Origin of the sequence: Streptomyces geranii (assembly GCF_002954775.1) — a bacterium.
In the GTDB taxonomy this organism is placed as follows: Bacteria; Actinomycetota; Actinomycetes; order Streptomycetales; family Streptomycetaceae; genus Streptomyces; species Streptomyces geranii.
The window spans coordinates 112,009-227,115 of sequence record NZ_PJME01000004.1; the positions used below are offsets into that span (position 1 = coordinate 112,009).

General features: G+C 72.1%; 102 protein-coding genes (2 of these 102 cut by a window edge). 66 read left to right on the plus strand and 36 right to left on the minus strand.

Translation table 11 applies throughout. The features are described from left to right. The 14 genes from CW359_RS07535 to CW359_RS07605 all read left to right on the plus strand — a co-directional run. Positions 1 to 627 carry the 3' portion of a TSUP family transporter gene (locus CW359_RS07535; RefSeq protein WP_105969246.1) on the plus strand. 159 nt of this gene lie to the left of the window's left edge, so only the last 627 of its 786 coding nucleotides appear in the window; its start codon lies off the left edge, out of view; its stop codon occupies positions 625 to 627. A 65-nt stretch (positions 628 to 692) separates the two neighbouring features. Further along, on the plus strand, positions 693 to 1,037 hold the full coding sequence (locus tag CW359_RS07540) for an arsenate reductase/protein-tyrosine-phosphatase family protein (protein WP_408647461.1): 345 nt from the start codon (positions 693 to 695) through the stop codon (positions 1,035 to 1,037). 89 nt (positions 1,038 to 1,126) lie between these two features. Further along, positions 1,127 to 1,606 carry a DUF5990 family protein gene (locus CW359_RS07545; protein WP_105969247.1) on the plus strand — a complete coding sequence of 160 codons (480 nt, stop codon included), beginning with the start codon at positions 1,127 to 1,129 and terminating at the stop codon, positions 1,604 to 1,606. Between the two features lie 263 nt (positions 1,607 to 1,869). Further along, on the plus strand, positions 1,870 to 2,175 hold the full coding sequence (locus CW359_RS07550) for an MSMEG_0570 family nitrogen starvation response protein (RefSeq protein WP_105968997.1): 306 nt from the start codon (positions 1,870 to 1,872) through the stop codon (positions 2,173 to 2,175). Next, positions 2,172 to 3,518, plus strand: coding sequence for an MSMEG_0569 family flavin-dependent oxidoreductase (locus CW359_RS07555; protein WP_105968998.1), 1,347 nt, complete (start codon positions 2,172 to 2,174; stop codon positions 3,516 to 3,518). Before CW359_RS07550 ends, CW359_RS07555 begins: the two co-directional genes overlap by 4 nt. Before the next feature lie 16 nt (positions 3,519 to 3,534). Then, positions 3,535 to 4,350 (plus strand): amidohydrolase family protein, encoded by an 816-nt coding sequence (locus tag CW359_RS07560; protein ID WP_105968999.1) that lies wholly within the window; start codon positions 3,535 to 3,537, stop codon positions 4,348 to 4,350. A gap of 42 nt (positions 4,351 to 4,392) precedes the next feature. Beyond that, positions 4,393 to 4,923, plus strand: a complete 531-nt coding sequence (locus CW359_RS07565; protein ID WP_105969000.1) for an MSMEG_0572/Sll0783 family nitrogen starvation response protein — start codon at positions 4,393 to 4,395, stop codon at positions 4,921 to 4,923. A 10-nt stretch (positions 4,924 to 4,933) separates the two neighbouring features. Beyond that, positions 4,934 to 6,031 carry an MSMEG_0568 family radical SAM protein gene (locus CW359_RS07570; protein WP_232838274.1) on the plus strand — a complete coding sequence of 366 codons (1,098 nt, stop codon included), beginning with the start codon at positions 4,934 to 4,936 and terminating at the stop codon, positions 6,029 to 6,031. 5 nt (positions 6,032 to 6,036) lie between these two features. Further along, a complete protein-coding gene (locus CW359_RS46315) occupies positions 6,037 to 7,677 on the plus strand; it encodes an MSMEG_0567/sll0787 family protein (RefSeq protein ID WP_232838308.1) in 1,641 nt (546 codons plus the stop codon). Further along, complete coding sequence (locus CW359_RS07585) at positions 7,674 to 8,522, plus strand: carbon-nitrogen hydrolase family protein (RefSeq protein ID WP_105969001.1); 849 nt, start codon at positions 7,674 to 7,676, stop codon at positions 8,520 to 8,522. The genes CW359_RS46315 and CW359_RS07585 overlap by 4 nt, the downstream gene beginning before the upstream one ends. Next, the gene (locus CW359_RS07590) at positions 8,519 to 9,355 is read left to right on the plus strand and encodes a carbon-nitrogen hydrolase family protein (RefSeq protein WP_105969002.1); all 837 of its coding nucleotides are present in this window, start codon (positions 8,519 to 8,521) and stop codon (positions 9,353 to 9,355) included. Before CW359_RS07585 ends, CW359_RS07590 begins: the two co-directional genes overlap by 4 nt. Further along, positions 9,352 to 10,464, plus strand: a complete 1,113-nt coding sequence (locus tag CW359_RS07595) for an MSMEG_0565 family glycosyltransferase (RefSeq protein ID WP_232838275.1) — start codon at positions 9,352 to 9,354, stop codon at positions 10,462 to 10,464. Before CW359_RS07590 ends, CW359_RS07595 begins: the two co-directional genes overlap by 4 nt. A gap of 207 nt (positions 10,465 to 10,671) precedes the next feature. Next, positions 10,672 to 11,901, plus strand: a complete 1,230-nt coding sequence (locus tag CW359_RS07600) for a sensor histidine kinase (RefSeq protein ID WP_105969003.1) — start codon at positions 10,672 to 10,674, stop codon at positions 11,899 to 11,901. A gap of 153 nt (positions 11,902 to 12,054) precedes the next feature. Further along, positions 12,055 to 12,717, plus strand: coding sequence for a TetR/AcrR family transcriptional regulator (locus CW359_RS07605; protein ID WP_198655127.1), 663 nt, complete (start codon positions 12,055 to 12,057; stop codon positions 12,715 to 12,717). Between the two features lie 223 nt (positions 12,718 to 12,940). On the opposite strand, the gene CW359_RS07610 is transcribed toward CW359_RS07605, so the two are convergent. Continuing rightward, positions 12,941 to 14,653, minus strand: coding sequence for an MFS transporter (locus tag CW359_RS07610; protein ID WP_105969005.1), 1,713 nt, complete (start codon positions 14,651 to 14,653; stop codon positions 12,941 to 12,943). Positions 14,654 to 14,802: 149 nt separating this feature from the next. Between CW359_RS07610 and CW359_RS07615 the strand changes: the two genes are divergently transcribed. The 4 genes from CW359_RS07615 (at position 14,803) to CW359_RS07630 (ending at position 19,714) form a co-directional block, all read left to right on the plus strand. Beyond that, a complete protein-coding gene (locus tag CW359_RS07615) occupies positions 14,803 to 15,090 on the plus strand; it encodes a DoxX family protein (RefSeq protein WP_105969006.1) in 288 nt (95 codons plus the stop codon). 117 nt (positions 15,091 to 15,207) lie between these two features. After that, complete coding sequence (locus CW359_RS07620) at positions 15,208 to 18,006, plus strand: cation-translocating P-type ATPase (protein ID WP_105969007.1); 2,799 nt, start codon at positions 15,208 to 15,210, stop codon at positions 18,004 to 18,006. 27 nt (positions 18,007 to 18,033) lie between these two features. Beyond that, on the plus strand, positions 18,034 to 19,386 hold the full coding sequence (locus CW359_RS07625) for an NAD(P)/FAD-dependent oxidoreductase (protein ID WP_105969008.1): 1,353 nt from the start codon (positions 18,034 to 18,036) through the stop codon (positions 19,384 to 19,386). Next, a complete protein-coding gene (locus CW359_RS07630; protein ID WP_105969009.1) occupies positions 19,373 to 19,714 on the plus strand; it encodes a hypothetical protein in 342 nt (113 codons plus the stop codon). The genes CW359_RS07625 and CW359_RS07630 overlap by 14 nt, the downstream gene beginning before the upstream one ends. Positions 19,715 to 19,754: 40 nt before the next feature. Here the strand turns inward: CW359_RS07630 and CW359_RS07635 are convergent, their stop codons facing one another. Next, positions 19,755 to 20,189, minus strand: coding sequence for a hypothetical protein (locus CW359_RS07635; RefSeq protein WP_105969010.1), 435 nt, complete (start codon positions 20,187 to 20,189; stop codon positions 19,755 to 19,757). Positions 20,190 to 20,400: 211 nt separating this feature from the next. On the opposite strand from CW359_RS07635, the gene CW359_RS07640 reads away from it, so the two are divergent. Then, entirely contained in the window at positions 20,401 to 21,327 is a 927-nt protein-coding gene (locus CW359_RS07640) for a sigma-70 family RNA polymerase sigma factor (protein ID WP_232838276.1), read from the plus strand. A gap of 9 nt (positions 21,328 to 21,336) precedes the next feature. On the opposite strand, the gene CW359_RS07645 is transcribed toward CW359_RS07640, so the two are convergent. Continuing rightward, positions 21,337 to 22,176, minus strand: a complete 840-nt coding sequence (locus CW359_RS07645; RefSeq protein WP_105969012.1) for a sigma-70 family RNA polymerase sigma factor family protein — start codon at positions 22,174 to 22,176, stop codon at positions 21,337 to 21,339. A gap of 208 nt (positions 22,177 to 22,384) precedes the next feature. Between CW359_RS07645 and CW359_RS07650 the strand changes: the two genes are divergently transcribed. After that, positions 22,385 to 22,678, plus strand: coding sequence for a WhiB family transcriptional regulator (locus CW359_RS07650; protein ID WP_105969013.1), 294 nt, complete (start codon positions 22,385 to 22,387; stop codon positions 22,676 to 22,678). 75 nt (positions 22,679 to 22,753) lie between these two features. After that, positions 22,754 to 24,403 carry a cytochrome bc1 complex cytochrome b subunit gene (gene qcrB / locus CW359_RS07655; RefSeq protein ID WP_105969014.1) on the plus strand — a complete coding sequence of 550 codons (1,650 nt, stop codon included), beginning with the start codon at positions 22,754 to 22,756 and terminating at the stop codon, positions 24,401 to 24,403. A 21-nt stretch (positions 24,404 to 24,424) separates the two neighbouring features. Here qcrB and CW359_RS07660 read toward each other — a convergent pair whose 3' ends face one another. After that, the gene (locus tag CW359_RS07660) at positions 24,425 to 25,114 is read right to left on the minus strand and encodes a sigma-70 family RNA polymerase sigma factor (RefSeq protein ID WP_105969015.1); all 690 of its coding nucleotides are present in this window, start codon (positions 25,112 to 25,114) and stop codon (positions 24,425 to 24,427) included. Positions 25,115 to 25,335: 221 nt separating this feature from the next. Between CW359_RS07660 and CW359_RS07665 the strand changes: the two genes are divergently transcribed. The 6 genes from CW359_RS07665 to CW359_RS07690 all read left to right on the plus strand — a co-directional run bounded on the left by CW359_RS07665 (position 25,336) and on the right by CW359_RS07690 (position 32,975). Beyond that, entirely contained in the window at positions 25,336 to 26,286 is a 951-nt protein-coding gene (locus tag CW359_RS07665; protein ID WP_105969016.1) for an alpha/beta hydrolase, read from the plus strand. 109 nt (positions 26,287 to 26,395) lie between these two features. Then, on the plus strand, positions 26,396 to 27,376 hold the full coding sequence (locus CW359_RS07670; RefSeq protein ID WP_232838277.1) for a patatin-like phospholipase family protein: 981 nt from the start codon (positions 26,396 to 26,398) through the stop codon (positions 27,374 to 27,376). Further along, positions 27,373 to 28,602, plus strand: a complete 1,230-nt coding sequence (locus CW359_RS07675; protein ID WP_105969018.1) for a macrolide family glycosyltransferase — start codon at positions 27,373 to 27,375, stop codon at positions 28,600 to 28,602. The genes CW359_RS07670 and CW359_RS07675 overlap by 4 nt, the downstream gene beginning before the upstream one ends. Further along, positions 28,599 to 29,087, plus strand: a complete 489-nt coding sequence (locus CW359_RS07680) for a hypothetical protein (protein ID WP_105969019.1) — start codon at positions 28,599 to 28,601, stop codon at positions 29,085 to 29,087. Before CW359_RS07675 ends, CW359_RS07680 begins: the two co-directional genes overlap by 4 nt. Next, entirely contained in the window at positions 29,084 to 30,022 is a 939-nt protein-coding gene (locus tag CW359_RS07685; protein WP_105969020.1) for a hypothetical protein, read from the plus strand. Before CW359_RS07680 ends, CW359_RS07685 begins: the two co-directional genes overlap by 4 nt. Before the next feature lie 181 nt (positions 30,023 to 30,203). Beyond that, a complete protein-coding gene (locus CW359_RS07690; RefSeq protein ID WP_105969021.1) occupies positions 30,204 to 32,975 on the plus strand; it encodes a helix-turn-helix transcriptional regulator in 2,772 nt (923 codons plus the stop codon). On the opposite strand, the gene CW359_RS07695 is transcribed toward CW359_RS07690, so the two are convergent. The 8 genes from CW359_RS07695 to CW359_RS07735 form a co-directional block, all read right to left on the minus strand. Continuing rightward, positions 32,972 to 33,187: a hypothetical protein gene (locus CW359_RS07695; RefSeq protein WP_105969022.1), complete on the minus strand. Its 216-nt coding sequence runs from the start codon at positions 33,185 to 33,187 to the stop codon at positions 32,972 to 32,974. The genes CW359_RS07690 and CW359_RS07695 overlap by 4 nt on opposite strands. Positions 33,188 to 33,277: 90 nt before the next feature. Continuing rightward, complete coding sequence (locus tag CW359_RS07700) at positions 33,278 to 34,024, minus strand: SDR family oxidoreductase (RefSeq protein WP_105969023.1); 747 nt, start codon at positions 34,022 to 34,024, stop codon at positions 33,278 to 33,280. Positions 34,025 to 34,136: 112 nt separating this feature from the next. After that, positions 34,137 to 35,867 carry an L-aspartate oxidase gene (locus CW359_RS07705; protein ID WP_105969024.1) on the minus strand — a complete coding sequence of 577 codons (1,731 nt, stop codon included), beginning with the start codon at positions 35,865 to 35,867 and terminating at the stop codon, positions 34,137 to 34,139. A 96-nt stretch (positions 35,868 to 35,963) separates the two neighbouring features. Further along, the gene (locus CW359_RS07710) at positions 35,964 to 37,187 is read right to left on the minus strand and encodes an NAD(P)/FAD-dependent oxidoreductase (protein WP_105969025.1); all 1,224 of its coding nucleotides are present in this window, start codon (positions 37,185 to 37,187) and stop codon (positions 35,964 to 35,966) included. A gap of 270 nt (positions 37,188 to 37,457) precedes the next feature. Then, positions 37,458 to 37,955 (minus strand): Ohr family peroxiredoxin, encoded by a 498-nt coding sequence (locus CW359_RS07720; protein ID WP_105969027.1) that lies wholly within the window; start codon positions 37,953 to 37,955, stop codon positions 37,458 to 37,460. Positions 37,956 to 38,033: 78 nt separating this feature from the next. Further along, entirely contained in the window at positions 38,034 to 38,816 is a 783-nt protein-coding gene (locus CW359_RS07725; protein ID WP_232838278.1) for a methyltransferase, read from the minus strand. Further along, positions 38,813 to 41,464 carry a pyruvate dehydrogenase (acetyl-transferring), homodimeric type gene (gene aceE / locus CW359_RS07730; protein WP_105969028.1) on the minus strand — a complete coding sequence of 884 codons (2,652 nt, stop codon included), beginning with the start codon at positions 41,462 to 41,464 and terminating at the stop codon, positions 38,813 to 38,815. The genes CW359_RS07725 and aceE overlap by 4 nt, the downstream gene beginning before the upstream one ends. 7 nt (positions 41,465 to 41,471) lie before the next feature. Continuing rightward, positions 41,472 to 42,233 carry an SDR family oxidoreductase gene (locus CW359_RS07735; RefSeq protein WP_105969029.1) on the minus strand — a complete coding sequence of 254 codons (762 nt, stop codon included), beginning with the start codon at positions 42,231 to 42,233 and terminating at the stop codon, positions 41,472 to 41,474. Positions 42,234 to 42,422: 189 nt separating this feature from the next. On the opposite strand from CW359_RS07735, the gene CW359_RS07740 reads away from it, so the two are divergent. Then, the gene (locus CW359_RS07740; RefSeq protein ID WP_105969251.1) at positions 42,423 to 42,809 is read left to right on the plus strand and encodes a cupin domain-containing protein; all 387 of its coding nucleotides are present in this window, start codon (positions 42,423 to 42,425) and stop codon (positions 42,807 to 42,809) included. Positions 42,810 to 42,888: 79 nt separating this feature from the next. Here CW359_RS07740 and CW359_RS07745 read toward each other — a convergent pair whose 3' ends face one another. The 6 genes from CW359_RS07745 to CW359_RS07770 all read right to left on the minus strand — a co-directional run bounded on the left by CW359_RS07745 (position 42,889) and on the right by CW359_RS07770 (position 51,342). Then, complete coding sequence (locus tag CW359_RS07745; protein ID WP_105969252.1) at positions 42,889 to 43,362, minus strand: carboxymuconolactone decarboxylase family protein; 474 nt, start codon at positions 43,360 to 43,362, stop codon at positions 42,889 to 42,891. 119 nt (positions 43,363 to 43,481) lie between these two features. Continuing rightward, a complete protein-coding gene (locus tag CW359_RS07750; RefSeq protein ID WP_105969030.1) occupies positions 43,482 to 44,690 on the minus strand; it encodes a globin domain-containing protein in 1,209 nt (402 codons plus the stop codon). A gap of 86 nt (positions 44,691 to 44,776) precedes the next feature. After that, positions 44,777 to 45,217: an RrF2 family transcriptional regulator gene (locus tag CW359_RS07755; protein WP_105969031.1), complete on the minus strand. Its 441-nt coding sequence runs from the start codon at positions 45,215 to 45,217 to the stop codon at positions 44,777 to 44,779. A 76-nt stretch (positions 45,218 to 45,293) separates the two neighbouring features. Continuing rightward, positions 45,294 to 46,556 carry an alginate lyase family protein gene (locus CW359_RS07760; protein WP_105969253.1) on the minus strand — a complete coding sequence of 421 codons (1,263 nt, stop codon included), beginning with the start codon at positions 46,554 to 46,556 and terminating at the stop codon, positions 45,294 to 45,296. 58 nt (positions 46,557 to 46,614) lie between these two features. Continuing rightward, positions 46,615 to 48,258, minus strand: a complete 1,644-nt coding sequence (locus CW359_RS07765) for a glycosyl hydrolase family 28-related protein (protein WP_105969254.1) — start codon at positions 48,256 to 48,258, stop codon at positions 46,615 to 46,617. A 171-nt stretch (positions 48,259 to 48,429) separates the two neighbouring features. Beyond that, the gene (locus CW359_RS07770; protein ID WP_232838279.1) at positions 48,430 to 51,342 is read right to left on the minus strand and encodes an AfsR/SARP family transcriptional regulator; all 2,913 of its coding nucleotides are present in this window, start codon (positions 51,340 to 51,342) and stop codon (positions 48,430 to 48,432) included. A 250-nt stretch (positions 51,343 to 51,592) separates the two neighbouring features. Between CW359_RS07770 and CW359_RS07775 the strand changes: the two genes are divergently transcribed. After that, entirely contained in the window at positions 51,593 to 52,378 is a 786-nt protein-coding gene (locus tag CW359_RS07775) for an IclR family transcriptional regulator (protein ID WP_232838280.1), read from the plus strand. A 79-nt stretch (positions 52,379 to 52,457) separates the two neighbouring features. On the opposite strand, the gene CW359_RS45160 is transcribed toward CW359_RS07775, so the two are convergent. Next, positions 52,458 to 52,634, minus strand: coding sequence for a hypothetical protein (locus CW359_RS45160; protein WP_157968504.1), 177 nt, complete (start codon positions 52,632 to 52,634; stop codon positions 52,458 to 52,460). Between CW359_RS45160 and CW359_RS07780 the strand changes: the two genes are divergently transcribed. The 16 genes from CW359_RS07780 (at position 52,624) to CW359_RS07855 (ending at position 71,576) form a co-directional block, all read left to right on the plus strand. Then, entirely contained in the window at positions 52,624 to 54,069 is a 1,446-nt protein-coding gene (locus CW359_RS07780; RefSeq protein WP_105969033.1) for a hypothetical protein, read from the plus strand. The two genes, CW359_RS45160 and CW359_RS07780, sit on opposite strands and share 11 nt — an antisense overlap. A 17-nt stretch (positions 54,070 to 54,086) precedes the next feature. Then, positions 54,087 to 54,914: a hypothetical protein gene (locus CW359_RS07785; protein ID WP_157968505.1), complete on the plus strand. Its 828-nt coding sequence runs from the start codon at positions 54,087 to 54,089 to the stop codon at positions 54,912 to 54,914. A 43-nt stretch (positions 54,915 to 54,957) separates the two neighbouring features. Then, positions 54,958 to 56,094 carry a hypothetical protein gene (locus CW359_RS07790; protein WP_198655128.1) on the plus strand — a complete coding sequence of 379 codons (1,137 nt, stop codon included), beginning with the start codon at positions 54,958 to 54,960 and terminating at the stop codon, positions 56,092 to 56,094. Positions 56,095 to 56,104: 10 nt separating this feature from the next. After that, complete coding sequence (locus tag CW359_RS07795; RefSeq protein WP_105969035.1) at positions 56,105 to 56,497, plus strand: hypothetical protein; 393 nt, start codon at positions 56,105 to 56,107, stop codon at positions 56,495 to 56,497. Positions 56,498 to 56,502: 5 nt separating this feature from the next. Further along, positions 56,503 to 56,802, plus strand: a complete 300-nt coding sequence (locus tag CW359_RS07800) for a hypothetical protein (protein WP_105969036.1) — start codon at positions 56,503 to 56,505, stop codon at positions 56,800 to 56,802. Between the two features lie 39 nt (positions 56,803 to 56,841). Then, positions 56,842 to 57,348, plus strand: coding sequence for a hypothetical protein (locus CW359_RS07805; RefSeq protein ID WP_105969037.1), 507 nt, complete (start codon positions 56,842 to 56,844; stop codon positions 57,346 to 57,348). A gap of 71 nt (positions 57,349 to 57,419) precedes the next feature. Further along, positions 57,420 to 57,788 carry a hypothetical protein gene (locus CW359_RS07810; RefSeq protein WP_157968506.1) on the plus strand — a complete coding sequence of 123 codons (369 nt, stop codon included), beginning with the start codon at positions 57,420 to 57,422 and terminating at the stop codon, positions 57,786 to 57,788. Continuing rightward, positions 57,785 to 59,509 carry a hypothetical protein gene (locus tag CW359_RS07815; protein ID WP_105969039.1) on the plus strand — a complete coding sequence of 575 codons (1,725 nt, stop codon included), beginning with the start codon at positions 57,785 to 57,787 and terminating at the stop codon, positions 59,507 to 59,509. The genes CW359_RS07810 and CW359_RS07815 overlap by 4 nt, the downstream gene beginning before the upstream one ends. Further along, positions 59,509 to 59,820 carry a hypothetical protein gene (locus CW359_RS45165; protein WP_105969040.1) on the plus strand — a complete coding sequence of 104 codons (312 nt, stop codon included), beginning with the start codon at positions 59,509 to 59,511 and terminating at the stop codon, positions 59,818 to 59,820. Before CW359_RS07815 ends, CW359_RS45165 begins: the two co-directional genes overlap by 1 nt. Next, on the plus strand, positions 59,817 to 60,206 hold the full coding sequence (locus tag CW359_RS07825; protein WP_105969041.1) for a GPW/gp25 family protein: 390 nt from the start codon (positions 59,817 to 59,819) through the stop codon (positions 60,204 to 60,206). Before CW359_RS45165 ends, CW359_RS07825 begins: the two co-directional genes overlap by 4 nt. A 7-nt stretch (positions 60,207 to 60,213) precedes the next feature. Beyond that, positions 60,214 to 61,521: a baseplate J/gp47 family protein gene (locus CW359_RS07830; protein ID WP_105969042.1), complete on the plus strand. Its 1,308-nt coding sequence runs from the start codon at positions 60,214 to 60,216 to the stop codon at positions 61,519 to 61,521. After that, positions 61,518 to 64,652 carry a LamG domain-containing protein gene (locus CW359_RS07835; RefSeq protein ID WP_105969043.1) on the plus strand — a complete coding sequence of 1,045 codons (3,135 nt, stop codon included), beginning with the start codon at positions 61,518 to 61,520 and terminating at the stop codon, positions 64,650 to 64,652. Before CW359_RS07830 ends, CW359_RS07835 begins: the two co-directional genes overlap by 4 nt. Then, positions 64,645 to 65,277, plus strand: a complete 633-nt coding sequence (locus tag CW359_RS07840; RefSeq protein WP_105969044.1) for a hypothetical protein — start codon at positions 64,645 to 64,647, stop codon at positions 65,275 to 65,277. The genes CW359_RS07835 and CW359_RS07840 overlap by 8 nt, the downstream gene beginning before the upstream one ends. A gap of 10 nt (positions 65,278 to 65,287) precedes the next feature. Continuing rightward, positions 65,288 to 66,247: a hypothetical protein gene (locus tag CW359_RS07845; RefSeq protein WP_105969045.1), complete on the plus strand. Its 960-nt coding sequence runs from the start codon at positions 65,288 to 65,290 to the stop codon at positions 66,245 to 66,247. Positions 66,248 to 66,284: 37 nt separating this feature from the next. Then, positions 66,285 to 68,474 (plus strand): DNA/RNA non-specific endonuclease, encoded by a 2,190-nt coding sequence (locus tag CW359_RS07850; RefSeq protein WP_105969046.1) that lies wholly within the window; start codon positions 66,285 to 66,287, stop codon positions 68,472 to 68,474. A gap of 54 nt (positions 68,475 to 68,528) precedes the next feature. Continuing rightward, a complete protein-coding gene (locus tag CW359_RS07855) occupies positions 68,529 to 71,576 on the plus strand; it encodes a hypothetical protein (protein WP_105969047.1) in 3,048 nt (1,015 codons plus the stop codon). Between the two features lie 110 nt (positions 71,577 to 71,686). Here the strand turns inward: CW359_RS07855 and CW359_RS07860 are convergent, their stop codons facing one another. Continuing rightward, positions 71,687 to 72,520 (minus strand): AfsR/SARP family transcriptional regulator, encoded by an 834-nt coding sequence (locus tag CW359_RS07860; RefSeq protein WP_157968507.1) that lies wholly within the window; start codon positions 72,518 to 72,520, stop codon positions 71,687 to 71,689. A 208-nt stretch (positions 72,521 to 72,728) separates the two neighbouring features. Between CW359_RS07860 and CW359_RS07865 the strand changes: the two genes are divergently transcribed. Beyond that, the gene (locus CW359_RS07865) at positions 72,729 to 73,238 is read left to right on the plus strand and encodes a DinB family protein (RefSeq protein ID WP_105969049.1); all 510 of its coding nucleotides are present in this window, start codon (positions 72,729 to 72,731) and stop codon (positions 73,236 to 73,238) included. Positions 73,239 to 73,242: 4 nt separating this feature from the next. Here the strand turns inward: CW359_RS07865 and CW359_RS07870 are convergent, their stop codons facing one another. Then, positions 73,243 to 73,887 (minus strand): DNA alkylation repair protein, encoded by a 645-nt coding sequence (locus CW359_RS07870; protein ID WP_105969257.1) that lies wholly within the window; start codon positions 73,885 to 73,887, stop codon positions 73,243 to 73,245. 133 nt (positions 73,888 to 74,020) lie between these two features. Between CW359_RS07870 and CW359_RS07875 the strand changes: the two genes are divergently transcribed. Then, positions 74,021 to 75,712, plus strand: a complete 1,692-nt coding sequence (locus tag CW359_RS07875) for a serine/threonine-protein kinase (RefSeq protein ID WP_105969050.1) — start codon at positions 74,021 to 74,023, stop codon at positions 75,710 to 75,712. Between the two features lie 36 nt (positions 75,713 to 75,748). Here CW359_RS07875 and CW359_RS07880 read toward each other — a convergent pair whose 3' ends face one another. The 6 genes from CW359_RS07880 to CW359_RS07905 form a co-directional block, all read right to left on the minus strand. Next, positions 75,749 to 76,618, minus strand: a complete 870-nt coding sequence (locus CW359_RS07880; protein WP_157968508.1) for an SCO2400 family protein — start codon at positions 76,616 to 76,618, stop codon at positions 75,749 to 75,751. 91 nt (positions 76,619 to 76,709) lie between these two features. Then, positions 76,710 to 77,813 (minus strand): DUF475 domain-containing protein, encoded by a 1,104-nt coding sequence (locus CW359_RS07885; RefSeq protein ID WP_105969052.1) that lies wholly within the window; start codon positions 77,811 to 77,813, stop codon positions 76,710 to 76,712. Between the two features lie 2 nt (positions 77,814 to 77,815). After that, positions 77,816 to 78,211, minus strand: a complete 396-nt coding sequence (locus CW359_RS07890; protein WP_105969053.1) for a universal stress protein — start codon at positions 78,209 to 78,211, stop codon at positions 77,816 to 77,818. 51 nt (positions 78,212 to 78,262) lie between these two features. Further along, positions 78,263 to 79,759: a tripartite tricarboxylate transporter permease gene (locus tag CW359_RS07895; protein WP_105969054.1), complete on the minus strand. Its 1,497-nt coding sequence runs from the start codon at positions 79,757 to 79,759 to the stop codon at positions 78,263 to 78,265. Then, entirely contained in the window at positions 79,759 to 80,292 is a 534-nt protein-coding gene (locus tag CW359_RS07900) for a tripartite tricarboxylate transporter TctB family protein (RefSeq protein WP_105969055.1), read from the minus strand. Before CW359_RS07900 ends, CW359_RS07895 begins: the two co-directional genes overlap by 1 nt. Continuing rightward, positions 80,289 to 81,299, minus strand: coding sequence for a Bug family tripartite tricarboxylate transporter substrate binding protein (locus CW359_RS07905; protein ID WP_105969056.1), 1,011 nt, complete (start codon positions 81,297 to 81,299; stop codon positions 80,289 to 80,291). The genes CW359_RS07900 and CW359_RS07905 overlap by 4 nt, the downstream gene beginning before the upstream one ends. Positions 81,300 to 81,396: 97 nt before the next feature. Between CW359_RS07905 and CW359_RS07910 the strand changes: the two genes are divergently transcribed. After that, on the plus strand, positions 81,397 to 83,058 hold the full coding sequence (locus CW359_RS07910; RefSeq protein WP_105969057.1) for a sensor histidine kinase: 1,662 nt from the start codon (positions 81,397 to 81,399) through the stop codon (positions 83,056 to 83,058). After that, positions 83,055 to 83,729, plus strand: a complete 675-nt coding sequence (locus CW359_RS07915) for a response regulator (protein ID WP_105969058.1) — start codon at positions 83,055 to 83,057, stop codon at positions 83,727 to 83,729. The genes CW359_RS07910 and CW359_RS07915 overlap by 4 nt, the downstream gene beginning before the upstream one ends. A 33-nt stretch (positions 83,730 to 83,762) precedes the next feature. Here the strand turns inward: CW359_RS07915 and CW359_RS07920 are convergent, their stop codons facing one another. Further along, entirely contained in the window at positions 83,763 to 84,299 is a 537-nt protein-coding gene (locus tag CW359_RS07920; protein WP_105969059.1) for a hypothetical protein, read from the minus strand. Between the two features lie 194 nt (positions 84,300 to 84,493). Then, entirely contained in the window at positions 84,494 to 87,340 is a 2,847-nt protein-coding gene (locus tag CW359_RS07925) for an AfsR/SARP family transcriptional regulator (RefSeq protein WP_232838281.1), read from the minus strand. A gap of 236 nt (positions 87,341 to 87,576) precedes the next feature. On the opposite strand from CW359_RS07925, the gene CW359_RS07930 reads away from it, so the two are divergent. After that, a complete protein-coding gene (locus tag CW359_RS07930; RefSeq protein WP_157968509.1) occupies positions 87,577 to 88,068 on the plus strand; it encodes a hypothetical protein in 492 nt (163 codons plus the stop codon). A 38-nt stretch (positions 88,069 to 88,106) separates the two neighbouring features. On the opposite strand, the gene CW359_RS07935 is transcribed toward CW359_RS07930, so the two are convergent. Beyond that, a complete protein-coding gene (locus CW359_RS07935) occupies positions 88,107 to 89,819 on the minus strand; it encodes a SulP family inorganic anion transporter (RefSeq protein ID WP_105969062.1) in 1,713 nt (570 codons plus the stop codon). Between the two features lie 198 nt (positions 89,820 to 90,017). Here CW359_RS07935 and CW359_RS07940 point away from each other — a divergent pair, with 198 nt between their 5' ends. Beyond that, positions 90,018 to 90,983, plus strand: coding sequence for a GNAT family N-acetyltransferase (locus CW359_RS07940; RefSeq protein ID WP_198655129.1), 966 nt, complete (start codon positions 90,018 to 90,020; stop codon positions 90,981 to 90,983). A 15-nt stretch (positions 90,984 to 90,998) separates the two neighbouring features. Here the strand turns inward: CW359_RS07940 and CW359_RS07945 are convergent, their stop codons facing one another. Further along, a complete protein-coding gene (locus CW359_RS07945) occupies positions 90,999 to 92,582 on the minus strand; it encodes a PucR family transcriptional regulator (protein WP_105969064.1) in 1,584 nt (527 codons plus the stop codon). A gap of 201 nt (positions 92,583 to 92,783) precedes the next feature. On the opposite strand from CW359_RS07945, the gene CW359_RS07950 reads away from it, so the two are divergent. Further along, a complete protein-coding gene (locus CW359_RS07950) occupies positions 92,784 to 94,274 on the plus strand; it encodes a sodium:solute symporter family protein (protein WP_105969065.1) in 1,491 nt (496 codons plus the stop codon). 91 nt (positions 94,275 to 94,365) lie between these two features. Next, on the plus strand, positions 94,366 to 95,109 hold the full coding sequence (locus tag CW359_RS07955) for a class II aldolase/adducin family protein (protein ID WP_105969066.1): 744 nt from the start codon (positions 94,366 to 94,368) through the stop codon (positions 95,107 to 95,109). Positions 95,110 to 95,252: 143 nt separating this feature from the next. Here CW359_RS07955 and CW359_RS07960 read toward each other — a convergent pair whose 3' ends face one another. Beyond that, positions 95,253 to 95,978 (minus strand): carbonic anhydrase, encoded by a 726-nt coding sequence (locus CW359_RS07960; protein WP_105969067.1) that lies wholly within the window; start codon positions 95,976 to 95,978, stop codon positions 95,253 to 95,255. A 179-nt stretch (positions 95,979 to 96,157) separates the two neighbouring features. Here CW359_RS07960 and CW359_RS07965 point away from each other — a divergent pair, with 179 nt between their 5' ends. Then, positions 96,158 to 97,306 carry an acyl-CoA dehydrogenase family protein gene (locus CW359_RS07965; RefSeq protein WP_105969068.1) on the plus strand — a complete coding sequence of 383 codons (1,149 nt, stop codon included), beginning with the start codon at positions 96,158 to 96,160 and terminating at the stop codon, positions 97,304 to 97,306. Between the two features lie 137 nt (positions 97,307 to 97,443). Further along, positions 97,444 to 98,511, plus strand: coding sequence for a sulfotransferase family protein (locus CW359_RS07970; RefSeq protein ID WP_105969069.1), 1,068 nt, complete (start codon positions 97,444 to 97,446; stop codon positions 98,509 to 98,511). Here CW359_RS07970 and CW359_RS07975 read toward each other — a convergent pair. Continuing rightward, positions 98,462 to 98,818: a VOC family protein gene (locus CW359_RS07975; RefSeq protein WP_105969070.1), complete on the minus strand. Its 357-nt coding sequence runs from the start codon at positions 98,816 to 98,818 to the stop codon at positions 98,462 to 98,464. The genes CW359_RS07970 and CW359_RS07975 overlap by 50 nt on opposite strands. A 97-nt stretch (positions 98,819 to 98,915) precedes the next feature. Between CW359_RS07975 and CW359_RS07980 the strand changes: the two genes are divergently transcribed. After that, a complete protein-coding gene (locus CW359_RS07980) occupies positions 98,916 to 100,232 on the plus strand; it encodes an MFS transporter (protein ID WP_105969071.1) in 1,317 nt (438 codons plus the stop codon). Between the two features lie 41 nt (positions 100,233 to 100,273). Here CW359_RS07980 and CW359_RS07985 read toward each other — a convergent pair whose 3' ends face one another. Then, positions 100,274 to 100,957 (minus strand): 2-phosphosulfolactate phosphatase, encoded by a 684-nt coding sequence (locus CW359_RS07985; protein ID WP_105969072.1) that lies wholly within the window; start codon positions 100,955 to 100,957, stop codon positions 100,274 to 100,276. 322 nt (positions 100,958 to 101,279) lie between these two features. Between CW359_RS07985 and CW359_RS07995 the strand changes: the two genes are divergently transcribed. The 3 genes from CW359_RS07995 to CW359_RS08005 all read left to right on the plus strand — a co-directional run bounded on the left by CW359_RS07995 (position 101,280) and on the right by CW359_RS08005 (position 105,872). Beyond that, complete coding sequence (locus CW359_RS07995) at positions 101,280 to 102,092, plus strand: acyl carrier protein (protein ID WP_105969074.1); 813 nt, start codon at positions 101,280 to 101,282, stop codon at positions 102,090 to 102,092. Positions 102,093 to 102,247: 155 nt separating this feature from the next. Continuing rightward, positions 102,248 to 102,970: a sigma-70 family RNA polymerase sigma factor gene (locus CW359_RS08000; protein ID WP_232838283.1), complete on the plus strand. Its 723-nt coding sequence runs from the start codon at positions 102,248 to 102,250 to the stop codon at positions 102,968 to 102,970. A gap of 142 nt (positions 102,971 to 103,112) precedes the next feature. Beyond that, on the plus strand, positions 103,113 to 105,872 hold the full coding sequence (locus CW359_RS08005; RefSeq protein ID WP_105969075.1) for a LuxR C-terminal-related transcriptional regulator: 2,760 nt from the start codon (positions 103,113 to 103,115) through the stop codon (positions 105,870 to 105,872). Between the two features lie 45 nt (positions 105,873 to 105,917). On the opposite strand, the gene CW359_RS08010 is transcribed toward CW359_RS08005, so the two are convergent. Further along, entirely contained in the window at positions 105,918 to 107,153 is a 1,236-nt protein-coding gene (locus tag CW359_RS08010; protein ID WP_232838310.1) for a serine hydrolase domain-containing protein, read from the minus strand. A gap of 257 nt (positions 107,154 to 107,410) precedes the next feature. Here CW359_RS08010 and pgm point away from each other — a divergent pair, with 257 nt between their 5' ends. From pgm to CW359_RS08045, 7 genes are all read left to right on the plus strand, one after another. Beyond that, positions 107,411 to 109,051, plus strand: coding sequence for a phosphoglucomutase (alpha-D-glucose-1,6-bisphosphate-dependent) (gene pgm, locus CW359_RS08015; RefSeq protein WP_105969077.1), 1,641 nt, complete (start codon positions 107,411 to 107,413; stop codon positions 109,049 to 109,051). 154 nt (positions 109,052 to 109,205) lie between these two features. Next, positions 109,206 to 110,126, plus strand: a complete 921-nt coding sequence (locus CW359_RS08020) for an NADP-dependent oxidoreductase (protein WP_105969259.1) — start codon at positions 109,206 to 109,208, stop codon at positions 110,124 to 110,126. Between the two features lie 142 nt (positions 110,127 to 110,268). Next, complete coding sequence (locus tag CW359_RS08025; RefSeq protein ID WP_105969078.1) at positions 110,269 to 111,219, plus strand: NmrA/HSCARG family protein; 951 nt, start codon at positions 110,269 to 110,271, stop codon at positions 111,217 to 111,219. A 1-nt stretch (position 111,220) separates the two neighbouring features. Then, positions 111,221 to 112,018: an SDR family oxidoreductase gene (locus CW359_RS08030; protein WP_105969079.1), complete on the plus strand. Its 798-nt coding sequence runs from the start codon at positions 111,221 to 111,223 to the stop codon at positions 112,016 to 112,018. A gap of 65 nt (positions 112,019 to 112,083) precedes the next feature. Continuing rightward, a complete protein-coding gene (locus CW359_RS08035; protein ID WP_105969080.1) occupies positions 112,084 to 112,551 on the plus strand; it encodes a MarR family winged helix-turn-helix transcriptional regulator in 468 nt (155 codons plus the stop codon). A 127-nt stretch (positions 112,552 to 112,678) separates the two neighbouring features. Next, a complete protein-coding gene (locus CW359_RS08040; RefSeq protein WP_105969081.1) occupies positions 112,679 to 113,770 on the plus strand; it encodes an LLM class flavin-dependent oxidoreductase in 1,092 nt (363 codons plus the stop codon). A gap of 105 nt (positions 113,771 to 113,875) precedes the next feature. Further along, entirely contained in the window at positions 113,876 to 114,841 is a 966-nt protein-coding gene (locus CW359_RS08045; RefSeq protein WP_105969082.1) for a YihY/virulence factor BrkB family protein, read from the plus strand. Between the two features lie 155 nt (positions 114,842 to 114,996). Here CW359_RS08045 and CW359_RS08050 read toward each other — a convergent pair whose 3' ends face one another. Further along, positions 114,997 to 115,107, minus strand: partial view of an MFS transporter gene (locus CW359_RS08050; protein WP_198655130.1) — the final stretch only. It continues 1,353 nt past the right edge of the window; 111 of the gene's 1,464 nt are visible here — the last part of the coding sequence; the start codon falls outside the window, past its right edge; its stop codon occupies positions 114,997 to 114,999.

Here is a 115,107-nt window from a genome sequence, read left to right on the forward strand (position 1 = left end):
AACGTCGTGGCCGGACCTGGTGCCCTGCTCCGCTACCGCCGCGAGGGCACGCTGTACGGTCCGCTGACCCGCCGACTGGTGGCGGGCACCCTGCCGGGCGTGGTCATCGGCGCCGTGGTGCGGGTCTTCGCGGTTCCCGGGGCGGGGATCTTCCGCCTGCTGGTCGCCTGTCTGCTGCTGCCGCTCGGCCTGTGGCTCATCGCGCGTACGTTGCGGAAGCCCGCCCGGCAGCTCCCGGCAGCGCCGCCCTCGCCTCGCACCGTCACCGGTCTGGCGCTGGTCGTGGGAATCGTCGGCGGGATCTACGGCATCGGCGGCGGCTCCATCGTCGGACCGATCCTGGTCGGCCGCGGCATGCCCGTCACCCAGGTCGCGCCGGCCGCCCTGGCCTCGACCTTCGCGACCTCCTCGGTGGGTGCGGCGGCCTTCGCCCTGCTCTCCCTCACCGGCTCCGGAGACATCGCGCCGGACTGGTACCTGGGCCTGGCCTGCGGCCTCGGCGGGCTGGTGGGCGGTTACCTCGGCGCGCACCTCCAACCTCGGCTGCCCGAGACGGCGTTGCGCCTGATGCTCGGCACCCTGGCCGCCGCCCTGGGCGTTCTGTACGCCGTCCAGTCACTGCGCTGACAGACCCGTCCCGGTGACGGTCTCGCCGCACGCCTCCGTCTCGGCGAGGTGACCGGCACCAGCGGGTGCTGACATCATTCGCACCCGATGCCGTCGTGAGACACCTGAGACACGAGGGGCCTCTGATGTCCGACAAGCCCTCCGTGCTGTTCGTCTGTGTCCAGGTCGGCATCGACATCTCCGCCGAGGTCCCGAAGACGCTCACCGTGGACGCGGTCAAGGAGTCGGACGTCTGCGTCACCATGGGCTGCGGCGACACCTGCCCCGTCTTCCCCGGCAAGCGCTACCTCGACTGGACCCTGGACGACCCGGCGGGCCGCACCGTCGACGACGTCCGCCCCATCCGCGACGACATCGAGCGCCGCGTCCGCGGCCTTCTCGACGACCTCGGAGTCCCGGCCCGGCACTGACCACGCGAGACGAACGGCGGCCGGACACGCGCAGCCGCACCCGCACCGGGAACTGGTCCGAGCGGCGCCCCGCACGGATGATGTCCGACATGCGCATCCGTATCGACGCCGTCGACCTTCCCGGCCGCACCTGCCCACCCGGAGCGTTCCCCGGCGACGACGCCTCGGCCTACCGAGACATCCACGTCGCCGTGCAACGCCGGGACCGTCCGGCCGAACTCCTCGGCCTCAAGCCCGGCGACGCCGCCACGGCGACCTGGACCCTGGAGTGCACCACGGCGGCCTCACCCGACGGCACCGACGTCAAGGGCCCCTACGTGCAGGGCCGTCCCGGAGGCCGGTTCATCTACCTCTCCTGGGGCAGCGTCGACGGCTCCGGCACCTTCACGATGTTCCGCCGCGCCAAGCTGATGCTCGACGCCGTGCCCGCCGACGTACTCGACGCCGCCGCGTCCACCGGTCTGCTCGTGGGCCGCCTCGGACTGACCGACGCACGCGGCGGACCCCTGTGCGCACGGGTCGTACCGCCGCGCATCACCTGGACCGCCGAACCCGCCAGCCCCGTTTAACCTGCTGAATCTCCATGAATTGGCATGCCGGTTCGAAAAGCCTTGAGCAGCGCGGCAAGTACCCTTCTCCAAGGCAGCACTGCACTCCGCGCATTCGATTTGCCTCACAGGTAACTCGGCGCCCCTGCAACGGCACTTGGCGTGAGAACTACGTAACTCCGCTTTATTCCGGATGACGCCGTTCGGTAATTCACGCTGGCTGAAGTGGTCGTCAGAAGCAGCGGCGAGGTGACCGAACCTCGGCGCCTCGCATGGAGGATTTCATGCCTGAGCTGTATTTCCATGTGCGCTGGCCCGACGGAGAGACCCAGCGCTGCTATTCGCCCTCCACGGTAATCGAGCACTACCTCACCCCCGGCGGAGTCTACGAACTCGGCGACTTCCTGGAGCGCAGCCGGACAGCGCTCGGAATCGCGAGCGACCGGGTGCGCGAGAAGTACGGATTCGCCTGCACCGGCGCCTCCGACCAGTTGGCGCAGCTTGAGCTGACCGCCGCCGCGTACGCATCCCTCGACGGGGCCGAGGTCGCCGTCGAGGCACTGAGCAACGCCGACGGGAGCGTCCGGTGAGCGCGCCCGGGCTCGCCGGGGCCCACTACCCCGTGGCGGTCGTCGGCGGCGGCCAGGCCGGTCTGTCGGTCAGCTACTGCCTGCGCGAGCGCGGTATCGAGCACGTCGTCGTCGAGCGGAACCGGGTCGGCCACGAGTGGCGTGAGCGCCGCTGGGACTCCTTCTGTCTGGTCACGCCCAACTGGCAGTGCAAACTGCCCGGTTACCCCTACCAGGGCGACGACCCCGACGGCTTCATGGTCCGCGACGAGATCATCCGGTATCTGGAGGGGTACGTCGCCTTCTTCCGACCCCCGCTGATCGAGGGCGTCTCCGTCACCGGACTGCGCCGAGGCGTCGGCGGTGTCTTCGAACTGTCCACCAGCGAGGGCGAGTTCACCGCCGACCAGGTCGTCGTGGCCGCCGGGCCCTACCACACCCCGTCCGTCCCGAGGATGGCCGAACGGCTGCCCGCGGGCGTCGAGCAGCTCCACTCCTCCCGCTACCGCAACCCCGGCCAACTCCCCGAGGGCGCAGTCCTGGTGGTCGGCACCGGACAGTCCGGCTGCCAGATCGCCGAGGACCTCCACCTCGCCGGCCGCCAGGTCCATCTGGCCGTCGGCAGCGCACCCCGCGTCGCCCGCTTCTACCGGGGCCGGGACTGTGTCGCCTGGCTCGACGACATGGGCCACTACGGCAGGGGCATCGACGAGTTCGACGACGCGGGCGCCGTCCGGATGCGGGTCAACCACTACGTCACCGGTCGCGACGGCGGCCGTGACATCGACCTGCGTGCCTTCGCCCGCGACGGAATGCGGCTGCACGGGCGGCTCACGGGCATCACCGGCACCGGCACCGGCGATGCCGACGGTTTCGACCGTACGCGCCTGGAGTTCGCCGACGATCTCAAGGTCAACCTCGACCGGGCGGACGCCGTCGCCGAGGGCATCAAGGACGGCATCGACGCCCACATCACCGCACAGGGGATCGACGCCCCCGAGGAGCCTCGCTACGTACCCGTGTGGGAGCCCTCCGAACAGGCGTCCTCCCTGGACCTGGCGGCGGCCGGCATCACCTCCGTCGTCTGGTCCACCGGGTTCACCCGCGACCACCGCTGGGTCGAGATACCCGCGTTCGACGGCCGCGGCTACCCCATGCACTGGCGGGGCGCGACCAGCACCCCCGGCCTGTACTTCCTCGGCCTGCCCTGGCAGTACTCCTGGGGCTCCGGACGCTTCGAAGCGGTGGGCAGGGACGCCGAGTTCCTCGCCAACCACATCGACGTCTCGCGCCGGATGGCCGACGTCTGCGGCACCCTCACCGGCGCCCCCAGCGAACTCGCCTCCGCACTCCCCATCGGCTGAAGGAGGCACCCAGCCCATGGTCTTCGACGCACACCGCCACATCGGTGTCCTGCCCGCCTACCCCTTCTACGGCGGACCGCCCGTCAACCCCGACACCACCGCCCGCGCCACCGTCAAGCAGCTCATCACCGACCTCGACGCCGAGGGCACCGAACGCGCCCTGGTCATCCCCAACTACGGCGTCCCCGACCCCGATCTCGCCTTCTCCTTCAACGAGTTGGCGATCGAGGCCGCCCAGACCGACGACCGCATCCGGGCCGGCCTCTGGGTCTCCCCACGCCCCGAGGACGAACACCGCACCGCACGCGCCCTCGCCCTGGCGGGCGAACGGGGCGTGAAGGCCCTGAAGTTGAGCTTCCTGCTCGGCGGACGCCCGACCGACCCGGCCTGCCGCCCGATGCTGGACCGCATCTTCCAGGTGGCCGAGCAGAACAACCTGGTCGTCCACGTCCACACCTCGCCCGGTGCCGCCTCCGACATCGACGAGGTCGGCCACCTCGTCGACTGGTACGCGGACCAGGTCCCCGTCCATCTCGTGCACTTCGGCGGCGGGATGAGCGGCCACATCAAGCTCGTCGGCTCCCGGTTCTTCGACTGGATCACCGCCGGCAAGCGCGTCTACACCGACCTCTCCTGGGCCATCGGCTTCACACCCCGCTGGCTGGCCCAGGAGATCGAGCGCCGCGGCATCGGCCACGACCGGGTGCTCTTCGCCAGCGACCAGCCGTGGGGCGACTTCACGGGCGAGTACGCCCGCCTCGCCGAAGCGACCGGCGGCGGCGAACTCGGCGAACTCGTCTTCCGGGACACGTTCGCCGCGCTCTACGACTGACCCCACCCACCCTCGACACCCAACGCCTACCGGGAGACAGCCATGTCCGAAACCGTCGTCACCGCCGAACTCTCCGACGTCGAGCAGAAGTCCCTCGACGAGATCCCGCACCCCTCGCTCCCCGAGGGCACCAGCATCTACGGCTCCACCAAGGTCTTCCCCGACTACCAGGCCGAGGACGGCGAGACCTACTTCACCCTCGTCCACGGCATCGCCCACGAGTCCTCGGTCTCCTTCGTCGCCGTCCTCCAGGCGACCCGCGCCCTGCGCAAGGGCTTCGAGACCGCCATCTACTTCTACGGCCCGGGCTCCCTCAACTGCCTTGCCACCCGCGGCTTCCCGACCGTCGGCAACTCCGCCTTCCCCGGCGAGCACAACATCAACAACCAGCTCAAGACGTTCATCGCCGAGGGCGGCAAGGTCTTCTGCTGCCGCTTCGGACTGTCCCTGCACGGCGCCCGCGAGGAGGACCTCATCGAGGGCGTCATCCCCACCCACCCCCTGGACGTCCAGGACGCGCTGATCCACTACGCCCGCAAGGGCGCCATCATCAACTCCACCTACCAGCTGTAAGGGGCGGGCCGTGAGCGTTGGCACCAACACAGCGGTGGACGTGCGGATCATGACCCGGGCCGAACTCGCCCTGCGCGGAGTGGCGTTGGACGCGCCCGTGCGACGGCCGGACGGCGCGGGACCCAGCGACGACGGGCACGTCCTTGTCGACGGTGCCAACGCCGCGCTGCCCACCAACCCCGACAGCCCCTACTCCGTACGCGACGGCAAGGTCTGGCTCGGCGACGAGACCGGCCGGCTCACGGACACGGGCCTGACCCTGACCGCCGTACACCGCCCCAGGTTCTACGACCTGACAACGGCCGACGGCACCCGCTACGAGCGGATCGCCCGCCTCCACGGCTCGGACGTCCTGGCCACCACCGTCGTCCAGACCTGCATCCGCTACGCGGAGTCCGACCGCTGCCGCTTCTGCACCATCGAGGAGTCGCTGCGCTCGGGCGCCACGGTCGCCGCCAAGACGCCCGCCCAGCTCGCCGAAGTCGCGGAAGCGGCGGTGCGGTTGGACGGCGTCAGGCAGATGGTGATGACCACCGGCACGACGACCGGCCCGGACCGGGGCGCCCGCAACCTCGTACGGTCGGTGAGGGCGGTACTGGAAGCCGTACCGGGCCTGCCGATCCAGGTGCAGTGCGAGCCGCCCGGAGACCTGGTGTGGATACGGGAGTTGCACGACGCCGGAGCCACCGCCATCGGCATCCATGTCGAATCGCTGGACGACGAGGTGCGCCGCCGCTGGATGCCCGGCAAGTCCACGGTCCCCATGGCGGACTACGAGGCCGCGTGGGACGAGGCGGTCCGGGTCTTCGGACCCAACCGGGTCTCCACCTACCTTCTCGTCGGCCTCGGCGAGGACCCCGACGAACTCGTCGCGGGCGCGGGGGAGTTGATCGACCGGGGCGTGTACCCCTTCGTCGTCCCCTTCCGCCCGATGGGCGGCACCCTCGCCGCCCGCGACGGGATCACCGCCCCGAGCGCCGAGTCGCTGCGCCACGTCACCGAGGGCGTCGCCGCGAAACTGCGCGCCGCCGGGATGAGCGGCGCCGACCAGAAGGCCGGCTGCGCCGCCTGCGGGGCGTGCAGTGTCCTGCGGACCGCGGGCGGGTGAGGGCCGTGTACCTCGACGGTTCCGTCGTCGTGCCGGCCGGGGACGGGCCGCAGGACATCCTCGCCCTGCTGGGCGACCGCAGCACACTCGCCCGGCTGCTGCCCGCCTTCCGCGTCGAGCAGGCGGCCGGCACGGCGGACCTGGCCGCCTACCGGCGCCTCCGCCGCGACGTCTTCGTCCACGAGCAGGGGCTCTTCGCCCACCACGACCTGGACGACCGCGACAGCGACCCCCGGACCGTCGTCCTGGTCGCACGGGACCCGGAGGGCACGGTGGTCGGCGGAGTACGGCTCGGCCCGGTCGCCGACGGCCCCGACATCGGCTGGTGGGCGGGCGGCCGACTGGTAGTCGCCCGCGGCGCCCGAGGCCCGCACGGCATCGGCGCGGCCCTGGTCCGCGCGGCCTGCGCACGAGCGGAGACGGAGGGCGCCCTGCGCTTCGACGCGACCGTCCAGCTTCGCAACGAGGTCCTCTTCCGACGGCTCGGCTGGCACCGGGTACGAACGACAACGGTCGCGACCACACCACACGTACTGATGCGCTGGCCGATCACCCGCATAACGAACCTCGCAACAACCACCAAGTCCCCCCTAGGACACCTCCTGACGCTCCTAGCCTCCGGCCCAGCCAGGGGCGCGGGGAACTGCGCGACCAGCCCCCACGGACCTGCAGCGAACGAACGGCCCGGCGACCCCGGCTGCCCCTGCGCCGAGTCGCCGAAGCCGGACGCGCACCCCACCAGGGGCGCGGGGAACTGCGCGACCAGCCCCCACGGGCCCGCAGTGAACGAACTGCCGTGCGGCCCCCGCATCCCCTTCGCCCTCGGCGCCCCCCGCTTCGTGGGCGACGACGGAGCCCCAGTCCCAGGCACCGACCTCATCGCCGCCTGCGACGCCATCGTCCCCTCCATGGTCGAGCGCGACCCCGACTGGGCAGGCTGGTGCGCCGTCCTCGTCAACGTCAACGACCTTGCGGCGATGGGCGCTTCACCGGTCGGCCTCCTCGACGCCGTAGGCGCGAAAGACGTCGCCCACGCCCGACAGATCCTCACCGGACTCGCCCGCGCCGCACACGCGTACGGCGTCCCCGTGCTCGGCGGGCACACCCAACTCGGCGTCCCCGCCGCCCTGTCGGTGACCGCCCTCGGCCGCACCGCACACCCCGTCCCGGGCGGCGGCGGACGCCCAGGACACGCCGTACGGCTCACCGCAGACCTCGGCGGCGACTGGCGTACGGGCTACCGGGGCCGCCAATGGGACTCGTCGACTCACCGCCGTACGGACGAACTGCGCGCCATGACCGGCGCGGTGGCCGCCGCACGGCCCGCCGCCGCGAAGGACGTGTCGATGGCCGGTATCGCCGGCACCCTCGGCATGCTCGCCGAGGCGAGCGGCTGCGGGGCCGTGCTCGACGTCGCCGCCGTGCCCCGGCCGGGGACCGCGACCACCGGCGACTGGCTGACCTGCTTTCCCGGCTTCGCCATGCTCACCACCGACGAACCCGGCGCCCCACCGCTCCCCGCCGGGCCCGCGACGGGCGCCGTCTGCGGGGAGTTGACGGACGGACAAGGCGTCGGGCTGCGCTGGCCCGACGGAGAGATCACCGAAGCGGTCGCCTCCACGGTGACCGGGATGGGGACCGCATGACCACCCTGCGTATGGCGGCCGTGGCCGCCGAGTTCGGCCGCGACCTCGAAGAGGACTTCGCGACCGCCGAGCGGCTGATCAAGGAGGCCAGGGAGGAAGGCGTACGTCTGCTCGCCCTCCCGGAGGCCTGCCTCGGCGGCTATCTGCTCAGCCTCGACGACGCCGACGCCCTGGACGAGGGCCCGCCCGCGCTCGCCCTCGACGGTCCCGAGATCGCCCGACTGGCAGCCCTGGCCGGGGAGATGACCGTCGTCGCGGGCTACTGCGAAGCCGCCGGAGACACCCGCTACAACAGCGTCGTCTGCGTCAACGGCGACGGTGTCCTCGGCAACCACCGCAAGGTGCATCAGCCGCTCAGCGAGGACGCCAGCTACGCCTCCGGGGACCGGTTCCACGCCTTCGACACCCCGGTCGGCCGGATCGGCATGATGATCTGCTACGACAAGGCATTCCCGGAGTCGGCCCGTGCGCTCGCCCTCGACGGCGCCGAGATCGGTGTCGTCGTCTCCGCCTGGCCGGGCGCACGGACCAACGCCGTCACCGATCTCGTCAACGACCGCTGGAAGCGGCGTTTCGACCTGTTCGACCGGGTCCGCGCCCTGGAGAACCAGATCGTGTGGATCTCCGCCAACCAGGCGGGTACCTTCGGGTCGCTACGCTTCGTCGGCAGTGCCAAGATCGTCGACCCCGGTGGTGAGATCCTCGCCGACACCGGTGTCGAAGCCGGTCTGGCGGTCGCCGAACTCGACGTCGCCCAGGCCCTGGAGACCGCCCGGCGTTCCATGGGGCATCTGCGCGACCGGCGCCCGGAAACCTACACATACGCAGGAGCAGTCACCGCATGAGCAGCATCCGGATCGCAGCCGCCGCCGCCCACTTCGGCCGCGACCTGGAGTTCGACCTCGCCCGCATCGCGAAGATCGTCGACGACGCACGGGCGGCCGGCGCCGGACTGCTCGTCCTGCCCGACGCCGCCCTCGGCGGCTACCTCGCCGACCTGCGCCACCCCGACCCCGCCGCGCTGCCCCCGGCCCTCAAGCCCGACGACCCGCTGATCCTCCAAGTCGCCCGCCTGGCCGCCGAGATGGTGGTCTGCGTCGGCTACTGCGAGGACGGCGGCACCGAGCGCTACAACGCCGCCGTGTGCGTCAGCGGCGACGGTGTCCTCGGCCGCCACCGGAAGGTCCACCTCCCGGCCGGTGAGGTCGCCGCGTACGCGCCCGGCGACCGCTTCGACGCCTTCGACACCCCGGTCGGGCGGATCGGGATGCTGATCGACTACGACAAGACGTTCCCCGAGTCGGCCCGTACCCTGGCCCTGGACGGCGCCGAGATCCTCGCCTGCCTGTCCGCCTGGCCGACCAGCATCACCAACCGCGCCCCGCGCATGGCCCAGGACCGCCAGGCCAAGCTCTTCGACCTGTACGACCAGGCCCGCGCCGCCGAGAACCAGGTCGTCCTCGCCTCCTCCAACCAGACCGGCGCCCTGGGTGGCATGCGCTTCCTCGGCCAGTCCAAGGTCGTCGGCCCGGGCGGCGACATCCTCGCCCGCACCTGGGCCAAGGCGGGCCTCGCGGTCGCCGAGCTGGACGTCGCCGCCGAGATCGACCGCGCCCGCCGCGTCCTGCGCCACCTGGACGAGCGCAGGCCCGCCGCCTACCGGGAGACCCCGTCATGACCACGCTGCGGATCGCCCTGCTCAGCTACTCGACCCGGCCGCGTGGCGGCGTCGTCCACACCCTCGCCCTCGCCGAGGCACTGGCCGCCACCGGACAGGACGTCACGGTGTGGTCCCTGGGCAGGGGCGGCGACGCCACCTTCTTCCGACCCGTGGACCCGGCCGTACGCGTCCGGATCGTGCCCTTCCCGGACGGGCCCGAGGACGAGACGGTCGGCGAACGCGTCCTGCGCTCCATCACGACCCTCGGCGCGGCCTTCGATCCCGCCCCCTACGACATCGTCCACGCCCAGGACTGCATCAGCGCCAACGCGGCGGGAGGCCGCTGCGTCCGCACCGTCCACCACATCGACCACTTCACCACCCCCGAACTGGCCGCCTGTCACGAACGCGCGATCATCGAGCCGCACGCGCACGTGTGCGTCTCCCGCGCCGTCGCCGACGAACTCGCCCAGGGCTGGGGACTCAAGGCCGAGGTGATCCCCAACGGGGTGGCGTACGAGCGGTTCGCGACCACCGATCCGGCGGCGCGGGCCGCCTGGCGCGCACGGCTGGGCCGGTACGTCCTGACCGTCGGCGGCATCGAACCCCGCAAGGGCTCCCTCGACCTCCTGGAGGCGTACGCCCTGCTGCGCGCCGAACACCCGGACGTGCGGTTGGTCGTCGCGGGCGGGGAGACCCTCTTCGACTACCGCGACTACCGGACCCGCTGGGAGGCACGGGCGGCGGAACTCGGCGTCGAACCCGTCGTCCTCGGCCCGGTCCCCGACGACGCCCTCCCGGCGCTCGTCGCAGCCGCCGGGGCGTTCGCCTTCCCCTCCCTCAAGGAGGGCTTCGGCCTCGCCGCGATGGAGGCGCTGGCCGCCGGAGTCCCCCTGGTCGTCCGCGACCTCCCCGTCCTGCGCGAGGTCTTCGGCCCCGCCGCCCGCTTCGGCGCCACCCCTGAAGACCTCGCCGCCGAACTGTCCCTCGCCCTCACCCGGCCCGACGCGGCCGGACAGGCCGAGGGCCGCCGACTGGCCGCCGCCCACACCTGGGACACGGCCGCCCGGCGCCACCTGGACTTCTACCGCTCGCTCGACCGACCGGCCGACGCCAGGGCCTCGTAGTACCGGAGCAGGAGGCGGCGGCACGCGCGCGTACCGCAGATCGAGTAGTCGGTCCTCCGTATGCGGCAGGCGACAGTGCCACCTCCGGTACGACGACGTGAGGGCCCTCCCCGGGAGAGGCTGATCCGGGCGGCGGACGCGGGCGCAGATTTCCCCGGCGCGTCCGCCGCCCGCCATGGGGTCCAGGCCCCGCACCCGGAGAGGCCTATGACCAACCGACTGGAGTACCACCTGGGTCGCAGGCCCACCGCCACGGACGTACTCATGGTCCTGGGACTGTTCGGCACGGTCAGCGTCGGCGCCTCGATCGCCATCCCCGGCATCAGCCAGCCGGAGGAGAACTGGCCCGCCGTGGCGCTCGCCACGATCTCCTGCCTCAGCCAGCTCAAGTCCCGCACCCATCCGCGCGCGGGAGTCGTCGTGGCCACGGTCTGTACGGTGATCACCCTCGCCCTGGGCTATCTGCTGACCCCCCTGCTGCTCGCGCCGCTCATGATCGCCCTGTACCGGCTGGCCGCCGCCACCGACCCCGCGACCACCCGCGTGTACGGCGCCCTGACGATGGCCGTGGTGGTCACCTCCGGGGTGTTCGACGCGCCCTCGACCGGCATCCTGCTGCTGCGCACCGTCGGACCCGTGCTGTGGCTGATGCTGCCCCTGGTCGGCGGCGGCCGGGACCGGCTGCGCCGTGACTACACCGACTCCGTGCAGGCCCGTGCCTCCTACGCCGAGCGCACCCGCGAGGAGGAGGCCCGGCTGCGGGTCGCCGAGGAACGGATGCGGATCGCCCGTGAACTCCACGACGTCGTCGCCCACCACATGGCCGTCGCCAACGCCCAGGCCGGCACCGCCCGTCACCTCGCGCCCAACCACCCCGAACAGGCGATGAGACTCCTCGACGAGCTGTCGGTCACCACATCGTCCGCGCTCCTCGAACTCCGGGCCACAGTGGGGGTGTTGCGCCAGACCGGCGACCCCGACACCGACCCCCTGGAACCCGCGCCCGGCCTGGACCGCCTGCCCGAGCTGATCGCGAGCTGCGAGACCGCCGGTGTCGAGGTCACCGTCACGACCGAAGGGGAGCCCCGGCCGCTGTCACCGGGCGTGGACCTCACGGCGTACCGGATCGTCCAGGAGGCCCTCACCAACGTCACCAAGCACGGCGCGGGCAACGGGGCCCGTATCCGGCTCACCTACTCCGGCTCCCGGCTGCTCGTCTCCGTCACCAACGACGCGTCCGCCGGCGCGCCCTCGGTGCCCGGAGGCGGCTACGGCCTGATGGGCATGCGCGAACGCGCCCACTCCGTCGGCGGCGACCTGCACGCCGGGCCCCGCCCGGAGGGCGGCTTCGAGGTGGCGACGGCACTGCCGCTGCACTCCACGGCCCCGGAGAGGAAGCCGCTGCACTCCATCGCCCCGGAGGGGAGGACCCGGTGAGCACGGGAGGGCGGGGGACGGTCGCAGTCGCCCTCGTGCTCACCGGAGCCGGTGCGTGGGCGGACGCCGTGGTCCGGGCCACGGATCATGGCGGGGTCCGCGTGTCAGAATGGGACGACCCGTTCTCCGTACGCCCTTCATCGAGGTCCTGCCGTGTCCCAGCCCGCCGGTCGCGTGCCGCAGCGAAGCAACGCACGGTCCAACCGGGCGCGCATCCTGGCCACCGCCCGCCAGGAACTGGGGCGGAACCCCGACATCACCCTGGAGGAGCTGGCCCGCGCCTCCGGTGTCGTCAGGCGCACCCTCTTCGGTCACTTCCCCGGCCGGGCGGCCCTCCTGGAGGCACTGGCAGAGGAGGCCGCCGACGCTCTCCGGGACGCCGTGGCGGTCGGGACGAAGGCGGCCGAACCCGCCGAACCCGCCGAACGGGCGCTCGCGCACTTCTCGTTGTCGATGTGGCCGGTCGGCGACCGCTACCGGATGCTCCTCGCGCTCGCCCAGCGGGACCTGGGCAGGGCACGCGTCGCCGAACTCCTGCAGCCCGCCCGCGTCAAGATCACGGCCATCGTCGAACGCGGCCAGCGGGAAGGCGTCTTCGAGGCCCATCTGGCGCCCGGGGTGCTCAGCGCCGCGCTGGAGGCGATGACGATCGCGCTGCTGGAGGAGGTCAACACCGGGGCCCTGGAGGACGACGGGACCCGGGTGGCCGTCGCGCTGCTCATCGCGGCCGGGGTGCCGGCGAAGCGGGCGCGTGAAGTGGTCGCGGACGTGGCGGCCGAGGTGGTCGACGTGGTCGAGGTCGCCGACGACGACTGAGATCGTCGCTGCCTGCCTGGCTGGCGGCAGATGGCGGCCAAGGTACGAACAGACCCCGGCGCGCGGGCGCCGGGGTCTTCGCGTCTGTGTGTGGGGGTGACGTGAGAAGGGGACGGTGCCGGGCGTCCCCTCCCGGCACCGTTCACCTGGGCCGTGCGCCGCTCAGGCACGGCCCGTATCGGGGTGTGAGGCCGGGAAGGATTCCCGGCCTCGGGGGTGTGGCTCAGGCGGAGTGCACGGTCGTGGTGTCCGTCGCCGACTCAGCTGTCTCAGTCGTCTCAGCAGACTCGATCGTGTCAGCCGACTCAGCCGTCTCGGTCGACTGAGCCGTCTCTGTGGTCTCGGCCGACTTGGTCGTCTCAGCCGTCTTCTGCGGAGCGCCCTTCGTGCTGCGTCCCCGGCCCGGCAGGACCGCGATGACGATCAGGGTTCCGGCGGCCATGATGATCGCGCCGATCAGGCTGGTGTGGGCGATGGCATGGGCGAAGGACTCGTGGACCGCGCCGAGGAGGCTCTGGGCCTGCTGGGCGCCGCCCTGGGGGTTCTTCGCGACCTGCTCGGCGACCGCGACGCCGCCGCCCACCGAGTCCTTGGCGGTGTCCAGCGCGTCGGCCGGGAGCTGCCCGCCGACCAGGCCGACAAGCTTGTCCTTGTACGAGGTGGCCAGGAGCGAGCCGAGGATCGCGATGCCCAGCGAGGCACCGAGTTCGAGCGCGGTGTCGTTGGCGCCGCCGCCCACGCCCAGCTCCGACTCGGGGAACGACCCCATGATGGTGTCCGTCGCCGGGGCCAGGCTCAGGCCGATCGCGAAGCCGAGCATCAGCAGCGGCGCCAGGAAGTCGCCGTACGTCGAGCCGGACTCGATCAGCGTGAGCAGGAACACGCCCGCCGTACCGATCACCATGCCCGTGCCGACCACCGCCTTCACGCCCAGCTTCGGGGCGAGCCGCCCGGTCACCGCGGCGCCGACGAAGACGGCACCGGCCAGCGGCAGCAGCCGTACACCGGTCTCCAGGGCGTTGTAGTCGAGGACGAACTGCAGGAACTGCGTGGAGTAGTAGATCGAGCCGAAGGTGCCGAAGAAGAAGAACAGCACCGCGAGCATCGAGCCGCTGAAGGGGCGCTCCGCGAACTTGCGCACGTTCAGCATGGGGTGCGGGTGCCGCAGCTCCCAGGCGACGAAGGCCAGCAGACCGACACCGGCGACCACGGCCGCGCCGATCGGGCCGGCTCCCCAGCCGAAGTGCGGGCCCTCGATGGTCGCGTACACCAGGGAACCGACGGAGACGATCGACAGCAGACCGCCGACGTAGTCGATGCGGCCCATCGCCGCGGCCTTCGACGGCGGCACCAGGAGCAGCGCGCCGACGACACCGAGGACGGCGATCGGCACGTTCATCAGGAAGGTGGAGCCCCAGGCGTGGCTCTCCAGCAGCCAGCCCGCGGCCAGCGGCCCGACGGCGATGGCGAGGCCGGAGGTGGCTGACCAGGCCGTGATCGCCTTGGCGCGCTCGGCGCGCGGGAAGATCGCCACCAGCAGGGACAGCGTGGCCGGCATGACGACGGCGGCGCCGACGCCCATGACCGCGCGTGCCGTGACGACCAGCGAGGTCTCGTCGACCAGCCCGCCCATCACCGCCCCGCCCGCGAAGATCAGCAGCCCGAGGACCAGCGCGCCCCGGCGGCTGTACTTGTCGCCGATCGAGCCCAGGACGAGCATCAGCGCGGCGTACGGGACGGTGTAGCCGTCGATGACCCACTGCAGGTCGCTGCTGGACAGGCCCAGGTCCCGGGTCATGTCCGGCGCCGCCACGATCAGCGACGTGTTCGCCATCACGACGATCAGCAGGCTCAGACAGAGCACCAGCAGGGCCCACCAGCGCCGGGGATAGGGCTCCGTCATCTTCTCGGCGGGTGTGTTCACAACGAGCGGCATCGAAAACTCCATGGTGGGGGCGCGAAGCGGCGGCTTCGGCGGCGCCGCGAGCACTTAATTGCTCAATGATGTGTAGATTAGTTTGTTGCTCGCTGATGTGCAAATAGCGCCCGGAGAGGATCCGCCCATGTACCAGCACCTGTCCCGCCATGAGCCGACGGCGAGGGGGAGGCGCCGCATCGCCCTCTGTATGGTCATCCCCCCCGCCGGGACTGGCGAAGATCGCCGCGGTGCCGTTCATGCGCCGGGCGACGGCACACCTCGGCATGTCCCCGGGCTCCTGTCGGATCATCGGCGTGCTGGAGGCGGTCGGCGGCGCCGGACTGCTGCTCGGACCGGCCTTCGCCCCGGTCGGGGTGGCCGCCGCGACCGGGACGGCCCTGCTGATGTACGGCGCGGCTGCGGCCCTCGCCGTGTTCACGGCAGCCGCCGCCTGACGGCCCGAGGCGTACGGGTCCCGCGTCGGCCCGGTGGCCGTGCGTGTCACATCCGCGCCCCACGTCCGGTCATACGGCTGGAAGCAGTGCACGACCCGGCCGACCCGAGGAACGCACATGACGACGCTGGACGGGCGACCCGCGAGCGGGACCGTACGCGCGGACACCGACGCCGCCCCACAGGTCCCCGCCGGAGCGCCGGACGCCCACCGGGAGACCGCCGCCCAGGTGGCCGATCGGCTCGGCGTCGTGCCAGGGGTAGGCCTGAGTACGGGTCAGGTCGGCGAGCGCACGGCGGCGGTCGGTACCAACCAGCTGTCCGAACCGGTCCGCCGCCCCGAGTGGCTGAAGTTCCTCGACCAGTTCCGCAACTGGCTCATCGTCGTCCTGCTGATCGCCGCCGTGGTCGCCGGAGCGGTCGGCGACCTCAGGGACGCGGTCGTGATCACCGTCGTCCTGCAGATCAACGCCGTGCTCGGCTACTGGCAGGAGCGCCGCGCCGAACGCAGCCTGGAGGCGCTGCGCCGGATGCTCGTGCCCACGGCCAGGGTCCGCCGCGACGGCACCGAACAGGTCGTGGAGGCCCGGCTCCTCGTACCCGGCGACGTGGTCCTGCTGGAGGCCGGCGACCGTGTCCCGGCCGACGGCCGGCTGACCGTCGCGGAATCGGTCGAGGCCGACGAGGCCGCCCTGACCGGCGAGTCCCAGCCGGTCGCCAAGAGCGTCAAGGCAGTCGAACCTACCTCGACCGCCCCGGTACCCCTCGCCGAGCGCACCAGCATGCTGTTCATGAACACCGCCCTGACCCGGGGCCGCGCCGAGCTGATCGTCACCGCCACCGGTATGCGCACCGAAGTCGGCGCCATAGCCGAGGCGTTGCGCACCGGGACGGAACCCCCGAGCCCGCTCCAGGTCCAACTCGACAGCCTGGGCAGCCGGTTGGCGCTGCTGAGCGGCGTCGCGGTCGTCGCCTACGCCCTGAGCGCCTGGATACGCGGCGAGCCCCTCTCCGACATCGCGTTGCAGGCGGTCGCCCTGGCCGTCGCCGCGATCCCCGAGGGCCTGCCCGCCGTACTGGCCCTCACCCTCGCCCTCGGTGTGCACCGCATGGCCCAGCGCGGCGCCATCGTCAAACGGCTCGCGTCGGTGGAGTCGCTGGGCGCCGCCACCGTCGTATGCAGCGACAAGACCGGCACCCTCACCCTCAACGAGATGACCGCCCGCACCCTGTGGACCGCCGGGAGGCTCTACGACGTCACGGGCGAGGGCTACGGGACGACAGGCGCCGTCCGCCGCCACGGAGCCCCCGACACCCCGCCCGCCGCCGACACGACTCCCGCCGACGACCTGCGTGCCGCCGTGCTGCCCTTCGCCCTCTGCAACGACGCACACCTGAACGGCGGTTACTACATCGGTGACCCGACCGAGGCCGCCCTGGTCGTCCTCGCGGCCAAGGCCGGCGTGGACGCCGACTGGACACGCGGCGAGCTGCCGCGCGTGGGCGAGCTGCCCTTCGACGGCGCCACCAAGTACATGGCCACCTTCCACACCGGGCCGGACGGACGTACGCGGGTCCAGGTGAAGGGCGCGGTCGACGTCCTTCTGGGCCTGTGCACCGACGTCCTCACCCAGGGCGGAACGCACGCCCTCGACGCGGCACACCGGGCCGAGATACTCGCCGTGACGGCCCGCTTCGGCGGCGCCGGGCTGCGGGTGCTGGGCGCGGCCACCGCCGAACTGAACGGCATGCCGGGCGAGTTCACCCCGGCCGCGCTGCCCGGGCTGACCCTGGTGTCGGTCGCCGGGATCGCCGACCCGCCCCGGCCACAGGCCCGGGACGCCATCGCGCTGTGCCGTACGGCGGGCGTGGCCGTGAAGATGATCACCGGGGACCACGCCGACACCGCCGCCGCCATCGCCCGCGAGCTGGACATCACCGGTGACGTCATGACCGGCGCCGAGCTGGAGCGGCTGACGGAGGCACAGCTCGCCGAACGCGTCGACGGCACAGGGGTGTTCGCCCGGGTCGCCCCGGAGCACAAGGTCCTGATCGTCCGCGCGCTGACGGACCGGGGGCACATCGTCGCCATGACCGGGGACGGGGTCAACGACGCCGCCGCGCTCAAGGCCGCCCACATCGGCGTGGCCATGGGCGTCACCGGCACGGATGTCGCCAAGGAGGCCGCCGACATGGTCCTCACCGACGACGACTTCGCCACGATCGTGCGCGCCGTCCGCGAGGGACGGGCCATCTACGCCAACATCGTCAAGTTCGTCCGCTTCCAGCTCGCCACCAACATCGGCGCCATCCTGACCCTCCTCAGCGCCTCCCTCGCCGGACTGCCCACCCCGCTCACAGCGGCCCAACTCCTGTGGATCAACATCATCATGGACGGCCCGCCCGCCATGGCCCTCGCCGTCGACCCGGCCCGCGACGACGTGATGCGCCGTCCACCCCGCGACCCGCGCGAGCGCATCCTGGACGCCCGCAGACTCCTCGCCATCGGCTGGGCCGGCGCCGTCATGGCCGCCGGGACGGTGACACTCTTCGCCGTCGCCCGCTCGTACGTCGCCGCCGACACCGCCCTGACCATGGCGTTCACCACCTTCGTCCTGTTCCAGCTGTGCAACGCCCTCGGCGCCCGCACGGACGACGGCCCGGTCCTGGGCCGCTTCCAGCTCCACAACCGCGCGCTGTGGCTGTGTCTGGCCGGAGTTCTCGTCGTGCAGGTCGCCGTCGTCCAACTACCTTGGGCCGCAACGGTGTTCGGCACCGTGCCGCTGACCGTGGGCCAGTGGGCCCTGTGCCTGGGCACCGCCTCCACCGTGCTGCTCGCCGAGTACGCCCTGCGCGCCGTACGGCCGGCGCCCGCAACCACCGTTGTCACACCGTGGCGCGCTGACCTGTCAAGGTGACCGACGGACGAGAGAGCAGAGGGAACCATGCGTGAGATCCTGATCGTCGGCGGTGGCTACGCGGGCTTCTACACCGCGTGGGGCCTGGAGAAGTCGCTGCGGGCGGGCGAGGCGAGGGTCACGGTCGTCGACCCGCGCCCCTACATGACGTACCAGCCCTTCCTGCCGGAGGTGACCGCCGGTTCGGTCGAGGCCCGCCACGCCGCCGTCGCCCTGCGGCGTCATCTGCGCCGGACCCGGCTGATCGCGGGCAGCGTGACGAACGTCCGGCACAGCGACCGCACGGTCACCGTCCGCCCGGCGGACGGCGCCGACTACGAACTGGCCTACGACATCCTGGTCGTCACCGCGGGCGCGGTGACGCGGACCTTCCCCATCCCCGGACTGGCGCGGACGGCCATCGGCCTCAAGCACGTCGAGGAGGCCGTCGCCATCCGGGACCGGCTGCTGACCGCGTTCGACCAGGCGGCGAACCTGCCGCCGGGCCCCGAGCGCCGCAAGCTGCTCACCGTCACCTTCGTCGGCGGCGGGTTCTCCGGCGTCGAAGGCTTCGGCGAACTGCTGTCCCTGGCGACCGCGCTGCTCAAGTACTACCCCGAACTCGGCCCGGACGACCTGTCCTTCCACCTGGTCGAGGCCCGCGACCGCATCCTGCCCGAGGTGAGCGACCGGCCGGGGGAGTGGGTGGTCCGCGACCTCGAACGCCGGGGCGCCCACGTGCACCTGAACACCCAGCTCACCTCCGCCGAGGACGGACACATCGTGCTCTCCACCGGAGAGGAGTTCGACTCGGAACTCGTCGTCTGGACCGCGGGCAACGCCTCGAACCCGGTCGTACGCCGCCACACGGACCTGCCCGTCGACGAGCGGGGCCTGCTCGTGGTCCGCGCCGACCTGCGCGTGGGCACCGACGACGAGCCGCTGCCGGACGTGTGGGCGGCCGGCGACGACGCGGCCGTGCCCGACCTGGCCCTGCCGATCCCGGGTGCGCGCACGGTGCCCAACGCCCAGCACGCCGTACGGCAGGGCAGGCTGCTCGCGAAGAACATCGCGGCCCAGCTGCACGGCCGCCGGGTCCGGGACTACCGGCACGGCAGCCTCGGCGTGGTCGCGACGCTGGGACTGGGGCGCGGCATCTTCCAGTACCGGAGCATCGTCATCAAGGGGCTGCCCGCCTGGCTGATGCACCGGGGTTATCACGTCCTGGCCGTGCCGACCTGGGAGCGCAAGATCCGGGTGCTCACGGTCTGGCTCACCGCGGCCCTGTTCGGCCGGGATCTCGTCTCCCTGGCCTCCGTTCAGCACCCACGGGACGCGTTCGTCGCCAGTGGCGAGACGCGGCCCGCCGCCCTCTCTGGAGCAGACCATGGACGCACGTGAGGAGGCCGCACGCGGCCTGACCGACATCGAGACGTTCCTCTACCGGGAAGCCCATCTGCACGCCGCCCACCAGCGGGTGGCGGACTTCGTCGGGCGCGAGCCCGGGCTGACCCCGGAGCAGCGGACCCACATCGAGCGCTGGTACCTCGACGAACAGACCTATGTGGCCCGCATGGTGACGGACCACATCGCCGACAGCATCGGCGCGGTGCACGCCCAGCACCGCGTCCGCCTCGGCCGCTGGCTGCGCGGCACGATGATCGCGATGGCCCTGATCACCACCGTACTGGTCGGGCTGTGCGTGGTCATCGTGCGATCGGTGAGCTGACCGGACGGGGACAGGGGCAGGGAACGGTGACGGGGGGCGGCTATGACCGTCCCGCGCGGTACAGGCCCCGGCCCGCCCGCCGCACCCGGGAGGCGCCGACCAGCCGGTCGAGGGTGCTGCGCACGGCGTTGATGGTGCCGCTGTCGGTGTCCCGGCCGAGGGCCGCCGCCACATCGCGGGCCCGCACCTCGACGTCGCCGATACCGGCGAAGTACTCCATGATCTGTTCCGTCAGCCTGCCGTACGACTTCTGCCCGTCCGTCTCCGTGTCCGTCTCCGTGGGCTCGCCGGCCGGTGTCGGCTGCTCGTGGATCAGGGGCTGGAGGGCGGTGAGGGTCCGCTGCACCGAGCCGAGATGGGCCACGACCGCGGCCAACTCCCTTTCCAGCGCCTGTTTCTGGATGCGCAGCCGGGCCAGGTCCTCCTGGAGGCTCTCAGCGGTGACCTCGATGCTGTTCGCTCTTGGGGAGGCCATGGATGGCTACCTCGTCTTCCTCTCGGTGACTCGCTCTGACGCGTAAGGCCCCAGACGGATCCCGCAGTTTACCAACGGACGCACCCACACGGTGTGTCCGGAGAACACATGTTGTCCCGGCAGTGTCACAGAAACGGCCTCCGCCCGGTCTAGAGGAGCAGACCACCGGAGGAACGGAGACCGCTGGACCATGGATGCCGAACCGTCCCCCATGACGAGTGACAGGGAAGAGGGTGACCTTGAGGACGCAGTCGCCGTCTTCGTGCGGCACCGCAGCCGGCTCTTCGGAATCGCCTACCGGGTGCTCGGCAGCGCGGTGGAGGCCGAGGACGTCGTCCAGGAGGTGTGGCTGCGCTGGCAGCGGACCGACCGGTCCGTGGTGCTCAGCCCGGTCGCCTTCCTCTCCAGCGCCACGACCCGGCTGGCCATCAACGTCGCCCAGTCGGCGCGGGTGCGCAGGGAGACGTACATCGGGCCGTGGCTGCCCGAACCCGTCGACACCAGCGCGGACCCGGAGCTGGGCGCACAGCGCGCCGAGGCCCTCGAACTGGCCCTGCTGCTGGTGCTGGAGAGACTGAGCCCCGCCGAACGCGCCGCGTACGTCCTGCGCGAGGCCTTCGACTACGCCTATCCGGAGATAGCCCAGATCCTCCAGCTCAGCCTCGTCAACGTACGGAAGATCGTGAGCCGGGCCCGCAAGCACCTTTCGGAGGAGCAGCGGGGGAGCGTGGACACGGCGGAGCACCGGCGGCTGCTCAGTGTCTTCGTCGCGGCGGCCAGGACCGGGGACGTGGCGTCCCTGGAGGCCCTGCTCACCCCCGACACCGTCAGCCTGTCCGACGGCAACGGCATGCGGGGCTGTGCGCGCATCCCGGTGCTGGGCCGGGCGCGGGTGGCCAAGATGGTGACGTATCCGAGGCTGTGGCGGGACGCGGAGCCCGCGCTGGTCCAGGCGAACGGCTCCACGGGCGTGCTGGTGCGGCGGGAGGGCCGGGCCATCGCGTTCATGACCATGGCGGCCTCGGAGGCGGGCATCCACCAGCTGATGTGGGTGTTCAGCCCGGACAAGATCGCCGCGTTCCTCGGTTCGCGCGCCCGCTTCGCGGCGCCCGGAATCGCCGGGGCGGGCGGTGTGTGACCGGCGCTGTCAGGTGCCGGTCGGCCGGTTCCAGGAGCGGAGCTTGTCGGGGTTGAGGACGACCCAGACCTGGGCGACGTGCCGGCCGGCGATGTCGAGGCTGATGACGGCGGCGACCTGCCCGCCGTAGCGGACGACAAGGCCCGTACCGCCGTTGACGGCGTGCGTGGTCACCGTGGTGCGCGGGCGGTCGGCCAGGAGCGTCAGCAGACTCCGCGCGATCCGCCGGTTGCCGTGCACGGGCCTGGTCAGGGCCCGCACCTTGCCGCCGCCGTCGAAGAACGCGGTGGCGTCCGCGCACAGCAGTGACGCCAGCGACTCGGCGTCCCCGCCCGCGCAGGCCCGGCGTACGGCGCGGACGACGGCGTCCTGTTCGGCCGGTGTCGTGGGCCGGGAGCGCCGCAGCCGCAGACTGAGGCGGGCCCGGTCGGCCAGTTCGGCGCACTCCGGTTCCGTCCGCCCCACGACGTCGGCGACCGCCTCCGGTGCCAGCCCGAAGACGTCGTTGAGCACGAACGCGGCCCGCTCGGCCGGGGACAGCAGGTTCAGCGCGTGCAGCAGCACCCGGCCGACCTCCTCCTCCAGCCGCGCCCCGGCGACCTCCGGCGTGCCCGCGCGCGGGAGGGCGAGCCGGCCCAGGCAGATCCCGCCCGCGGTCTTCGCGAGCCAGGACCGGGGCGCGGTGATGCGATGGCGCTCGGCGTCGGTCAGCGCGTACCACCGGCGGTAGGTCTCCTCGACGACCCGCTCCGCGCCGCCCGGACTGCCCAGCATCCAGTAGGCGACGTCCAGGAGATACCGCCGCTCGTCGAGCAGTTCCGCGATCGGCACCGCGTCGGCATGGTCCATGCAGTGGCCCTTCTCTCCGAACCGTTTCCCGGCTCCGTCCGATTGACCGGACACCCGGGGACCTTGTGACACGGGCGGGAGTGTCACACCCGCGGCGCTTGCCCGGTCTCATCTGACAGCCCCCGCGAATTCCCGTGGAGCGGAGAAAATCCATGATCGCGTCTCGGGGCCTCCTGCCGAACGACGAACTCCGGAGGACTGATTCCCCATGGCTGCTGACCGAGGCGACTATGCCGTGCGATGGCGCGAACGTGCGGCCTGTCTGCGCGTCGACGACCCCGATCTGTTCTTCCCCATCGGAACAAGCGGCCTGACGCTCACCCAGGTCGACGAGGCGAAAGCGGTCTGCCATCGCTGCCCCGTCGAGGAGCAGTGCCTCAACTGGGCCCTGTACGTGGGGCACGTGGAAGGAATCTGGGGCGGTACGACGGAGAGCGAACGCCGTGCGATGCGGCGCCGCGGACTGTGCCGGACCGGCGAAACGGTCACCTCGGCGGCGTGACGGGCCGGCCGTGTTCCTTCTTCTCCTCGTGCCCTTCACGGGCTCTTTCGGCGATTCATGAATGGTGGCAGAGGCATGGCTGACGGGATTCCGGAAAACGACGTACGGCCGGCGGCCAAGGGCGAAAAGGTCGCCGAATGGTTCGGCGGACGCCTCGGTGTTCCCGGCTCGGTCCGGGCGAAAGCGCGGAAGGCGTTCCCGGACCACTGGTCGTTCCTGCTGGGCGAGATATGCCTCTACAGTTTCGTCGTCATCGTCGTGACCGGCGTCTATCTGACGCTGTACTTCCACCCCTCCATGGCACAGGTCGAGTACCAGGGCAGTTACGAGCCGCTCCGGGGACAGTTGGTGTCGGAGGCGTTCGACTCGACGATGCACATCTCCTTCGACGTCCGGGGCGGACTGCTGATCCGGCAGGCCCACCACTGGGCGGCGCTCGTGTTCGTCGCCGCGATGCTCGCGCACATGATGCGGGTGTTCTTCACCGGCGCCTTCCGCAAGCCCCGCGAACTCAACTGGACGTTCGGTTTCCTGCTGCTGGTCCTCGGCATGTTCGGCGGCCTGACGGGCTACGACCTCCCGGACGACCTGCTGTCCGGCACGGGACTCGCCGTCGTGAACGGCACCATCCTGTCGATCCCGATCGTCGGCACCTACCTGTCGATGTTCCTCTTCGGCGGCGAGTTCCCCGGCGAGGACCTGGTGGCCCGCTTCAACACGATCCACGTACTGATCATCCCGGCGCTGATGGTGGGGCTCCTGATCGCCCATCTGATCCTGGTCCTGCTGCACCGGCACACGCGCTACCCGGGTCCGGGACGGAACAACAGGAACGCCGTGGGCCTGCCGCCGAAGGTAAAGGCCCTGAAATCCGCGGGGTTCTTCTTCCTGGTCTCCGGTGTCGTCTTCGTGATGGCGGCCCTCGCACAGATCAACCCCGTCTGGCTGTACGGCCCTTACCGCCCCGACCAGGTCTCGGCCGGGTCGCAGCCCGACTGGTACATGGGCGTGGCGGACGGGCTGCTGCGGGTCATGCCGGGCTGGGAGGTCACCCTCGGGGGCCACACCCTGGCCCTGGACAACCTGATCCCGCTGCTGGCGGGCGTCGGTTTCTTCCTCGCCCTGGGCGCCTACCCGTTCATCGAGGCCTGGGTGACCGGCGACGACCGCGACCAGCACCTTCTCGACCGGCCGCGCAACCGGCCGGTGCGGACGGCACTCGGGGTCGCGTGGCTCAGCTTCTACCTGGTGGCGCTGATCGGCGCCGCGAACGACATCATCGCCCTCCGCCTCCATGTCTCCGTCAACGCGGTGACCTGGGCGGTCCGTATCGGCCTGTTCGTCGTGCCGGTCGCGGCCTTCGTGGTGGCGAAGAGGTTCGCCCTCGGCCTGCAGCGCCGGGACCGGGACAAGGTGCTGCACGGCCGCGAGACCGGCATCGTCAAACGGCTGCCGCACGGCGAGTTCGTCGAGGTGCACGAGCCGCTCGGCCGGGAACAGCTCCACGCCCTCACCCGGCACGAGCAGTACGAGCCGATCGGCCCGGGTCCCTCCGCGAACGGTCCCTCCGCGAACGGCGACGGCCCGAAGGCCGGAGCGCGGTTCGCCCGGCGGCTGCGCGTCAGGCTCAGCCGCGGCCTCTACGGCGAGGGCACGCAGATCGCCAAGCCGACCGCCCAGGAGTACCGGGAGTACCAGGAGATCACCGGCGAACACCGGGGCTGACACCCCTGGGCGGGGGAACCGTCAGTACCCGCCGGCCGTGTCCGACGCGGCCTCGGCGAGGACCCGCTCCAGGTCGGTGAGGTCACCGGTCCCGGCCGCCGCGAGGAAGGTCTCGACGAGCCGCCGGTGCGCGACCGAGTCCACGGGCTGTCGGCGGTGGCCGGAGACGAGCCGCTGCTGGGCGCGGACGACCTGCTGCCGCGCGTTGGCGGCGCTCAGCCCCAGCACCTCGGAGATCCGCCCGTACGGACAGCCGAACCCCTCGCGCAGGACATAGGCCGCGCGCTGCCTGGGCGTCAGTGTCTCCATCAGCAGGAGCACAGCCCGCTCGACGGCGTCCCGCCGCTCGGCCACCGCCTCCGGGGTCACCCGGTCGTCCAGCAGGTCCGGGAGCCACGGGCTGGCGCAGGACTCCCGGCGCCGCCAGGCGGACTGGACGACGTTCAGGGCCAGCCGGACGGTCGTCGTCCTGAGCAGCGCCGACGGGTTCAGGACGAGCGCGCGGTCCGTGCGCTGCCAGCGCAGCCACGCCTCCTGGAGGACGTCCTCGGCGTCGTTCGCGTCGCCGAGGATCCGGTTGGCGATCCGGAACAGCCCGGGTCTGGCGCGCACGAACACCGACGTCGCGGTTTCCAGGTCACCGAGGACCGGGCCGGCCGTCGTAGCGGCTGCCTCGCGGCCCTGCCCGACTGAGGGCGCATACGTGTCCACGACCGGCTCCTCTGCTCCGGGGACAACGGCTCAGGGACTGCGCTCCCAGCGTCACGCCCGGGTGTCCCCGAGCGCGCCCCGTGGAACCCGTAGGACGACCCGTGGTCGTGCCCCGGCACACCCCTGGCCGGGCCGCCGGCACGGGTGCCTGTCACACCTTCGGTACGTGCCCTGTCATACGGGTGACGTGGGTGATGCCCGCCGACCCGAGGAGTGCCGTGATGACGAAGCACGTTCTTGAGACCGCGGCTCAGGAACTCGCGGACACGACGTCCGTCCCGCCCTTCCCGCACGAGCTGGGCCCCGAGGGCGCCCGCAAGTTCCTGGACGCCCTGCAGTCGGCGCCCGTGGCCGGGCCCGAGGTGGAGGAGCGGTGGCTCACGGTGCCCGCCGGGACAGGCGACGTACCCGTCCGGATCGTGCGGCCCGTCGGCTGCCCGGGGCCCCTGCCGGTCGTCCTGTACCTGCACGGCGGGGGCTGGGTCATGGGCAACGCCGGCACCCATGACTGGCTGGTGCGCGAGCTGGCCGTCGGGGCGCGTGCGGCCGTCGTCTTCGTGGAGTACGACCGGGCGCCCGAGGCCAGGTACCCGGTCGCCCTGGAGCAGGCCTACGCGACGGCCCGCTGGATCACCGGGCAGGGCGCGGCGTCCGGCCTGGACGCCGCCCGGCTGGCCGTCGCCGGGGACTGCGCGGGCGGCAACCTGGCCGCGGCCCTCACCCTGCTGGCCAAGCGGCGCGGGGACGTGACCTTCGTGCACCAGTCGCTGTACTACCCGGTCACCGACGCGGCCCAGGACACCGCGAGCTACCGGGAGTTCGCGGACGGCCCCTACCTCACGGCGCGGGCCATGGCCTGGTTCTGGGACTGCTACACCACCGACCCGGCCCAGCGCGCGGAGATCACCGCCTCACCGCTGCGGGCCGGCCTGGCCGAGCTGGCGGGGCTGCCGCCCGCGCTCGTCATCGTCGACGGCGGCGACGTACTGCGGGACGAGGGCGAGGCGTACGCCCGCAGGCTCACCCAGGCCGACGTACCCACCGTGAGCATCCGCGTCAACGGCGCCCCGCACGACTTCATGATGCTCGACGCCCTCCGGGGCACCCGGGCGGCCACGGCCGCGCTGGACCAGGCGATCCACACCCTGCGCACCGCCCTCCACACCGTGTGAGCCGGAAGGTGTGTCACAGGTCGGACGGGAGTCCGGTCCTACTTGCGTAACCACCCGCGATTCAGCTGCCGCGACCGCTTCAACGCCCTGGTGAGAAAGGTTGATCATCGTGAGGGTCACTCGTCGAGGACAGGCCCCATGGAAACGCTTCGGCTTCGGCGGCCACCCGGCGCCTACCGAGCCGGAGCCGACCGGTCTGCACTCCCTGCCCCGCCCCGTGGCGGTCGTGGTGGGCGCCGGTGGTGTGCTCGGGGCGGCACACGTCGGTGTCGGGTACGCGCTGGAGAAACGCGGCTTCGTCCCCGACATGATCATCGGAACCTCGGTGGGCGCCCTCAACGGAGCCATCGCGGCGGCCCACCCCGACCGGGCCGCACCCTGGCTCGACCACGTGTGGACCCAGCTGCGCCGCCGCGAGGTGTATCCGCTCGGCTACCTCTCCTCACGGACCAGCATCTTCACCGACCGCGGCCTGCGCCGCCTGATCGCCCGGGCCGGGCTGCCCGAACGGATCGAGCAACTCGCCGTCCCCTTCACCGCCGTGGCCATGGACCTCGTCACCGGCGCCCCCGTGCTGCTCGACAGCGGAGACCTGGAGTCCGCGCTGCTGGCCAGCGCGGCCATCCCCGGGGTGCTGCCGCCGGTCGAGCGCGGAGGCCGCACCCTCGTCGACGGCGGGGTCGTCGCCTACGTCCCTGTACTCGCCGCCCAGCAGGCGGGCGCCGCCAGTGTCGTCGTCGTGGCGACCGGGCCGGAGACCTCGCCGCTGCGCCCGGTCGACCCGCGCCGACGCGCCGGGGCGGTCGCCTCCCGGGCCGGGCTGCTGCTGTTGCGCCACCAGATCGAGCGCGATCTGCACGAAGTGTCCCGGCACTTGCCGACCGTGGTGCTCCCCACCGGCATCGAGACCTGGCCCGCCCCCTGGGACTTCCGCCACTCCCAGCGGCTGATCGGCACCGCCTCCGACACGGCCGGGCGCTTCCTCGACGGTCTGCGCGTCAGCGGTCCTGGCCTCTACCGGGTCGACCCGGCGGCATCCGTCCCGCTCGGCGGGGCGACCACTTCGTCCACCTTGGAGGCCGGCCTGTGAGCACCATCGCGTTCCTCAACATCGGTATGCACGGCCATGTCAACCCGACGCTGCCGGTCGTCGCCGAACTCGTCCGGCGCGGCCACACCGTCACCTACCACTCCTCGCCGGAGTTCCGGGACGAGATCGAGGCCGTCGGCGGCACCGTGCACCTCTACCGGGGCGGCGACCAGGCCTTCCCCGACCCGCCGACCCCGCTCACCTGGATGGAGGCGCTCGCGAACACCACCGTCCGCCGGCTGCCCGCCGTGCTCGACGACCTCCGGGCCGGACGGCCCGACGTGATCGTCCACGACAGCGCCTGTCTGTGGGGCGCCGTCGCCGCCCGTGAACTCGGGATCCCGGCCGTCTCGTCGTTCACCACCTTCGCCTTCAACCGGCATGTGCGGAGCCCCACCCGCGCCTCCCGGGACCTGCTGGCCGCCGCGGCCGGCCGGCCCCGCAGCCTCCAGGGCTATCTGCGGGCCCGGTGGCAGCTGCGCCGGCGCTTCGCCACCGGCGGGCTGCCCCTGTTCGACGTGGCGGACATCCGCCAGCCCCTCAACCTCGTCTACACCGCACGGGAGTTCCAGCCCGCAGCCGAGGACTTCGACGACTCCTACCGCTTCGTCGGCCCGAGCATCGGCGCCCGCCCCGCCGATCCGTCCTTCCCCTTCGACCGGCTCCAGGACCCGGTCCTGTACGCCTCCCTGGGCACGGTGTTCAACGCCGACCCGCAGCTCCTGCGCACCTTCGCGACCGCGCTCGCCCCGCTGGGCGGCACCGTGATCGTGTCCACCGGCCAGAGCGACCCCGACGCGCTCGGCCCGCTGCCCGCCAACGTCCTCGCCCGCCGCTTCGTACCGCAGCCCGAGGTGCTGGCCCGCGCGGCCCTCTTCGTCACCCACGGCGGCATGAACAGCGTCAACGAGGCCCTGTATGCGGGGGTCCCGCTGCTGGTCGTCCCGCAGGGCGCCGACCAGCCCATGGTCGCCCGGCGCGTCGCCGAACTCGGCGCCGGTCTGTCGCTGCGCACCGAGGACGTCGGGCGGAGCACCGTCCGCGCGCTGGCCCGGCGGCTGCTCCACGAGCCCGGGTTCCGGGCCGCCGCGAGCGACCTCAAGGCCGCCCAGCACCAGGCGGGCGGCTACCGGCGGGCCGCCGACGAACTGGAGCGGTACGCGAAGGCGGGCGGCCCGGACCGGCGGCCGGTGCCCGTCGACCGGCGGGGCGGGGCCGGCCGATGACGTCCCCCGTCCTCCTCCTGCTGCTGATCGCCGGACTGTCGGAGGCCGCCGGGCGCATCGTCCCGCTGGTCTCCCGCAGGCCCGGCATGTCCCGGACCTTCGTGGCCGGGCTCCTGGTGGCCGCCGGGCTCGTCGAGGCCACGGTGTTCGCCCTGTGGCCGCTCACCGCCTGGACCCTGGCCGAACTGGTCCTGTCCTCCGCACCACCCGGCAGCGGCCTGGAGTGGACGCCAGGACTGGTCGCCCCCCTCGTCCTCTCCGCCGTACTGGCGTTCCCGCTGCTCGGGCCCTTCCTCCACCTGGTCGTCTTCGTGGGCGTCGGCGCCGGTCTCGCCGACCCGCTGGCGACCGCGACCGGCCTCGGCTGGTGGAGCGCCGCCGGCTGCGTGGCCCTCGCGGGAGCCGGGCTCGGCGTCACCGTGGAGGGCGTTCGGCGGCTGGTCGTACGGCTCAGCGCGACCCGGCCCACGGAGACGATCGTATGAACGACTTCCTGCTCTGGGCCTGCCTCCTCGGACCGGCACTCATCGCCGAAGCCCTGCTGGCCCGCTACGAGGTGCTCGCCTACAGCGCGGGCTGGCGGGCCCCCGTGACCGAACTCCCCGAGGGCACCCCCTACGCCCGGGGCGCGGCGCCCGACCGGCCCCCGGCCGCCTACCTCGTCTACCTCGACGGCATCGGCAAACGCCGGGTCCGCGACACCCGGGACGGCGGCCAGCTCGTCAAGGCCGTGCTCGCCGGGGCGCCGGAGCTGCGGGTGCTGGGCCAGGTGCAGCCGTACTCGCCGCTGGCCGATCCGCTCGCCGACCGGCCCGTGTGGGCGTTGCTGCGCCGCCGGATCGGGCTGCTGCTGTTCCTGCACAACGTCATGCAGGTCTTCGTCGCCGCCGACCACCGCTACCGGCCCCTGTACAACCGGGCGGTCGGCTCCCAGATCGCCACCCAGCTTCGGCTCGCCGGTTACGAGCCCGGCAGCGGCATCCCCGTGGTGCTGCTCGGCTACAGCGGAGGTGCCCAGGTCGCCACCGGCGCCGTCGACGAACTGCACGCCCGGCTGCGCTGCCCGGTCGTGGTGATCACTCTCGGCGGGTTCCACAACGGCGCCAACGACCTCACCCACGCGGCACACGTGCACCGGCTCACCAGTGCGAGCGACCGGATCGAACGGGTCGGCACCTGGATCTTCCCGCAGCGCTGGCCCCTCTTCCGCCGCAGCGGTTGGAACCGGGCCGACCGCGCCGGGAAGATCACCGTGCACCGGCTCGACCCCGCCACCCACCTCGGTCCGCACAGCTACATCAGTCCCGAGGGCCTGCTGCCCGACGGCCGCAGCCACCTCGACCACACCACCGAGACGGTGATCGCCCTCATCCGCGCCCACCAGGGCACGACGGCGGAGACGGACCTCCCGCGACCGTAGCGAGCCGTATCGGGGCGGTACGGGGAGAGGCGTCTGTAAGGCATCCGCAAGGCGCGGAAATCCCGCGGGGACGGGCCTCGCCGGTCACACCCGCCCGTCCTTGCATTCTCAAGCACACCGGCGCGGCCATCCGGAGGCGTATTACGATACCGAGCGAAGGGCGTCGGACAGGAGAGCTGCCATGGCGAGGAGCGGTGCGGGAGCCGGACTCCTCGGAAGGCAGCACGAATGCCGGGCCCTCGACGACCTGCTGGCCGGCGCCCGCGCCCGCCGCAGCGGGGTCCTCGTCCTGCGCGGCGAGGCGGGCATCGGCAAGACCGCCCTGCTGAGGTACTTCCTCGGCCGCGCCACCGGCTGCCGCACAGTCAGGATCGGCGGCGTCCAGTCCGAGATGGAACTCTCCTACGCCGGACTGCACCAGCTCTGCGCCCCGCTGCTCGCCGGTCTCGACCAGCTGCCCGAGCCCCAACGGGACGCCCTGGGCACGGCGTTCGGGCTCCGTGGGGGCGCCGCGCCCGACCGCTTCCTCGTGGGACTGGCCGCCCTGAGCCTCATCGCGGACGCCGGTGGCGGCGAGCCGCTGGTCTGCCTCGTCGACGACGCCCAGTGGCTCGACCGGGCGTCGGCGCTGACCCTCGCGTTCGTCGCCCGGCGCCTGCTCGCGGAACCGGTGGCACTGGTCTTCGCCGTCCGTGAACTCGGCACCGGGGAGGCGCTCGTCGGGCTGCCCGAGCTGGCCGTGACGGGGCTGTCCGAGAGCGACTCCCGCGCACTTCTCGACTCCGTCGTCACCGGGCCCCTCGACCAGCGGGTGCGCGACCGGATCGTCGCCGAGTCGCGCGGCAACCCCCTGGCCCTGCTCGAACTGCCCCGCCGCCTGACCACGGCCGAGATGGCGGGCGGCTTCGGACGGCCCGAGGCCCAGTCCCTGCCGAGCCAGATCGAGCAGGACTTCCTGCACCGCGTCCAGGCCCTCCCGGCCGAGACGCAGCGCCTGCTGTTCACCGCCGCCGCCGAGCCGATCGGCGACGTGACCCTGCTCAGACGGGCCGCCCGGCTGCTGGACATCGACGTCGACACCGCCGTGTCGCACGCCGACGCGGCCGAGCTGATCACCCTCGGCACCTGGGTGCGCTTCCGGCACCCCCTGGTGCGCTCGGCCGCCTATCGCGCGGCGAGCCCGAAGGACCGGCGCGAGGCGCACAAGGCGCTCGCCGACGCGACCGACGCCCGCCTCGACCCCGACCGCCGCGCCTGGCACCTGGCCGCCGCCGCAGCCGGCCCCGACGAGACGGTGGCCGCCGAACTGGAACGCTCCGCGGGCCGCGCACAGGCCCGAGGCGGCATCTCCGCCGCAGCCGCCTTCCTCCAGCGCGCGGCCACCCTGACCCAGGAACCCGCCCTGCGGGCACAGCGCGCGATCGACGCCGCCCAGGCGAAACTCCAGGCCGGCGCCTTCGAACCGGCGGCGGCCCTGCTCACCACGGCGGAGGCCGGACCCCTCGACGAACTGGGCCGCGCCCGGGTCGACGTACTCAACGCCGGGATCGCCTTCGCCCAGAACCGGGGCAGCGAGGCCCCCTCACTGCTCCTCGCCGCCGCCCGCCGGTTCGGGCGGCTCGATCCCGCACTCGCCCGCGACACCTACCTGGACGCCGTCGCGGCGGCGATCTTCGCCGGACGCCTGGCCGACGGGCCCGGACTGCGCGAGGTGGGCGAGGAGGCCCGGAGCGCACCACCGCCCCCGCGGCCGGTACGACTGCCCGACCTGCTCCTGGACGCGGTCGCCGTGCGCCTCACCGACGGCTACCCGGCCTCGGTGCCGATGATGGAACGCGTCCTCGAAGCCTCCTGCGACGACGACATCCCCGTCCAGGAGGCGCTGCGCTGGCTCTGGCTCGCCGGGGTGATCGCCGCCGACCTGTGGGACGACGAACGCGGACATCTGCTGGCGGCCCGCCATCTGACGATCACCCGCCGGGCGGGGGCGCTCAGCGCGCTGCCCGACGTGCTCGAAGCCCGCGCGCACGTGCACCTCCTCGCCGGGGAGCTGACGGCGGTCGCGGCCCTGGTCGACGAGGTCGCGACGGTGTGCGCGGCGATCGGCAGCAACCCGACCCGCGTACTCCCGCTCGGCCTCGCCGCCTGGCAGGGCCGCGAGCAGGCGGCCCGTACGCTGATCGACGCGATCATGAGCGAGGCCGTACCGCGCGGCCAGGGCGCCGCCGTCACCGTCAGCCACTGGTACCGCGCCGTGCTCTGCAACGGCCTCGGCCAGTACGCGGAAGCCCTGGAGGCGGCCCGGGAGGCAGCCGCGTACCCGTGCGAGTTCGCGTCGCCGCGCTGGGGCCTGGTCGAGCTGATCGAGGCCGCCGTACGCAGCGGCGCACCCGAACCGGCGACCGCCGCGCTCGACCAACTCGCCGTCGCGACCAGGGCCAGCGGCACGGACTGGGCCCTCGGCGTGGAGGCGCGCTCCCGGGCGCTCCTGAGCGAGGGCGACACCGCGGAGCGCCTCTACCGCGAGGCGGTCGAACGGCTCGCGCGGACCCGGGTCCGGTTCGAGCTGGCCCGCGCGCACCTCCTGTACGGGGAGTGGCTGCGCCGGGAGAACCGCCGCGTCGACGCCCGCGCCCAACTGGGCGCCGCCCACGACCTGTTCGGCGAGATCGGCGCCGAGGCGTTCGCCGAGCGCGCCCGCGGCGAACTGCAGGCCACCGGGGCGAAGGTGCGCAACCACGTCGTCGCCACGCCCGCCGCCCTCACCGCGCAGGAGGCGCAGATCGCCCGGCTCGCCGGCGAGGGGCTCACCAACTCGGAGATCGGCGTCCAGCTCTTCATCAGCAGGCACACCGTCGAATGGCATCTGCGCAAGGTGTTCTCGAAGCTCGGCATCTCCTCCCGCAAGGAGATCCGCGCCCTGAGCCTCGAAGGCGAGGCGACACCGGCCTAACCGAGCCGGTGCAGGGCGTCCGTAATTTCCCGCATTCGTTCGTCGACGTCCACGAGTTCGCGGCGCAGTTCGTCGGCGCGGTTCTCCAGTTCGGTGGCTTCGGCGGCCAGTGAAACGACTGTGGCCGGAATTTCTCCCCGGTTCTCCGACTTCTCCGACTTCTCTGAGTTCTCCGAGTTCTCCGAAATCGTCGATTCCCTCCGGTCGGGCATGGCGAGCCATTTCCTCGTGTTCTTCGTGGACGGTGTTCCTGGCGGAATGTGGTCCCCCGCCCGTCGGCGGGGGACCACCGGCGGGACCGGCTACTTCTGCTGCGCGAGCCAGTCCGCGAACCGGGTCTCGGCGATCTGCGCGCCCGGCCCCGGGACGAGCGTGGACTCCTGCACCTCGGCGCCGGAGTAGGGGGCGTGCGGGTCCGTGACGACCTTTCGGGGGTCGCCCTTGGCGGCGAGGCCCTTGCGGATCAGCTCGTCGAGCTGGAAGACGTCCGGCCCGGCGATCTCCACCACGCCGCCCACGGGGGCGCCGACCGCGGTGCGGCCGACGGCCGCGGCCACGTCGTCGGAGTAGATGGGCTGGATCTTGACCGGGGCCAGCCGCACGGTGTCGCCCTCGGTCGACATGTCCGCGATCCCCTTCATGAACTCGAAGAACTGGGTCGCGTGCACGATGGAGTACGGAATCCCGGACTCCTTGATCAGCTCCTCCTGGACCTGCTTGGCGCGGAAGTAGCCGCTGTCCTGGAGCCGCTCGGTGCCGACCACCGACAGCGCCACGTGGTGGGTCACCCCGGCCTCGGTCTCCGCCTTGAGGAGGTTGGTCGTGGAGGTGCGGAAGAACTCCATGACGGCGTCGTCCGCGAAGGAGGGGGAGTTGGACACGTCGACCACGACCGACGCGCCCTCCAGTACCTCGGCCAGGCCCTCGCCCGTCAGCGTGTTGACGCCGGTGTTGGGCGCCGCCGCGACCGCCTCGTGGCCGTGCGCGTTGAGCTTCTCGACCACCTTCGAGCCGATGAGCCCGGTTCCACCGATGACTACGACCTTCATGACGGAATCCTTTCGGAGGTTTTCTGTGTACCAGAGGTTCTCTGTGTACTAGGAGAGACAGGACAGTGGCCGCGCTTGTGACACCGGTTTCGCGGCGATCGGGGAAATTCCGTCATTCGACGAGTTTTCCCTCGGTGGAGACATCCCCCATCAGTGAGGAGATCTCCTCTGGGATGGCCGGAATGCTCTCCCGGGTGATACCGGTCGTCGGCGACCAGACGAGATTGACCTGCAGTGCGGGGTCCGCCCCGGGGTAGTCGCTGCGGTTGTGGCAGCCCCGCGTCTCACGACGCTCCAGGGCCGCTTCCAGGGTGGCCCGGGCCGCCAGCGCGGCCGACCTGAGGTCGAAGGCGTGGGCGAGGTCCTGGTAGCCGGCGATGTCCGGGTGCACCCCGACGTCCTCCATCCGCTTCTCGATCACGGACAGCTCGGCCAGCCCGGCGCTCAGCCCCTCCTCGTCGCGTACGACACCCGCGTGCTCGGTCATCGTGTCGCGGATGGCGCGCTGCAGCGCCCGGACGTTCTCAGGACCGTCGGCCGCGAGCAGGTCGGCGATGTCCGCCCGGGCCCGCGCGACGGCCGCCGCCGACCGGGGCTGCGCCGTCAGCGACCGCGAGTACGCGGCAGCCGCCTGCCCCGTGATCCGGCCGAACACCAGCAGCTCGATGAGACTGTTCCCGCCGAGCCGGTTCGCGCCGTGCAGCCCGCTCGACGCCTCCCCGATGGCGTACAGACCGCGCACGTCCGTGCTGTGGTCCTCCGGCCGCACCCACACCCCGCCCATCGAGTAGTGGGCGGTCGGGGCGATCTCGATCGGCTCGCGGGTGATGTCGAGCATCTGCAGGTCGAGGAGGGTCTGGTAGACGCGGGGGAGCCGCGTCATGATCGTCTGCCGGGGCAGATGGGACACGTCGAGCCACACCCCGCCCTTCGGCGTCCCGCGCCCCTCCTTGATCTCCGTGTACGAGGCCAGCGCCACCCGGTCCCGTGTGGACAGCTCCATGCGGTCGGGGTCGTAGCGGGCCATGAACCGCTCCCCGAGCGCGTTGCGCAGGATGCCGCCCTCGCCCCGGGCCGCCTCGCTGACCAGGGTCCCGGCCGCGCTCTCCGGCTCGATGATCCCGGACGGATGGAACTGCACCAGCTCCGCGTCCCGCAGCCGCGCCCCCGCCTCCACGGCCAGCCGGAAGGAGTCCCCCGTGTTCTCGTCGCGCCGCGAGGAGGTACGCCGCCAGATCCGGGTGTGACCGCCCGCCGCCAGGACGACCGCGTCCGCGTGGATCAGGTACCGCTTGCCGTCGTGGAGGCCGAAGCCGTACGCGCCGAACACCGCGCCGTCGTGCACCAGCAGCCGGGTGATGTACACCCCGTCGAGCACGGGAATGCGCAGCTGCTCCGCGCGCCTGATCAGCGTGCGCTGGATCTCCAGTCCGGTGTAGTCGCCCGCGAAGGCGGTGCGCCGGAAGGTGTGCGCGCCGAAGAAGCGCTGGGAGATCCGGCCGTCCTCCTCCCGGGCGAAGGCCATGCCGTAGCGCTCCAGGTCGTCGATGCCCCGGGCGGCGCCCTGGGTGACGATCTCGGCGGTGCGCGGGTCGGCCAGCAGATAGCTCTCCTTGAGCGTGTCGGCCGCGTGCTGCTGCCAGCTGTCCTCGGGGTCCATGGTGGCCAGGGCCGCGTTGATCCCACCGGCGGCGAGCGCCGTGTGGGCGTCGTCCTTGGGACGCTTGCCGACCGCGAGGACGTCGATGCCGGACTCGGCCAGTTCGATCGCCGCCCGCAGCCCGGCGCCTCCCGTGCCGATGACCAGCACCGTGGTGGAGAGTTGTTGTTCGTCGATAGCCACCGTTCACTCCGATCGCCGGGGTTGTCACTGAGTACGACCAGTCCGTCCGGGGATCTGTGACACGCTGTGCCGCCGATGACACCGTTGTGCGCGACATCACGACAGGACGCGGTCCAGCGGTACGTCCGGGTCGGCGAGACGCGTGTCGTCGAGGTCGGCTCCGGAGGCGACCAGATCCCGGATCGGGTCGATGACGTCCCACACGTTGACGCTCATCCCGGCCAGGGCCCGTCTGCCCGCCATCCAGAAGCACACGAACCGCCGTTCGGACCGCTCCCCACGGAAGACGACCCGGTCGTACGCGCCCGGCTCCGTGTACCCCGTGTACTCCATCCCGAGGTCGTACTGGTCCGTGTAGAAGTACGGCAGCCTGTCGTACACGGCGTCCTTGCCGAGCATCCCGAGCGCCGCCACCTCCGGCTGCCGCAGCGCGTTGGCCCAGTGCTCGACGCGGAGCCGGCGGCCGAGCAGCGGGTGGAAGGCGTTGGCGACGTCCCCGGCCGCGTAGATGTCGGCCTCCGAGGTCCGCAGCCGCTCGTCGGTGACGATGCCGTTCCGCACCTCCAGACCCGCCTCCTCGGCGAGCCGCACGTTCGGGGTGATGCCGACGCCCACGACCACGGCGTCGGCGGCCAGGAGCCTGCCGTCGGCGAGCCGTACGCCGTCCACGCGCCCGTCCGTCCCGGTGAGGGACTCCACCTCCACGCGGGGCAGTACGTCGACACCGTGCTCGGCGTGCAGCGCCGCGAACACCTCGGCGGCCTCCCGCCCGAGCACCTTCTCCAGGGGCAGCGCCGAGTGGTTGAGCACCGTCACCTCGGCACCGGCGAGCCGGGCGGCGGCTGCGGTCTCCAGCCCGATCCACCCGGCGCCGACCACGACGATCCGCGCCCCCGGCGTGAACGCCGCCTTGAGGCGCTCGCTGTCGCCCACCCGGCGCAGATACAGCACGTTGTCGAGATCCGCCCCCGGCACGGTCAGCCGACGCGGGGACGAGCCGGTGGCCAGCAGCAGCTTGTCGTACCGCACCCGGCGGCCGTCCGCCAGCTCCACCACCCGTGCCCGGGGATCGACCGCACGCGCACGCGTGTCCAGCAGCAGGTCGACGTCGTGCTCGCGGTACCAGCCGTCGGGGTGCACGAAGATCGAGTCGCGCTCCTCCTTGCCCAGCAGATAGCCCTTGGACAGCGGCGGCCGGATGTACGGCCGGTCCGCCTCGTCGCCGATGACGACGAGCGGGCCGGTGTGGCCGTGCTCCCGCAGCGCCTCCGCGGCCTTGCCCGCGGCCAGACCGCCACCGACGATCACGAAAGTGTTCACGGGGTTCCTCGTCTCGGATGCGGCGTGGGACACCCAAGAGACCGCGCAGCGCCCCGCCGTGTGACAGCGGACGGAGCTAGGTCCTGTCGTCAAATTCCCGCCTGCTCCGCGGCGTCCGGCACGCTCCCCCAGAGGGGGGACCCCCACTCGCCGCACCGGGCACAAGCCCACGTACCACCAGTACGAGGGCTTGCACCCGGCACGCCGAGAGCACGCACCGGACGCCGCGGAGCCGCCCTACGGGCGACGACGGGAATTTGACGACAGGACCTAGGGAGCCAACGTGATCGTCGTCGGCGTACCCTGCCAGGCCATTTTCGCGTACGGGCACAGCGAGTCCGCCCTCTCCAGGAGCGGGGCGGCGACCTCGGGATCGACGCCGGGCCACTGGACCACCAGGTCGATGCGCAGCAGATAGCCGCCGTCCGCCGGGTCCCGCCCGAAGGCGACCGTCGCCCGCACGGAGATCTCGGTGGGGTCGAGCGGCACCTGCCGGGCCACCAGGCTCAGCGCCCCGTGGTAGCAGGCGGCGAAACCGGCGGCGAACAGTTGCTCGGGGTTGGTGCCCTGGCCGTCGCCGCCCAGTTCGGCGGGCATCCGCAGATGGAGATCCAGGGCTCCGTCGGCCGAGCGGGCCCGGCCCGACGCCCGCCCGTGGCTCGCCGTGCCGCCGCTCACCGTCACCGTCGTGGTGTAGATGGGGGCGAAGGACTCGCCGCCGAAGTCCATCTCGGTGGACAGCTCGGGCAGCGGACTCTGCTCGGTCACCTTGCACGCACCTTCGGGTAGGAGGAGCCCCGGACAGCCAGTTGACCGGCGAGTCCCCTCCCGTGTGACACCCACCGCTCACCCCCGTACGAGCCGCACCGCCAGCACGGCCGGATCGGTCCGCCCCGGCAGCGGCGCGAAGCCGGCCGACGCCAGTTCCCCGATCACCCTCCCGCGAGCGGCGGGCCACATCCAGAACGTCTCGTGGTGCTCCCGCAGCACCCCGCCCTCGCCCCGCACCCAGTAGTCGAAGCGGGTCCGGATCCGGTCCCCGTCGGCCGACGCCACGACCCGCCCGCCGTACTCGTGCCGTCCGATCCACTGGGCGGGCAGGTCGTGCGTGGTCTCGCGGTACGGGAGCCGCGCGGGCGGCAGTTGGACGAGCAGCACGCCTCCGGGTACGAGGGCTCCGGCGACGGCCGGCCACAGGGCACGCCGTGACTCCGGGTGGAGGCAGGCGACCGTGTTGTGGCACACGGCGACATCGGCGACCCCGCCCAGTCCGGCCCCGTGCGGCCCGGCCTCGTCGAGCCGGTGCGGGTGCACGGTGACCCGCGCCCGCAGACCGGCGGGCAGCGCCGCGAGCCGGGTCATCAGCGGGGAGCGCATGGCCCGGCTGGGCTCCACGGCGTGCACGGGGACCCGCGACTCCACCAGGCTCATCAGCGTGACCCGCCCGGTGCCCGCGCCGACGTCCAGCACACCGAGCCGGGCCCTCCGCACCGCGGCGCCGTACCACCGGCGCACGCGCGCGGCGTCGGAGTCCGCTTGCAGGACGTCGTAGAACTCGGCACTGACCGCGTAGGCGTCCAACTCCTCCGCGTGCGCCGGGGAAGGGCGCATGTCCAGCACGGCGTTCACCCCCGCCGGTCCTGGCCGTCGCGCGCCCGCACCACCGACTCCGGGTCGACCGCGCCGGCCCGCGCCAGCCGGTCCAGGGCGGCTGTGACGATCGAATCGGCGTCCACGTGGAAGTAACGGCGTACGGCGTCACGGGTGTCCGACAGGCCGAAGCCGTCCGTGCCCAGCGACGAGTAGTCCTGCTCGACCCACTGGCTGATCTGGTCGGGCACCTGCCGCATCCAGTCGCTGACCGCCAGCACGGGCCCCGGGGCACCGGAGAGCGCGGCCGTCACATACGGGACGCGCTCCTCGCCCCGCAGCCGCGCCCGGTCGGCGCACAGGGCGTCGCGGCGCAGCTCCGTCCAGGACGTCACCGACCAGACGTCGGCGTGCACTCCCCACCGGGCCAGGAGGAGTTCCTGCGCCTTGAGGGCCCAGTGGATGGCCGTACCGGAGGCCAGCAGCTGGACGCGTGGTCCGACGTCGTACGGTTCGGCCGGCCGGAAGCGGTAGATGCCCCGGAGGATGCCCTCCTCGACCGACGGTCCGGCCGGCATCGGCGGCTGCCGCTCGGGCTCGTTGTAGACGGTCAGGTAGTAGAAGACGTCCTCGGGCCGGTCGCCGTACATCCGGCGCAGCCCCTCGCGGACGATCACGGCGATCTCGTACGCGAAGGCCGGGTCGTAGCTCACGGCCGCCGGATTGGTGGAGGCCAGCAGATGGGAGTGGCCGTCGGCGTGCTGGAGGCCCTCGCCGGTCATCGTCGTACGGCCCGCCGTCGCGCCGATGACGAAGCCGCGCCCCAGCTGGTCGGCGAGGGCCCAGAACTGGTCGCCCGTGCGCTGGAAGCCGAACATGGCGTAGAAGATGTAGAAGGGGATCATGGGTTCGCCGTGGGTGGCGTACGAGGTCGCGGCGGCCGTGAACTCGGCCATGGAACCGGCCTCGGTGATGCCCTCGTCGATGAGCTGGCCGTCCGTGGCCTCGCGGTAGTGCAGCAGTTGGTCGACGTCGACCGGTTCGTAGGTCTGGCCCTTCGGCGAGTAGATCCCGGCCGTCGGGAAGAGGGACTCCATGCCGAAGGTCCGTGCCTCGTCGGGGATGATCGGCACCCAGCGCGGGCCCGTCCCCTCGACCCGCATCAGGTCCTTGACCAGCCGGACCAGCGCCATGGTGGTGGCCACCTCCTGATTGCCGAAGCCCTTGACGAGGGCTTCGAAGGGGGCGGCGGGCGGCTGGGGGAGTGGCTTGGCCGTCACGCGCCGGACCGGTACGGGACCGGCCAGCGCCGTGCGCCGCTCGTGGAGGTAGCGCACCTCGTCCGAGTCCTCGCCCGGGTGCCAGTACGGGACCAGGTCGCCGGTCAACGCGCTGTCGGGGATAGGGAGTTCGAGGGTGTCGCGCAGCTCGCGGAACTGGGCCGCCGTCAGCTTCTTCATCTGGTGGTTGGCGTTGCGGGACTCGAACGCCGAGCCCAGCGTGTGGCCCTTCACCGTCTGGGCGAGGACGACGGTCGGCTGCCCCTCGTGCTCGACGGCGGCCCGGTACGCGGCGTGCACCTTGAGGGGTTCGTGGCCGCCCCGGGAGCCGGCGAACAGGTCGGTGAGCTGGATGTCGCTCAGGCCCGCGGCCAGGTGGGACAGTTCGTCGCCGACGAAGAAGTGCTTGCGGATGTAGGCGGCGTCCCGTGCGGCGTACGTCTGGAGCTGGGCGTCGGGGGTCTCGCCGAGCCGCCGGACGAGGGAGCCGTCCGTGTCCTGCCGCAGCACCGGGTCCCAGGCCGCGCCCCAGAGGGCCTTCACGACCTGCCAGCCCGCACCCCGGAACCGGGCCTCCAGCTCCTGCACGATCTTGGAGTTGGACCGCACCGGACCGTCCAGCCGCTGGAGGTTGCAGTTGACGACGAAGGTGAGGTTGTCGAGGCCCTCGCGGGCGGCCAGTTCCAGCGCGGCCGTCGACTCGGGCTCGTCCACCTCGCCGTCGCCCAGGAAGGCCCACACCCGGGAGCCGGACGTGTCCTTGATGCCCCGGTTGAGCAGATAGCGGTTGAACCTGGCCTGGTAGACGGCGGCGAGCGGGCCGAGCCCCATCGACACGGTCGGGAACTCCCACAGCCACGGCAGCCGCCGGGGATGCGGATACGAGGGCAGCCCGTGACCGTCCGCCTCCCGCCGGAAACCGTCCAGTTGCGCCGCGCTCAGCCGCCCCTCCAGGAACACCCGGGCGTAGATGCCGGGCGAGGCGTGTCCCTGGAGATACAGCTGGTCCCCGGAACCGTCGCCGTCCTTGCCCTTGAAGAAGTGGTTGAACCCGACCTCGTAGAGCCAGGCCGCCGAGGCGTACGTCGCGATGTGGCCGCCCAGGCCGAGGCGCGAACCGCGGGTCACCATCGCGGCGGCGTTCCACCGGTTCAGCGCGGTGATCCGGGACTCCATGGCGAGATCGCCGGGGTAGTCCGGCTGGGACGCCGCCGGGATCGTGTTGATGTAGTCCGAGGAGAGCAGGCCCGGCAGGGCGAGCCCGGACCTGGCCGCGTACTCGTGGACGCGCCGCAGCAGGTACACCGCGCGTTCGGGGCCCGTGTGCCGGATGACCGCGTCGAGCGACGCCTGCCATTCGGCGGTCTCCTCCGCGTCACGGTCGGGGAGTTGGTCGAGTTCGCTCATGACCCGCTCACCCCTGGGCGTGGACGACGGGCCGCGCGAGCCACTCGGCGAACGTCACGTGCCCGACGCGGGCGTCGCAGCCGGGCACCAGGGTCCGCTCCCGCAACTCGGCCCCGCAATAACGGGCTTGAGCGTCCGGGACGACAACTCGGCTGTCGCCGCGGGCGGTCAGCACCTCGCCCGCCAGCTCGTCGAGCTGCCGCACCTCGGGACCGGCGACCTCGACCACACCGAACTGCGGGAGATCCACGGCGACATGGGCGACGGCGACAGCGACGTCCTCCGTCGACACGGGAGCGGCGAGCACCGGAGCGACGTGCACACGGTCGTACACGGTGTTCTTCTCGACCATCGCCGCGACGGACTCGAAGAACGGCGTCGCCCGCACGATCGAGTGCGGGACGGGCGAACTGCGCACCATGTCCTCCTGGAGCAGCTTCGCCCGGAAGTAGTCCGACCACAGCCGGTCGGCTCCCACGGCGGAGAGGACCACATGGTGCTCCACCCCGGCCGCGACCGCCGCCGCCAACAGGTTGGTCGTGGCGGCACGGAAGAACTGCAGCCCTCTGGCCCCCTGGATCCGGTCGGGCGCGTCCGTGACGTCCACCAGCACCCCGGCCCCGCGCAGCGCCTCGTCGAGCCCGTCCCCGGTGAGGACGTCGACACCGTGCCGACGGGACACGGGCACGACCTCCACACCGTGGTCCCGGAGCCGCGCGACCGTCCTGGAGCCGATCCGCCCGGTGGCTCCCGCGACAACTACCTTCATCTGGATCCCCTTTCCCTGCTCGATCTCTCCTGTTCCATACGACAGACCACGCACCACTGTTGTGACACCGACGGGCGCCGGGACTGTCACAGGAGCGGGGAGTGTCCGGTCTCCTCATCGAGAAAGCGTGCGGGAGATCCGGACGCAAGAGCCCACGGAGGTGCGACAGTGTCGACCGACGAGACCTGGATGACCGCGGCGAGAGTGCTGCAGGACGTGACGCCGCCCCATATCCCCGAAGGCGCCTCGGGGATGACCCTGCTGGTCGAGTGGCCGCCCGGCGCCACGGGCAGCCCGCCGCACCGCCACTCGGGACCGGCCTTCGGATACGTCGTCGAGGGCGCCGTCCGCTTCGAGCTGGAGGGCGAACCGGAGCGGGTGGTCAAGGCCGGGGAGACCTTCTGGGAACCGGGCGGCGACGTCATCCACTACCAGGACGGCAACGCGCTGACGGACGCACCCACCCGCTTCGTGGTGACCATGCTGTGCGCACCGGGCCACCCGATGCTCACGTTCGTCGACGACACGGAACTCGCCGCGCGGGCCCAGCTCCGGGCACCACGTCCTGCCGGGTGACGCGGACGGTCCGCCTCCCCGCCGTGGGTCGGGGCGGCGGGGAGACGGACCGTGCGGGCCTGACCGGGGAAGGGCCGGCTCAGCCGAACTGGCCTGGCTGGTAGTCCCCGGCAGGCTGCTGGTTGATGACGTTGACGCGGTTGTACGCGTTGATGACGGCGACGAGGGAGATCAGCGCGACGAGCTGCTCCTCGTCGAAGTGCTTGGCGGCGTTCGCCCAGACCTCGTCGCTGACGCCCCCGGCCGCGTCGGCGACACGGGTGCCCTGCTCCGCCAGTTCCAGCGCGGCGCGCTCGGCCTCGGTGAAGACCTTGGCCTCGCGCCAGGCGGCGACCAGGTGGAGGCGCTGCTGGGTCTCGCCCGCCTGGGCGGCGTCCTTGGTGTGCATGTCGGTGCAGAAGCCGCAGCCGTTGATCTGGCTCGCGCGGATCTTCACCAGCTCCTGCACCGTGGAGGGCAGCGCCGAGTCCGCGACCAGCTTGGCGGCCGAGTTGATGTGCTTCAGCACCTTTCCCGCGAGCGGGTGGCCGAAGTAGTTGAGACGCGATTCCACGTTGATCTCCTCGCCGTGTTGTTCACCGTTGTCCACCGTGTTGCGGATACACACTGTTGACCGGGTGGCCGGGCCGGTTGTGACAGACGCACGGAAGACGCACAGGAGATTCGTCCGCCTCAGTCCTCGCCGAGCCAGAGATCGGGGCCGAACACCTCGTAGTGGACGGCCGCCGGGTGCAGCCCCTTGGCCAGCAGCTCGCCCCGCACCGCGCGCATGAAGGGCAGCGGGCCGCAGAGGAAGGCGGTGGTGTCGGGCGCGGGGGTGAGGTGGCCGAGGGTGGCGCGGCCGGTGAAGACCTGGGGGCCGGGGGAGCGGTGGGCATCGTCCTCGTACCAGAGGTGGAGGTCGGCGCCGGGCAGGCGGCTCACCAGGTCGGCCTGCTCGTCACGGTGGACGTGGTCCTGCGGGGTGCGGTCGGCGTGCACGACGGTGATGGGACGCGTGGCGGAGGTGACGGCGAGATGGTCGAGCATCGACAGCATCGGGGTGATACCGATCCCGGCGGAGGCGAGGAGGAGCGGGGTGCCCGCGTCCGGCAGTACGAGGTCACCGGCGGGGAGTGACACGTCCAGCGTGTCGCCCGCGCGGGCGTGGGTGTGCAGCCAGGACGAGACCTCGCCGTCGGGGACGGTGCCGTCGGCCGCCCGCTCGCGCTTCACGGTGATCCGCCAGGTCTTGTGGTCGGGCGCGGTGGACAGGCTGTACTGGCGGATCTGGTGGGCGCCGTCCGGCAGTTCGACGCGGACACTCACGTACTGCCCGGGCCGGAACGCGGCGGTGGGGCGGCCGTCGGTCCGGCGCAGCACCAGGGAGACCGCGTCGGGGGACTCCTCACGGTGCTCGGCTATCTCCAGGCGCCGCCACACGTCGCCGTCCGCCACCCCGGCCTCGGCGTACAGCCGGTACTCGACGGCGATCAGGGCGTTGGCCATCAGCCAGTAGACCTCCTCCCAGGCGGCGCCGACCTCGGGCGTGACGGCGTCACCGAGCACCTCGGCGACCGCGCCCAGCAGATGACGTCCGACCAGGGGGTACTGGTCGGCGGTGATGCCCAGCGAGACGTGCTTGTGGGCGATACGGGCGAGGACGGCGTCCGGGCGCTCACCGGGCCGCTCGACCAGCAGGGTCGCGAAGGCCGCCACCGCCCCGGCCAGTGCCTGGCGCTGGGCGCCGGTGGCCTGGTTGGTCCGGTTGAACAGGTGCCGCAGCAGCTCGGGACGCTCCTCGAACAGCCGCCGGTAGAACAGGTCCGTGATCGTCGTCAGCGAGGCTCCCACCACGGGAAGCGTCGCCCGGACGACGGGAACCGACTGCGCGGAAAGCATCAGACACACTCCTGAATGAATTGGTATTTGAAATGCATATTTTTGGTCGTGGTGCTCGCCGGGTGATGACCGATAGGGACCGGATGTCAGCCCGAAGGAACGCCCAGCGCCAGCAGTACCGGTCCGGTCGGTGACGTCACCAGCTCGGCCACGGTCACGCCGTTCAGCGAGGAGTAGAACGCCTCCTGTGCGTCCCGCAGGGCCCGCCGCAACCGGCAGGCCCCCGCGAGCGGGCAGGGGGAGTCGCCCTCGCAGACCACGGCCTCCCGGTCCCCCTCCAGCGTCCTGACCAGGTCCCCGACCCGAGTGCTCCGGCCGGTCCCGGTGAGCGTCAGCCCGCCGCCCCGCCCGCGCCGCGCCTCGATGACTCCCAGGTGCTGCAACTGGGCGATCGCCTTCGCCATGTGCGTATAGGGGACGTTCATGGAGTCGGCGATCTGTCTCGTGGTCAGCAGCTCCTCGCCGTCCACGACGGCCAGGCGCATCACTGCCCGCAGGGCGAGATCCGTGTATCTGGTCAGCCTCACGGGAGCAGCCTAGCAATGTTGCATCAGAGATGCATATTTAGCTGAGAGTGGCCCGCGGCACACGACGAGCCGCCGATCAGCCCGCGAGGGAGTCCAGTTGCTCCGCCGCCGGACGCAGCGCCCACAGGTCACCGCCCGGCGGCGCCTCCAGCGACCGGACCGCCCGTCGCGCCCGCGCGTCACCGGCGTCGGCGGCGGCGTGGACGACATCGGTCGCCGCGTACCGCAGGAACCCCAGCTCCGGATGCGGCCAGGCGGCGGCGCCCGTCGCGGCGGGCAGCAGATAGTCCACCGCCCGGAACAGGCTCTGCCCGGCCGGGCCCTGGTACGCCCACAGGTCCACGCCGACATGCCGGCCGATCGCCGCGAGCCGCGTGTGGGCGACCAGTGCGAACGTCGAGTAGTGCCAGCTCCTGGTCCGCGTCAGCTCCTGCGGCTGGCTCCCGTCGGCCGCGATCTGCGCCGCGATCCGCGTGCTCCGCACGCCCAGGACCGTACGCCGGGCCAGCTCCCTGTCGCCGGTCGCGTAGGCGAGGGCGGCGAGCTGCATGTCGTAGAAGGTGCCGTGGTTGTTGGTCGCGGCGGCCTCCTCCTTGCCGAAGTCGCTCGTCCTGAGCCAGCCCAGGAAGTCGCGGTTCCACTTCGCCATGCCGGCGCGGTCCGAACGGGTCCAGCCCGGGGCGCCGGTGTCGAGGAGGGCGAGCGCGTCGAGGACGCTGGTGAAGGACTGCGAGAAGTCGACGATGCCGATGGCCCGGCCGTCGAACCTGCACGGGATGAACTGCGCGTGGTCCAGATTCGGGTTCATCCGTGTGGCCGGGGCCAGGAACCAGGTACGCAGCACCTGCCCCGCCTTCCGCGCGTACCTCCGCTCGCCGGTGTAGTACCAGGCGAGGGAGAGGTCGTACACGGAGTCGAAGGTCTTCTCCACGTCCTGGCGGTCGGTGCCCGAGTCGACCTCGGGATTGCGCTCGCCGTCACGCTGTACGTAGGGGCAGCCCCAGGGGTTGTCGGCGGTCGGCGGCGTGGTCGGCCACCAGTACGGGGCCTGGCTCAGATAGTCGTGAACGTCCCCGCCGGGCGCGGGCCTCGGCTTGTCGACGACCGTCCAGGGGCCCTGGTCGAGCCAGTTGTCGGCCCGGGCCCGCAACGCCCGTACGGCAGCCCTCAGTTCACGGTCGCCGCGATCGAGACGCAGCTTGGTCTGCTGGAGCCGGGTGCCGTCCAGTACGGCGGTGTGCGGGGTCTCGGGCGTGGCCTGTGCGGCCGTGCCGGTGGTGAAGGCGACGAGGGCGGCGAGGGCCGTCAGGACGACGCCCAGCCGGGACACCGCTGACAGTGCGCTCATGGATCCACTCCGTTCAGGTCGGTGAACGTGCGGTGAGGTGCTCCGGGCGTCAGAGGGCGCGCTGCGCCGCGTGCAGATTCCGCGGCCGGACCGCGTGCGGGCTGCCGTACAGCTCCAGCCGGGTGTGGAGGTCACCGGGGAAGTCCGGCACGTCGATCTGGTCGAACTCCCGGACCTCGTCGATGCCGACGGTCGCCGAGTACGGCGCCAGCCCGTCGATCCTGACCAGCCCCGCCCGGCCGTTGGTGACACGGATGTTCCAGTGCGTGAAGCGGGCACCGAACAGGGGACCGGCGCTCGCGTCACCGCCGTGGCGGCCGTTGTTGTTCAGGGTGATGTCGGTGCGGACGTTGGCGAAGGGCAGCCCGCGATGGCTGTCGAAGGTGCCCGCCCGCATGTCGCCACGGGACCAGACGTTGTACGAGGACAGCCCCTCGACGTTGATGCCGTGCAGCTGGGTGCCCGTGGGCGCCGGGCCGGTGCGCTCCTCGATCGTGAAGTCCTCGACGAGGTTGTCGTGCGAGCCCTCGCGGCAGAAGTACGGGTGGTGGGCGCCCCGCCCGCCGACACGTGTCCGCCGCAGGGTGCACGCCGAGGCGGACACGAGACCGAAGCCGTTGTCGACGTGGCGGACCGTCACGTCGTCCACCCAGCAGTCGTAGGCGCACTGCAGGACGACACCGTTGTACCCCTTGTCCAGCAGATGCTGCTGTTGCGGGGTCTCCGCCGCCTCCAGGGTCAGCCCCTCGACCCCCGAACCAGTCAACTCCTGCACATGGGTGGTCAGTTGCGGATGCCACTCCGGGCGCAGATCAAGTGGCAGCGGGCGCTCCAGGGTGACGTGCCGGCCCCGGACCCGGGCGATACGCACCGGCCATTCGTAGGGGACGTACGACGTCAGCTTGGTCTTGTCGTCCCAGAGGTAGGCCTCCGGTCCCGGACCGTCGCCGCACATGTGCTCCAGGAGGGTGTGGTCCGGGTCGTCGGCGAGGCGCAGCAGCACCAGCCGGCCGGGGCGCAGCGCGTACGGGTCCGCGACCGTCACCGTCCAGGAGCCCCGCCGCGCCGGGGCGAGCGCGGTGAGCGTCCGCCACTCGTCGCGCCGGTTGCCCGTCCAGCCCTCGAAGGGCCACGCCCGCGCCCTGATCGCGGCGACGAGGGAGTGCCAACGGGCCTCCGGGGCAAGCCAGATGAGCCCGCCCGCCCAGGACCAGCCCGACTTGTCGCCGCCGTAGCGGGAGCCGTACGCGCCGACGAGTTCGGTGAGGTTCCTCGTCGCGAACAGTGTCGTACGGCCGCTGCCCGCGCCCCTGAGGACCACGTGCGAGCGGTTCACGCGGATGACGTCGTCGATCCGGAACGTGCCAGGCGGGACGGTCACCGTGCCCCCGCCCGCCCTGCCGACGGCGGCGATGGCCCGGTTGATCGCGGGAGCGCAGTCGGTCCCGCCGCCCGCGACGGCGCCGAAGTCCCGTACGTCGGCCACGGCGGGGCGGCGGGGGAAGCGCACCGCCCCGCCGTGGCAGCCTGCCCGGCCGATGTACGGGATCTGCGGGTGGGTGAAGGGAGTGCGGCCGAACTCCCGCCACAGGAGCGGGACTTCGGCCGGGCCCGGGTCGGCCGCCGCCGGGGTTCCGGTGGCCGCCGCGACGGCGACCGCGCTGCCCAGCAGAGCCCGTCTAGACATGCTCATGACATTCGAGGTGTCGGGTGTGTGCGTGTGCGCGTTTCTCATGTCCGTTCGCCCTTCCCATGCATGCGTGGTCATGGATATGAACGAAGTTCAGGATTGCGTCGACCGGTGAGCATGTCATGGCATCAATGAGTGCGAAAGAGATGGCACAGGGTTATTTGGCCTGGACCATCACGGGCAGGGCAAGGCTGCTGGTTCAGCCTGCTGAACATTCAAGGAATCGGGGCCGAGTCGGTCCAGCAGTCCGGCGCGCAGCGGATCGGTGTCCGGGAGAGCGAGTTCGGCGGTGATCGCCAGGGCCCGGGTCCAGTTGCTCTCGGCGGCGTGGGACTGGGCCGTGGCGTGCTGGATGTCGCCGAGGAGGACGAGTCCGGCCGCCTCGCTGTGGCGGTCGCCGGTCCGGTGGAACAGGTCGGCCGCCTGCCGGTAGCAGTCGACGGCGTCCTCGTGGCCGCCGAGCCGGCGGTGGATGTAGCCGAGGCTGTCCCAGATGTGGGCCTGCCCGTTGAGGTCCGTGGTCTCCCGGGCCAGGGCGAGGGCCTCGCGGCAGTGCGCGAGGGCCTGGGGGTGGTCGCCGAGCTGGGCGAGGATCCAGCCGATGTGGTTGAGGGCGGCGGACTGCCCGGCCCGGTCACCGGCGGCGCGATGGTGCGCGAGGCTGTCGTGGGCGTGCGCGAGAGCCTGTCGGCGGCGGCCCTGCGCCTCCGACATCCGCGACAGATGCTGGTGGATCCGGGCCTGCCCGGTGTGACTGCCGACCTCGCCGAACAGAGCCAGCGCCCGCAGATAGTGGGCGCGGGCCTCGTCGGGCCGGTCTAGCCGGTCCTGCGCGAGCCCGAGCCCCCGGTGCGCGTCGGCCTGCCCGGCCTTGTCGCCACGGCGCTCCGCCGCGTCGAGGGCCGTGGTGTGGACGGCGGTCAGCGCCCGCCAGTACCCGTGCCGGTCGAGATACGTGGTGAGCGCCGAGGCCAGCCGCCAGGTGTGCGCGTCGAACCCCCGGGCCGGGGCCCGCTCCACCGCCGCCAGCAGCACCGCGTGCTCGGCGCTGAACCAGGCCTGCGCCTGCGGATGGTCAGCCAACTCGACCGGCCCGGAACCCGGTTGGGGCGGCGGCAGCGGTGCCGGGTGGGGCAGCGGAGTCAGCAGGGCGTCGGCGGTGTGGGCGGTGTGCAGATAGTGGTCGAGCATCCGGTGCACCGCCTGGCGCCTGACCTCGTCGCTGTCGTGGGCGGCGACGAGTTCGGCGGCGTAGGCGCGCAGCAGGTCGTGGAAGGCGTACCGGCCGGGGAGGTGCTCGGTGAGCAGATGCCCGCGCACCAGCTCGGCCAGCAGCACCCGGGCGCGGGGCGCCGGTACGTCGGCCAGGGCGGCGACCGCCGGGAGCGCGGCGTCCGGTCCGGCGTGCAGGCCCAGCAGCCGGAACAGCCGCGCGGCCCCCGCACTGAGCGAACGGTAGGACCAGGAGAACACCGCCCGCACCTGACTGATCGCCTCGCCGCCGTCCAGAGCGTCCAGCCGTCCGTCGGCCCCGCGCAGCTCCCCGGCGAGCGCGGCGAGGGGGAGGCCGGGCTGGGCGGCGGCCCGGGCGGCGACGATCGCCAGCGCCAGCGGCAGTCCCGCGCACTGGCCGACGATCTCCCGCACGGCGGCGGGCTCGGCCGTCACCCGGTCCGCGCCGAGCCGCCCGATCAGCAGCTCCCGGGCCTCGACGGGACCGAGCAGCCCGAGCGTCAGCAGATGGGCCCCCTCGGTCGCGGCCAGCCCGGTCAGCGACTTGCGGCTGGTGACCAGCGCCAGACACCCGGGCGACCCCGGCAGCAGCGGCCTGACCTGCTCGGCGTCCCGGGCGTTGTCCAGGACGACCAGCACACGGCGCCCGGCCAGGAGGCTGCGGTACAGCCCGCTCTGCGCCTCCAGGCCCGCCGGGACCCGGTCCGGCGACACACCGAACGCGTCCAGGAACCCGCGTACCGCCTCCGCCGGGCTCACCGCCGGGCCGTCGGGTGCGAACCCGTGCAGGTTGACGTACAACTGCCCGTCGGGGAAGGCCTGTTGGGCCCGCCGTGCCCAGTGCACGGCCAACGCTGTTTTGCCCACCCCGGCGGTTCCCGACACCGCCGAGATCACCACCGCCGACGGCTGGTCCACCGCCGAGGCCAGGATCTCCTCCAGTCGGGCGAGTTCCCTGTCCCGTCCGGTGAATCCTCGTACGCCCATGGGGAGTTGGCCCGGGATCTCGCCCGGCCGGGGTGCCGGTCCCGTCGGTGGGCGGGCCGGGGGAGGTGTGCGCGGGACGGTTCGGACCGGGGGGCGGGTGGTTGGCCAGGAGGCGGGTTCGGACAGGCCGCCGCGCAGGATCTCCTCGTGCACCTTGCGCAGCTCCGCGCCGGGGTCGGCGCCCAGTTCGTCGGCCAGTCGGCGGCGGACCCCGGCATAGCGGTCCAGGGCTTCCGAGCCGCGTCCGGCGGCGTGCAGCGCCCGCATCAGGGCGCCGGTCAGCGGCTCCACCAGCGGGTACTCGCCGAGGAGTTCGGTGAGCGGGCCGATCACGGCTACGGGATCGCCGACGCGCGTCTCCAGCCGGGCCCACCCGACGACGGCGTCCACCCGCTGCTGCCGCCACGCCTCCCGCACCCGCCCCGCCCACGGCCCGCCGAGCCCGGCCAGCGGCTCCCCGCGCCACAGACCGAGCGCCTCCCGCAGCAGCGACGCCCGCGCCTCCTCGGTCCGCCCCGACTCCCGGGCCAGGCCGACCAGTTGACGGAACCGATGCACGTCCACCTGCTCCGGGCGAGCCTCCAGGACGTAGCCGCCCGACCGGCGGGCCAGCCGCAGCCGGGCGTCCGCCGGGGCCCCGGTCTCCTCGCACAGCCGCCGCAGCCGGGCGACATGGGCGTGCAGCGCGCGCCGCGCCCCGTCCGGCGGATCAGTGCCCCAGACCCGCTGGATCAGCACGTCGGCCGTGACGGGCCGGCCGGTGTCCACCGCGAGCGCCGCCAGCACGGACCGGCGCTGGGGTGGCCCGACCTCCGCCGTCCGGCCCCCTGCCGAGAGCTCCACCGGACCGAGAAGTCGCAAGTCCACCACGATCCCCACACCCCCTGTGCAGATCGTCTCCACGTGTCGCGCACACTCTCACGCCGGGCGACAACCTATCGACAACGTTCTGAGCCACATTCGGACGCCAGTCTGAGGGCCGGAGAGGTGTCCACGCACGGCGGCGCCCCGCACAAGGGGAATGGCGGCGCGAAGAGTCGGGGGACTCGGCGAGCCGTGCGGGACGGGCGCCGGCTGGGGGGCGGACGTGAAGCAAGCGGCACGGGGAGCCACGACAGTGACGGCGCCGGAGACGGCGGCCGTGCCGGTCCGGCGGCTGGACCCGCTGCCCGGACCGGGGCGGCTCGGGACGGCCGCGCCCGCCGTGCAAGACGGCGGCGGGCGGAGCGTGCTGGAGGGCGCCTTCGGGCTGCTCGAAGCGGTGGAGCGGGGCGGGCAGTCCGGGCTGACCAGGCTCGCGGCGGAGTGCGGACTGCCCAAGACGACCGCGTACCGGCTGCTTGAACAACTGGTCGAACTGGGCGCCGTGGAGCGCGGTCACGGCGGCTACCGCATGGGCTCGCGGATGTTCCGGCTCGGCCGGGACTGGCAGCCGTACCCCGGGCTGCGGTCCGCCGCGCGCGGGCCGGCCCGGCGGCTCGCGCGGATCACGGGCGCTGTCGTGGCGCTCGGTGTCCTGCGCGAGGCGCGGACGCTGGTCCTGGACTGGACGGCCTGCGAGACCGACGACAGGCTCGACCCCCTGCTCGACCGCGCGGTCTGGCCCTGGTGCACGGCGGCGGGCAAGGTGCTGGCCGCTGCCGCGCCCTCGTGGCTCCCGCCGGGACCGGTGCCCGTGTCCTGGTGGCGCGAGGCCGCGGCGATCCGGGAACGGGGGGTCGCCTTCGACCGGGAGGAAGTGGTCGCGGGCGCGTGCTGGCTGGCGGTGCCGCTGTACGGCCCGGCCGGTCCGCCGGTCGCGGCCCTGGGCGTCGTGACCGATCCCGCGCACAGCCTGGAGCGGCTCGTCGACGTCGTCCAGCAGACGGGCCGGACGATCAGCGCGCGGCTGGGCGGCAGATAGCCCGCTCCCGTCGGCCGTCGACGAACTGTCGACGGATTGTCGACGGCCTCTGCGACGGTTTGCGTGGAGCGAGCGGCCATTACCAGAAGGGGGATTCCGTGACCGTCGAAGAATCGGCTGAGTCGATTGAGTCGGTTGACGTGACGACGCCCAGGATCACGCCGAAGCCGGACAACATCCAGCCCAGCGCGAGCATTTCCTGGCCGTCCGGAACAGTACGGGCGGGGCGGCCGGTGAGAATCACGGTGAACGCCAATCCCGGCACCGGTTGGACCTGGGACATCAACCACTGGGAACCCGTGGATCTGGTCACCTTCGTCGAGACGGATCTCGTCATTCCGACGGTGGTGAATCTCAGGGACCACCGGGGCGGCGGCACCAGCTATTCCGCGGTCTTCGCGAACGCGGGAAATTACACGATCACGGCGACCGCCATACAGTCCAACGGCACCCAGACACAGGCCCCTTCACGGGTGATCTCGGTGGCCCCGGCGGTCGCTCCGGCCTTCACCTGGGTGACGCCGGCCGACGGCGGCACGGTCGATCTGGGGCCGGGCGGCGGCCAGGCCGAGGTGAAACTGACGGCGGGTACCGACGAGTTCTATCCGCTGACGGTACGGATCGTGCGTGACGGGCTGCCCGCCACGTCGGACCAGTTCGCGGCCGGTACGCAGTTCGTGAAGCCGGTGTCGTTCGGTGCGGCGACGGCGGGGCCCCGGTCGATCTCGGTGACCTGCGCCGACCCGAACGGCCTTTCCTCGACGCAGACCAGGTCACTGGTCGGACGGGACAGCGTGCCGCCGACGGTGACGCTCGCCGCCTTCAGCGACCGCCAGACCGTCAGGTCGCTGCCGTACACGGTCACCCTCACCGGGACGACCAACGGCGCCCAGTCCGGGATCACCGGGGTCGCGTACGCCTTCACCAACGGGCCCTCCGGGCAGGCGCAGGACACCTCGCCCGGCGGGGACCGGTCGGCCTGGCGGGTGCAGGCCGCGCTGTCCGCCACCGGGACCTATCCGTTCCGGATCACCGTCACCAACTCCCGTGGCAGCACCGTCACCACGTCCGGCACCATCACTCTCGTCGCCCAGGGGCCCCCGGTGTTCACCTGGGTGGCTCCGGCCGACGGCGGGGCGGTCGATCTGGGGCCGGCCGGCGGGCAGGTACCCGTGCGGCTGACGTCGGGCAGCGACCAGTTCTACCCGTTCACGGTGAGCATCGCCCACGACGGACTGCCCGCCACGTCCGACCAGTACACGGGCACGCAGTTCGACAAGACGGTCACCTTCGGCCCGACACCCCTGGGCGCCCGGTCGATCTCCGTGACCTGCGCCGACCCGAACGGCCTCTCCTCGACGCAGACCAGGTCACTGGTCGGACGGGACAGCGTGCCGCCCACGGTGACGCTCGCGCCCTTCGAGGCCGGCCAGCCGGTCGACTCGCTGCCCCACACCGTCACCCTCACCGGGACGACCAACGGCGCCCAGTCCGGGATCACGGGAGTCGCGTTCGCGTTCACCAACGGCCCCTCCGGACCGGCCCAGGACACCTCGCCCGGCGGCGACTGGTCGGCCTGGCGGGTGCAGGCACCGCTGGCCACCACCGGGACCTACCCGTTCACGGTCACCGTCACCAACTCCCGGGGCAGCACCGTCTCCACGTCCGGCACCGTCACCCTGCACCTGTAGCCGAGGGGATCACGCACGTGACGTCATTCAGGGACCGGGTGATGCTGGAGCTGGGCGATCCGGCCGCCTTCGGCGCACTGCTGCTGCCCGCCGCCGACACCGAACGCCGACTGGTCCGCACCCTGCTGGCCGCGACGTACGACCTGTCGGCGGTCCGCATCGACCGGGTCCGGGACGTGACGGTCGACGGACTCGACCTGCAGCACCCGCTCTTCGCGACCGGCCGCAAGACCGGCACCTGGACCCGGACGGTCCCCGGCTACGCCCGCACGGAACTCGCCCTGGAGGAGGCGACGGCACGCAATCCGGTCTGGATCGACCTCCTGGCCCGGCTGCGGGTCACGCTGGTCGCGGAGGTCGACCCGGCCGGTGCCGAATCGGTCGTCTCCGAGGCGGCCGACAACTTCACCACCCTGGACGAGTTCCGCCGGCAGTTCCCCTTCATCGACCTGGACGCGTTCATGGCCGAGCACGGCATCGGCACCGTGGAGGAACTGCGCGACGCCTTCCAGTACTTGCTGACGACCGTACGGCTGCGGGCCGCCGCCCCGTTCGATCCGGACGACCCGGAGAACACGTACACCCTGAATGTCACGCTCGCCGCGACGGCGGTCGACCCCTTCGACATCGCCGAGGGACTTCGCGCCGCCCGAATCATCCGGGAGACGAGCGGAGAGGTGATCGGTGGTCCGCCGCGCGCGATTCCGGCGGAATGCACGGCGGCCTATGCGGGCGCCGTCGTATTCGCCGAGGAGGGAATCGGCGGGAGCGGGACAACCGCCGCCGAGGTCCAGCTGCTGTTCGCCCGGGCGGGCGTCGCGGCGCTGTTCCTGAACACGAACTGAGCAACCGAACAACCGAACAACCGAGGAATTGGAGGAGGGACCTATGACCGTCCGCTATGTCCGGGTGAAACCGGTGGTCGATCTGTTCGCGCCGGCCGTTCGCGCGTACGGCAACATCGCCGTCGTCGGCACACTCACCCTGCCCGAGAAGTCGCCGCCGACCGATCCGGCCGAGGTGAACGTCCCGCTCGACTTCACCGACCCGGCCGAGGCCCGCCGACGCGCGCCCGGTGACCTCGGGGAGGCCGTGGCGCTCGCCTTCGCGCAGTCGCCCGGCCCGTCCCTGGTGACGGCCGTGCGGGTGGACGAGGACGACCCGGACTGGACGGCCGCGCTCGACGTCGTCGCCGGACTCGACGTCCAGCTGGTCGTGCTGGCCAACACCCCGCTCGACGAGACCACCGGCCGTGCCGAGGCCCCCGAGGGCGCGTTGGTGAGCCTGGCCAGGCATGTTGCCTCGGTGTCGGAGACCGGCGGCGAGGGCAGGCAGCGGATGGGCGTGGCCATGCTGCCCAAGGACTCCGCGGATCCGAAGCCGGTGAAGGGCATCCTGGCCCACGAGCGCATGGTCTACATCGCCCACCGCAGCGACCAGGACGCGGCGGCGGCCGTGGCCGGCACGATCGCGGGCCACCAGCCGCACATCTCGCTGCTGCTGAAGCCGGTCAACATCACCAGCCCGTCCTTCACCCAGGCCCAGATCGAGGACCTGAACGGCGCGGAGACCTTCGAGTCAGGACCGGCCGGGCACGGCGTCAACTGGCTGACCAGCCCGTCGATCATCCCCGGCGGGGGCGTCTACATGGGGGAGGGCTACACCGGGAACGCGGGCGGCACGAAGTACATCGACGCCGTGCGCACGGTCGACGACCTCAACTTCCGGCTCAACGCCCAGCTCATCAGGACGATCGGCAACGTGCGGATCAGCCGCTCGGGGCTGCGCGCGCTGATCGCCCGGCTGGAGGCGATCCTCGTCCCCGAGGTCCAGAACGACGTACTGAACGGCTTCGAGGTCTTCGTCCCCCTGCTCACCCTCCTGGACAAGGACCCGGCGACGCTCACCCCCGCCGAGGCCGAGCGGATCCACCAGGCCGAGGTGCGGCGGATGGTCCAGATCATGGTCGCCATCCACTACGCCGGTGCCCTGCACCGGCTGTCCATCACGCTGAAGTTCGACTAGGAGAGCACCGATGCCGGACTGGAACACCAGGCTGGAAGTGAAGCTCGGGGACAGCACCATCACCCCGATATCCAGCTTCACCCCGACGTTCAACGTGCCGCACACCGTGCTGCACAGCATCGAGGCGGACAACGTCGGTTTCGTCCGACAGCCGTTCACCTTCACGTTCGTGATGGCGGTGCCGGCCGTCGCCTCGGCGGTCGCCGATCTGACCGAACTGGCTTCGAAGGGCGAGGAGTTCGCGATCGTGGTCGCCGAGAAGAAGGGCACGGACTGGGCGTTCGACTCGATGAAGTTCGCCCGCTGCGTCGTCACCTCGGCCAACCCCAGCAACGTCGTGATCGACGGCGTACCGCAGGCCAGCTTCAGCTGTCTGGCGCTGGACGTCGGGCTGGAGGCGTAGCCGCCGTGGACGCCGAGGACGAGACGGGCGGCTCGTTCGAACTGCCCGGGTTCGCCGCCGGTGGACGGGTGGACCGCACGGGGATCGCGCTGGTCCATGAGGGCGAGTACATCGTGCCCGCGCCGGGCAGCGAGGCGGCCGTCTCACCGGCCGCCACCGGGGCAGGGGCCGACGCCGGGCCGGTGGTCAACTACCACTTCCCGGTCGAGATCCAGGCGGTGGGCTCACTGCCCGAGAGCGAGAGCGCACAGCTGGTCGGCCAGGTGTTCGACCAACTCGGGCGGGAGCTGGCCGGCCGGCTCTGAGGCCCGGCACCGGCCGCAACGACAAGCGCGGGGGGAGACATGGCGACGGCGACGAACGTGCCGGTGCTGGTGGGGCCGGTACCACTGCTCTACGTACAGAGGATGACGGTCGTCGAGGGCTACGAGATCGAACGGATCATGGGCAGCCGGTTCCTCCAGGCGACCCGGCCCACCAAGAAGCAGATCAGTATCGAGGCGCTGCTGATCGGCTCGGACCGGTGGGCGCTGAAGAAGGCGCTGGAGGCCCTGGCGCTGACGTCCAGGGCGCTGGTGGCGACCTCGGCGGCCCTGCTGCCGAACGGCATCCCCGTGGTGTCCGGGCTGACGATCAGCCTGGACATGCAGATCACCGAACTGCACTTCACCCAGAGCGTGGCCAGACGGGACGCCCTGGATGTGTCGGTCGCGCTGATCGAGGTGCCCCGGTCGAGCCTGCTCGCGGTCGTCGGCGAAGTGGCGGACCTCGCCGTGGGCGCCGGGACCGCGCTGCTGCCGGGCTCGGTGGCACCCAACCCGATCGCACGGGCCGTACAGGGCGTGTTCTAGCCGCTCACCGGATCGACACGAGCGGCGGCACCCGCTTCAACACCAACACCAGGACCAGGAAGGAGGCATCCGTGGCGACGCGCGGTTTTCTCAGGTTGCCCATCGACGCCGACGAGGGTTTCCCGCAGGCGTTCCGGCTGGCCGTGTCCGGCCGCAACTACCAGTTCCGGCTGTACGCCAATGTGGCCGAGGACGTCGTCGACAGCGCGCCGTCCGCTCCGCTCGACCTGCCGACCGCGCGGGCGTTCCTGGTGCTGTCGGTGGACCGCGAGGAACCCGGCGGGCCCGTCACGATCCTGCGCCGCAAGCTGGTGCCCGGCGTGGAGTACCTCGCGGCCGAACTCGCCCTGACCTTCCGGACGATGCGGCTGGACCTCCGCAACCTCAACGCGGCGGGCTCCTTCGGCTCCGAGGTGGTCGGCGGGGTGGCACTCGTATGAGCTTCGTCCTGTGGTACCGGATCGAGATCGCCGAGGCCGGCGTGTCCGGCTCGGTGGCCTCCCTGGCCGGGCAGTCCGGTACGGGGCTGCCGCTGAAGGTGTCCAACGACGTCCTGAGCGGTTCCCTGGTCATCGACGCCGACATCACCGTGACGATGACCGACGGCGCGGCGGCGGACACCTTCGAGGTCTGTCTCATCAACCTGCCCGGCCGCGTCACCGAGCTGATCAAGAACACGCACGCCGCCGGGCCCGTCAACGTCACCATCCACCTCGGGTACTTCGACGAGCCGACGACCAGGACGACGACCGCCGGGCAGGTGCTCGTCGGCCGGATCGTCTCCGTGACCGGCAGCGTCGGCGCCGACGGCCTCTCCCGCACCGTGTTGTGCGGCCAGGAGGAGGGCGGCTATCTGCTGCGCAACACGCCGGTCGAACGCGATCGGCGGGTGGGCACCGAGAGCGTCGACCTGGCGAAGTCGCTGGCCGGAGCCGCCGGGGTGCCGCTGGCGGACGGCTCGACCGTCGGCGGTCCGCTGGACTTCACCGTCCGGGCCGGTTCCGCACTGGACGCGCTCGGCGCGCTCGCCGCGCGGGCCGACGTGCCGCTGGTGGTGCGGGACCGCGCGGTCCATCTCGGGGCGGCGGTCGGCGCGTTCACCGATCCGGCGCCCGTCGTGTTCGACCCGGACACCAACCTGGTCGCCCTCAGCAGTTCCACCGCCGAGGACACCGGGGCGCGTCCGGCCTTTCCGCCGAGGGCGGCGGAGAACGACGTACCGGGGGCCGAGCCGGCCGTGCTGCCGCCGGTGCGCACCACGCTCGACCTGACCGTGCTCGGCCATCCCGGGCTGCGGGTCGGCCAGGTGGCCACCACCACCGGCCTGTCCGGCGTGCCGACGGGGCCGCTGCGGCTGTCCCACGTCGTGCACTCCTTCCGCGTCGGCTCCGGCTACACCGCGCAGCTCCGGCTGATCGCGGCCCTGCCCGGCGAACGCGCCGAGGTCCACACCGGCGTACAGGGCGTGGTGGACCGCTGGCGGGACGCCCTGGAGCGCGGTCGCGCCGACCACCCGGCGGTCGATCTGGGCGAGGTGACCGGGTACGCGCCCGGCGCCGAGGGCGGGCATGTCGCCTCGCTGCACTACGGGCAGCGGCCCGGGCCCGGGGTGGCGGCGCCCAGTGTGGCCAGCCCGGTCGACACCGCCGTCGAGCTGAACGACAAGCCGATCGCGTCGGCGTTCGCCTTCCACCGGACGGGGCTGATCACGCCCGTCTACCCGAGGATGCGCGCCGTACTGGCGCACAACCGGGGCGAGGTCGACGACGCGGTCATCACCGGCTTCGTCTGGCCGGACAACCCCGCCCAGGAGCGGCCCGCCAACCGGACGGGCGACCACTGGCTGGCGCTGCCCACCGAACTGGGCGAGGACGGCCTGCCCCGGGGCAAGGGCGCCAACGACCTCACCGACGCGGCCGGGCAGCGGGTCATCCAGGTCGCCGCCCTGCGCGTGCTCGTCGGCACCGACAGCCTGCCCGAGGTCGGCACCCGGCCCGATCCACCCACCGACAACTCGATCACCATCGAACACCAGAGCGGAACGATGATCACAGTGGACTCCGACGGCGCGGTCACGATCAGCACATCGGACCGGCCCATCACCCTGACCAACGGCTCGGTCAGCATGAAGCTCGACGGCACGTCCGTGGCGGTGACCTGATGCCCGCCGTCCTGACCGAGGCCGCCACCCTCCGCTGCCAGCACCAGGGGACCGTGCTCGCACGGGCCGGCCTGCGCGCGCTCACCGTGGACGGATCGCCGGTGCTGCTGGCGGACGACCTGCGGCTCGCCCAGATCGTCGGCTGCCCCCTCTCCACGCCGTGCGTGCGGATCGTGGCGGTCGCCGCCGGGGTCGGCACGACGCTGACCGTGGCGGGCCGGCCCGTGCTGCTGGTCAGCGCCCAGGGGACGACCAACGCGGGCTCGTGGCGGGTGTCCGACCCGGGCCAGACGAAACTGGAGGCGGCATGACCACCTCGTTCGGTCGCGGTCTGCTGCTGGACGACGGCGACCTGGTGGTGACCGGGGGAGCGCTGCGGGAGGTCGAGTCCGTGGCCAACCTCAGCCAGGCGCTGACCCTGCGGCTGCTCACCCCGTTCGGGTCCGACCCGTTCAACACCGGCTACGGCCTGGACATCGGCCGGATCTTCACCCGGCCCGACCCGGTGTCGGTGGCCAGGCAGCTGGTCCAGCTGAACCTGGTCCGCACGCTGGGCACCGATCCGCGGGTCCGGGACGTCCGGGAGGTCGTCTTCGAGGACGGCCCGGACCGGGACCGGCGCGTGTGGACCGTACGGGTCGAACTGGACACGGTGGCGGGCGATCCGCTGACGCTGCTCGTGGACGTGGGGGTGTGAGCGGGGGATGACCGATTTCGGAGTGACCGAGGACGGCTTCGTGCTGAAGCCGGTCGATCGGATCCTGAGCGAGGCGTTCGAGCGGGCCCGGGCCGTCTTCGACGACATCGACCTGACCGCCACCAGCCCGCTGCGCAAGATCCTTGAGGTGACCGCCGCCGAGGACGGCGAACTGTGGAAGCGGATGGAGGACCTGTACTACGGCAACTTCATCTCCACCGCCTTCGGCGACAACCTGGACCTGCTCGGCGAGGACATGGGCCTGGCCAGGCCCGGCCTCCCCGCCACCGGCACGGTACGGATCACCCTGGACGGCGGGGCACCCGGCCGCCGCTACACCGTGCCCGAGGGCACCATCCTGGTCACCGGGGCACCCGTACGGGCCTTCGGTACGACCGCCCCGGTCACCCTGGACGCGGCGGGGCGGACCGCCGCGGTGGACGTAGTCGCCTTCGAACCGGGTCCCGGCGGAAACGTCGCGGCCGGCGCGATCGACGCCGTCGACCCCACCTACCGGTCGGTCTTCCTGGCCGACCTCGGCACCGCCACCCTCACCGTGACCAACCCGCGGGCGACCGTCGGCGGCGACCGCAAGGTCCCCGACGACACCTACCGGGCCCGGCTGGCCGGACTGGCCCGCAACCTGTGGACGGTGGAGTCGGTCGCGCAGGCCGCGCTCGGGGTGAGCGGCGTACTGGACGTGGTGCTGTCCGATCCGCTCGGCGGGGTGGACGTCTCGCAGAGCTACTTCGGCACGTTCGCCTTCGACCAGCGGGCCTTCAGCTCGGAGGCCAGGCGGATCGGCGAACCGTACTTCTTCAACGTCCTGGTGGCCCACGACGCCCGGGCGCCCTGGCGGACCGTCGGGCCCGTCCGGGGCATCTTCGAGCGGGTCACGGCGGCCGTCGACACGGTACGGCCGGTCGGTGTCCACCCGAACATCGTCGAGGCCATCCATGTCGAGGTCGGCGTCCGGGCGAGGGTCGTCGTACAGCCCGGTTCGGACGGGGCGGCCCTGCTGGCCTCGATCCGGCAGCGGCTCGCGACCGACATCGGCAGCCTGCGGCTCGGCGGGGACGTCCTGTACTCGCAGGTGGTGCGGGCCTTCGTGGAACAGCCCGGGGTGGCCGACGTGCAGCAACTGCACCTGCGGCGCGGCCCGGTGGCGTCCGGGCCGACCGCCCTGGGCGCGGTGGCCCGGCAGAGCGTGACCGTGGAGGCACAGGTGGGGGAGAACCTGGTGATGGGACCGACCGAGCTGGCGGTGTTCTCGCCGAGCGGGGACGCCCTGGACATCGCGCTGGTGACGTCATGACGGCGCCGGGGCTCGCCGCCGTCCGGATGAGCGGGCGACTCACGACACCGTTCGCGCGCGGCGCCGACACCCTCGGCCTGCGGCTGTTGCCGGGCGCCGATCCGTCGGCCGCCGAGGTGGCACCGTACGACTTCACCGAGCACCACAGCCGCTTCGGCCGGTCGCCGGAGCCCAGTCATGTGCTGGTCGCGGCACGGGACTTGGCGGTCGACACGACCGTGACGGTGACCTACACCACCCGGCCGGGCGGCCCGCCGGAGACGGTCCGGGCGACCTTCCCGGCCGGGACCGTGACCGGTGCCTCCGTCGCGCTCGCGATACCCGTCTCCGCCGAGATCAGGGTCACCGGGCTGCGGACGGCACCGGCACCGGAGGATCGACGCCCGGACCTGGCCTGGCGGTTGACCGCGCTGCTGGGCACCACGGCGAAGGTGCTGTGGGTCCTCGGCGGTGAACGCGACCAGTTGCGCGGCCAGTTGGCCCGTACGGTCGCCCAGCGCAGGCTGCCAACGGCGACCGGCCGCAGCCTCGACCTGATCGGCGCCGACCTCGGCGTGCCCCGATTCCCGCCGCTGCCCTACGGGTTCGACGCCGGCACCGTCGCGCTCTACCACCTCGACGACGCCCCCGGGAGCGCGGCCGTCCAGGACGTCACCGGCCAGTACCCCGGCCGCGCCGGACATCCGGGCACCCCGACGGCCACGGTGCAGCGCGGGGCGCCCGGCCGGTACGGCGCCGCCTTCGGCTTCCGCGCGGCGGACGCCGTGGTCGACGTGCCGACCGGGACCGCGTTCGACATCGCCGCGAACGGCAGCGCCACCGTGGAGTGCTTCGTCCGGCCCGACGCGGGCGGCGGCGACGGCCAGGTGCTGTTCCGGCACCCCGCGCCGGACGCCACCGGGGCCGGCTGGCTGCTCTCCGTCGGCGAGTTCGGCCGCGGCGTGGCCCGCAACCCACGGCTGCTCGTCAGCGACGGGACCACACCTCCCCTCACCCTGTTCGCCGACCTCAGCCTCCCCACCGACGCCTTCACCCACCTCGCAGGCGTCCTCGACCGCACCGCGGGCGAACTCCGCCTCCACGTCGACGGCGTACTGCGGGCCACCGGCCGACTCGGCGCTCTCGGTGCCGTGGTGAACACCGCGCCGCTGCGGATCGGCCCGGGCGGCAGTGCCTTCCGGGGTGTCATCGACGAGGTACGGATCTCCGCGGTGGCCCGCACCGACTTCGCGCCCGTGCTCGGCGAGGCCGACGAGCACTACCGCAGGCGCCTGAGGCTGTTCCGGCGCTGGGCGCTGCCCACCCCGGCCAACCTCGCGGCGATGCTCAACGAACTCGTCGGCACCATAGGCGGGTTGAGCGACCCGCTGGTCGTCGAGGACACCAACGCCACCCTCGTCCGAGGCACCCGCCCGGTACGCGTCAGGCCGGTCGCACTGCGACCCGGCGAGCACATCGACGCGGCGGGCCGACGCGAGCCGAGCGAGGCGGACGCCGTCGGCACCGCCGAGCAGGAGGAACGGTTCGACCCGGTGTTCCTGCTGCGCTACGACCACCCGGACGTCGACTTCACCGACCCACCCCCCGGCGCCGACCCGCACCTCGTACAGGTCGGCGTCGCCGACACCCTCGACCGCCTGCGCACCCTGCTCTCCGCCGAACCCGGCGCCCCGGGCCGGCTGCGCGTCGGCGCCGCCTACGATCCAGGGGCGAGCGACCTGCGGGCCACCGGACGCGCGGTCCTGCTCGGACACGGCATCATCGCGCCGGGCCGGCTGGCCGCACTCGCCCACCGCGCCGGATTCGCCTTCGTCCACCTGCGCACCGAGGACCGGCCCGACGGCGCCCGGGTGTACGCGGCCCACGCACCCGGTGACTACTTCGCCGTCGACCTCACCCCGCCCCCGGCCGGCCCGACCGACCTCGACGTCGGCCGGACGGCGGCCCTGACCCTGCGCCCGCCACCGCCCGCCGACTCGGTACTGCGCTGGCTGACCGTACCGGCGGGCCCCGGCCGAGCCACGCTCACCACGACCGGCCCGCTCGGCCGCCCGACCTCGGCCACGGCCGTACGGGCCACCGCGCCCGGCGGGCTGATCGTGAAGGCCGAGGTGACCCGGGGCAGGCACACCGTGTCCGCGAGCCGCGCGCTGCGCATCGGCGTGCCCGACCTCCCGGACGGGGACACGATCGCCGCCGACGGCACCCTCGGAGCACCCGCCGACGTGGTGAGCGACCCCGACGAGTTCTTCGACCGGCGGTTCCTGGTACGCCACGACGACCCACGGGTCGACTACGGCGCCGACGCCGACCACCGCCTCATGCAGCCGGCCGTGGCCCGGACCCTGGACGCGCTGCTCGCCGAACTGGACCGGCGGTCCGCCGACGGCCGGCTCACCGTGCGGTCCGCGTTCCGGCCGGACGGCGACGAGTTCGCCGCCCACGGCCGGACCCTGGACCTGGCGCACCCGGCCGTCCCGCCCGGCACCCTCGCCGCACTGGCCCACGCCGTCGGCTTCGGCCAGGTCGAACACGACGGCGCCGCCGTGGTCGTACGACAGGCCCCGGGCGAACTCGTCGTCGTGCACGGCCCGGACGACAGCGCGGCCGACGGCACGGTCGTCGAGGTCGACGAGGGCGAGACGGTGAGCCTGTCGGTGCGGCCCGCGCTGGTCGGCGACGCCGGGACGCCCGGCCCGACCGGCGCCGACCGGGTCCGGCTCGGCTGGGCCACGGGCACCTTCGGCACCGCCCGCGCCACCCTCGGCAACGCCAGGCAGCCGGCCACGGTCCTGCGCGGGGAGTCGGCCGGGGCGGCGTGGGCGCAGGCCAGCTATCTGCTCGGCGACCAGCTCGCCCCGTACACCTTCCGGGTCGGGCTGCGGCCCGAGCTGGACAACCCGGACACGGTGATCTCCAAGGACCAGTACGACCTGATCCTCAACATCCTCAACGCCCTGCACCCGGTGGGCATCGAGGTCGACACCCGGCTCGTCCGGGACCACACCGTCGAGGTGCGCGGCAATCTCGCCGAGGTCAACCCCGACTTCACCTTTCCCAAGTTCCGCATCCGCAGCGTGCTGCCACCGCTACGAGGGGCCGGCACACGAAGGGACAGCACTCGTGGCTGACTTCAGTTACACACCGAAATTCCACCACTTCGCCTGGGTCGACAACGTCGACCGGTGCGAGGCCGGCGGCACCAACGGCTTCAACATCCGGTTCGAGACCATCGAGGGCGACCTGGGCGGCGTGTCCACGGTGGTCGCGCAGATCGGCACCGAACTCGACCGGCTGGCCGCCCGCGTGCCCACCGTGCCGCGCACGGTCACCGTCTCCTTCGCGCCCGCCCTCCAGCCCGTCCCCGGCTCCGGCGCCGTCGGCGCGTGGGCCCTGCAGAACTCGGGCAACGCCGTCGCACCCGCGTCCGCCGCACCCGGCGGGATGCTGCCGCTGGCGCTGCCCGACCGGGTCACGGTGACCTCGCTGCGGGTCTGCGGCCGGGGCGCACCGCCCAGCGGCCAGAACACGACCTTCTTCTTCAACCGGGTCTCGGTCACCGACGGCGGCGTCCAGCGGATCGTCAGCTTCGACACCGGCACCGTGCCGCTCAACACCGAGGTGCCGCTGCCCCCGTCCCAGCTCACCGTCGTCGACCTGGCGAACTACCGCTACGTGATCTCGGCGAACAGCGGAGTGGCCACCGCCGACCCGGTCACCTTGGTCTCCTTCCAGTTCACCTACACCAACCCCTGAGGGAACCCCCATGCCGACCAAGACCCCGAAGGCCGCCGCCCCGCCGAAGGGCAGGCCGCCCTCGGTGAGCATCGAGCCGCCGCCCGGGCCCGTCACCGCCCGGACCCCCGTGCCGATCACGGTGAAGGCCGACGCGGGCCTCCGCTGGAAGTGGCTCCCCCAGGACCAGAGCTGGGACGAGGATGACGCCGTCACGTACACGGAGACCCTGGTGGACATCCCGGACGTCGAGTCGATCAGGGACAGCACGGGAGGCGGCGGCACGTACTCCGTCGTGTTCCCGCGCCCCGGCGGTTACACGGTCTCGGCGACCGGCCTGACCGCCGACGGGACGCGGGTCGAGGCGGACCCGGTGACCGTCCACGTGTCCGCCGCGGGCCCGCCCGTCTTCACCTGGGTGGCGCCCGCCGACGGCGCCCTGGTCGAACTGGCCCCCGACGGCGGCTCGTTGGAGGTGGTGCTGACCACGACGGACGACCAGTTCTATCCGCTGACGGTCGACATCACCCAGGACGGCCTGACCACGACCCAGCAGCACAGCGGGCCCGAGTACCGCAAGACGGTCACCCTCGCCCCGGCACCGCTGGGCGCCAGGCAGATCACCGTCAGGTGCACCGACCCGGACGGCGGCACGTCGACCCAGACCCGTTCGGTCGTCGGCCACGACGGCGCACCGCCGACGGTCACCCTCGACGCCTTCGACAGCGAGGTGACCGTCACCTCGCTGCCCTGGCAGGTGACGCTGACGGGCACGACCCCGGGCGCGTCGTCGGGGGTCACCGGAGTGCGGTACACGGTCGTGGACGGACCCGAGGGCGACGCCCGGAACACCGCCGCCGACGGCGACTGGTCGACCTGGCGGGCCGAGATCCCGCTGCCCACCACCGGCACGTTCGACGTGACGATCACCGCCACGGACTCCCGGGCCGGAACGGCGTCCGCGTCCGCCACGATCACGCTGCACCTGTGACCCGTACCGACCGACTCACTGTCCTGGAGGCGGTGACATGCCGATCGACTGCCACGTCCCGATCGCCGTCCGGATGGTCGGCGAACCGACCCCGGCCCAACTGGAGCAACTGGGACGGGCGTTGGCCCGCACGGTCGCCGCACGGGTGGCGCAGGCCGAGCGGGTGCTGGCCGAACGGCACCACTTCGGGACCGGCACCCCGCCACCCGTACGGGAGCGGTACGAGCCTGCCAGGGACGCGGCGAACGACCGGGCCACGCGCGTCCCGAGCTACGACGACGGCGGCCGACCCGTGACCGTCCCCGTACACCCGCCGGGCCCCGTCCGGGCGGACGCCGGGCTGCGGTTCGAGGACCGGCTCCTGCTGGAGGCGAGCGTGTTCCTCCGCATCGGCCCCCGTGAACTGGCCCGGCTGCGGCGGGTGGTGGACTGGTACGCCGACACCGTGAACTACCGGGCGTTCACCGAGGCACTGCGGCGCGACGGCCTCGAATCCTTCTTCCTGGCACTGCGGCCACGGTCGGCCTGGGACACCAGACCGAGCCCTTCGGCCGGCCTGAGCGCCGACACGATCCGGATGATCTACGGGCCCGTCCCCGAGGACCCCGACCACTGGACGTCGCTCACCTTCGAGGAACGGCGCGCTCCCATCGAGGTCGGCGACCGCACCCATCTGACGGTGCGGGACCGGACCGAGGTGATCGACGGCGTCGGCGACCAGGGCAGCAGGCGCGTCGTCGTCCAGGACCGCAGCTGGGAGATGACCCCCGACGCGCTGCGCGCTTTCCTCGTGAGCATGGCCGGCGGGCAGCTGACGGCGTTCGAGGAGAAGCTCGTGGCGAACTGGAACACCCTGCGCCCGGTCCCGCAGTTCGACGGCCCCCGCATCGTCGGCTACTACCTGGTCTCCGGCGGCAGCGGTATGCGCGAGCACCGCGTCCATGACCCGGACGGCAACGTCGCCGCCTACTGGACGAGCGAGGCGGCCCTGGTCAACGAGGGGCTCGGCCCGATCGAGTACGTCCTGCTGGGCCGGGCCGCCCTCCAGATCGGCAGCCTGGCGCTGCGGGCCGGGGCCAGGCTCGTGGTGTCCGGCATGAGCAGCGCGTACGCCCGCAACACCCTGCTCGCGCTGCGCCTCGCCACGCGCCGCCTGGGCCGCCCGCTCGGCGCGACGATGGAGGGCACCGAGATCGGGCTCGGCGTACCGGGAATCGGCGCCGGACGACCCGTACCGGCCCTCGTGTCCCGGGAGACGGCCGCGATCGACCCGGTACCGCCCCGGGGAACACCGTCCGGCACGGTCGGCCGGGTCACGCCGTCGGCGCCGGTCCGGGGCGGTGCGTCCGGTGCGGGTGAGGCGACGCCGGGGGTGGTCCGGCGGGGTGGCACGGCACCGGCCGCCACACCCCGGGCGGCGACGGCCACGGGCGCTCCCCGGGCCGCCGCACCTCGTGCCGCCACGCGTGGAGCAACCGGTGCCCAGGCCGCCCGTGCCACCGCCCGGGTCGTCGCGGTGACCACGGTCGACGGGTCGGGCGTACGGCGGGTCACCGGCGGCCCCGGAGCGGTCGCGCCCGGGTTCAGGGGCCGCGAGGAGGCGGCGCGGGTGGTGACGAGCCGGGGCACTTCCACGGAGGCGCAGGTGATGGGGGAGCGCGGCATGCACGTCGAGGACACACCGAACCGCACCGACGCCCGCCGCCGCCCGGCAGCCACCCCCACTCCCACCTCTGCGTCCGCTGCGTCGAGGTCGGCAGCCGTGCCGTTCGCGGACCGGGTCCACGTGGGCGATCTGGAGAACGGGCTGCCGACCGGCACCATGGGCGAACTCACCCCGGCCGACCTGAACACCGGCACCTCCTCGGCGCACGACGTCAACCCCGTCGGACAGCAGCCGGAAGGCGTGGCCAGGTACGGCGCCCGCAAGGGGCACCTCCTCGCCAACGTGATGGGCGGTTCGGGCCGCGACCTCGGCAACCTCGCCTGGATGCACGTACTGGTCAACAACTCCTCCTTCAAGACCGCCTTCGAGAACCCGGTCATCCGGGCACTGAGGGCCGGGCACAACGTCCGCTTCGGGGTGCGCCCCAAGTTCCGTGGCCGCGAAGTGGCGCCGTACGAGGTCGAGGTCTGGGCGACGACCTCGGCGGGGCAGGTCGTCGTCCCGGTGCGGAACATCCGCACGCCCGGCCTGAGCGACCTGTCCCACAACCCCGCCGACTGACCGCACCGACGTACAGAACGCGGAACGCAGAACGGCACGGAGAAGGAGACCGCAATGCAGCGCCAGTACCACCTCCCCGACACCGCCGCCGGGGCCCACGCCCTGTCCGACAGCATGTCCCGGCAGACCGGACGGCAGCTCGTCGCGACGGTACTGGCCAGTGTCGTACGAGGGGTTCGCACCGCTGCTCCCGACCAGGCGGGCATGCCCACGGACCCCGCTCGGCGGCCCACCGGGGAACCGTTCGCCGGTCCGGGCGCGGGCGGCCGGTACGCCGTGCCCAGCTACGACGACGACGGCAACCCGGTGCACGTCGAACTGCGCCCGCAGGTGCCCGGCGACCCGGGCCAGGGGGCAGGAGCCTTCCCGGTCGACGACGGGCTGCTCGGCAACCCGGACGTCGAGGAGATCCGCAACTCACCCCAGATGCACCGCTACTTCGCCCTGCGCGCCACCTACCGACGCCTCCACCCGAACCGCCGACTGCCGGACTTCGCCCCACTGCGCCTGCACCAACTCCCCGCGCTGACCCGGGCGTACGGCCAGCTTCAGCAGCTCTCCGAGCTGGACTGGACCCTGTTGGAGCAGCAGAGCGACCCCGACGCCCCGCCGCCCGGCGACTGGGAGCGGGCGGGGGAGCGGCTCGACAGCTTCCTGAACAGTCCCGAGCGAGCCAGGGCCGTACGGGACGCGGCGGCGCGGGACGCGGCCATCGACGCGGCGCACGCGCGGGTCGACCCCGGGCGGGAGGCCCGGGCCATCGGGCGGCTCACCGGACTGGAGAAGGTCTACGAGAGCGTCAAGTTCTACGAGGGCCTCCCGAACGACCGCCCCTCCAGGGAGGGTTTCGACACGACGCGGAAGCAGGACGCGAAGGACGCCATGCTGCGCGCTCTGAACAGGGCGGACTTCGCCACCCTCGACGCCTTCGACACCGCCGTCCGCGCGCTGCGCGAGGTCGTGCGGGAGCGGGCGGTCAACATCGCGCTCGCCACCATGAAGCAGAGCGAGCGGGTGCTCCGGGCGGAACTCCACCGCTACCGGGAGCCCGGAGCGCTCGTGACGCTGGCCGGCGAACTCGCGGCGCTGCGCCGCCCGCCCGCACCGACCGAGGACGCCGTACTGAAACTCCTCGGCGACTATCCGATCCTGCGCGACCCGGTGGCGCTGCGGGGCGCGTTGGCGGTCGAGGTGCCCGAACTCCTCGGCGACCTGCTGCGGCAGAACGCCCAGGCCCAGCTCGGCAACATCGACGGTGTGCGGGCCACCCTGGGCGAGGACCGTACGGAGGTCTTCGGCCTCGACCACGTCATCGACGAGACGCTAGAGCAGCTGGGGCTGCCCGCGAACTCCGTACAGGCGCGGCTCATCCGGGACCGGCGGGGCGCCCCGGGACACCCCGTGCGGGCGGCGGTCGACCTGCTGCTGCTCTTCCTCAGCTTCGCCGGGGGACCGCTGGCGGCCGTGGGCCACGCGGCACGCGCGGTCATCCTCGCGCTGCAGATCCATGACGTGGTGAAACTGGAGGGGCAGGAGCGGCGGCAACGGGCACAGTCTCACGCCGGTACGCCGCTGGCCACCACCCCGCTTCCCAGGGGGCACGGATGGGAGTTGTTCGCGCTGTTCGCCTCGCTGGGCGGTGCGGTGCCCGGCGCTCCCCGGACCCTGCTCCCGGGCGGAGCGCGGCTCCCGCAGGCGATGCGGCTCTCGCACGAACTCCGGCTCTCGGCGCGGGCCGACGAGCTGCTGGCGACGGGCGCCGTACGTCAGGGGCGACCCTGGGGATTCCTGCCCGGGACCCGGTTCGCCGAGGCCGGTCCCGGTCAAGTGGCCATCTGGCACCCGGACTTCCCCGACGAGGTGTTCCGCCTCGACACCACCGGACTCACCCGCTTCAGCAAGGCCAACGGCATCGTCGAACAGACTGGGCACTGGCCGCTGGGGAGCGTGGACGCCGCCGCCGCTGCCGCGCCCGCGACCAGGGGAGCCGTCGTACGACCTGGGACCCGTGCGCTCCCCGCGCCGCCCGTTCCAGTGACGCCTCCCTCCTCAGCCGTACGGCCTGGACTCGGTTCGCTCGGCGCCATGTCCCGGCTGGCACCGGCGACGCACGCGGCCGAAGTACGGCTGCGGGCGGTCGTGCAGCGGCTGGCGGAGCGCACGGAGAAGGCCGCCGACGGCTTCCGGGGGTTCGCCGACGGCGAGCGCAAGCGGGTGCTCCTCGGGCGGGCCGAGGCCCTGGCCGGGCGCCTGCGCTCGTACGACCAGCGGCTCACCGTCGGTCTGTCCGGCTACCGCAAGGGCTGGACGGAGCCCGCGATGGACGAGGAGGTCCGTCAGGCGATCGGCTGGGTCGAACGGAGGCTGCACAGCGCCACGAACCAGGTCCGGAGGCTGGAGTTGCAGGTGCCGCCGGTGCCGTTCCCGACCGCCGCCCGCCAGGCCGTGATCGACCAGTACGTACGCGAACTCGCCGCCCTGCGCGACCTGCAGACCCGCGTCGTGCGGGGCGAGACGTCCGCCCTCGCCCTGCGCGACGAGGTCCGTGACCGGCTGATCGGGCTGGAGCGGCGGGCCGCGCGCCACGCGCCGGGCGAGGAGACCCTGCTGTTCGACCTGGAGTCGCTCGCCCGCGAACGGCGCCGGCTGCTCACCAAGGACGGCCTGCACGCCACCGTCGCGGGCCGCCGCACCGGCCTGCCGACCGCCGCCACCGTTCTGCCGGGCGCGCTCGCGAATCGGTCGTACGCCGAGATCGCCGCCGGGATCGGTAGGCCGCCGAAGATCGAGCTGCGGCAAGGGGCCAGGCAGCCGCACGCCCCTCGGACGGACGTGGGCGGTGCCGTGACGCTCACCTGGGCGTTCAAGGACGGCAGCGTCATCCGCATCGACGTCCCGGGGCCCGGCAGAAGGCCGTTCGCCAGCGGCAGCGAGCCCCACGTCGCCCGGATCGGCCCCGACCACGTCCACTACGACGACCAGGGCATCGCCGTACCGACCGGCTCGACGCCCGCCCACATCCCCCTGCGGGTCGCCGGACGGTCGGACCCCCTGTACGGCGCGATCGAGGCCGCCCGCAACGCGGCGACCGGCAGCAGATGAGAACCGGCCGACGGTTCCCGGCGACGAGGCCGGGAACCGCCGACCGGGGTTCCGCCAGAAGGTCCTGACGTAACGTCAGATGTGGGTTGTGAGGCGTCAGTTGTCCGGTGTCAGACAGCGGCGCCGGACGACAGGACGGGCGACGGCAGGACCGCCGACGGCTGAACGGGCCCTGGCTGAACGGACGACGGGCGTCCGGCTCGGCTCAGCGCGGCGTCGTGCTGAAGTACCTGCCGATGGATCTCGACAAGTCCCGGAGACGGCTCGACCCCGTGGTCCTCGATCAGCACGGCCCGCGCGAGCTGGAATGCGGACAACGCCTCGGCCTGCCTGCCCGAGCGGTACAGCGCGGTCATCAACTGCCCCCACAGCACCTCGCGCGTGGGATGGACCCGGACCAGCCCCTCCAACTCGACGGCCACCTGGGCGTCGAGCCCCATGACCAGCGCGGCCTCGATCCGGGCCTCGATCGCCGACATCCGGGCCCGCTCCAGCCGGGTCGCCTCCGCCGTGATCGCCTGATGGTGGTCGAACTCGGCGAACGCGTCACCGCGCCACAGCCCGAGCGCGCTCGTCAGCCGCTGCGCGGCGAGCTGCGGCTGCCGCGCGGCCAGCGCCTGCCGTCCCGCCGCCGCCAGCCGTTCGAACCGTACGGCGTCGACCACGTGCGGATCGACGCGCAGCTGGTAGCCCGGCGGCCGGGTGACCAGCAGCCCCTCCGCACCGGCGGCGCCGCGCAGAGCGGTACGCAGCCTCGACACATAGGTGCGGACCGTCCGGTACGCGTCCGCGGGCGGACACGCTCCCCACAGCTCCGCCGCCAGCGCCCCCACGCTCACGGTCCGGCCCGGTACGACCGCCAACCGGGCGAGCACGCACCGCAGTTGGGGACCGCCGAGGTCCACTGACCGGCCGTCGACGATGGTCTCGAACGGTCCCAGCACACGTAATTCCAGTACAGCCGTCTCCGATGTCACGTTCGCCCCCGCGATGGACAAGATGTTGAATTCGGGTCGACAGCGTGGCACGCGGCAGGTCCCCTGTCGCGTCCTGTTCCGCTCAGCGGACCGGGGCACGACAGGGGCACGACCAGGGCCTTCGCAAGGACGCGAACGCGGCCACGGACATGGACACGGAACGGGAGCGTGGCGAGTGACCACCGACGAACGCACAGGACCACCCAGCTTCGGCAGCGAACGCGAGACGCTGCGGGCGTTCCTCGACTACCACCGCGCGACCCTCGCCATGAAGTGCGCGGGGCTCACCGACGAGCAGCTGAGACAGCGCTCGATGCCACCGTCCACGCTGTCCCTGCTCGGCCTCGTACGACACCTGGCGGAGGTCGAACGCGCCTGGTTCCGCCGGGTGTTCGAGGAGAACGACGCGCCCATGGTCTGGTCGGACGAAATCGACTTCCAGGCCGCGTACGACGCGAGCGCCTCTACCCGCGAGGAAGCCTTCACGGCCTGGGAGGCCGAGGTCGAGAACTCCCGCCGGATCGAACGGGAGGCCGACTCCCTGGACCTGGTCGGCCATCAACCGCGCTGGGAGGAGGACGTGTCCCTGCGGATGGTGATGGTCCACGTCCTCCTGGAGTACGGCCGCCACAACGGCCACGCGGACTTCCTGCGCGAGGGCGTCGACGGGACGGTGGGCGCCTGACCTCCTACGTGACCTGCTGCCGGCGCACCATCTCGGCGATCCACGCCGGTGCGAACGGCGAAGTGCAGCCCGGCGAGGTCGGGTAGTTCTTGAGCACCTCCAGGCGTTCGCCGATGGCGACGGCCCGGGCGCGGAGTTCGGCGTGCTCGATGCCGATCTGGGCCAGACAGTGGTTCATCGCCCACTGCAGCCGCTCCGGGGCGTCCCGCATCTCCGCCTCGATCGTGTCGAGCAGCCCCGGGAGATCGAGCCCCTCGGGCCGCTTCGCGACGCGGTCGGTGGTCAGGGCCCAGCCCGCGCTCGCGACCACGGGGTCCGGGTCGGCGAACCAGGCGACGCGCAGTTCCTCGGTGTGCGGGTTCTTCTTCACCACGTAGTTCACGAGCCAGTCGTGCACCTTGGGCGCACGCGCCTGCCGCAGCATGGCGTCCAGTTCGTCCCGCTCGAAGGCCTTCGGCCGGCAGATCAGCAGCGCCAGCAGCCGGGCCGCCGTGTCGTCCGTCGCCCACAGCTCCCGCGCGAGTTCCTGTTGCGTCTTGAGCCGCTTCGCGACCGCGCGCAGCCTGGTGAGTTTCACCCCGTGGTCGTCACCGTGCTTCTCGTTCACCGCGCGCGCCTTGGGGTCCTCCAGCGCGGCCAGTTCGGCCATCACCTCGGCCAACGCCGTATCGGTCACCGCAGCCTCCTGTACGTCCCGTGCGGGACCGCAGCCTACGACGGGAACGGGAGGCCGGTGAGGGGTGCGGTGAGCGTTGTCGGTGCCGGCGTCTAGGCTCCCGTCCATGAGTGAGGCACAAAGGGACGCCGGTCGTCGGATCGTCGACGGGCGTTTCGAGCTGGAGGCCCGTCTCGGCGGCGGCGGGATGGGCACCGTATGGCGCGCGAGGGACGTGGTGCTGCACAGGCTGGTGGCGGTCAAGGAGGTCCGCCCGCCGGACCGCGACCTCGCCGAGTACGACCCCGAGGGCGCCCGCATGCTGCGCGAGCGGGTGCTGCGCGAGGCCAGGGCCCTGGCCCGGATCGACCATCCGAACGTCGTCACCATCCACCACATCGTCGACGGCGGCGAGGGCACCTACCCGTGGATCGTGATGGAACTGGTCAGCGGCGGCTCGCTCGCCGACCGGCTGGCCCAGGGCCCCATGCGGCCCGACGAGGCGGCCCGCACCGGGCGCGGAGTCCTGGCCGCGCTGATCGCCGCCCACGACGCCGGGATCCAGCACCGGGACATCAAACCCGCCAACGTGCTGCTACGGCCGGACGGGCGCCCGGTGCTCACCGACTTCGGCATCGCCGCGATCCGCGAGGCGACCGGCCTCACCGCCACGGGCTCCATCATCGGCACCCCCGACTTCATGGCGCCGGAGCGCATATCCGGCCACGAGGGCGGCGCCGCCTCCGACCTGTGGTCGCTCGCGATGATGCTGTACACCGCCGTGGAGGGTCACCATCCGCTGCGCCGGGCCACCACCCTGGCCACCCTCGCCGCCGTACTCCACGACGACGTTCCGCCGCCCACCAGGGCCGGTGCCCTGGCCCACGTCCTGATGGGTGTGCTCGTACGGGACCCGGCGGCGCGGCCGTCCGCCGCCGTGCTGGACCGGCAGCTGGCCGCGGTCGAATCGGCGGCCCCCGCCCAGCCGACGGCCGCCTGGCACGAGCCCACCTCCTACCCGCTGACCCCGCCGTACGCCGCCGCGCCGCCCTCGGACCCGCGGACCGTCGGTGGGTTCGGGCCGCCGCCGGTCCTACCCGGGCCGGGAGCGCACACGCCTCAGCCGGTGACCGCGCCCGCGGCGGTACGGCCACGCGGGCGGGCGTCCGTCCCGAGGGTCCTGTGGGGTGTTTCGGGAGCCTCGCTCACCGCCGTCCTGCTGTGGTGGCTGCTGCCGCTCGGCGGCGACTCGGGTGACGCGGCATCGGGCTCCCCGACGTCCACCTCGTCATCGCCGTCGTCATCGTCCGGGCGGTCGACGGTGTCCGACACCACCGCGTCCCCGGACAGCCGGGAGGCCGAGACCGGCACGCTGCTCACCCCGGACGGCATCCGCTCCGCCATCAAGGCGCTGAAGAAGGAGAGCGGACGGGACAGGTTCGGCTCCTTCACCGTGTACCCGGACTTCGTGACCACCCAGATGATGGTCAACGGCAGCGACACCAAGTACGACTCCTACACCTACCGCCTGGGCAGGGGCGTGGAGAAGGGCATCATCGGCGGCACCCTGTTCTCCGGTGACCAGCCGGTCGACCTCGACATCTTCGACTGGGACAGGATCCCGGCGCTTCTCGCGGAGGCCGACAAGAAGCTGAACGTCGCCGAACCGGAGAACCGCTACGTGATGGTGCGCCAGCCCAACGACCAGCGCGACACCCCGGCCGGGCTGGCCGTCTACCTCACGGACAAGTACGGCGGCGGCTTCCTGGAGGCGGACGCCAAGGGCCGGGTGACCGAGGTGACGCCCGCCGCCGACTGACCCCTCGGGGCGGGCCCGGTCACCCGGTGTGCGGGCTCAGCCGAGGCACACCAGGCCGAGCAGACAGACCTCGGTCGGCGAGGTCGAGGCCGAGGACGACTCGGACGGCGTGGGAGACGCCGTCGACGTGTCGTCCGTCCCCGACGTGCCGGTGTTGGTGCCGGTGCTGGTGCCGTCGGTGGCCGTGGGCGTCGGCGAGGACGTCGCCTCCGTGGTGGAGTCCGTCGTATCGGTCACGGTGGGCGCAGACTGCGCCTCGACCGAGGACGTCCCCCCTGGGGTCGCCGCGGTCAGGGGAACCGTCGCGCTGTGCCGCTGGACCGCCTGGGTCGTGGGCGTCGGCCGGGGTGTGGCGGCGGACTGTTCGTGCGGGGCGTTCGCGGTCGCGGCGCCGGTGGTGAGGGGCGAGGTGCGCTCGGTCCGCCGGGTGTCGCCCGGTGCCGACGGGGTGGGCACGGAGTCCGTGGCCTCCTGCTCCGCGATGCCCATGACCTCCCGGTCCGGCGCGGTGGCCGCCTGGGTCCGGTCCGTGGACTGGCGGTTCTGCGAGGAGACGGCGATCCCGCCGCCGACCAGGGCGACCGCCGTGGCGACCAGGGCCCTGCGCTGCGTCTTCCGCCAGCGCTCCCGCTGCCGCCGCCGCGCCGCCCGGCCCGACGGCGCGGGGGACGGCGGGGCGACCGAGTCGTCCCACAGGTCGGCGGGGGCCTGCCGCGCCGCCACGACCGGTACGGCGACCGGCACGTTGGTCGGCGCCGGGGACGGCACGGTGGTCGGCACGGATGTGCCGATGGCCACGGGAGCGATGTCCGGGGCGTACGCGCCGCACCCGGGGCACGCGAGGGCGCCGTTGAGATGCCGACGACACGTGGAGCAGTAGTCCATCTGCGGTCTTCCTGTGTTCACTTTCGCACGGGCGAGCGAGCCGCTGGCAAAGCTAGCGAGGCTTTCCGAGGGGTGTGTGCAGCCTGTGTGACGCTCCTGCGCAGATGCCGGTTCACTTCTCCACCGCCGCGTCAAGAGCCCTGTTGCGGCGGACGGACGACAGGAACGAGGCCGCGATCAGGACGACGCCGACCAGGCCGGTGATGATCTCGCTGATCTCGTACCGGATGGTGACCAGCAGGATCGTGGCCAGGGCGCCGATCGCGTAGTGGGCGCCGTGCTCCAGGTAGACGTAGTCGTCGAGGGTGCCCTGGCGGACCAGGTAGACGGTGAGGGACCGGACGTACATCGCGCCGATGCCCAGGCCGAGCGCCATCCAGAAGATGTGGTTGGTGATGGCGAAGGCGCCGATCACACCGTCGAAGGAGAAGGACGCGTCCAGCACTTCGAGGTAGAGGAAGAGGAAGAAGGCCGCCTTCCCGGCGAGGGCGGCCACCGAGACCGGTCTGCCCTCGGCCCTGGCCTTCTCCTCCTCCTCGTGTTCGTGCTCCTCGTCGTCCTCCAGCCGGTCCTCGAAGTAGCCCGAGAGGCCGCCCACCACCAGATATGTGATCAGCCCGGCGACCCCGGAGAGCAGCACCGTGGCCGACTTGTCCGCGTGGCCCGTGCTGACATGGGCGTGTGTGGCGACCGTCATCGCGGAGACCATCAGCACGACGAGCGCGACACACACCGACAGCATGTCGACCTTGCCGAGCCTGGCCAGCGGACGCTCGAGCCAGCCGAGCCACTTGATGTCGCGGTCCTCGAAGACGAAGTCCAGGAAGATCATCAGCAGGAACATCCCGCCGAACGCGGCGATGGCGGGGTGGGCGTCGGTGACCAGGTCCTCGTAGCGCCCCGGGTCGTCGATGGCGAGGTCGACCGCCTCGATCGGCCCCACCTTCGCGCTGATGGCGACGATCACCACCGGGAACACCAGCCGCATGCCGAACACCGCGATCAGGATGCCGACCGTGAGGAACAGCCTCTGCCAGAAGGCGTTCATCTTCTTCAGGATCCCGGCGTTGACCACCGCGTTGTCGAAGGACAGCGAGATCTCCAGGACCGACAGGATCAGCACGATCCCGAACGCCTCCCAGCCCCACTGCCACGCGGCGAAGACCAGTCCGGCCACCGTGACGGCGAACGACCAGCCGAAGGTTCTCAACACCATGGCTACACCGCCGCCTTGACCGCGAGGACCGGGCAGTCGGTGCCCAGCAGGATCTGCTGCGCCGACGAGCCCGTGATCAGCTTGCCGACCGCGCTCCGCCGCCGCAGCCCGATCACCACGAGGGACACGTCCAGCTTCTCCGCCAGTTCGACGATCTCCTCGGCGGCGTCGCCCCCGCCCAGCACCTGACGGATGTCGAACTCGACGCCCAGCGCGGCGAGATCCTCCCGGACATGAGCCAGATCCGGCTCCTGCGCGAACCTCGGGTCCACATAGGCGTCCCCGCGTGAGGTGTTCACCACCAGCAGCTTCTCCCCGCGCCGCCGGGCCTCGTCGATCCCCGCCCGCAGCGCGGCCTCACCCTCGGGTGAGGGTACGTATCCGACCAGTACGGTCATGTCTGTTCTCCCTCCAAGGCACTCTCGCCCAGGCACACTCGGGCACTTCGCTCACGCGACGGTCGTACGAGGGCGCACGGCGAACCGCCGCACCAGCGGCCAGGCCAGCACCAGCACGATCACCGCGTACACGGCGTACGACACCGGCCCGCCCACCAGCCCCGACAGCTCGCCGCCCGACAGCTGCAGCGAGCGCCGGCCCTGCAGTTCGGCCCGCGGGCCGAGGATGACGCCGATGATCAGGGGCAGCACCGGCAGGCCGAACCGGCGCATCGCGAAGCCCAGCAGACCCAGCGTCAGCAGCAGGAACAGGTCCAGGGGCTGGGCGTTGACGGCGTAGGCGCCCATCGACGCGAAGAACAGGATTCCCGCGTAGAGGTAGGGGCGCGGTATCTGCAGCAGTTTCGCCCAGGCGGGGGCCAGCGGCAGGTTCAGCAGGAGCAGCATCAGGTTGCCGATGAACAGGCTCGCGATCAGCACCCACACCAGGCTCGCCTCCCGCTCGAACAGCAGCGGGCCGGGCTGGATCCCGTACGACTGGAAGGCCGCCAGCATGACCGCCGCCGTCGCGTTCGTCGGCAGCCCGATGGCCAGCATCGGGACCAGGGTGCCCGCCGCCGAGGCGTTGTTCGCGGCCTCGGGACCGGCCACGCCCTCGATGGCGCCCTTGCCGAACTCCTCCGGGTGCTTGGTCAGGCGTTTCTCCGTCGCGTACGACAGGAACGTCGGTATCTCGGCCCCGCCGGCCGGGAGCGCGCCGAACGGGAAGCCGAACGCCGTGCCGCGCAGCCAGGGCTTCCAGGAGCGCCGCCAGTCCTTCTTCCCCATCCACGGCCTGCCGACCGGGATGATCTCGACCGGCTTGCGGCGCAGATGCGCGGCCACCCACAGCGCCTCGCCGACGGCGAAGATCCCGACGGCGACCACCACCACGTCGATCCCGTCGGCCAGTTGGGGCACGCCCAGGGTGAGGCGCTGCTGCCCGGACACCGCGTCGATGCCGACCAGACCGATCGTCAGGCCCAGCAGCAGCGAGATCAGGCCCCGGATGCGGGACGCGCCCAGCACGGACGTCACCGCGATGAACGACAGCAGCATCAGGGCGAAGTAGTCCGGTGCGCCCAGACTGACCGCGAAGTCGACCACGAACGGGGTGACCAGCACCAGCAGCAGCGTGCCGATCGTGCCCGCCACGAAGGAGCCGATCGCGGCGGTCGCGAGGGCCTGTGCCGCCCGGCCCGCCTTGGCCATCTTGTTGCCCTCGATGGCCGTCACCACCGACGACGACTCGCCGGGGGTGTTGAGGAGGATGGAGGTGGTCGAGCCGCCGTACATCCCGCCGTAGAAGATGCCGGCGAACATGATGAACGCCTGCACCGGCTCCATGCCGTAGGTGACCGGCAGCAGCAGGGCCACCGTCATCGCCGGGCCGATGCCCGGCAGGACGCCCACCGCCGTGCCGACGAGGACGCCGATCAGGGCCAGCAGCAGGTTCATCGGGGCGATGACGTCCTCGAAGCCCTGCATCAGGTTGTTCAGGTTGTCCATCAGAGGATTCCTTGCAGGACACCGGCCGGGAGGTTCACACCGAGCCCGATCGCGAAGGCGTAGAACGTGGTGAGCGACAGCGTCACCGCGATCAGCAGATTGCGTACGTAGTGCCGGTTGCCGAGCGCGAACGCCGTGCCCCAGAAGAGCAGCGCGCCGCTGATCACCCAGCCCAGCCGCTCGATCAGCACCGCGTTCACCACGAACGCGCCGATCAGCAGCAGCACCGTGCGCCAGTCCGTGCCCTGCGACAGATCGACGTCCTCGCCGGCCTCCGGCTCACCGTGGCCGCCCCGGGCCACGTCGACCGCGTACGCCACCGCGACCAGCAGGAGCAGTACGCCCAGGATCACGGGCACCGCGCGCGGGCCCACCGGGTCGGTGCTGCTGGTGATGTGCGGGATGCCGAGGCCGTCCACGATCACCGCGACGCCCACCAGGACGAGGAACGCGCACACGCCGTACTGCGCGCGGTCCTTGCCCGGCGGCGGCGGGGCGTCCTCGACGCTCCGCTCGTCGACCCGCTGGCTCATGCCAGGCCGAGTTCGGTCAGCAGGTCGGCGACGGACTTGTCCTGCTCCTTCAGGAAGGTGGCGAAGTCGTCACCGGTGACGAAGGCATCGGTCCAGCCGCGCTTGGTCAGCTCCGCCTGCCACTGCTTCGAGTCGTGCATCGTCGTCAGGGAGTCGATCCACGTCTTCTTCTGCGCGTCGGTGATCCCGGGCGGCGCGACCATCCCGCGCCAGTTGGTGAAGACCAGATCGATCCCCGAGTCCTTGAGCGTGGGGGCGTCCTTGACGGCGTCGATGGGCTTCTCGCTGGTGACCGCGAGCACCCGCACCTGCCCTGCCTCGATCTGGTCGAGGAACTCGCCGAACCCGCTGGCCCCGAAGGCGATCTTGTTGCCCAGGATGGCGGGCAGCAGCTCACCGCCGCCGTCGTACGAGATGAAGTTGACCTGCTTCGGCTCGATGCCGACCGCCTGCGCCAGCTGCATCGGCAGCAGATGGTCGGGCCCGCCCGGCGACGAACCACCGCCCACCGCGATCTTCTTCGGATTCTTCTTCCACGCCGCGACCAGGTCGTCGATCGTCTTGTACGGGGAGTCCTTCGACACGACGATCGCACCGGCCTCCTCGATCAGCTTCGCGAGCGGAGTGGTGTCGGTCAGCGTCGCCGCCGACTTCGAGGTGTACGAGGAGCCGACGACCCCCAGCCCCATCTGCATGGCGAGCTTGCCGTTGCCCTTCTCGTTCACCAGCCGCTGGAGGCCGACGGTGCCGCCCGCGCCGGGCAGGTTGTACACCTGCGCCCCGGAGGCGACCTTGGAGTCCTGCATCACCTGGGCGACGGTCCGGGCGGTGACGTCGTAGCCGCTGCCCGGGGTGTTCGGCACCATGATCCGCAGACCGGTGACGGGTTTGCCGCCGTCGCTCGTGCTGCCCGACTCCTCCTTGTCCGCGGTGGCGCCACAGGCGCTGACGGCGAGCATCGACACGGTGGCAAGAGCTGAGAGAAGTGCGGCTCTGCGAGTTCTCATGGCTCATCTCTTTCGCTTGGGCGAGTCCGGCGCCATGATTGTGCGGCTCCCCGGAGAGCCCGTCTGCGTTGTGTGAGCATTGAAGGTTGAGTTCATAGTGGTCGTAGTGTCACGCCGTCATACGCTCGCCGGTGAGCTGCTGATACTGCAGCTCACCGGCGTGGTGCTGGTGCTGCTCGCGGTCGCCGCGGTGTCGCTCGCGCAGTCCAAGTCGACCTTCGACCGGGTCGAGGGCCGCCGGGTGACCGCCCTCGCCGAGGAGATGGCCGGAAACCCCCTGCTGCGCACCCAGCTCGTCCGTCCCGCCCCCGGCGAGACCCTCGCCCCGCTGCTGCAGACCACCCTGACCCGGTCGAACGTCACCTCCGTGACGGTCGCCGACGAACACGGCGCGATCGTCGCCTCCACCAACCCCACCCTGGTCGGAACACGGCTGCCGGTGATCGGGACCAGCGTCGCGCAGGCGCGCGGCTGGTCGGGGGAGCTGCCCGTGGACGGCGTACGCGAGCTGGTGGCCCAGGTCCCGGTGCTCAGCGCGGACGGCGGACACGTCGGTGAGCATCTCGGCACGATCATGATCGGACGGGTCTCCCCGACCGTCTGGCAGCGGCTGAGCGGCGCCTCCTCCTACCTGCTCGCCTACCTCGGCGCCGCCAGCGTGCTCGGCGTCGCCGGCTCCTGGCTGCTGGCCCGGCGCATCAAACGCCAGACCCTCGGCCTCGAACCCCGCGAGATAGCGGGCCTCGCCGAACACCGGGAGGCCATGCTGTTCGGGATCGCCGAGGGCGTCGTCGCGCTCGACCCGCACCTGCGGCTCACCCTGGTGAACGAGGTCGGCCGCAGACTCCTCGACCTCCCCGAGGACAGCGTCGGGATGAGCCTGGCCGACCTCGGCATCGAGGGCAGGCTCCACGACGTCCTGGCCGGGAACGGCGGCGGACCCGACGCCGAGCACCACGGCGAGCGGCGCGACGAGGTCGTCGTACGCGGAGGCCGGGTGCTGGTGATGAACCGGATGGACGTCACCAAGGACGGCCGCCGCCTGGGCTCGGTCACGACCCTCCGGGACCGCACCGAACTGGCCCAGCTGGAGCGCGAGTTGGGCTCCTTCCGCAGCAGCACCGAACTGCTGCGCGCCCAGGCCCACGAGTTCTCCAACCAGCTGCACACCATCTCCGGGCTCATCCAGATCGGCGAGCACGACGAGGTCGTACGGTATGTTCGCGCCCTGCGGAAACACCGCGAGTCGCTCGATCTGACCCTCACCAGCCGGGTCCGCGATCATGCCGTCGCCGCCCTGCTCACCGCGAAGTCGGCGCTGGCGGCGGAGCGTCGGGTGCAGTTGCGGATCTCCGAGCTGACCGCCCTGGACCGGCTGGAGCCGACGGACTCGGCGGACGTGGCGACGGTGGTCGGCAACCTCGTCGACAACGCCCTCGACGCAGCCGCCGCTCCGGACCACGGGGAGGACGCCTGGGTGGAGGTCGAACTGCGGCAGGACGCGTCGAGTGTGGAGATCGTGGTACGCGACTCGGGGCCGGGCGTGGCACCGGAGTTGGCGCAGGAGGTGTTCTCGCGGGGCTTCACCACCAAGGCCGCGCAGGGCGGCGACCGGGGGATCGGGCTGGCGCTCACCCGGCTGGTCTGTACCCGCAGAGGGGGCGAGGTGTCGGTGGCGAACACGCGTCCGGGGGCGGTGTTCACGGCCCGGATGTCCGTGGGGCAGCTCACCGACCGGGAGACGGAGGAGGTCCGGTGATCGACGTACTGGTGGTCGAGGACGACTTCATGGTGGCGCGGATCCACCGCGGATTCGTCGACGCCGTCGACGGCTTCCGCGTGGTCGGCTCGGCGAACTGCGGCGAGCAGGCGCTCTCGGCGGCGGCCGAACTGCAGCCCGACCTGGTGCTGCTCGACCTGTATCTGCCCGACATGTTCGGCCTCGACGTCATACCGAGACTGCGGTCCGCCGCCCAGGACTGCGACGTGCTGGTGATCAGCGCCGCCCGTGAGGCGGAGGCGGTCCGGGGCGCCGTACGCCAGGGTGTGGTCGACTACCTGCTGAAACCCTTCGACGCCGGCGACCTCAAGGACCGGCTGGAGCGCTACAGCGCCCGGCGCGGCAATCTGCACGCGGCCACGGTCAGCGGACAGGCCGACGTGGACCGGGCACTGGGGCGCACGGCGGCGCCGACGGTCACGCCGACACTGCCGAAGGGCATGAGTGTGGAGACCGCCGAACTGGTCCAGCGGGCGCTGCGCGCGGCCGACGGCACCCTGTCCGCCGCCGAGTGCGCGACCAGGGTCGGCATCTCACGCGTCAGCGCGCGCCGCTACCTCGAATACCTCAGCGTCACCGGCCGCGCGGTGGTGACCCTGCGGTACGGACAGGCGGGCCGCCCCGAGCGCCGCTACCACTGGGACGCCTGACGCGGGCCCGCTCTCGCCGCTACGGTGCCGCCGTCAGCCCTGGTCGGTCCTGGAGAGGGCCTCGGTGATCAGGCGGGTGGCGAAGTCCTGGTCGTCGGCGATCCGGTTGATCTTCTCCGCGAGCAGGACCACGGTGCCCTCCAGGGGAGTCAGTTCGGCGTCCGTCCATTCGCCGTACTGCGCCCGCCACAGGCTGGGGCTCTGACCGGTGCCCGCGGACACGATCAGGGCGGCCATGGTGGGGATGACCTCGGGACGGAAGGTCTTGGGCATCATCCGCATCGTGGCCACGAGACTCGGCACGGTGTACTCGATGAGGTCCTGGTCGTGTTCCGCGCACGCCCTCCTCAGCCACTCCATGTACATGTAGATGAGCGTGCACGCGCCGTCCACCAGGTCGTCGACCCCGTCGGGGCCCATGGACGCGACGTACTGGTCGAGCAGCTTGCGTTGTTCGGAGTTGCCGCCGGGCTTGCCGTCGTAGATGGCCTTGAGCTGGGAATCGATGGCCATGAGGGCCGCGCCCACATCTCCGGCGGGAGCGTACTTCGGGTCACAGGGCGATGACATCGGACTCCTCCTCGTACGTCGCAGCGGGTAGCGCTGCATATCTGTACGGTAGTCGCCGGGCGGGCGGGCGGTCCGGCGAATCCCGATGCGGCACCCTGCCGGGTGACCGGGTCAACGCCCCCTGCAAAGAGGCTTCTTGCCCATGGCGCGCGCGGCCGAGACCGGCTGATCGGAGCGCATCGTGAAGTCGCCGGTCATGTCAGGGTGTTGAGCCTGGTGCGGACCTCTGCGGCGTTGGGGTGGTCGAGATCGTCGAGGACGTCGAGGGCCTGCTGCCAGGTGCGGCGGACCTTGTCGGTCTCGCCGGAGGCGTGGTGGGTGTCGCCGAGGTGGGTGAGGGTGTCGGCTTCGCCGAGGCGGTCGCCCAACTCCCGGTACAGCTCCAGCGACCGGTGATAGCAGTCGACGGCCTGCCCATGCTGGCCGAGCTGGTGGTGGGCGTAGCCGTAGGTGTCCCAGGTGGCCGCTGAGATCGCGCGGTCCGAGGTCTTCGTCAGTAGGTCCAGGGCCTGTCGGCAGTAGGTGAGGGCATGCGGGTCGGCGCGTACGGCGTGGTACCAGCCCAGGCTGTTGAGGACCGTGGCCTGTCCGACGTGGTGATCGGCGGACCGGAAGTCCTCAAGGGCCTGCCAGAGGTGGTGTTCGGTGTCGTAGCGGTTCTCCAGGGAACGGGCCATGACGATCTTGTTGCGGGCGTAACCCTGACCGACGGGGTCCGAGACGCGACCGAACAGGTCGAGAGCCTGGTCGAGGTGTTGGTAGGCGTCGTCGAAGCGCAGGAGCCGGATGTGCGCGAGCGCGAGCCCGAGACGGGTGTGGGCCTGCCCGCGCTCGTCGCACGCGCGTTCGGCGGCGCTCAGGCCCGCGCGCTGAGTGGTGAGGAGGTCGTGCCAGTGGCCGCGCCGCTCAAGAAAGGTCGTCATGGCCCGGGCCAGCTGCCAGGCGTGCGTGTCGAGCCCGGCGTCCGCGGCCTGGCGCAGGGCGGCGAGCAGGACCTGGTGCTCGGCGGTGAACCACGCGAGTGCCCGGTCGTGGTCCGTGATCGGTTCGGGGCTCACGCCGGGACCGGGCCGGACCGGCGTGACGGGGGTGCGGTGCGGGTCGAGCAGCTGGTCGGCGGCGTGTGCGGCCGAGAGGTAGTGGTCGAGCACGCGGCGCACGGCCGGCTGTTGCTCGGTGTCCGGGTCGAGGGTCCTGGCCTGTTCGGTGGTGTAGGCGCGCAGGAGGTCGTGGAGGGTGTACCGGTCGGGCAGGTGCTCGGTGACGAGGTGGGCGTCGGACAGTTCGCCGAGCTGCGTACGCACCTGGTGGAGGGGCAGGCCGGTGAGACCGGCGGCGGCCGGGACGGAGATGTCGGGGCCGGGATGCAGGCCCAGCAGGGTGAACAGCCGGGCCGCGCCCGGGCCGAGCGCCCGGTGGGACCAGGAGAACACCGCGCGCGCATCCGTCATCGGGTCGTCGCTGTCGCCGGTGAACGCCGTCAGGCTCCCGTGGGCGGCGGCCAGTTCAGCGGCCAGCCGGGCGAGCGGCAGGCCGGGCCGGGTGGCGGCGCGGGCGGTGGCGATGGCCAGGGCCAGCGGCAGCCGGGCGCACCGGGTGACGATCTCCTCGACGGCGTCGGGTTCCGCCGCCACCCGATGTTCGCCGAGGCGATGGGTCACCAGGTCGTGGGCCTCGGCCGGGGAGAGCAGGTCCAGGGCGACGGGATGAGCGCCCTCGGCGGCGACCAGGCCCGTGAGCCGGTTGCGGCTGGTCACCACGGCCAGACAGCCGGCCGAGCCGGGGAGCAGGGGCCGGACCTGGGCGGGATCCCGGGCGTTGTCCAGCACCACCACGACCCGCCGCCCGGCCAGCAGACTCCGGTACAGGCCGACCCGCGCCTCGGCGTCCACCGGGACACGCTGGGCCGGCACACCCAACGCGTCCAGGAACCCCCGTACCGCCTGATCGGGTGTCATCGCGGCGCCGGACGGGTCGAAGCCGCGCAGGTTCACATACAGCTGGCCGTCGGGGAAGCGGTCGGCGACCCGGTGGGCCCAGTGCACCGCCAGCGCGGTCTTGCCGACGCCCGCCGTCCCCGACACCGCCGAGACCACCACTGCGGCCGGTCGCCCGGCCGCGGCGGCCAGGATGCCGTCGAGGCGGGCCAGTTCCTCCTGCCGTCCGCCGAACCCCCTTACGTCCAGCGGGAGTTGCGCCGGTACGACGGCCTGCCCGGTGCCTGTTGCGGAGGGCGGCCGTGGGCTGTCGGTGGCGGGGCGGGCCGACTCGCCGCGCAGGATCGCCCGGTGCACCCGCTGCACCTCGGCACCCGGGTCCGTGCCCAGCTCCTCGGCCAGCCGCTTCTGCAGGACCGTGTACCAGGTCAGGGCCTCCGCACCGCGTCCGGCGGTCTGCAGCGCCCGCATCAGCATCATGGTCAGCGGTTCGACCAGCGGATGCTCGGCGATCGCCCCGGTCAGCGAACTGATCACCCGGGCATGCTCACCGACCCGGAGTTCGGCATCGGCCCACGCCAGCACCGCCTCGATCCGCTCCTGCCGCCAGCCGTGCCGGGTGCGCTCGGCCCACCCACCGGCAAGCCCGGACAGGGGCTCACCCCGCCACAGCCCGAGCGCCCGGCGCAGTTTCGCCACCCGCTCGGCGTCCGGGCAGTCCGTGGCGCGGGCCTGTTCGACCAACCGCCGGAACAGCTGTACGTCGACACCGCCGGACGGGACATCGAGCAGATATCCGCCGGGACCCCGTCGTAACTGCGCCCTCTCGGCACCCTCGTCCGCACCCGGACCCGCGCCGGCCGTTCCGGCGCAGCTCGCCAGCGCCCGGCGGATCCGGGAGACGTGCGCGTAGAGCGAAGGGCGCACCCGGGCGGGCAACTCCTCACCCCAGACCCGGTCGATCAGCGTCTCCACCGTCACCCAGCGGCCCGCGTCGACCAGCAACGCCGCCAGCACCGTCTGCCGCTTGGCAGGCCCCACATCCACGACGGTGCCGTCCGCACTCCGTAACTCGACCGTGCCCAGCAGCAGAAACTCCGTCACACCCGTCCCCTGAGGTCGCTCTCCACGAATGGCCCGTTGGCCTGCGACCGTCCCACGGCCACCCACGCTGATCAGTGAAGCAAGGTTCGGGCAAGGTTCTCGGCCATATTCACGCCACATCGTATGGAGTGCCGGGCCGGGGGCGTCGGGGGAGTTCCCGGCCCGGCATCGACCACTGAGAAACGACCAGCAGGAAACGACCAGTGGGTGACGAACCAGTGAAAGAGGTGGAATCCATGCGGACAGTCACACAGATCGGGTGGCGTCGGCTGCGGGGCACGATGGTGTCCGTGACCGTACTCGCCGCGCTCCTGTCGGGGCTCTCGATCGGAGCCGGTCCGGCGGTGGCCTCGGCGGCGGCGCCCCAAGTCGCCGCCGCCGATCCGTGGGTCAGTGCCCGGGCGGGCGGAACCGTGCGCCACTGGGACTTCGTCCTGGACGGCGAGGGCGCCGCGGCGGCGCGCTGGTGGGTGCACACCAGGAGCGAGTGCGGTGACGCGTTCTGCACCATCCAGCGGACGGCCGATGCGTACCGGGTCTTCAGCCTGTCCCGCTGCGACACCTTCGATCTGCACAACTTCTGGGGCCTGTTCGACTCGCACAACCACGGCACGCTGACCGTGGAGTTCCTCAACCGGTCGGGACAGGAGATCGGCTGGTACACGGGAGGCATGTCCGACCCCGTGAACTGGGACCCGGTCTGGGCGGTGCGGACCTGCAACCGCTGACCGGTCGCCGCGGCCGGTGACCCGGTCCCCTCACGGTCTCACCGAGCGCTCTCCCACTCCCGAAACGCAGCCACCGCGGTAGGCAGCGTCGGAAAGATCAGATCGGTGCCGACGGACTCCGTCAGGCCGTACGCGTCCAGGTCGTGCCGCAGGTCCTGCTTCACGCGGGCCAGGGCGAACACGATGCCCCGGTGGGTCAGTTCCCGGCGGAGTTCCTCGACCGCGTCCAGGGCGGTGATGTCCACCTCCACGTTGGCCTCGGCGTTCAGGACGAACCAGTGGACCGGGGCCTCCTGTTCGTCGACCGCGGCCAGGGCGCGGTGGTGGAAGTTCTCCGCGTTGGCGAAGAAGAGAGGGGAGTCGTAGCGGTAGATCAGCAGGCCGGGGATCGTCCTGGCCTGCGGGTAGTCGTCCACGTCGTGCATGCCGGCCACGCCGGGGACGACTCCCAGGACCGCGTCGTGCGGGCGCGCGACCCGGGTCAGCAGTTCGGCCACCGACAGGCCGACGGCGACCAGCACCCCGTACAGGATGTCCAGGGCCAGCACGCCGACCAGGCAGCCGAGTGCCAGCAGCAGCTCCCGGCGGCGGAAGGACGCCAGTCGTCGGAAGCCCGCCAGGTCGATCATGCGGAGGGCGGCGTAGACGACGAGGGCGCCCAGGACGACCGACGGGGTGCGGGTCAGCAGGGGGCTGAGGAGGAGCAGGACGGCGAGGACCGCCGCCGCGGCGACCAGGGAGTACGCCGGGGAGCGGGCGCCCGCCGAGGAGGCGAGGGCGGTGCGGCTGGCGCTGCTGCTGACCGGGAAGCCGTGCACCGCGCCGGCGCCGAGGTTGGCCGCGCCCAGGGCGAGGAGTTCCTGGTTGGCGTCGAGGCCGGGGCCGTCTTCGGTGCGGTCGGCGAAGGCGCGTGCGGTGAGGATGAAGTCCGTGTAGGCGACGAGGAGGACGCCCAGGGCGGGCAGCACCAGGTGCGGCAGCTCGGTCAGGTCCGGCGCGGCCAGGCCGGGCAGGCCCGCCGGGACCTCGCCGATCACCTTGATGCCGTGCCGGTCGTCGAGGCCCAGGACGGCCACCGCTGTCGTCGCGAGGACCACGGCCAGCAGGGGGCCGGGGACGGTGGGGAAGTAGTGGGCCACGGTCAGGACGAACGCGAGCAGGAGTGCGGCGAACAGCAGCGTGGGGAGGTGGACCTGCGACAAGTGGCTGACGAAGGACCACAGTTGGGGGAAGAAGGCCGAGCCCTCGGTGCTGACGCCGGTGAGCTTGGGCAGCTGGTCCACGATCATGATCAGTGCCACGCCCGCCAGATAGCCGACCAGGACAGGGCGGGACAGCAGGTCCGCGACGAAGCCGAGCCGCACCGCCCAGGCCACCACGCACAGCAGCCCGACCGTCACCGCGAGGGTGGCGGCGAGCACGGCGTAGCGGTCCGGGTCCCCCGCCGCGAGCGGGGCGACCACCGTCGCCGTCATCAGCGCGGTCGTCGACTCGGGGCCGACCGACAGCAGACGCGAGGAGCCGAGCACCGCGTACAGCACGAGCGCGGGCAGGATCGCCCACAGCCCGGCGACCGGCGGCAGCCCGGCCACCCCCGCGTACGCCATCACCTGCGGCACGAGATACGCGGCCACCGTCACCCCGGCCAGCAGGTCGCCGCGCAGCCAGGCACGCCGGTAGCCGAGAAGGGCGCCCAGCCCGGGTGTGAGACGGCGCCACACCGGAACGGGTCTGCCCGAGCTGTGGGACATGGGCCTCCTTCTGCCGAGTGACCTCATGATCCACGGCTGGACGCACGACCGCGAGGGACCGGGCCGCACCGAGTCGCCCGTGCGCGCGCGTCAGCGGCTCAACAGGCCCTCGCGGCCGGACCGTTCGGCCGACGGATTCGCGCCGCCCGCCGGGAAATTGAGATGTGCCCGCCCCTGGTGGCCCCTATGGTGCCGTCCATGCAGACGACGCAGGCCTGGCGGCCTCTCTCGCTCGACGACGCCCCGGCCCTCGCCGAACTGTTCGCGGCCGTGGAGGCCGCCGACGCCACCGAGGAGCACTACGACGCCGAGGACCTCGCGGAGGACCTGGGCGACCCGCTCCTGGAGCCGGCCCACGACTCGGTCGGCGTGTGGTCCGGCGGCGAACTCATCGGCTACGCCAAGACGTTGGCGATGCCCGACGCGACCGATGTGCACCGGGTGTACGTGGAGGGCGCGGTCCGGCCCGACGCACGCGGCCGGGGCGTCGGCACCGACCTGGTGAACTGGCAGGTGACCAGGGCGACGCAACTCCACCGCGAGCGCTTCCCCGACCTGCCCGGCGAGGCGCACATCCCGCTGCACGCCCCGAACACCGCCAAACGCCACCTGTACCAGCAGGCAGGCTTCGAGGCCCGCCGCTGGTACTTCGACATGCGCCGCCCGCTGGACGGCGACATCGCCCCGGCGACGGCCCCGTCCGGCGGCCTGCGCGTCGTCCCCTTCACCGAGGCCTACGACGAGGCGACCCGGCTGGCCCACAACGAGGCGTTCCGCGAGCACTGGGGCCACACCCCCGACAGCCCGGAGCGCTGGCGGCACGGGAGCACCGGCGCCCGCTCCTTCCGGCCGGGACTGTCGTTCCTGGCACTGGACGGTGACGAGGTCGCCGGTTACGTGATGAGCCACGAGTACGAGGCCGAGACCGCGATGACCGGCGTCCGCGAATGCTGGATCCACCGGCTCGGCACCCGCCCGGCCTGGCGCGGCACCGGCGTGGCCACCGCACTGCTCACCACCGCCCTGCGGACCGCCCACGACCAGGGCTGCCGCAGCGCGGGCCTGAGCGTCGACACCGCCAACGCCACCGGCGCCCTGAGCCTGTACGAGCGGTGCGGCTTCCGCACCGGCCACACCTGGATCGGGTACGTACGACCCCTCTAGCCCCCGCGACAGCCGTCAGTCCTGCGGGCGCGTGCCGTCGGGCAGCCAGTGCAGGGCGAACCAGAGTTCCATGCGTACGCCGGTGTCCTGGAGGTCGACGTCGAGGAGTTCGCCGACCCGTGCCAGCCGGTGGCGCACGGTGTTGCGATGGATGTGCAGGGCCGTGGCCGTACGGTCCCAACTGCCGTGCAGCGTGAGCCAGGTGCGCAGTGTGTCGAGAAGGACCGGCGCACCTGGAGCACCGGCCCGGTCGAGCGCGGCGAAGCGGGCGCGGGCCAGATCCTGGGCGTCGGCGGGGGAGATGAGCCCGTGCACGGTGAGCGGGTCCTCGGTGTGGACGGCGGCGGGCTCCTGGGCGGCGGTCGCGCGCTGGAGTGCACGGCGGGCCTGCCGGTCGGCCCGCGCCAGCTCCGAGGCCGGTGCGGGCGCGCTGAACCCGAGCACCCAGCCCAGGTCGGCGGCCCGCGTGGAAACCTCGGGGCGGGCGTCCGGCGCGCTCGGGACGAGCGCCTTGAGCGCGGGGCCGTCGACGTACAGGTAGGGGGTGCCCAACACCGTACCCAGGGTGGCGAGTTGGGCCGGGTCGTCGCCCGGGTGCGGTGCCGGCGCCGAGCGCGGGGGAGTGTGGCGGCCGTGCACCACGACCCAGTGTCCGGCGTACGCCGTCCCGGCGGGCGCCAGCGCGGGCGCGACGTCGGCCGGTGCGGCCCCCAGCATGAGCCGTACGAGCGCGCCCGCACTGCGGGTGTCGGTGCCCAGGGCGTGCCGGGGGCTGGTGAGCAGGGCGAGCAACACGGTCGCCGTACCGGTGACCTGACGGTGGATCAAAGTCGGCGCGGTGAGCGTGACTTGGCCGAGGGCGAGCGACCCGGCGGTGCCGTCCCCGCCGGGCAGCGTGTGCACGGTCAGGTGAACGCCGTCCCGGTGATCGGCCGCCGAGGCGGGCACCGACCGGCCCGCACCACGCGTGTGGGCGCGCGCGGTGGTGCGTGCCGCGAGGTCACGTACCCGCTCCGGCGCGGGTGACGCGGGCCGCGTACCGGCGCTGAACAGTTCGTCTCCCCGCGCGTCGAGGAGGACCGCCCAGGCGCCGGTGTGCCCGCTGAGCCGGTCGAGCACCGCCTGCAGCGCGTCCGGCCGGGCGGCGGCAGCGGCCAGCGCCGACTGGGCGCGCGAGATCTCGCGCAGCTCGTGGTTGCGGGCCTCGGCGATCGCGGCGTACGTGGCCTGCCCGACGGCGACGAACGGCGTGGCCGGCGGCAGCCGCAGCAACGGCAGCCCGTGCCGGTCGCAGGCGGCGACCAGCTCGGCGGGCACCTCCTGATGGACGGGCGCGACACCGAACCCGAGCGCGCTCACCCCGGCGGCGACGACCCGCCGTACATACGTGTCGACGCCCTCCGCGTCGGGCGGCAGCCGCACCCCCGCGGTGAGGAGCAGTTCGCCGCCCACCAGATACGGCGACGGGTCCTCGATCTCCGTCGTGCCGACCGTGCTGACGAGGGGGTCCCGGGCCGGACCCGCGATCTGGCGGATGCCCAGCGCGGGATCGGCGAGCAGCACGCTCAGTGGCACGGACGGCAGTTCGGACTCGGTCATGAGGGGACATCCTCCCGGTCCGGCGGCAGCGCACAGCACTGCCGGAATCATCCAACGGACGCCTGAACATTGTGCAGATCGACCACTTCGGCGGCAGCGCGAACGCCGATATCGTCATGCCACCCCACAGGGCACCGTCCCCGGCCCGGCCCCGCACCCGGTCGCCGAACTCTCCTCTCATTCCGCCTCCGGAGGACTCTGATGACCGTCGACTACCTCGTCATGGCCGCATACCTGCTGGGCATCATCGGCGTCGGCTGGTGGGGCAAGAAACGCGCCGCCTCCAAGAGCGACTTCCTCGTCGCAGGCCGCCGCCTCGGCCCGCTCATGTACACCGGCACGATGGCCGCCGTCGTCCTCGGCGGCGCCTCCACCATCGGCGGCGTACGCCTCGGCTACACCTACGGCATCTCCGGCGCCGCCATGGTCTTCGCCATCGGCCTCGGGCTGCTCGCCCTGAGCGTCTTCTTCTCCGCCCGCATCGCCCGTCTCAAGGTCTACACCGTCGCCGAGATGCTCTCCCTGCGCTACGGCGACACCGCCGCCGTGATCTCCGGCGTCGTGATGTGGATCTACACCCTGATGCTGGTCGTGACCTCGACGATCGCCTACGCCAGTGTCTTCGACGTCCTGTTCGACGTGCCGAGCTGGGTCGCGGTGCTCGTCGGCGGCACGATCGTCGTCGGCTACTCGGCACTGGGCGGCATGTGGTCCATCACCCTCACCGACATGGTGCAGTTCGTCGTCAAGAGCCTCGGGGTGCTCGTCCTGCTGCTGCCGATCGCCGTCGTCAAGGCCGGCGGCTTCGCCGCCATGGCCGACAAACTGCCGGACGGCTATCTCTCCCCGACCTCCATCGGCGGCCAGACCATCCTCACCTTCGTCCTGATCTACACCTTCGGCATGCTCATCGGACAGGACATCTGGCAGCGCGTCTTCACCGCCCGCTCGGACAGGGTCGCCGCCTGGGGCGGCACTGTCGCGGGCGTCTACTGCCTGGTCTACGCCGTGGCCGGCGCCGTCATCGGCATGGCCACCAAGGCCCTCTACCCGAGCCTCGCCGCCGCCGACCAGGCGTTCGCCACGATCGTCCAGCAGGCCCTGCCCACCGGTGTCAGGGGCCTGGTCCTGGCCGCCGCGCTCTCCGCGATGATGTCCACCGCGAGCGGCGCCCTGATCGCCTCCGCGACCGTCGCCAACAACGACATCTGGTCCCGCCTGAGCCGCCGCACCCGCACGGCCACCGGCACCGCGAACTCGCCCACCGGCTCCGCGGACGCGGAGGACGGCGACGAGATCCGCGCCAACCGGCTCGCCATCGTCGTCCTCGGGGCCGCCTCGATGGCCATCGCCTGCGCCCTCGGCGACGTCATCGAGGCCCTCACCGTCGCCTACAACCTGCTCGTCGGCGGCCTGCTCGTGCCCATCCTCGGCGGCCTCGTCTGGCGGCGCGGCAACCTCCAGGGCGCCATGGCCTCGATGATCGCGGGCGGTACGACGGTCGTCGCCTTCATGGTGACCGACGGCCTCCTCGCCAACGAGCCGATCTACTACGGCCTGTTCGCCGGCCTCGTCGCCTACGTCGCTGTCAGCCTCCTCACCAAGCCGACCGAACAGGCCGTCGTCGAGGCCTGGCACCGCCGCCTGGCAGGCGAACCGGCCCCGGCGGCAGAGGAGTTGAGCACGGTCTGACCACGGCTCCCACGCCGTCCGAGGCGTGCCCCGGCCACCCGCCCGGGGCACGCCGCCACCCCGCCCACCTCCGGCCGAAGGAGCGCCACCGATGACCGAGCTGTCCCTGCGCCGCGAACTCGCCGCGGTCTACCGTCTCGTGGCGCACTTCAGGATGACCGACCTGATCTTCACGCACATCTCCGTCCGGCTCCCCGGCCCGGAACAGCACTTCCTGATCAACCCCTACGGCCTCCTCTTCGAGGAGATCACCGCGTCGAACCTCGTCAAGATCGACCTGTCCGGCAAGCCCGTAGAGGAGAGCCCGCACCCGGTCAACCCCGCCGGCTTCGTCATCCACAGCGCCATCCACGCCGCCCGCGCCGACGCCCACTGCGTCCTGCACACCCACACCAGGGCCGGCTGCGCGGTCGCGGCCCAGGAGCACGGTCTGCTCCCGCTCAACCAGATCTCCATGGAGTTCTACGGCAGGCTCGGCTACCACGACTACGAAGGCGTCGCCCTCAACCTCGCCGAACAGCGGCGCCTCGTCGCCGACCTCGGCGACCACCCCGCGATGATCCTGCGCAACCACGGCCTGCTCACCGTCGGCGAGACCCCCGCACAGGCGTTCCTGCGCATGTACTACCTGGACAAGGCCTGCGAGATCCAGACCACGGCCACCGCCGGAGGCGCCCGGCTCGTCATCCCCGACCCCGACATCTGCGAACTCACCGCACGCCAGCTCACGGCCGAGGACGACTCCTCGGACCTCCAGGACGACAGGGCGTACGACCTCGCCTGGTCGGCCCTGCTCCGACTGGCCGACCGCATCGCCCCTGACCACAGGGACTGACGGCGTGCATGGCGGACGTCCTGAGGGTGGGTCGGCAGGCGGGAGAAGCCGCACCCCTGAGTGGTGCGCGGTGCCTTCGCGGGAGGGGGACGGCCATGGCGCCGGAAGGCCACCACGGCCGCCGCCCCCCACCGGTACGGAGGTCAGCGGATGCTGTGCACCCGCTGGGTGGTCAGCTCGTAGCGGGCGCCGACGATCGTCAGGGCGCCCGAGTCCACCTTTGCGGCGAGGTCGGGCTCGGCCGCCAGATGCGAGCGGATGAGCCGTATGTTGGCGTCGATCGTCGCGTCGACGCGCGCGTCGCCCTCCTTGGTGCGGTCGATGGCCGGGCTGATCTGGTCGGCCAAGTACTGGATGTGCGCGGGCAGTTCCTCACCCGACAGGTCCGCCTGGACGGTGGCCTTCACCGCCCCGCACGACTGGTGGCCGAGCACCATCAGCAGCGGGATGCCCAGTTCGAGCACGCCGTACGCGAGGCTGCCGAGCACGGCCTCGTCGAGGACCTGGCCCGCGCTGCGTATGGTCATCAGGTCGCCCAGGCCCTGGTCGAAGACCAGCTCCGGGGGGACCCGGGAGTCGATGCAGCCGAGCACCAGGGCGAAGGGGTGCTGAGCGGTCGTCAGTGCCTGCCGGACGGCGGGGGACTGGTCGGGATGCTGCTGCCGGAAGGTGCGCCAGCGGCGGTTGCCCGCCGACAGCTCCCGCAGGGCTTCCTCGGCGTTGGTGGGCCGCTTGCGCGGAGCGGCGATGGGGGGTGCGGCAGCCGCGGGTTCGGTGCCGATGGCCAGGCCGGCGCCGAGAGCCGCCGTCCCGGTGAGCGCGGCGCGGAGAAGGGAGCGCCGGGCGGGGGGAGTTGGATCTGAGTTCACGCAGTGGAACGTACGTCCGGCAAAACGCTTCTCTGTTCGGGTTACCGAATCATGGTCGAGCGTGGCCGAATCATGATCAGGTGTTGAGCCGCTCTTGGCCATACCGAGGAGAATCCTTGGCCACGGCTCAGGCAACTACGCATAAGGCACCCCCGACTCGACACGAGGAGGCTCTCTTCATGACACAGACGCCGGGTTCCGCGGCGGCGGGGCTGGACCGGGTGCTGGCCGTGGTCGAGGCGAGGCAGGCCGAGTTCGAGGAGAGACGGCAGGTTCCGCGCGACGTGATCGCCGTGTTCAAGGACGCCGGGCTCTACCGGGCGAGCGCCCCGCGCCGGTTCGGCGGCGACGCCCTTGCGCCCGGGGAGTTTCTGCGTCTCGTCGAGCGGATCTCGGTCGTCGACGGCTCCGCCGGGTGGGTCGCGAGCTTCGGCTCGGCGCTGGTCTATCTGGCCGCGCTACCGCTCGATACCCAGGCCGAGTTGTACGCCGACGGACCCGATGTCGCCTTCGCGGGCGGCCTGTTCCCCGTACAGCCCGCCGAACGCGTCGAGGGCGGCTACCGGGTCTCGGGCCGCTGGAGGTTCGCCAGCGGCTGCGTGGGCGCGGACGTCCTCGGCGTCGGCATCAAGCCCGGTGCGGACGGGGACGGCACGGACCGGGCGGGCCGTCCCCTCACCGCCGTACTGCGGCCCGACCGGGTGCGGATCGCCGAGAACTGGGACGTCGTCGGGCTGCGCGGCACCGGCAGCCACGATCTGGTGGTCGACGGGGTCCTCGTACCGGAGGAGTGGACGTTCGTGCGCGGCAGCGCAGCCACCGTCGACGAGCCCCTCTACCGCTACCCGACCGTCCCCTACGCCTCCCAGGTGCTGGCCGTCGTCGGCCTCGGTATCGCCCGCGCGGCCCTCGACCATGTCATCACCGAGGGCGGCAGGCCCGGCTACACCGGCGCCCCCAAGCCCGCCGAACGCCCCACCTACCGCATCGCGATCGGCCGGGCGGAGGCCCAACTCCGGTCCGCACGCGCTTTCTTCTACGAGGCCACGGAGGAAGCGTGGGCGACCGTCCAGGCCGGCGACCCGGCGACCGACGCACAGGCGAGCGCCCTGCGCCTGGCCTCCGCGCACCTCGCCAGGACCTCCTTCGACGTCGTCCGCGCCGCCTACCAACTCGGCGGCATCGACGCCGTCGCCGACGACAGCCCCCTCCAGCGCCATCTGCGGGACGCGTCCGTCGTACCCCAACACGCCTTCCTCCAGGAGGGCATGTACGACGGCGCAGGTGCCGTCCTCATGGGAATCCAGCCCTTCCCCGGCTACATCTAGTGCCGTTCAGTGCTGTTCGGTGCCGTCGGCGCGCAACCTGTTCGGCTCGGGCGGCGTTGGACAGTACGTGCCATTCCGGCGACTCGCGCCACGCGGAACTCCCGTCATGCACAACTCCCGCCATGTGAAAGGGGATCATGCGTTCTCTGACCTTCGTCTTCGGGACCGGGCGCAGCGGCTCGACGGCGCTGTCACGCATCCTCAACTCCCACCCGGACGTCCTGAGCCTCAACGAGTACATGGCCTCCGTGGGCGACGCGGCCTTCCCGCAGGGGGAGTTGGACGGTGAGGAGTTCTGGCAGGCGCTCTCCCGGCCCGCGCCGCACTTCGAGCAGATGATCCGCAGCGGGCTGCCGCTGCCGGAGTTCCTGCACACCCGCCGCCCCGGCAGGTACTCGGCACCGACCGCGTGCGCGGTCCCCGCGCTCTCCCTCATGGTGCTGCCCCACCTCACCGACGACCCGGACGCGCTTCTCGACGAACTCGGCGCAACCCTGGTGCACTGGCCGGTCCGTACCGCCGTCGAGCACCACCGGGCCCTGTTCGACCTGCTCGGCACGCGCTTCGGACGTACCGCAGTCGTGGAGCGCTCCGGCTACTCGACCGGTTGGGCACCGGGGCTGCGGGAGGCCTTCCCGGAGGCCAGGTTCGTGCACATGTTCCGCGACGGCCCGGACTGCGCCCTGTCCATGAGCCGCCACCCCGGATACCGCACGATCTTCCTCCTGCGTGAGATCAAGGCCCGCTCGGGCATCCGCAGCTTCAAGGACCTCACCCCCGAGCACATCCGCGCGCTGCCCCCGGACCTGGCACCCCTGCTCGGCGAACGCTTCGACCCCGCCCTCGTCCGCGAACGCCCCATCCCCCTGCGGGACTTCGGCGCCCTGTGGTCCGAACTCGTCACCGACGGAACGGAGTTCCTAGCCACCCTCCCCGCCGACCGGCGCACCACCCTCGCCTACGAGGACCTCCTGGACCACCCGGCCGAAGAGCTGACCCGCCTGGCGGAGTTCATCGGCGTGACCCCCGACCCGCGCTGGCTGCACACCGCGTCCGCCGCGCTGGACCACAGCCGACGGGGCTCGGCCCGCGGCCTGCCCGCCGCCGAACTCGCCGAACTGCGGGCCGGCTGCGCCCCGGGCACGCAAGCGCTCGTCAGTCCTGGGGCTGCCACAGCTCGATCCGATTCCCCTCGGGATCGGTGACCCAGCCGAATCGACCGACACCCTCCATGTCCTGCGTCTCCTCGGCGACGTCCGCACCCTTGGCACGCAACTGCGCGAGCATCGCGTCCAGGTCGCGGACCCGGAAGTTGAGCATGCTCTGCTGGGCGCGGGACCCGAAGTAGTCGGTGTCGGCCTCGAAGGCCGCGAACACGGTCGGTCCGGCTGCCTGTTGCCACAGCCCGTGCTCGTCGGCGTCCAGGCCCAGGCAGTCGCGATACCAGGCGCTCAGAACCGCCGGATCGACCGCCCGCATGAAGTGTCCACCGATACCAAGCACACGTTCCATGCGGCCATCCTGCCAGCACGGCAACCGACCGCACCGGCACCACGCACCGGCGCTCGCGCACTATCGTCGGTGGTTTCGGGGACCTGGGGGGATCACCGTGCCGAACGCGTCATCCGCGTCATCCACTTCATCTGGTTCAGGCGCTTCGTCCGCCGAGTCCGCTGCCCAACGGCCCTCGCCGCCGAGCCTCTGGCGGGACGGCGACTTCCGCAGCCTCTGGGTGGGACAGACCGCCTCGCAATTCGGCGAGCATGCGAGCCTGGTGATTCTGCCGCTCTTCGCCGTTCTGACACTTGACGCGGGCGCAGGCGAACTGGGCGTCCTCCGGGCGGTGGGACAGGCGCCGATCCTGTTGCTCTCGCTCTTCGTCGGCGCGTGGGTGGACAACTGGCGGGCCCGTACGGTGATGGTGCTGACGGACGCGGGCCGAACCGTGGCGCTGGGTGCCGCCGCCGTGGCCGGTCTCTTCGGCTGGCTCGGCCTGCCCGCACTGTTCGTGGTCGCCTTCGCCGTTGGAGCCCTGTCCGTTTTCTTCGACGTGGCCTACCAGACCTCCCTCGTACGGCTGGTGGGACGCGATCAGTTGGTGCGGGGCAACAGCATGCTGGAAGGCAGCCGGTCCGCGGCCCAGATCGGCGGTCCCGCCCTCGGGGGCACGCTGGTGTCGCTCCTGTCGGCGCCCATCGCCGCCGCGTCCAGCGCCCTGTTCTTCGCGCTGTCGTTCCTGTCGATCCGGCGCATCCGACGGACCGAGACGATGCCCGAGCGCTCGAAGCGCCCCGCCCGGGTGTGGCGGCGAATCCACGAGGGCCTCCGTTTCGTCATCGGCGACACCTCGCTGCGGACCGTGTGCCTCGCGTCGGCCGCGTTCCAGTTCTCCTTCGCGGCCATGATGACCGTCTACCTGCTGTTCCTCCCGCGCGAACTCCACCTGTCGGGCACCGCCGTCGGGCTGTCCCTCGCGGCGACGGGACCGGGCGCGCTGCTCGGCGCGGTCCTGGCCGCCCGGCTGCCACACCGGTTCGGCCATGGCACGGTGCTCGTGGGCGCGGCCCTGCTCGGCGACGGTGCGTTCCTGCTCGTACCCGCGCTGCACGGCTCCTCCGCCGTGACGGTTGCCGTGCTCCTGGCGGTCAGCTTCGTGTTCGGGACGGGCAGCCAGTTGGTGAACGTCACGGTGATGGCCGTCCGCCAGGCGGTCACTCCGTACGACATGCAGGCCCGCGCCGCCGCCACGATCACGTTCGTCGGCATGGGCCTGACCCCGCTCGGCTCCCTGCTCGGCGGATTCCTCGCTGAGGATTGGGGACTGCGCACCGGCCTCCTGGTGACGGCGGCGGGCATGACACTGTCCCCGGCGGTGATGGCCCTGTCCCCGCTGGCCCGCCTGGGCCGGACCCTTCCTCACGGCTAGGCGTTATTGGTTAGTTGCCAGGGCTAGGGCTAGGGCTAGGGCTAGGGCCAGGGCACGGCGTGCGGGCGCAGGACCATGAGCGGGCCCTCCAGGGCGGCCACCATCGCGAAGGGGAACCGGTCGAGTTCGACGCAGAGGGCGACGTCGTCGGGGTGGACCCCTTGCCGTACCCCCTCCGTCAGTTCGGCGGCGGCACGCGAGTCGGCGGCGCGGCGGAGGAACTCGGTGGCGTCCGTGCCGTCGTCGACCGCCCGGCCGGCGATGTACTGGGCGCACGCCAGGTCCTCGTCGGCCCGCCCGTCCTCGCCGGTGACGACGAACGTGACGCTGTCGCACGCGCGTGCCCGAAGGAGCCGGGCCGTCGCCTCCGCCACCACGAAACCGGCGCACAGCACCAGCGACGCGTCCTTGACCGCGAGGGCGCCGACCGTCCCGGCGGTCGTCTTCTGTACGACGGTCCGGCCGCCTAGGTCGACGGAGCGCAGCAGGCCCGGCGAGTTGACGGCGTCGAAACCGGGCGCGGGCGGACCGTCCTTGAGTGCCACCCAGTCCGGATGGCGGGCCTTGAGCGCCAGGGCGGCGTCCAGCGACTCGGCCAGAACGATCTTCTCCGCCCCCTGGCCGAAGGCCCACGCGGCCACGGTGTAGGCACGCATGACGTCGATCACGACCGCCACGGACGGGACTTCGGTCAGTTCGGCGATTCCGAGAAAACGAGCATCCATTCGGATCATGATCGCCTACGCCCGAGCCGAAGCATCCCAAGGGTGGCGCGCATCACATCGAGCGTCACCTCGCGATCACACCGAGTATCACCTCGGTCGGGCCGATCGGCCCGACCGGCCGGAGGCCCGCCCCCCCCCCCCCCCCCCCCCCCCCCCCCCCCCCCCCCCCCCCCCACAACCCCCCCGTGTAACAGACACCGCACAGCTACAACTCCCGCCCCACCTCACCGGTCGAACCCGATGTGTCGCACACCCGTGCCGCGGCGGAACCGGTGCCGCCCGGCGCACCACCTCCAGTCCCGACCGAACTCGGAGTTGACCTGTGCCCAGCCAGACCCTGACCACGCGGCTCGCCGCCACCACCGCGTTCCTCCTCGCCGCCACCGCCCTGTCCGCGCCCGCCGCCCTCGCGAAGCCCTCGGACGACGAACCCGCCCGCGCCTACGTGCTGACCGTGAGCACCGACCCGACCAGCACCGACTACGAGAACCGCCGCGTCGACGTCACCGGCACGGTCACCAAGGCCGACGGCACCCCGGCGGCCGGCGTCCCCGTCACCGTCCGCGAGGTCGTCCGCTTCACCACCTGGAACCCCTGGGGCGACCCGATCGACCCCACCTACTACGACCCGCGCGACCTGGGCACCCCGGTGACCGACGCCACCGGGACGTTCACCGTCCCGGACGTCAACATCGACCTCATGAGCGGCAACAGCCTGCTCAACGTCCAGCGCGAGGTGCAGATCACCGCCACCTACGACGAGGACGGCGACCTCAACACCCCGCAGGACGGCTACTTCACGGACACCACCGTGACCACCAAGGCCAGGACCAGCTCCGTCAGTTACCAGGTCAACAAGAAGAAGGTGAAGGCGGGCGACATCCTCACCGTCCAGGGCAAGGTCACCCTTCCCAAGGGCGTCGAGGAGACGGGCACCGAGGTCTTCCTCCAGACCTACTGGGAGAGCCAGTACCGCGTGAAGGTCCGCGCGGAGGAGGACGGCTTCTTCGTGATGTCCGTGCGCGTGAGGGACTACGACGACACGTTCACCCTGCGCACCGCCCCGACCGACCTCTACGTGGCGGGCGCAGAGAAGCCACTACCGATCACCAACACCTCCCTCCCGCGCCCGTAGCGCTCCGGACAAGGGGGTGCGGACGTGCCACGGGGTACACCCGGGTTTCCACGGGTGCGCCCGGGGTCCCCTCGGCGCGACGGTGGCTGGGTAACCGAGCCGGGCCCTGGCGCACGATGAGCCGGTCCCGGTGGTCCACAGTGCCGGGAGTGGGGATGTCCGTCATGCGCCTGTCCAGCGTCGACGTCGTGTCGGGGCCGAGCCCGTCGAAGGCGGGCCCGGCCGGGAGAACCCTGACGGCGCTCGTCCGTTCCGGGCCCGAGACGGCGGCGGACTTCGAGCGGGTACGGTCCCTGCTGTTCGGGATCGCCTACCAGACGCTGGGGCGTGCCGCCGACGCCGAGGACGTCGTACAGGACGTCTGGGTCCGCTGGCAGGGCACGGACCGGGCCCGGGTACGGGACCGCGTCGCCTTCCTCGCGGCCGTCACGACCCGGGTCGCCCTCAACGCGGCGACCTCGGCCCGGGCCCGCCGGGAGATCAGCGCCGGCGGCCTGCTGCCCGAGCGCCCGGCGGTGTCCGGCGCCGCCGGGGCCGTCGATCCGGCGCACGAGGCCGAACTGGGGGAGGCCCTCGAATCCGCCGTCCGGCTCCTCATGGAACGGCTCCTGCCCGTCGAACGCGCCGTGTACGTACTGCGCGAGGCGTTCGAATACCCGTTCCGCGAGATCGCCGAACTGCTCGGCATCAGCGAGGTCAACGCACGTCAACTGGCGCTGCGGGCACGCAGACATCTCGCCGCGCCACGGCACAGCCCGGTCGACGCGACGGAACGGGACGTACTCCTCGAAGCCTTCCGCGACGCGGCCCGGGCCGGCGACATGGCCCGCCTGCTCGACCTCTTCCAGGGGCTCCGCACATCTCCGCAACCTCGATGATCCCTTCCGACAACCGAGCCGCCGCACTCCCGCGGTTCACCGTCCGAACCGACAGGCCCGGCCGTGCGCCCGTGGTGCATGATGGGGACGACCCGAGTCGAAGATCAGGGTCTTGCTCCCTTGACCTGCGCGGTGGTGGTGGATGTCGAGCAGCGCTCCTCGGCGCGGGCTGCGTGGCCGGCGCGGCGAGTGCGTGGTGCTGGAACAGCTCGTGGCCGACGCCAGGAGAGGGCAGAGTCAGGTCCTCGTGCTGCGCGGCGAAGCCGGGGTCGGCAAGTCCGCGCTCGTCGAGTACCTGGTCGGGAGCGCGCCCGGCTGCCAGATCCTGCGGGCCGTCGGCGTCGAGTCCGAGATGGAGCTGGCCTTCGCCGGGCTGCACCAGCTGTGCATGCCGATGATGGGCCAGCTCGACCGCCTTCCCGTCCCCCAACGCGACGCCCTGGCCGTCGCGTTCGGTCTGCGCGCGGGCAGCGCGCCGGACCGTTTCATGGTCGGACTCGCGGTGCTGAGCCTGCTGGCCGAGGTCGCCGAGGAACAGCCGCTCGTCTGCGTGGTGGACGACGCCCAGTGGCTCGACCGGGTCTCCGCGCAGACCCTCGCCTTCGTCGCACGCCGGCTACTCGCCGAGCAGGTGGTACTGGTGTTCGCCGTGCGCACCTCGGTGATCCCGCCCGCCGACGACCCGCTGGCGACGCTGCGCGAACTCGTCGTCGCCGGTCTGCGCGACGAGGACGCGCGGGCGCTGCTGGACTCGGTGGTCCCCGGCCGCCTCGACGAACGCGTCCGGGACCGGATCGTCGCCGAGACCCACGGCAACCCACTGGCCCTGCTGGAACTGACCCGGGGCCTGACCGCGGCCGAACTCGCAGGCGGCTTCGGACGTCCGGACGCGCGACCACTGGCCAGTCAGATCGAGCAGAGTTTCCTACGGCGGATCGGGTCGCTCCCGGACGCCGCGCAACGCCTCCTGCTGGCGGCGGCGGCCGAACCCGTGGGCGACGTACCGCTGTTGAGACGGGTCGCCCAGCGGCTCGACATCGGCGCGGACGCCGCCGGAGCGGCCGAGGCGGCGGGACTGATCGAGTTCGGGGCGCGGGTACGGTTCCGCCATCCGCTGGTCCGCTCGGCGGCCTACCGCGCCGCCGACCCCGGAGAACGCCGGGACGTGCACCGCGCGCTGGCCGAGGCGACCGACCCCGAGTTCGACTCGGACCGCCGCGCCTGGCACCGCGCCCACGCGGCGCTCGAACCCGACGAGGCCCTGGCGGCCGAACTGGAACGCTCGGCCGACCGGGCCCACGCCCGCGGCGGGATCGCGGCGGCGGCAGCCTTCCTGAGACGCGCGACCGAACTGACACCCGATCCCGCCGTACGGGGAACGAGAGCGGTCGCCGCGGCCCGGGCCGCCTTCGAGGCCGGGGCCCCCGACGCGGCGCTCGAACTCCTCGCCGCCGCGGAGATGGGCCCCCTGGACGAGGCCCGGCACGCGCGGCTGACCCGGCTGCGCGCCCAGATCGTCTTCGCGCGCAGGCGCGGCGGCGAAGCCCTGCCGCTGCTGCTCGACGCCGCCGGACGGCTGGAGGGGGTCGACGACGCTCAGGCCCGCGAGGTGTACCTCGAAGCACTCGGCTCGGCGCTCGTCGCGGGCCGCCTGTGCGGACACGGCGGAGTACGGGAGGTGGCCGAGGCCGCCCGCGCGGCCCCACGCGGACCGCGACCGCCCAGACCGGCCGACGTACTGCTCGACGGCCTGACGACACGGCTCACCGAAGGCTATGCCGAGGGCGCGGCGGTGCTGAAGCCCGCCCTGCGGGAGCTGCGGCGGGCCGCCGGGCGTGACAAGGACGACGTCATGCGCTGGCTCTGGCTGACCTGGCTGGTCGCCGGCGACCTGTGGGACGACGAGACCTGGCACGAACTGACCACGCACGCGGTCCGGGCGGCCCGCGAGACCGGCGCGCTCAACTTCCTGCCGCTGGCCCTCTCCTACCGGGCGGTCGTCCATGTGCACGCGGGAGAGTTCGACCTCGCCTCGGCCCTGATCGACGAGTCCGACACCCTGACGCTGGCGACCGGCAACTCCCGCCTCGGGTACGCCTTGTCGCTGGTCATGGTCTGGCGCGGCGATCTCCGGGCGGTCGAGGTGGTCAGCGACGGCGTCCGCGACGCGACCTCCTGGGGCGAGGGGCGGGTGATAGGCATGGCCCCCTATCTGCTCGCGGTGCTCTACAACGGCCTCGGCCGGTACCCGGAGGCCCTGGCCAACGCCGTACAGGGCGACGAGTACGAGGATTTCGCGTGCAGCGGGTTCACCCTGGTCGAACTGGTCGAGGCGGGCGCCCGCAGCGACGCCCCCGAGGCGGCCGAGGCGGCCCTGCGCAGGCTGGAGGCACAGGCCGAGGTCGCCGGCACGGAGTGGGCCCTCGGCGTACTGGCCCGGTCGAGAGCACTGCTCTGCGAAGGCCCGGCCGCCGACCCGCTCTACCGCGAGGCCATCGAGCGCCTCGGGCGCAGCCGGGTCACCGTCCACCTCGCCCGCACCCACCTGGTGTACGGCGAATGGCTGCGCCGCGAGAACCGGCGCCTCGAAGCACGTGAACACCTGCGCACCGCCCACGACATGCTGCGCGGCTTCGGGGCGAGCGCCTTCGCCGAGCGCGCCCGCCGCGAACTCGTGGCCACGGGGGAATCGGTACGCCAACGCACGGTCGACGTACGGGAGTCGCTCACCGCGCAGGAGGCCCAGATCGCACGGCTCGCCGCCGAGGGCAGAACGAACTCCGAGATCGGCGCCGAGCTGTTCATCAGCCCCCGGACGGTCGAATGGCACCTGCACAAGGTGTTCACCAAGCTCGACGTCAACTCACGGAACAAGCTGCGGGGGGCCTTGGCCCGAGCGTGATGGCCATCCGCGCCTGCGCGCCTGACGCTGGGCGGTGGGCGGTGGTCAGTTCTTGAGGAGGGCGCAGACGAACCTTTCCTCCACCGCGCGCAGCTGCTCCAGCAGCTGCGGCTTCGTCGACTGGTTCACCTGTGTGGTGAGCGAGAACGTCAGCGACCGCTCTCCGTCCGGGGTCGCGGCGATCAGCTGGGTGTAGCCGGGGGTGTTGCCGGTGTGGCCGAGGACGACTCCGCAGCGCGTGGTGTACCGGAAGATCGCCTCGCCCGCCTCGTTCCGGCCCGGGCCGGCCGGTTCCGAGGCGCCGTCGATCCAGCGGCGCTGCTGGCGCAGGGTCTCCCGGGAGATCAGCGAGCCGCCCGCGTAGCCGCGGATGAACCTGGTCATGTCCTTCGGCGTGGAGACGATTCCGCCCGACGCCCACACCCCCGAGGCCCCGATCAGCTCACTGACGTCCTCCGGCGGGGCCGGCGGCTGCACCGGGACGTCGTAACCGCGCATGTACGGCTCCGGCAGCTCGAACCCCTGCGGCAGGCTCGTGTCGCGCAGACCGAGCGGACGGTAGACCAGGCGCCGCAGCAGTTCCTCGTAACGGGTGTGGGTCGCCGCCTCGGCCATCAGGGCTACGGCGATGTTGTCCGAGTTGGAGTACTGGTACCGCGAGCCCGGGCGGAACAGCAGCGGGTCGCGGGCCACGAAGTCGAGCAGCCGCCGGGAGTCGAAGACGTGGTGCGGATCGGCCTGGAGGATGCTGATGAACTCCGGGCTCCGGCTGAAGTCCGGCAGACCGCTGGTGTGGTTCAGGAGCTGTCGCAGGGTGACCGCGCGCCAGGCTCGCGGGAGCGAGGGCAGTCGGCGCCCGATGGTGTCGTCGAGCCGGAGCGCGCCCCGGTCCACGAGGCTCAGGGCCACGGCGCCGCTGAACGCCTTCGCCGTACTGGCGATCCGCATGTGATCGGTCGGCTCGACCGGCCGGCCGGTTTCGAGATCGGCGGTCCCGGCCCGCAGGATCCGGCGGGACTCGCCGCGCTGGAGGACGGCGATGACACCGGGCGGGCCGCCCGGGGCGCTGACCAGCTGTTCGAGTTGGCTGAGCAGCGCGGATTCCGTGGGCGTGTGGTCCGCGGGTGCGTGGCCCGTGGTCGTGCGGTCGGTGGTCGTGCGGTTCGTGTCGGAACCGGGCGCCTCGGCTTCGGCGGGCGCGGACACCAGGGCCGTCAGACAGGCGCCGACCAGCACGGCGGTGACCGGCAGACGCAGCTGCGGACGGGGGAGTTTGGGCAGCGGCACGGATTCTCCTCGGTGGACTGGGCGGGCCAGCTGGACTGACTGGACCGGGTGGGCCATGGGGTCAGGGCACGCCCAGCATCGGCCGGGTGACGCCCGGCTGCCCGTGACGCTGCTGCATACGGCCGAGCGCGCAACCTGCCGCGCCCGGGCGCCGCACGCGTGCCACAAGGCCCGCCCGGTGAGCGTCCCGGCGGCCCGGGCGGGGGAGAATGGGGCCGTACCGACGGTTGACCTTTGCGGAGGAGCGGGAAATGCAGAACGCGCGAGCGGGCCAGGTCGCCGGGCCCGATGACCTCATCGATGTGGCCCGTCTGGTCACGGCGTACTACGCGCTGCACCCCGATCCGGCCGACCCGGGCCAGCGGGTGGCGTTCGGCACCTCGGGACACCGGGGCTCGGCGCTGGCGACGGCGTTCAACGAGGACCACATCGCGGCCACCAGCCAGGCCATCTGTGAGTACCGAGCCGCCCAGGGCACCGACGGCCCCCTCTTCCTCGGCGCCGACACCCACGCCCTGTCCGAGCCCGCCCGGATCACGGCACTGGAGGTGTTCGCCGCAAACGACGTGACCGTCCTCATCGACGAGGCCGACGGCTACACGCCCACCCCGGCCGTCTCGTACGCGATCCTCGCCCACAACCGCGGCCGTACGTCAGGTCTTGCCGACGGGGTCGTCGTCACCCCCTCGCACAACCCGCCCGCCGACGGCGGCTTCAAGTACAACCCGCCGAACGGCGGCCCCGCCGGTTCCGAGGCGACCTCCTGGATCCAGGACCGGGCCAACGACATCATCACCGGCGGCCTGAAGGACGTACGCCGAATCCCCTACGCCCGCGCCCTGGCCGCACCCGGCACCGGTCGCCACGACTTCCTCGGCGCGTACGTCGCCGACCTCCCGAACGTCCTCGACCTGGACGCGATCCGGGCGGCGGGTGTACGCATCGGCGCCGATCCGCTCGGCGGTGCCTCGGTCGCCTACTGGGGCCGGATCGCCGAGGAGCACCGGCTCGACCTGACAGTGGTCAACCCGCTCGCCGATCCCACCTGGCGCTTCATGACGCTGGACTGGGACGGCAAGATCCGGATGGACTGCTCCTCGCCGTACGCCATGGCCTCGCTCATCGAGCAGCGGGACCGCTTCGACATCGCCACGGGCAACGACGCCGACGCCGACCGGCACGGCATCGTCACCCCGGACGCGGGCCTGATGAACCCCAACCACTACCTCGCCGTCGCGATCTCGTACCTGTTCTCGCACCGGGAGCGGTGGCCCGCGGGCGCCGGGATCGGCAAGACCCTGGTGTCGTCCAGCATGATCGACCGGGTCGCCGCCGACGTCGGCCGACAGCTGGTCGAGGTCCCGGTCGGCTTCAAGTGGTTCGTGGACGGCCTGTCCGACGGCACGCTCGGCTTCGGCGGCGAGGAGTCGGCGGGCGCGTCCTTCCTGCGGCGCGACGGCTCGGTGTGGACCACCGACAAGGACGGCATCATCCTGGCGCTGCTCGCCTCCGAGATCACGGCGGTCACCGGCAAGACCCCCTCGCAGCACTACGGCCTGCTCACCGACCGCTTCGGCGCCCCCGCCTACGCGCGCGTCGACGCCCCGGCCTCGCGCGAGGAGAAGGCCCTGCTAGCCAAGCTCTCCCCGAGCCAGGTCACCGCCGACACCCTCGCCGGAGAGCCCGTCACCACGGTCCTCACCGAGGCCCCCGGCAACGGCGCCGCGCTCGGCGGCATCAAGGTCGGCACCGCCAACGCCTGGTTCGCGGCCCGCCCTTCGGGCACCGAGGACGTCTACAAGATCTACGGAGAGTCTTTCCTCGGCCAGGACCACCTGCGGCAGGTGCAGGAGGAGGCCAGGGGCGTGGTGCTCGCGGCGCTGAACGCCTGACCCTGACGGACAGGACGGGTGACGCCGCTCGACAGGGCGTCACCCGGCCCCGGGACACGCCATGAGTTCCGAATGGGCAACCGGTTTCACACACCCGGCGGGTATAAGTTGATGCATCAACTGACCATGTATGGCTGAACTGGGAGCCGAACAGATGTCCCTTGCAGTGCAGTTCTCCGAATACGGCAATCCTGACGTCCTGCGTGTCGTGGACGTACCGCCCCTCACCGCGGGCCCCGGGCAGGTACGGCTCGCGGTGCGTGCCGCGGGCGTCAACCCGTTCGACTGGAAGGTGCTGCGCGGCTACATGAGCCAGGTCATGCCGCTCGATCTGCCGGCCGGTCTGGGCTCGGACGTGGCCGGGGTGGTCGACCAGGTCGGCGAGGGCGTGACCGGGTTCAGTGTGGGCGACGAGGTGCTGGGCTCCTCGCTCACCCCGTCCTACGCCCAGGCTGCCCTCGCGGACGCCACCGCACTGGTCGCCAAGCCGGCCTCGGTGCCCTGGGAGGTGGCGGGCTCCCTGGCCGGTGCGGGCATCACCGCCTGGCAGGTGCTGAGGAAGCTCCAGGTCGCCAAGGGCGAGACCCTGCTGATCCACGCCGCCGCCGGGGGAGTGGGCACGTTCGCCGTCCAGTTGGCCGTCGCCCGTGGTGTCCGCGTCATCGGCACCGCGAGCGAACGCAACCACGAACAGCTCCGCGCCCTCGGCGCCGAACCGGTGACCTACGGCGAGGGCCTGGTCGAGCGCGTACGGGCCGTCGCGCCCCAGGGCGTCGACGCGGTCCTCGACGCCTCCGGCCGGGGTGAGATCCCGGACTCCCTCGAACTGGCGGGCGGACCTGCCCGCGTCCTCACCCTGGTCGCCTTCGACGCCGCCGACACAGGCATTCAGGTCCACCGGGCGGAGCAGGAAGGAGGCGGCGCCGAAGCGCTCCGGGAGATCCTCGCCCTCACGCTGGACGGCCGCCTGCGGGTGCCCGTCTGGCGGACGTTCCCCCTCGCGGAGGTGGCGGCGGCGCTGGAGGTCAGCCAGTCCGGGCACCTGAGCGGCAAGTTGGTTCTCCTTCCGTCGTAGCGGTGCCGTCGCTCGAACTTGGCCGAATCTGATCCACGAAAGTTGATGTGTCATCCATGTCTCGCGTGTAGCTTTTGGTTGACGCATCAACTAGAGCGTCCAGGGCGTCCAGAGCGTCTTTCTCGGAACAGAGGCAGCCGATATGAGCGACAAGAAGATCATCGTGGTCACCGGAGCGACGGGCGCCCAGGGCGGCGGCGTCGCTCGGGCGATCCTCGCCGACGCGGACTCGGGCTTCGCGGTACGCGCGTTGACCCGGGACCCCGCGTCCCCCGCCGCCAAGGAACTCGCCGACCTCGGCGCAGAGGTCGTACCGGCCGATTTCTACGACGAGCCCAGCGTGCACAAGGCGTTTGACGGCGCCTACGGGGCCTTCCTCGTCACCAACTTCTGGGCGCACGGCTCGGCGGCCAAGGAGACGGAGGAGATCGAGGTCCTGGTCCGGGCCTCGAAGCAGGCGGGCCTGCGCCACGTGGTGTGGTCCACGCTGGAGGACACCCGTGAACTGCTGCCGCTGGCGGACGACCGGATGCCCGTGCTCCAAGGCGCCTACAACGTCCCGCACTTCGATGCCAAGGGCGCGGGCAACGAATTGTTCCGGCAGGCGGGAGTGCCGACGACCTTCCTGAACACCACCTTCTACTTCCAGGGCTTCCTACAGGGGTTCGGCCCGCAGCGCGCCGAGGACGGCGTACTCGCGCTCACCCTGCCGTTCGAGGAGGGCAAGCTCCTGGCCGGGGTGGACGTGGCGGACATCGGGCGTACCGCGCTCGCCGTGCTCAAGGGCGGCGAGCAGTACATCGGCAGCACCATCGGCCTCGCGGGCGACCACCTCACCGGCGCCCAGTACGCGGCGAAGCTGGCCGCCGCGATCGGCGAACCGGTGCGCTTCCAGTCCGTGCCCTACGACGTCTTCCGCACCCTCGACCTGCCCGCGGCCGAGGAGATCGCCAACATGTTCCAGTACTACGGCGACTTCGACCAGAAGTTCACCGGCGCCCGCGACCTGGACCGGCTGCGGCGGCTGAACCCGGCGCTCACGAGCTTCGACGCCTGGCTGGCCGAGAACGCGTCGCGGATCGAGGTGAAGTGAGATGAGCGTCTTACCCATCGGGACAGCTGGAGCAAGGGGCGGTGCGGCGGGCGGTGCGAGCGGGCGGCTCGGTGGCAAGGTCGCCCTGGTCACCGGCGCGAGCCGTGGCATCGGCGCGGCCATCGCCCGCCGCCTGGCCCGTGAGGGCGCGGCCGTCGCCCTCACCTACAACTCGTCCCCCGGGCACGCCGAGAAAGTCGTCGCCGAGATCGTCGCCGACGGCGGCCGGGCGGTGGCGCTCGCGGCCGACGCGGCGGACGCGGAGGCCGTCCGCGCCTCGGTCCTCGGCACCGTGGCGGCCTTCGGCCGCCTGGACATCCTGGTGAACAACGCCGGAGGCGGCACCCTGGGCCCGATCGGGGAACTCACCGTCGACGACTTCGACCACGCCGTCGCCGTGAACATCCGCTCGGTGTGGGTGGCGTCCCAGGAGGCGCTGCGGCACATGGGGGACGGCGGCCGGATCATCTCGATCGGCAGCGTCTTCGCCGACCGGATGCCGATCCCGAACGGTACGCCGTACTCCCTCACGAAGGCCGCCATCGGCGGTTTCACCAGGGCACTGGCCCGGGAGCTGGGGCCGAGGGCGATCACGGTGAACAACGTCCAGCCCGGCCCGGTGGCGACCGACGGCAACCCGGCCGACGGCGAACTGGCCGGTCTGATGACGGGACTGACCCCGGCGGGCCGCTACGCGTCGCCGGAGGAGCTGACCGGCCTGATCGTCTACCTGGCCGGCCCCGAGTCGGCCTTCGTGACGGGCGCGACGATCAACATCGACGGCGGCTACACCGTCTGAGGCGGGGGTGGAGGGGAACGTACGAGGGTGTTCGATGAAGTGTCAACCACGTCTAGACTCCCCGCATGGGAGAGACCGCGCGGTGGCTGACGCCGGAGGAACAGCACGCTTGGCGGAGCTTCATCAGGCTGCAGGAGCGGCTCGGCGGCCGGCTGGCCCGGCTGCTGCAGACGGACTCCGGACTGTCGGGCGCCGACTTCGCGGTGCTGGTGCATCTGACGGACGTACCCGACGGGCGCCAGCGCTACCAGGACTTGGGCCGCGCGCTGGAGTGGGAGAAGAGCAGGATGTCCCACCACATCGCGAGGATGGCCGGACGGGGACTGGTCGTACGCGAGGAGTGCGCGGAGGACGCGCGCGGCGCGTTCGTGGTGATCACGGACGCGGGCCGGGCGGCCATAGAGGCCGCCGCGCCCCGCCATGTCGAGGCCGTACGCGAACTCTTCCTCGACCATGTCACACCGGCGGAACTGCGCGTCCTGGCCCAGCTCTCCGAACGAGTCGTGAGCAAACTGGACGACGACCGCCCCTGAGCGGCGGCGGCGCCGTCGTCGGCCGGACAGGCGGCGGAAGACAGCGGAAAGGCAACGGAATAGGTGGCACGCCTTGCACGTTGCCGAGTAATAAGTTGATACATCAACCTCTTGGAGGCTGGGAGCGATGCAGTTCGGCATCTTCACGGTCGGCGATGTGAGCACCGACCCGGCCACGGGCCGCACACCGACCGAGCACGAGCGGATCAAGGCGATGGTCACCATCGCGCGGAAGGCCGAAGAGGTCGGACTGGACGTCTTCGCCACCGGTGAGCACCACAACCGGCCGTTCGTCCCGTCGTCCCCGACGACGATGCTGGGCTGGATCGCCGCGCGCACGGAGCGGATCGTCCTCTCCACGGCCACCACGCTGATCACCACCAACGACCCGGTGAAGATCGCCGAGGACTACGCGATGCTCCAGCACCTCGCCGACGGCCGCGTCGACCTCACGATGGGACGCGGCAACACCGGCCCCGTCTACCCCTGGTTCGGCAAGGACATCCGCCAGGGCATCAACCTCGCCGTGGAGAACTACGCGCTCCTGCACCGCCTTTGGCGCGAGGACGTCGTCGACTGGGAGGGGAGGTTCCGGACACCGCTCCAGTCGTTCACCTCGACACCCCGCCCGCTGGACGGCGTACCGCCCTTCGTCTGGCACGGGTCGATCCGCTCACCGGAGATAGCCGAACAGGCGGCGTACTACGGTGACGGCTTCTTCCACAACAACATCTTCTGGCCGAAGGAACACACCCAGAGAATGGTCGAGTTGTACCGCACCCGCTACGCGCACTACGGCCACGGCACCCCCGAGCAGGCCATAGTCGGCCTCGGCGGCCAGGTGTACATGCGCCACAACTCCCAGGACGCCATACGTGAGTTCCGCCCGTACTTCGACAACTCACCGGTGATGGGCGGCGGACCGTCGCTGGAGGAGTACATGGCCGAGACCCCGCTGACCGTCGGCACCCCGGATCAGGTCATCGAGAAGACGCTCGCCTTCCGCGAGTACGCGGGCGACTACCAGCGCCAGTTGTTCAACGTGGACGGCGGCGGAGTCCCGCTGAAGGCGGTCCTGGAGCAGATCGACCTGCTGGGCGAGGAGGTCGTCCCGGTGCTGCGCAAGGAGTTCGCCGTCGGCCGACCGACCGACGTGCCCGACGCTCCCACCCACGCCTCCCTGCGCACCGCGCGCGACGCACAGGTCGGCAGCCGCTGAGTCGACGGCCGGGCATTTGTCCAGCGGTACGGTTGTACGGTTGTCGCGACGGCAGGGATCACATTCCTCATCTGGCCGTAAGAAGGACTGGGGGAGACGTTCTCGATGGGGACCGTGGTGCACGTCCCGCAGACGCGGGACATGATCGGGGACGAGCTTTCCGGCGACGAGGCGCTCACCGCGCTGCGGCACTACGGGGGCCGCCAACTGTTCCTCGACGCGTTCGCCCGCTTCCGCTACGCCGACGGGTTCACCAACTCCCGTTCGCTCGCCTTCCAAGTGGTCGTCGGCCTGGTGCCGTTCACCATCGCGCTGGTCGGCGTGGCCACCACCGTGCACACGGAGAGCGTCGGGCGGATCATCGAACTCACCCTCGGCCGGATCGTGCCGGGTGCCAGCGCCGACCTGGTCGAGGACGCCCTGGACGCCACCGCCCGCAGCGCCGGTACCGGAGTCTGGAACGCCGTCGCCATGTGGCTGGGCCTGGCCTTCGCCGTCCTCAACCTCGCCTCCGCGATGGCCCAGGTCGAGCGGGGCGCCAACCGCATCTACGGCATCGAACGCGACCGACCCTTCCTCGCCAAGTACGGCCGCTCCCTCCTCCTCGCCCTCGCGGCGGGCATGCCGATGGTCCTCGGCTTCCTCGTGCTGGTCGCCGGGGACGCCATCGGCAACGCGGTGGTGGAAGCCCTCGGCTGGCCCCGGGGACTGCTCGACTGGTGGCGCCCCCTCGAAGTACCCCTGGGTGCCGTACTCGCCTGGGTCGCCTCGGCGGTGATCTTCCGCTGGGCCCCGCGCAGGGACCAACCGGGCTACACCTGGCTCGCGTTCGGCTCGGCGGTACACCTGGTCCTGTGGATCACGGCCACCTGGCTGCTGGCGCTCTACGTCGCCAGGAGCGGATCGTTCGGCGCGGTGTACGGTCCGCTGACGGCGTTCGTCGCCCTGTTGCTGTGGGCGAATCTGACGGGCGTGGCGCTGTTCCTGGGCATCGCGTTCGCCGCCCAACTCGAAGCGGCCCGGGCCGGAATCACCGAGCCGGTGCAGCCGGATCCGGGCCCCGGGCCGTGAAGGTGCGTTGAGGGTCGGGGCGGATCGGCATACTGTGGGCGCCTTTGCGCGGGGGGCCGTGCACGACGGTTGGCCGTCCCAGCACCCCGAACGACCCACCAGCACCGCGCACGGCTGCCCCTCTCCTGGTCACGAACATCCCGGCGCTCCGGCCGTCACGCCTCCTCGCGCGCCGGTGCCGCGTACGGATGCCCGTGCCCGGAGAGCCGAGGAGGACGTCGGTCGCCCGTGAGGCGAGGGCGGAGGAGCGACAGGACGGTGGCCGC

Bases quoted from the DNA above. Each gene is read 5' to 3' on its own strand.
- CW359_RS07625 (WP_105969008.1), top strand. From the start codon at position 18,034: ATGCGTGAGATCCTGATCGTCGGCGGTGGCTACGCGGGCTTCTACACC.
- CW359_RS07630 (WP_105969009.1), top strand. From the start codon at position 19,373: ATGGACGCACGTGAGGAGGCCGCACGCGGCCTGACCGACATCGAGACG.
- CW359_RS08045 (WP_105969082.1), top strand. From the start codon at position 113,876: ATGGGGACCGTGGTGCACGTCCCGCAGACGCGGGACATGATCGGGGAC.
- pgm (WP_105969077.1), top strand. From the start codon at position 107,411: ATGCAGAACGCGCGAGCGGGCCAGGTCGCCGGGCCCGATGACCTCATC.
- CW359_RS07845 (WP_105969045.1), top strand. From the start codon at position 65,288: ATGCCGACCAAGACCCCGAAGGCCGCCGCCCCGCCGAAGGGCAGGCCG.
- CW359_RS07930 (WP_157968509.1), top strand. From the start codon at position 87,577: ATGCGGACAGTCACACAGATCGGGTGGCGTCGGCTGCGGGGCACGATG.
- CW359_RS07545 (WP_105969247.1), top strand. From the start codon at position 1,127: ATGCGCATCCGTATCGACGCCGTCGACCTTCCCGGCCGCACCTGCCCA.
- CW359_RS07635 (WP_105969010.1), bottom strand. From the start codon at position 20,189: ATGGCCTCCCCAAGAGCGAACAGCATCGAGGTCACCGCTGAGAGCCTC.
- CW359_RS08040 (WP_105969081.1), top strand. From the start codon at position 112,679: ATGCAGTTCGGCATCTTCACGGTCGGCGATGTGAGCACCGACCCGGCC.
- CW359_RS07590 (WP_105969002.1), top strand. From the start codon at position 8,519: ATGAGCAGCATCCGGATCGCAGCCGCCGCCGCCCACTTCGGCCGCGAC.
- CW359_RS07825 (WP_105969041.1), top strand. From the start codon at position 59,817: ATGACCACCTCGTTCGGTCGCGGTCTGCTGCTGGACGACGGCGACCTG.
- CW359_RS07985 (WP_105969072.1), bottom strand. From the start codon at position 100,957: ATGGATGCTCGTTTTCTCGGAATCGCCGAACTGACCGAAGTCCCGTCC.
- CW359_RS07970 (WP_105969069.1), top strand. From the start codon at position 97,444: ATGCGTTCTCTGACCTTCGTCTTCGGGACCGGGCGCAGCGGCTCGACG.
- CW359_RS07815 (WP_105969039.1), top strand. From the start codon at position 57,785: ATGAGCTTCGTCCTGTGGTACCGGATCGAGATCGCCGAGGCCGGCGTG.
- CW359_RS07850 (WP_105969046.1), top strand. From the start codon at position 66,285: ATGCCGATCGACTGCCACGTCCCGATCGCCGTCCGGATGGTCGGCGAA.
- CW359_RS07565 (WP_105969000.1), top strand. From the start codon at position 4,393: ATGTCCGAAACCGTCGTCACCGCCGAACTCTCCGACGTCGAGCAGAAG.
- CW359_RS07920 (WP_105969059.1), bottom strand. From the start codon at position 84,299: ATGTCATCGCCCTGTGACCCGAAGTACGCTCCCGCCGGAGATGTGGGC.
- CW359_RS07645 (WP_105969012.1), bottom strand. From the start codon at position 22,176: ATGGACCATGCCGACGCGGTGCCGATCGCGGAACTGCTCGACGAGCGG.
- CW359_RS07735 (WP_105969029.1), bottom strand. From the start codon at position 42,233: ATGAAGGTAGTTGTCGCGGGAGCCACCGGGCGGATCGGCTCCAGGACG.
- CW359_RS07950 (WP_105969065.1), top strand. From the start codon at position 92,784: ATGACCGTCGACTACCTCGTCATGGCCGCATACCTGCTGGGCATCATC.
- CW359_RS07585 (WP_105969001.1), top strand. From the start codon at position 7,674: ATGACCACCCTGCGTATGGCGGCCGTGGCCGCCGAGTTCGGCCGCGAC.
- CW359_RS45165 (WP_105969040.1), top strand. From the start codon at position 59,509: ATGCCCGCCGTCCTGACCGAGGCCGCCACCCTCCGCTGCCAGCACCAG.
- CW359_RS07885 (WP_105969052.1), bottom strand. From the start codon at position 77,813: ATGGTGTTGAGAACCTTCGGCTGGTCGTTCGCCGTCACGGTGGCCGGA.
- CW359_RS07805 (WP_105969037.1), top strand. From the start codon at position 56,842: ATGGCGACGGCGACGAACGTGCCGGTGCTGGTGGGGCCGGTACCACTG.
- CW359_RS07790 (WP_198655128.1), top strand. From the start codon at position 54,958: ATGACCGTCCGCTATGTCCGGGTGAAACCGGTGGTCGATCTGTTCGCG.
- CW359_RS07905 (WP_105969056.1), bottom strand. From the start codon at position 81,299: ATGAGAACTCGCAGAGCCGCACTTCTCTCAGCTCTTGCCACCGTGTCG.
- qcrB (WP_105969014.1), top strand. From the start codon at position 22,754: ATGGCTGACGGGATTCCGGAAAACGACGTACGGCCGGCGGCCAAGGGC.
- CW359_RS07955 (WP_105969066.1), top strand. From the start codon at position 94,366: ATGACCGAGCTGTCCCTGCGCCGCGAACTCGCCGCGGTCTACCGTCTC.
- CW359_RS07560 (WP_105968999.1), top strand. From the start codon at position 3,535: ATGGTCTTCGACGCACACCGCCACATCGGTGTCCTGCCCGCCTACCCC.
- CW359_RS08030 (WP_105969079.1), top strand. From the start codon at position 111,221: ATGAGCGTCTTACCCATCGGGACAGCTGGAGCAAGGGGCGGTGCGGCG.
- CW359_RS08020 (WP_105969259.1), top strand. From the start codon at position 109,206: ATGTCCCTTGCAGTGCAGTTCTCCGAATACGGCAATCCTGACGTCCTG.
- CW359_RS08025 (WP_105969078.1), top strand. From the start codon at position 110,269: ATGAGCGACAAGAAGATCATCGTGGTCACCGGAGCGACGGGCGCCCAG.
- CW359_RS07875 (WP_105969050.1), top strand. From the start codon at position 74,021: ATGAGTGAGGCACAAAGGGACGCCGGTCGTCGGATCGTCGACGGGCGT.
- CW359_RS07680 (WP_105969019.1), top strand. From the start codon at position 28,599: ATGACGTCCCCCGTCCTCCTCCTGCTGCTGATCGCCGGACTGTCGGAG.
- CW359_RS07890 (WP_105969053.1), bottom strand. From the start codon at position 78,211: ATGACCGTACTGGTCGGATACGTACCCTCACCCGAGGGTGAGGCCGCG.
- CW359_RS07650 (WP_105969013.1), top strand. From the start codon at position 22,385: ATGGCTGCTGACCGAGGCGACTATGCCGTGCGATGGCGCGAACGTGCG.
- CW359_RS07835 (WP_105969043.1), top strand. From the start codon at position 61,518: ATGACGGCGCCGGGGCTCGCCGCCGTCCGGATGAGCGGGCGACTCACG.
- CW359_RS07830 (WP_105969042.1), top strand. From the start codon at position 60,214: ATGACCGATTTCGGAGTGACCGAGGACGGCTTCGTGCTGAAGCCGGTC.
- CW359_RS07975 (WP_105969070.1), bottom strand. From the start codon at position 98,818: ATGGAACGTGTGCTTGGTATCGGTGGACACTTCATGCGGGCGGTCGAT.
- CW359_RS07765 (WP_105969254.1), bottom strand. From the start codon at position 48,258: ATGAGCATGTCTAGACGGGCTCTGCTGGGCAGCGCGGTCGCCGTCGCG.
- CW359_RS07965 (WP_105969068.1), top strand. From the start codon at position 96,158: ATGACACAGACGCCGGGTTCCGCGGCGGCGGGGCTGGACCGGGTGCTG.
- CW359_RS07900 (WP_105969055.1), bottom strand. From the start codon at position 80,292: ATGAGCCAGCGGGTCGACGAGCGGAGCGTCGAGGACGCCCCGCCGCCG.
- CW359_RS07740 (WP_105969251.1), top strand. From the start codon at position 42,423: ATGACCGCGGCGAGAGTGCTGCAGGACGTGACGCCGCCCCATATCCCC.
- CW359_RS08005 (WP_105969075.1), top strand. From the start codon at position 103,113: ATGTCGAGCAGCGCTCCTCGGCGCGGGCTGCGTGGCCGGCGCGGCGAG.
- CW359_RS07620 (WP_105969007.1), top strand. From the start codon at position 15,208: ATGACGACGCTGGACGGGCGACCCGCGAGCGGGACCGTACGCGCGGAC.
- aceE (WP_105969028.1), bottom strand. From the start codon at position 41,464: ATGAGCGAACTCGACCAACTCCCCGACCGTGACGCGGAGGAGACCGCC.
- CW359_RS07640 (WP_232838276.1), top strand. From the start codon at position 20,401: ATGACGAGTGACAGGGAAGAGGGTGACCTTGAGGACGCAGTCGCCGTC.
- CW359_RS07615 (WP_105969006.1), top strand. From the start codon at position 14,803: ATGAGCCGACGGCGAGGGGGAGGCGCCGCATCGCCCTCTGTATGGTCA.
- CW359_RS07700 (WP_105969023.1), bottom strand. From the start codon at position 34,024: ATGAAGGTCGTAGTCATCGGTGGAACCGGGCTCATCGGCTCGAAGGTG.
- CW359_RS07685 (WP_105969020.1), top strand. From the start codon at position 29,084: ATGAACGACTTCCTGCTCTGGGCCTGCCTCCTCGGACCGGCACTCATC.
- CW359_RS07940 (WP_198655129.1), top strand. From the start codon at position 90,018: ATGCAGACGACGCAGGCCTGGCGGCCTCTCTCGCTCGACGACGCCCCG.
- CW359_RS08035 (WP_105969080.1), top strand. From the start codon at position 112,084: ATGGGAGAGACCGCGCGGTGGCTGACGCCGGAGGAACAGCACGCTTGG.
- CW359_RS07795 (WP_105969035.1), top strand. From the start codon at position 56,105: ATGCCGGACTGGAACACCAGGCTGGAAGTGAAGCTCGGGGACAGCACC.
- CW359_RS07695 (WP_105969022.1), bottom strand. From the start codon at position 33,187: ATGCCCGACCGGAGGGAATCGACGATTTCGGAGAACTCGGAGAACTCA.
- CW359_RS07610 (WP_105969005.1), bottom strand. From the start codon at position 14,653: ATGCCGCTCGTTGTGAACACACCCGCCGAGAAGATGACGGAGCCCTAT.
- CW359_RS07870 (WP_105969257.1), bottom strand. From the start codon at position 73,887: ATGGCCGAACTGGCCGCGCTGGAGGACCCCAAGGCGCGCGCGGTGAAC.
- CW359_RS07750 (WP_105969030.1), bottom strand. From the start codon at position 44,690: ATGCTTTCCGCGCAGTCGGTTCCCGTCGTCCGGGCGACGCTTCCCGTG.
- CW359_RS07895 (WP_105969054.1), bottom strand. From the start codon at position 79,759: ATGGACAACCTGAACAACCTGATGCAGGGCTTCGAGGACGTCATCGCC.
- CW359_RS07595 (WP_232838275.1), top strand. From the start codon at position 9,352: ATGACCACGCTGCGGATCGCCCTGCTCAGCTACTCGACCCGGCCGCGT.
- CW359_RS07550 (WP_105968997.1), top strand. From the start codon at position 1,870: ATGCCTGAGCTGTATTTCCATGTGCGCTGGCCCGACGGAGAGACCCAG.
- CW359_RS07600 (WP_105969003.1), top strand. From the start codon at position 10,672: ATGACCAACCGACTGGAGTACCACCTGGGTCGCAGGCCCACCGCCACG.
- CW359_RS07855 (WP_105969047.1), top strand. From the start codon at position 68,529: ATGCAGCGCCAGTACCACCTCCCCGACACCGCCGCCGGGGCCCACGCC.
- CW359_RS07945 (WP_105969064.1), bottom strand. From the start codon at position 92,582: ATGACCGAGTCCGAACTGCCGTCCGTGCCACTGAGCGTGCTGCTCGCC.
- CW359_RS07935 (WP_105969062.1), bottom strand. From the start codon at position 89,819: ATGTCCCACAGCTCGGGCAGACCCGTTCCGGTGTGGCGCCGTCTCACA.
- CW359_RS07690 (WP_105969021.1), top strand. From the start codon at position 30,204: ATGGCGAGGAGCGGTGCGGGAGCCGGACTCCTCGGAAGGCAGCACGAA.
- CW359_RS07665 (WP_105969016.1), top strand. From the start codon at position 25,336: ATGACGAAGCACGTTCTTGAGACCGCGGCTCAGGAACTCGCGGACACG.
- CW359_RS08000 (WP_232838283.1), top strand. From the start codon at position 102,248: ATGTCCGTCATGCGCCTGTCCAGCGTCGACGTCGTGTCGGGGCCGAGC.